Origin of the sequence: Nocardia sp. NPDC058705 (genome assembly GCF_042749305.1) — a bacterium.
GTDB lineage: Bacteria > Actinomycetota > Actinomycetes > Mycobacteriales > Mycobacteriaceae > Nocardia.
This window is the reverse complement of sequence record NZ_JBHYRN010000002.1, coordinates 71,892-187,234: the sequence shown is the minus strand read 5'-3', so window position 1 is coordinate 187,234 and position 115,343 is coordinate 71,892. Positions and strand designations below refer to the sequence as shown.

Below are 115,343 nucleotides of genomic sequence, written 5' to 3'. Positions count from 1 at the left end.
CCTTCGCGCGAAATCGATTGCAGCCGGGAAGTATCGTCGCCGAGAACGAACTGCGGGAGCTGTGTCAGGAGTATGGCAGCAGTAGTGAGACCCTCGGTCTTCTCGGCAGAATCTACAAGGATCGATGGTCCGCCGCGCAGGGCACGCCGCACGCGCGCGGGTACCTCAGGCTCGCGATCGAGACCTACGCTGCCGGGTTCGAGCTCGACTGGCGCGACTACTACCCTGGCATCAACGCGGTTCATCTGCTGTGGATCGATGATCGAAACAGCAAGCGCCTCGCGCAGTTGCTTCCGGTGGTGGAGTACGCGGCACGAGCCCGAATCGCCCGAGGTGGGGCAACGTATTGGGATTACGCCACCATGATCGAACTCTCGATCTACGACGGCAGAATGTCCGATGCGCTGGAATGGCTGGACCAGGCGCTCGGCACAACGCCCAGCGATATGGAAAAGGAATCGACCTACACCACGATCCGGCGATTGCGTAGTCACTGTAAGGGTGACGACGAATACTGGGACGCGCTGATCGAAGGGTTGGCTCATGAGTCGCATGGGCTCGCGGATCAGCCGTGAACACACGAAGTATGGTGTGTCGCTAGTGAATTCGACAGAAAGAGTGCTGTGCCCCCGCCCACTATCACCACCCTGATTTCGCTGGACGCGATCGACGAGTCCTTGCGAAGGACCACGCTGTCGTCCGGTCGTCCGGTCCTCGTGCTGGTCGGCGGTGCCGCCGGGCTGCCCGTCGACGCGGACAGTCCGCTGGCCTGTCTCCTCGTCGAGCACGTCGTGCCGATGGTCGAACAGCTCGGCGCGGTGGTCGTCGACGGCGGCACCGACGCGGGTGTGATGCGCATGATCGGTGATGCGCGGCGCTCGGCGGACGCGACTTTCCAACTGGTCGGTGTGGTGGCCGAAGGCACCGTGCGGTTACCCGGAGCGCCACCACCTCGAAGCCCCGATTGGGCGCACGTCGAGCCAGGGCACACCGACATCGTGCTGGTACCGGGCTCGGAGTGGGGGGACGAGTCACCGTGGTTGGCGGCGGTGGCGACGGCGATCGCGGGCAGCGCGGGCTCAGTGACGCTGCTCGTCAACGGCGGTGCCATCGCCTATGTGGATGTGCTCAACAGTTTGGCCGTGGGTAGGGCGGCTGTCGTGCTGGCGGGATCGGGTCGAACGGCCGACGAGATCGCCGACGCGAGGGCGACCGGGACGAACGACCGTGCCGTGGCGATCGCGGATTCCCCACTCACCACGGTCGTCTCGATCGCGGATCCCGTTGCCGTCGCGGCTGCTCTTCGTGTTCGGCTGGTCGAATCCGCCGAACGCGAATAGCTATTTCTGCGACTCGTCGGCGTCTTCGTACAGCGCGACCCATGACAACGTCTCGGCGGCGATGATCGCCTCGGTGCGATCGGCGAGTGCCCGCTTGCGCCCGCCGTCACAGTAGGGCCCGGACTTGGCCATGTAGAGGAACTTCTCGCGTTTGAGCGCCTCCGCAGTGGCCCGATAGCGAATCCAGTTCGACTGCCACTGAAACAGCTGCAAGGCTCCCTCGGCCGCCACGACGGTAGCCGCGATGGTCGCTGTGACGACAGCGGGGGCGGCCAGCGCCACGACCGGGAGCAGTGCGCCGATCACGATCTGCGCCAACTTGATCCGCTTGTATACGCGCTGAGCAGCCGCGGCCTTGGTGCTGTACCACGTCAACTGTCCGGTCAGACGTTCCCAGGCGACATCATCGTCGCCGTGGTCAGGGCGGACCGGGGTGTCGATCTGGGTGCTCATGGTTTCTCCCATGGGACCGCGAGAGGGATCGCCGCCGTCCCGGAAAGCGACGGTTCGGTCCAGTCCTGTTGCGGCAGAGTGGATCAGCTGTGCCGTCGAGAATAGACGACCCACGGCTGGCGTGCGGCCGAAACAATCCCGATGTTACCGGCCGGAACGACACCCACCGCGGTGGCATAGCTCGTACTATGCCGATGAAATCGGTTGCACAGGAACGTTTTCCGTTCGACTCGACCTGCGGGGGTCACTGTCAGTGATGCCGCGAAGCGGGTAACCTCGATCGCCCGCTACGGCGGCGCCGATATCGTCGAGTGGGCCGGACTCGTCGACCAGGCCTCGAAGTGGAGGCGAGGAGGCGAAGCCGAGCCGCCGGATTCGGATTCCGTTGCCGTGAGGTAGCCGTGAAATGGTCGCCGCACAGTGATCCTGCGGTGCTGGAAGTGCACCGCAGGTAGTGGGAGACTTGCTCGATGACGACGGTTGAGGATTTCGATCTGCAGGCGGCGCAAAACGGTAAAGCGGCTCGGAAGCGGGTTTCCCGATCCGAACTGGGGGAGTGGAAGGCGGAGCCGGGGCGCGAGGACCCGGTGGGGATTCTGGTGAAACAGAATGCCAAGCGGGTGCAGGAGCTGGTGCCGATCCGGATGGCGCGAATGGCGGTATCGCCGTTCACGTTTCTGCGTGGTGCCGCGGCGGTGATGGCTTATGACCTGGGCTGTCAGCGCGATACCGGGCTGATCGTGCAGCTCTGTGGTGACGCGCACCTGGCGAATTTCGGGCTCTTCGGCACTCCGGAACGCAACCTCGTCTTCGACGTCAACGACTTCGACGAGACCCTTCCCGGACCGTTCGAATGGGATGTCAAACGGTTGGTCGCCAGTGTGGCGGTGGCGGGGCTGGTCAACGGATGTTCGGAGAAGCGGGCGGCGTCGGCGGCCGAGGCGACCGCACGCGGCTACCGGGAGGCCATCGAGGAGCTGGCCCAGCAGGACAGTCTCGAGATCTGGTACGAGCGCGTCGACGCCGACCAGGTCCTCACGTTGATCACGAAGAAGAAGCGCCGCGAGCAGGCAGAGAAGACCATCGCCGCGGCCCGCAAGCGCACCAGTCTGCAGGCGCTCGACAAGCTCACCGAACCCGATTCCGACGGCATTCCCCGGATCAAGAGTCAGCCGCCACTGCTGATGCCGATGGAAACCTCGGACGAGAAGATCGTGAAATCCGTGCTCGCCGAGTACCGCCGCAGCCTGCCCGACCAGATGCGGGTGTTGATCAACCGGTATGTGATGGTCGATGCCGCGGTGAAGGTGGTCGGGGTCGGCAGCGTGGGGACCCGGTGCTACATCGTGCTGCTGATGGACAAGGAGTCCGGCACCCCGCTGTTCTTGCAGGTGAAGGAGGCCGATATCTCGGTGCTCGCGCCGTATCAGAAGCCGAGCCGCTACCAGCAGCAGGGCCATCGCGTGGTCGCGGGCCAGCGGCTGATGCAGGCGGCCAGCGACATCTTCCTCGGCTGGGCCACCGGCCCCGCGGGCGTCGACTTCTATTGGCGTCAGTTCCGCGACATGAAGGGTTCGGTCAATATCGAGGACCTGTCCCACCACCAGCTCGCCAACTACGGCGCGCTGTGCGGCGGCGTCCTGGCCCGCGCCCACTGCCGCTCCGGCGACCCGATCGCCATCGACACCTATATCGGCAGCAGTGACAAGTTCGACAATGCCCTGAGTGATTTCGCGATGTCGTATTCGGATCAGAACGCCGCCGACTACCGCCTGCTCATCGCCGCGATCAAGGACGGTCAGGTGGAAGTGGCCGATAACCCGTACTGAGCGGTGTCGCGCGCCGACCGGTACAGCGCGATCCCGATGGCGAACAGCCACAGCATGGTGAGCCCGCCGACGGTCGCGGTGGTGCCCCACCCGTTGGCGGCATAGAAGTCGGCCGGGGTGTTCCCGAAGAACAGCGACGGTACGAACGCGAAGTTCACCGCCGCGAGTGCCCAGCTGCTCACGATGCACCAGCGGGGAAGTAGCCGCCCGGCCGCGACCGCGAACGCCACCAGGAACAGCCCTTCCAACAGTCGCGCGACAGTCCCGTACAGGACGTAGGTCCCGGTGACGGTGATGGTGGGGTCGATCGGCTCCGGCGCGGCGATCACCGCCCCGATCTCGAGTCCGGTCGACACCAGAACAACGGTGAGCCAAGCGGTTCCGGCCGTGGCCGCCAGCGATCCGAACCATTCCCGTTCCGGGTCACGGTGTTTCACCAGGTAGGCGACTCCGCTCATGAACACGATGAACAGCGTGGTCCCGATCAGTCCGAGCAGGCATCGGGTGAGGACATTCGCGTCCGGTGGTGCGCCCGCGTAGACGAAGTACAGCGGAAGTTCGATCAGTGTGCAGCCCGCACCGGCGAAGGCTGCGGCACCAGCGATTCGCTGAATCTTGTTGACGTCCATAGCGATCAGCCCCTCGTTCCCGGCGATGTCGTCCGGGCCGTATTAGTATAATACTTAAACTATAAGCCATATGCTAACCTCTGGGAACCCCCGAACGAATGAGGAGTTCGTGCCAAGGAAGCGACCTGAAAAACCGGTTCACCTCAACCTGTCGGATCTGTCGGCGAGTGACCTCGCGGCGATCCGGCGATTCCAGCGGCGCGAGACCGAACCTGCTCCGGTGCGCGCCGGGCGTCCTCCGGAACTGGACGTCGATCGCATCGTCCGCACGGCCATCGCGCTCGCTGACCGCGACGGGATCGCCGGTGCCTCGTTGACGAAAGTTTCTGCGGCGCTGGGTGTCACGCCCATGTCGCTGTACCGCTACGTCGAGTCCAAGGACGGTCTGACCGACCAGATGGCCGACGCCGCTTTTGGTCTACCGCCTGCCGCCGATATCGAGTGGCGTCCGGCCCTGCACGGCTGGGCGACTGCGCAACTCGGCGTGTTCGCCCGTCATCCGTGGCTCGCGCAGATCCCGATCAGCGGTCCGCCGCGTGGTCTCAACGCGCTCGCCTGGATGGACGCGGGTCTGGCCGCGCTGCGCGACACCGGCCTGGACTGGGGCGCCAAGATCGGGGTGATCACCGTGATCGGCGGCTACGTCCGGCAGGCTTTCGTCACCGGCCGAAGCCTTGCCGAACGCCGTCTGGTCGACCAGCTCGACGAAGCCGCCTCGCTGCAGGGGTATCAGCTGGAGGTCTTCGCACGGCTGGACCGGAATCGTTTTCCCGAGGTGGCGCGCCTGTTCGCCGATCAGGCCTTCGCCGACGTCCCGTCGGACCGGAAGTCCGCCGACGCCGATTTCGCTTTCGGCCTCGACCTGATTCTCGACGGCGTCGACGCCGCGATCCGCCGCTGAAATCCCCACCTATAATGATTACTGATGAGTAACTTCTTTGCCTCGGTGGACCAGGTGACCGACCGGCTCACGGCCGCGGGCTACCTGCCGTCCCTCGACATCGCCACCGCGGTCTTCCTTGCCGACCGCCTCGGAAAACCCGTACTCATCGAGGGGCCCGCAGGCGTCGGCAAGACGGAGCTGGCCAAAGCCGTCGCCGCCGCGGTGAGCGCCGAGCTGATCCGGCTGCAGTGCTACGAGGGCGTCGACGAGGCGCGTGCGCTCTACGAGTGGAACCACGCCAAGCAGCTGCTCCGCATCACCGCCACCTCCGGCGAGGACTGGGGCAGTACCCGCGACCACGTCTTCACCGAGGAGTTCCTGCTCGCCCGCCCGCTGCTGGCCGCGATCCGCAACCCCGACCCCACGGTCCTGCTCATCGACGAACTCGACAAGGCCGACGTGGAACTCGAGGGCTTGCTGCTGGAGGTCCTCGGCGATTTCCAGGTGAGCATCCCCGAACTGGGCACCGTGAAGGCCCTCCGCAAGCCGTTCGTCATCCTCACCTCCAATGCGCATCGCGATCTGTCCGAAGCGCTGAAGCGCCGTTGCCTGTATCTCCATATCGACTATCCGACAGCGGAATTGGAGAAGGCGATCGTCGCCCTCAAGGTGCCCGAACTGGATGCGGCACTGGCCGAACCGGTGGTGGCGACGGTGAGCGCACTGCGGCAGCTCTCCCTGCGCAAGGCGCCGTCGATCGCTGAAACCGTCGACTGGGCAAAGACTTTGGTGGCGTTGAGTACTCGCACGCTGACCGGCTCTGTGGTCCGTTCGACACTCGGAGTCCTGCTGAAGTACCGGTCCGATCACCGGGTGGCCATCGAGCGGCTGGGCCTCGACGAACAAGACGACAGTGTGCCCCGATGATCCTGCGGCACACCGATTGTCACCGGGGCGACTGCGCGGTGAGTCACCGATGACGCGGAGCGCCCCACCGCAGTCCGCTCTCGCCTCGACCGGCGCCCGCCTCGTGGACTTCGTCACCCTGTTGCGCGAGTACAACATTCATGCCGGTCCCAGCGAAACCATCGACGCCGCAGCCGCAATCGTCGCCATGAACACCACCGATCCCCGTCTGCTGCGCTCCGGCCTCGCTGCCTGCCTGCTTCGCCGCAACGGCCAGCGTAAAGTCTTCGACCAGCTCTTCGACCTGTATTTCCTCGGCGTAGCGCTGCCATCCCCGAGCCCGAGCGAGAGCCCCGAGGACCTGCGTGAGCGCCTGATCGCCACCCTTGTACAGGGTGAGGACACCGCCGAACTGGCCCGCGAAGCGCTCAACACCTTCGGCGCCTACGGCGGCGCGGGGGAAACCGCGAGCCGAGTCACCCAGGCTTCCGGCGCGGGCTGGTCGTCCTACCTGACGATGAAATCGCTACGCCCGGACGAGATCTCCGAAAAAGTCGCCGAAACAATGGGCGGCACAGGCCAGTTCGATACGGCGGTGCGCACCATCGAGGCCCGCCGCCGCGTCGACCAGTTCCGCTCGGACGTGCAAACCGAGGCGCGCCTGCGTTCGGCCGAACTGCGCGGCACCGACTACATCGCCCGCCGCGGCGTCGAGAACTCCGCGGACCGAACGGATTTCCTCGGCGCCCGCGAACAGGATCTCGCCGAGATGCGCCGCCTCGTCCACCCCCTGGCCCGCAAACTCGCGACCCGGCTGGCGGTGCGTCGCAAGAAGGCCGTGCGCGGCCAGATCGATCTGCGCCGGACCCTGCGTCGTTCGATGGCCACCGGCGGCGTTCCCGTCGACCCCGTGCTACGCGCCCGCAAACGCGGCCGCCCCGATCTCGTTGTGCTGGCCGATGTTTCGGGCTCGGTCAGCGGCTTCGCCGAGTTCACCCTGCAGTTGGTGCAGGCCCTGCAGGACCAGTTCAGCAAGGTCCGCAGCTTCGGTTTCGTCGACACCTGCGCCGAGATCACCCAGTACTTCACCCCCGGCGAATCCCCGCCGCCCGGCTTCGCGCGCGACATCGTCCGCGACGGTGGCGTCGCCCGGTTCGGATCCAGCAACTACGGCGAGGTCCTGCAGGGTTTCGTCGACCACTACCTCGACGCCGTCGGCCCGCGCACCTGCGTACTGATCCTCGGCGACGCCCGCACCAACCGCACCGACCCGAATCTCGCTGCCCTGCAAGCCATTACCGAGCGTGCGAAGGCGGTGTACTGGCTCAATCCGGAACCCGCGCGCTCGTGGTCGACCGGCGACTCGGCTGCCGAGGACTACACCGACATCGTCACCATGCACGAATGCCGCAATGTCGCCCAGCTCGCTGAAGTGATCGGCCGCCTGCTCCCCGCCTGACTGGCGTAATCGACCACTTGGCCCCTCCAGAGCAGTTTTCTGATTCCGGTGCGACGAATTGGTCGTTTACGCCGGGTGCGGTCATCCGATTCACCGGTACTGGGTGGTCCCTGCCGATCCGCGCGAATTGCTGACGAGTTTCGCGAAGCACTCGTCGACGGGGATCGCCCTGGCATCACACCAGGCGTTGGCCGAGTCCGGGTCGCTGTAGGTGGTTCCGGCCAGGGTGATCCACCAACCCTGCAGGTCGAAGGTGGCCCAGTCGTCACTCCAGACCAGCCGCGCCCCCGGATACTGTGCGCGCATCCGTTGGTGTTGGGCGAGGATCTCGGCGCTGGTCCAGTTCACCATCCGCCCGTCGACATCGGGTGCGACCAAACCCGGCTGTTTGGCCGAAAGCTGAGGCACCCACCGGTTGGCTATCCCCGAGCTGACGAACGGTTGGTCGGCCGCGGCTTGGGCGCGCAAACTATCGAGCGCACCGGCTTGGGGATCGGCCGGGACGGGCGCGGGCTCCGGGCCCGGAGCAGGCGCGGGCCCGCCGGGCACCGTCGCTGGCGCGGAGGCCGCGATGGTGGCGGCGGTGGGGTTCGGGGCGGCTGAAGTCGAGTTGCGGTCGCGTTGCACGAGGATGATGCCTGCCGCGATCACGCCGACCGCCAAGGCCGCGACAACCACCAACACCCCCAGAATCCACGGCCACGGTGACGGCCGTTGCGGCGGTGGCATGGCCTGCTGGTATCCGGGATAACCGGGATAACCCATGTTCGCCTCCGCTCTGAGCAGCGGCCGAACTTGTCCCGTCAGGCGCTCGGTCGCCCGTGCCTGCTGAGTAGTCTATGACCGCTCAGCAGGCAGTTCGGGTTCCGTTGCGCAACCGACATGCGCGGATCAGGTGGTGCTCAGCCGTACGACGGCGTATTCGCGGCCGGCTTTGGCCTGATACTTGTCGTAGCGCGGCTGGGCGGCGGCGATCTGCTCCCAGGCCGCGGTCCGCTCGGCGCCGTCGAGCACGTGGGGGGTCACCGCGACGGTGTCGCTGCCGGGTAGCTGGACAGTCGCCTGATCGGGGTGTGCCATCAGGTTGAGGAACCAGTCCGGATGGCCGTTCTTGCCGCCGGAGGCGACGAGCAGCCAGGACCCGTCGTCGCCGGGGAACCAGCTGATCGGGGTGTCGCGCGGCTGCCCGCTGCGGCGGCCGATGGTGTGCAGGATCAGCACGTCCATCCCCATGAAGGTGCCGTTTCCGCCACGGATCTTGCGGTTCATCCGGTTGTTCATCCGGTGCTGCATCCAACGAGAGAATCCGGTGTGCTGCTGGGTGGTGATCTCGGTGATTCCTTTCGAGTGAGGGAGCTTCAGCCCCAGACGCCTGCGATCTGACGAGTGGTGGCGTTGAGCCGGTTGAACATGTTGGTCACGCCGATCATCAGCACGATCGAGGCGAGCTGCTTCTCGTCGAAGTAGCTGGCCGCGTTGTCCCAGACCTCGTCGGTGACCGCATCGGGACGGTCGGCCATCCGGGTGGCGGCTTCGGCCAGTTCGAGGGCGGCCCGCTCCTCGTCGCTGAAGAAGGGAGTCTCGCGCCAGGCGACGACGGTGGCGAGGCGCTCTTCGCTGACGCCGGCCTTGCGTGCGGTGGTGGTGCCGCCGAACACGCAGGCCGCGCAGCCGTTGATCTGGCTGACCCGCAGGTGCACCAGCTCGAGAAGTTCGCTGTCCACACCGCCGGTCTCCACTGCCTTGAGCACCTGCTGGATCGGGCCCATCGCGTCGGTGAGGATCATGGCCGGGTTCTTCATCCGAGACTGCATGTCGTTCTCCTTGTTCGTTGTTCTCCGCTGCTTGCGGTGTGACTCAATAACAGCCCGTGGCGCGCCGGAACTGAATGGCTGTGGGACACTGTGGGACAGTCGAAAACGGCTGTGACCACGGTCTTGTCGGTCGCAAGAAATCTGTTTCGGGCCGGGACAATGGAGTGCAGAGCAGTGGTTGTGCAACAGCAGACGGCACGGGCGTACCCGCAGGACGAGCTCGCCTCGCGCCTGCGCCTGATCCAGGAACTGTCCGGCCGGGGTGTGCGTGCCCTGGCCCGTGACACCGGTCTGAGCTCGTCGTCGCTCTCGCGCTATCTCAGCGGCCAGACGGTCCCGCCCTGGCCGGCCGTCCTGGAACTGTGTCGCCTGGTCAAACGCGACCCGCGCCCGCTGCGCCCGCTGTGGGAGCGCGCCAACAACCCGCTGCCCGCCCCGCCGAAAACCAGCCGCCAGATCGCCCCGCCGAGCCCACCCGCCGATGCCCCACCTCCCCCGCGCAACGACCTACCCCGCGACGTCCCCGACTTCACCGGCCGCGAACAAGCACTGGCCGACGTGCTCGTCGCCGTCCGTTCCGACCGAGTGGTCGCCATCGACGGCATGGCGGGCGTCGGCAAAACATCCCTCGCCGTGCACGCCGCCCATCAATTCACCGCCGAATACCCTGACGCCCAACTGTATTTGGACCTACACGGCTTCACCGACGGCCGCCGACCACTCGACCCCGATGCCGCCATCCGCGCGCTGCTCGCCGCCCTGCAGGTGCCCTCGGAGAAGGTGCCCCAGGACGGGGGAGTCGAACTGCGAGCGGCCGTGTGGCGTTCGGAGCTGGCCCGGCTGCGCGCTGTCGTCGTGCTCGACAATGCCGCCGACGCCGCGCAGGTCAGCCACCTGTTGCCCGGTGCGGGGGAGTCGGTCGCGATCATCACCAGCCGCAACCGGCTGCTCGAACTCGACGAGGTCGTGCCGGTGACCCTCGACGTACTCACCGCCGAGGAGAGCGCTGAACTGTTGGCGCGCGCCAGCGGCGATGCGCGCACCGGCAGGCTCGCGAAAGAACCCGACCAGACCGCCGAAGTTCTGCGCCTGTGCGGCAATCTACCGCTGGCTTTGCGTCTTGCCGCCGCCCGGCTCCGGCATCGACCGGGCTGGTCGATCGGCATCCTCGTCGAGCGAATGGCCGAGGGCGCAAGCGAATTCGACACCGCGTTCGGCATGTCGGTCCGCCAGCTCAATCGCGACCAGCGCCGCCTGTTCCGGTTGCTCGGCCTGATCCCCGGCTCCACATTCACCGACTACGTCGCCGCCGCCGTCGCCGATGTGCCGCTACGCACCGCCCGCACCATGCTCGAAGACCTCCTCGACGCCCACCTCGTCGATCAACCCGCGGACGGCCGCTACCGCCTCCACGACCTGGTCCGCCAACACGCCCGCCAGGCCACCGCCGAACACGACACCCCAGCCGACCGCGATCGCGCCCTGCACCGGATCCTCGACTACTACGTGCACGCCGCGGCCGCCGCGGACGCCGCCATGCCGTTCCTCTCGCCCACCCGCGCGGTCTCCGCGGGTGCACCCCCCGCCGAACTCCCACACTTCCCCGGCCGCGACGCCGCGTTCTTCTGGTACGTCAGCGAATACACCAACCTGATGTCGGTCTTCTACGCCGCCGTCGAGGCAGGCGCCGACGCCCACGTCTGCGAACTCCCGCGCTTCATGCGCACCTTCTTCGCCCGCCGTTGCGGTACCACACATCTCAACGCCCTCTTCGAGCAATCCCTCACCGCCGCACAGAATCTCGGCGACCCACGCCAACTCGCCGAGGCCCACAGCGACCTCGGTTTCGCCCGCTACAACGCAGGCCGCATGACCGAAGCGGCCGCGGCCTACGCCGCCGCCGCACCCCTGGTCGCCGAAGCGGGCGACCCGTTGCCCCGAGCCGAACTGACGATGCGCTGCGCCCAATTACGTTGGGACGAAGGCAATATCGAAGAACCCCTGGAACTGTTCCGCCAGGCCCGCGACCTCTACACCACCAGCGGTTGCCCCACCAGCGCCGCCGACGCAATCGCCGGCGAAGCCTGGGCCACCCTCCAACTGGGTCACCGCGACCGAGCCGCCCAACTGGCCCGCGAAGCCATCGCAGTCCACCCGTCCCAACAGGCCCAGATCACCCTGGGCGTAGCGATCGCCGCCGACGAGCCCGAAGAAGCCCTCTCCCACCTGAATACCGCGCTGACCCTGGCCCGCGAAGACGGCCACAAACACAACGAAGCCTGGTGCCTGAACTGCCGAGGCGTGGCCCTGCGCGAAATGGGCCGCTACGAAGAAGCCCTGACCAGCCACCGAGAAGCCTTCACCCTCCTCGACGCCCTCTTCGAAGACCACTGGAAGATCCACTTCCTCAACAGCTACGCCGAAACCTGCCGCCTCGCAGGGCTTCCGGACCGGGCTCTGGATCTCTATCGCCAAACTCTCACCCTGGCACCACAACTGGGCCACCGCTTCGAAGAAGCAAAAGCCCACCACGGTCTCGCCGACATCCTCGAAGAGTCAGACCCGACCGCCGCCACCGAACACAGAGCGGCAGCCGAGTCCCTCTTCGCCGAAATCACCCCATCGACTTAGCGCCGTCCAGGGATTCCCGGATGATGTCGGCGTGGCCGGAGTGCTGGGCGGTCTCGGTCATGATGTGCATCAGGGTGCGGCGCGCGGTCCAGCGGCCGCCGGGCTCGAACCACGGTGCCTCGGGCAGGGGCTGACTCGCGTTCAGGTCGGGGAGGGTGCGCACGAGCTCGTCGGTTCGCGCCGCGACCTGGTCGTATTCGGCCAGTACGCCGGCGAGGGTCTCGCCGGGCAGCATCCGGAAGTTGTCGCCCCACTCGGCGAGCTGCTCCTCGGTCATCGATGCGAAATCCGGCGCTTCTGCGGGCCCGTCGGTGATGAACGAAGCCCAATTCGCTTCTACCGCAGCAACATGCTTGATCAGCCCGCCCAGGCACAGCTCGCTCGCGGTCGTGCGCAGACCAGCTTGCTCGTCGGTGAGGTCGCGGACGGTGAAGCGCAGAAAGTGCCGGTGCTTGGCCAGCATCTCGAGGATGTCGGTGCGTTCGGTGTCGATCTGTGTGGAAGTCATAAACCCAAGGTAGAACCCATTGCGGCCAGTTTCTGTCCGCAATTGCGGGATACTTGAAATATGGCCGACACGAGCGCACGCACCCTCCGTCTGCTATCGCTGCTGCAGACCCACCGCTACTGGCCCGGCACGGAACTCGCTGAACGCCTGCGTGTTTCGGCTCGAACCCTGCGCCGCGACATCGACCGCCTGCGCGAACTCGGCTACCCGGTCGACGCCCGCCCCGGCGTCGACGGCGGCTACCAACTGGCCGCGGGCGCCGCCATGCCACCCCTGGTCCTCGACGACGACGAAGCCGTAGCCATCACCGTCTGCCTGCAAGCCGGCTCCCAGGGCGCGGGCGACGGCCTCGCCGACCCGTCCATCCGCGCCCTCGGCAAACTGGTCACCGTCCTACCCGCCCGCCTACGCCGCCGCGTCGACGCCCTGCGCGCCATGACCGAATCCACCGCCTGGACCGCCGTCCCCCTCTCCGACGTCGACCCCGCCATCCTCACCGACCTGGCCATGACCTGCCGCCGCGAAGAACGCCTCACCTTCACCTACACCGCCGCCGACGCTCGAACCAGCACCCGAGAAGTAGAACCCCACCGCCTCGTCTCCCTCGGCCGCCGCTGGTACCTCGTCGCCTACGACCTCACCCGCCACGACTGGCGCACCTTCCGCGTAGACCGCCTCACCGCCTCCGCAGCCACCGGCACCCGCTTCCGTCCCCGCACCCTCCCAGCCCCCGACGCCGCCACCTTCGTTCGCAACGCCATCGGCGCCCGCCGCTCCGGCTACACCGTCACCGCCGAAATAGAAGCCCCCGCCACCGACGTCCACACCCGGGTAGGCCGCTGGTGCACCATCACCGCCCTCCCCGCCAACCGCACCCACATAGAAATGACCGTCGACGACCTCCACTGGCCGATCCTGTTGCTGGGCAGGATGGAAGCGGATTTCCGGGTCCTCGGGCCGCCGGAACTGGTTGCGCAACTGCGGGATTGGGGAGACCGGTTCAGCCGCGCAGGAACGCCGTGACGATCGGGCGCATGCGAATCGAGCAGAAACGTGCTCCCGATCTCGTGCATTCGCTGCCGATTGTCGCGCTCCCCGTCAGCCGAGCACCGTCCGCTCCAACGCGATATACCTATCGCATGAATCTCTCCCAGCTGAGCTCGGCGATCGAGGCAGCTGTCTCCCAACACCTCAACGAGCTCGGCCGAGCGCACGGACTCCTCCCGCTGACCTGGTACGTCGCCCCGTCGGTGACCGACGACGACCACATGGAGGCAGTCCTGTCCGTCGAAGGCCAAGTCGGAAGCCATCTTTCGCAGCATCCAGGCTGGGTGGTCGACCAATGGGCCAACGCCCTCGGGCTGCGCCCGGTGCACTTCCCCACGGCGGGAGTGCACGCGATGGAAGGCCTCATCGAGCCCGCGCCCGACGAGTACAGGTTCGAGATCCGAGTTTGGGGCGTCGTAGACCCGGCCGCTCTACACGCCCAAAGAGATTGGGGCAGATGGCAGGCCTAGCCCGATACCGCCCTTCTGCCTCCGTTGACAGACCTTAGTTGAGAGCTGTTGCTCTGCAGCAGTTTACGGTGATAGCTCCATCGGGGGATGAGTCGTGATCTCAGCGTGAGCTGCTAACCTCCTGACAACCCGCGATCGGCGGGAGCGAGCGTGTGGGGGATGTCCGATGCGGGCTGTGTACTGGCTGCTGTTCGGTGTGGTGATCGCGATCGGCGGCTTCGCGAACAGCTACGACAAGTTGACCGAGACCCGGGCGTCGTGCGGCTACCAGCAGATGAGCCACAGTGACAGCTGTCAGGAGATCGACGGCTCATCGGTGCGGGTGCGTAGCTACGCCGAGCAGCGGTCGGCCAATCAAAGCGAGGGTGTGGTATCGCTGGTCGTCGGCCTTGTCGCGCTGGTGGGGACCGTGATCTATCTGATCATCGTAGTTGGACAGCGAGTCGAGACCCGCCGGAGGGCCTGACCCGACCTGTTCGGCCGCGGGTGAAGTCGCTGCGTCAGCTGTTGCGATACCGCCCCTGCTGCCGACGCTGATAGAACAGCAGATCCACCTCCACCGGCTCGACCAAAGCCGTGATCTCGGCCAACCGAGTGTCGTACCGAAGCTCGGTGATGCACCGATGCAAATAGGCCCGCCGCTCCGGCCCCAACTGCGCCCAGATCGCCCCGAACCGCGACTGCCCCCGCTCCCCGGACACCGCGACCAGATCGAGTAACGCAGGCCAGCAACCGGTTTCGGTCGCCCGGGCTGGTAACTCCGACACCGCGGACTCCGACAACAAAGCCAGTGCGGACCCCACCGCGCCGCGAACGTCGTCGTCCATCCGCGCCATCAACGTGAACAGTCCACGCCAACTCTCCGCATCCGCCCGCCCGTCCATCGGCGCGACCAGATCGACCCCCACATCCGGATCGCTGAACACCGGATTTCCCACCAACGTCCACAACCCCAACGGCGTGAGATACCCAGCCAGCGTGAGGAATTCGGGCACCGCACCCAGTGCGAGCGCATTGCGCACCAACCGCGCGACATCACTCGGCTCCGCCGTCCCGAACAGAATGTCACCAACCCGCCGGATCACATCGGGTGCACACCGCGAAAACACCGACAGCGCAGCATGTTGCAGATCGGGCGACCCCGCCAGCACCGTCTGCGTCATCTGCGGAATCCGCCGATGCGGCCCGTCGAGCAGCTGACGAACAACCGCGCTGAGCACCTCCACGTCATAGGAGAACGCAGCCGAGAAGATCAGCCCCGCATCATCGCGCACCCCGGCTTCCACCGCGGCGATCAATTCCGTTGTGGCACACGCCAAGAACGGTCCAGCCGTCACATAATCGCCCCGCCGCAACAACTCGTTGACGATCGCGACGATCGGCCCCGGCGCCATCTGATCGGCCAACTGCTCGATGGCCCGCGGATCCAGGTAGGGCGCACAATCGGCCGCATACCCCGCCTGCAGCATCGCCAACGTCTCCGCCGCCTTACCCGGATGATCCAGGCCAACCGACCCCGCCGCCCGCCCCGTCATCATCGGCGGAACCAGCTTCTGCACCAACGGAATCGAGATCGTCAACGGAATGAACGGAACCAGCGCACTGATCCGCCGAAACATCTCCGTGTGCTGATCGAACAACACCCCCGCGATCTGCTGCTGCAATGCATGTAACCGATCGGCCCCCAGATACCGCAGGTGATCCAACCGCTGCGGATGAACATGCAACGTCCGAGCCAGCAGAATCAACTGCGCCCGAGTAGTAAGGTCGGTCATCTGCCGCCGAACATGATCTTCTTCGTCACCTTGCGCAACGGCCTCGGCAACGCGGAAACCATCGAATCGATGGACTTGTCCAACGCCGCCGCCTCGAACGTACTCGCGGCCCGCATCAACTCGAACAAATCCCGAGCCTCATCGGCTGGCAGCTGCTCCAACGCAGGCAATGTCTGCGGCAAGCCCCCATCATGGTCCCCTCTGACAGACATGCGGCAGCTCCTGAGTACGCGATCCTCTACCCCGAGGGTCCCCCTTCCCGCCACCCCGCGCGACAACTTCGCCGAATCACTGTGCACGGCAACGAAAACCACCCCCGAAGTACATGTGAACAGCCGTACCGTCTTTCTGGTGTACGACGTAGTTCGGAGCGGGGATGCGGCTGGCCGCGCCTGAGCCGAAGAGGTCTATACATAACTGGTTATTGCTTGTCAAACAAGTCAATGTAGTCTGTAGTGAAGTCGGTTGTAGGCCTCGATTTCGCTGTGGAGAAGGGAGGGTGAAGTGGAACCGGACGTGCGGCGTGACCTGCTGCGATTGCTACAGCGTGCAGGTGTGAGGGTGGCGAGCGGCGAGCCAGATCTTCTCCTCGTCGCCCCGGACGACACCCCTCGGCCGACCGCGCTGAAAATCCAGACCCGCGACAGGCTGATGCCCTCCACACTCCGACGCCTGCAGGAGCGTGACCGCAATATCCCCAGCTCGGTGGCTTTGCTCTACGCGGCGAATGCTGCGGCCGCGCCAGTTGTCGCCGCCGCAGAGGCCGGGGAATTCGACCTCGTGCTCGCGGATCCGCCGATGGTCATCATCAACGGGTCAGTGCTGCTGAACGAGTCGCCACCGCGACATTCCGGCCAGCGCCACCGTGTTGCCTGGCAGCGTCTGGCGGTCGAACGGGTTCTGGCGATCTCGGAACGCCCGATGACTCAGCGCGATATCGCCGCTGCGACAGGGGTGACCCAGCAGGCGGTCTCAGCGGCGATGCGATCGAACAGCAACATCACGCACACTCCGAACGAAGGCTGGTCCGGCACTTCAGAATTGCTGGAGGTGTGGCTGCGCGAGTACCCCGGCCCGCGAGGAACTCAGACGCATTGGTTCGGTCTCGACGCCCCCACCGAGCAATACCGTGTGGCCCGGGACTTGTTGAGCGAGTTAGCGGTTGGTTCGGTACTCACCGGCGACCTGGCGGCAGATCGATACGCACCCTGGATGCTGCCGTCTTCGGTCAGGCTGTACGTTGACGACATCGTCGACTTCACGGCGGCCGGATTCTCGCCCGCCGACTCCGCTGACGCGACGATGACAATCGTGATGCCGGATGATCGCTCGATCCGAACCGTGGCCGCGCACCTCCGCGGCGAGGCCCCCGTCGACGGCCACCTCGTCGCCGACCCGGCGATCATCCTGTGGGATCTACTGCACAACAGCTCCGACCCGACTTCGACGGAGGCAGCTCACGTGGTGCGTACAGCGATCGACAAACATCGGGCTGGGTAGCCGGTGACCCCGATATCCGCTCGGATATCCATCGCTTCGACCAGCAACGCCTCAGATCTAGGGTATTTGGCACTGGCCGACGTAGCAGCGGCGGCACGAGATCTGGGCGAGCCGGATTGGCGTGTCATCGGCGGACATATGGTGCAGACGCTGGTCCACGTCTACCCGACCGAGCTCGCGGTCGTCAGGGGCACTGCGGATGCCGACGCTGGGGTGAGCACGCAGATCGCGGCCAGCCGGCACTTCCACGACCAACTCCTGTGCCGTGCCTATTCGGACACCTCGGGCAATCGGTATGAGCGGAAACCTCCTGACAGCCATGATCGTGCCGGTGAGAACACGATGATCACCGTGGACCTCCTCGTTCCCTCGTCAGGTCCGCAGCGCACGGTCATCATCGGCGGCCGTGGTTTCGACCCCGGGCCAGGTTTGGGCTTGGCGTTGGCCACCGCCCCGTTGCGTGTAGACGTCACCGTTCGCATGCTCGACGGAGGTCAGTGCCTCGAGTTCGCCATCCTGGTTCCCGACGTCGAGGTTGCGGTCGCCCTCAAGGCGTTGGCGTGGCAATCACGACGTGCCGACAAGGACCTCATGGATCTCGCCTCGTTGTTCGAGATCGTCAACGAGCACCGAGCAGGACTTTCCCAATGGGCACTGGACCGGGCACCGCTCATCGGAGTCCGCCTGGACGCAGCTCGCGCACTCGGGCTGCTGCTCGTGATGCTCGACAAGGGGCGGGTCAACCGATCGCTGTTGCTCAACCAGCCGCCCTCCAGACTGGCAACCCTGATTCGCAAGCATGTGCAGATCACCTCTGTGTGAGGATCGGAGGTAGCGCTGACCTCTGTGTCATGCGGTCGATTCGACCAGCCGGCACCCATTCGGCCATGTCGTCCAGTATCCGCACGATGCCTGCGTGGCCTGCCTTTGAGCGCTATTCTTGGTGGGGTTGCAGTCATTGTGGCGGGCAAGGGGGCAGCGATGAGGAGCGAACCGGATCGCGGTACGCACACCTTGCTGCGGACGAATCGCCTTACCTCGGTGGAGTTTTGCGCAGGTGCAGGTGGGCTCGCGCTCGGTTTGGAGCAGGCCGGTTTCGATCCTGAACTCCTGCTCGACAACCGTGACGTGGCGTGCGAAACCCTGCGAGCGAACCGTCCCGATTGGAACGTCCTGCACAAGGATCTACTCCGATTCGAACCCAGACTCGAACTGCCGCGACACCGAGAAATCGACGTCATTGCCGCTGGACTTCCGCGGGTGAAGTCGGCAGCTACGGCATCGCGACCCCGGGGTAGTAGCTGGGAGTTGGAGCTCTTCGAGACGACCGCGCGGCTGACGGTGGAATTGCGACCGCGGGCATTGTTGATCGAGAACGTCCCCGACCTGCTGAAACGCGACGAATACGAGTCGAGCCGGACCCGCGTCGCCAAGAATCTCGAGGATGCCGGGTACGACTGCTGTTGGTTGTTGGTCGACGCCTGTGATTTCGGTGTTCCGCAGCACCGCGAGTACGCCGTGATGGTTGCTCTGCGCGACGGCGGGGTCAACACATTTGTGGAGAGTCTGCGTCCCATCCCGCCGGCGCCCGGTCTGACCGTAGGAGCGGTCCTGCGGGGATCCATGAGTGCGCGTGGGTGGCCCGCAGGCAACGGAGTGGGCTGCCCAAGCTGACGGGATTTCGCCGACGATCGTGGGCGGCTCGTGGGATCGCGGTGGCGGCGACCTGGGTCCGCAGGGTTCGGTTCGCGCGTGGGCGAAGTTCGGCGTCAATGGACGAGCGCTGGCCGATGACGTGCCATCGGCCGACTTCGTCTGGGACCCGAAGCTGGGTACTGACCACATGCTGAAGCTCACCGTTGATCAAGTGGCCGCGCTCCAGGGATTCCCGCCGTACTGGACGTTCGAAGGTCGAAAGACGGCCAGGTATCGCCAGGTCGGCAACGCAACGCCGCCTCCGTTCGCGCATGCGCTCGGCGGCGCATTGAGGTCAGCCCTTTCACCTCGCTAACTCGCGGTTTCCCGGGCCCCCTCGCTCTCGCTAGGATCTCGTGTCATGCCCACTGACCAACGCGAGCCGTCGCTGCCACGCTGCGCGGACATGGTCGACCTTTTCGCCGGACCAGGTGGGCTGGATGTTGCAGCGCGTTGGCTGGGTCTTGATGTCTACGGGTTCGAGTGGGACCGCAATGCCTGCGCGACCAGGGGTGCCGCGGGCTTGAACGATCGCCCTCACGATGTGCGTCACTTCGGACCGCAGGACGTACCGGGCGCGTGGATTCTCGCTGGAGGCCCACCTTGCCAGACCTTCACGGTCGCGGGTTCCGGGGCAGGCCGCAAAGCGCTGGACGAGGTACTGGACTTCGTCGACCGCATGGGTGCCAACGACAACGTGTCCGAAGATCTTGCCGGTCTCGAAGACGAGAGGACTGGTCTCGTTCTCGAACCGCTGCGGTGGGCTCTCGAGGCGTACCATCGCGGCGACCCATACAAAGTTATTGTGCTGGAACAAGTTCCGGCAGTCCTGCCCATTTGGAAACGTATGGGCAGCGTGTTGGAAGGAATCGGCTATCGAGTCACCGCCGAAGTCTTGCGCACCGAACAGTTCGGCGCACCGCAGACGCGTAGGCGCGCCATCCTGATCGCGAGACTGAGAAGCGAGCCAGAACTGCCGACCGCGACTCATCGTCCCTATCGCAAGGGCGTTGACCGAGCGGACGGTGACGCGACGTTGCTGCCTTGGGAGACGATGGGCGCCGCGCTGAATCGCGGCTACGACTTTCAGGTCATCTCCAACTACGGAACTGGCGGTGACCCGAAGGTGCGCGGGCGTCGCAGTTCGTGGCAACCCTCGGCAACCGTCACCGGGAAGGTCTCGCGGAACCAAATCGTCGACAGCACCGGATTTCCTTGTCCCCGCTTCAGTCTCGCCGAGGCTGGTCGGTTGCAGACTTTTCCGATCGACTATCCCTGGTCGGGCAGTGATGTCGCGCAGCAGATCGGCAACGCGATTCCCCCTGTTCTGGCGCTGCACGTGCTGTCTGCCGCACTGGGGAGTCAGGTGAGCCACGAGGAAGCGGTGAAGGTCGTCGACCGTCCGTGGACCGACACCCGTGACTCGGCTCCACTCGATCACCTACAGCGGATGGGCCTGCTGTTCAGCTGAGGGTGTAGCGAACCGCCGTTGCCCACCGATAGCCCACATCGACCGGATAACAACTATCGGACTCACTTCCAACTGGTCGTACCGAGCCGATACTGTTACCCGCAAAGCGGGGGAGCCAAACCTCCTATCGTCGACTAAGGGGTTAGCGCGCAGGTGGGAGTTCGATGACTGATCTGATTGATGGGCAGTACGAGGTGTTTGAGTTCCCCGACGCTCGGAGGACCCGATGAATACCGCCCAGTGGTCCCGTCAGGACCCGAGCCTGGTCAACCTGGTCAACAAGTACCACACCACTTGCATCGAGGTGTATCGGAAAGACCCGGATCGGATCGCCGAGGACGCCGGTAAGGAACGTGGTATCGCAGAAGGCGGATACGGGCGCAAACAGATCCAGGAGTTGGTTCAGAACGCGGCCGATGCGCTCCCTGAGGGGGGAGGCCGGATCGAGGTTATCCTCACCCACGAGACGTTGTACGTAGCCAACGAGGGACACCCGTTCGTCGACACAGGTGTGCGTGCACTCCTTTACACGCATCTCTCGAACAAGTCGGGCGGGGAGATCGGCCGCTTCGGGCTCGGCTTCAAGTCGATCAGTGGGATCTCTGACGGCCCCCAGATCTTCAGCCAGTCGATCTCTTTCGAGTTCAGCCGCGCCGAATCAGCGAAGCGGCTGACGGTCGAGACAGGGCGACACTTCGATCTCGCAGAGGTTCCATCGCTCCGCCTCGCCTGGGTGCTCGAACCGACAATCGAATTCGCGAGCGACTCGATTCTCAAGGAGCTTTCGCTCTGGGCAGCCACCATTGTGAAGGTTCCACTCAAGGACGGTGTGGCCATTCAGCTTTCCGAGGAGATCTCGGAGTTCGACCCTTCGTTCAATCTCTTTGCGCCTCGCGTCAAACAACTCCGCCTCCGCGATGAGTTCGGCGCCGCTGATCGGACGATCTCAACGAGACGGACTGGAAAACGGGTGGTTCTGGCTACCGAGGAAGGTGAGCAGACCTGGTTGGTCGTCTCGAAGCTCCATCATCCGTCGCCAGAGGCCCTCGAGTCTGCCGGTTACGCGGCACGCCGCGATGCTGTCCTCGTTTCCTGGGCGGTCCCCGCGACCGGTGCCACCGGTGTGGGTCGCCTGTTCGCGTACTTTCCGGTCGATTCGAAAGTCACGCTGAGCGGGCGGCTCAACGCCCCGTGGAAACTCTCCGACGACCGAATCAACGTCATTGAATGCCGTTTCAACTACGAGATTCTGACCGAGGTCGTGCCTGAACTTGTCGACGCTGCGCGGATCGAACTCGTCCGGGAAGGCGCGTACGGACGTTACATCGACGTCCTTCCCTCCCGTGATCGGGAGACAAGGAGCTGGGCGGATTCCGTACTGAATGAACCTGTGATGCAACGTCTTCGGGAAACTCGGTCGATCCCTACCCTTGACGGCGAGCTACGTTCTCCCACGTCGATCCAAATGATTCCCGAACCTGCGATGGGTTGGGTCAAACCTTGGATGTCCGTGGCTACCCAACGCGACGTCTGGGTCCACCCCGACTGCCTCACGCGAGAGCGCCGCGCCAAGGTCAGACGTTTGACGGACGAAGACCCGCGCGCCGAGGGCAGAGTCCTGGATTGGCTCCACGCGGCGGTTGCCGACAAGAGCCCGAGAAGCTCCTCTGTCGCGATCGAAATCGCGGCTCAGATGCCTACACACGTGGAGGCGAAGTTTCGTGACAACGTCGCTCGTGACGTACGAGACTCTCGAATTGTCCTCCTCGAGAACGGAGAGCTCCAGCAGCCGCTGCCAGGACGATGCTTCATCCGGTCTGACGCCGCCCAAAAGGGGTCAGCATTTATCGACAAGGACGTTACGGCACGCCCGTCGACCGTCTCCGCGTTGGAATCGCTGGGGATCGCCACGTTCGATGACAGCGGTGAGATGCTCCAGCTCCTCACGGATCTCAGAACGAGGGCCGATGTCGATTTCGATGCTCTGTGGACTGCGATGCGTGGTTCCGGCGGTGACGCGGTCGCGGAGGGCTTCGAACGGATCCTCGAGCGACAGGCCCACCGGCTGGTCAAGGTGCGCAACGGGAAGGGTATCTGGGTCTATCCCGAGAACATGTATATCCCGGAGGACCTCCTGGAAGATCGGAAGAGTGACGCCAAGTTCCTAGTAGATCGGTCATATCACGCTTCCGACACTGAAATCCTGGGCTTGCTTGGCGTTTACACCGCTCCGAAGCGGAGATCAATGGATGATGCCACGCAGAACGAGGAGTGGTTCACGACGTACTGGAAGACTGCGACCGACATCATCGCAAAGGAGATGTGTCTCGGCCCCCGCCAGCGGGAAGATCTTCGTATTACCTCGCACCGTTCCGTTCTGGGTCCGCTCCAATGTCTACCTGCCCTCTCGGAAACAAACCGCACCGCGCTGACATGCGAGGTTCTGAGGACCCTTGAGGATCCGCTGATCCGTGTTGGCCATCCCTCAGTAAACAAGCCGTGCCGCTTCATCGCGCCGGAACTGTGGTGGGTTCGTGAGCATGGACTCCTTCCCACTGTTCTCGGTCCAGTCCCCGTCGATCAGGCGTTCGCACCGGCTATTGAGGAGACGTATCCTGAGGTTAAGGGTCTTCTCCCTGTTCTATCGGGTATCGAGATCGGTGACGACGTCGCCGACCGTCTTCAACTGCTCACCGATCTTGAGAGCCTCACGAGTGAGCGTTTCGAGTGGATCGTCGGCAAGCATGTCGAGCGAAAAGACGGATCGATGGTCGGCCGTGCGTACGCATGGTGGGCATATCTGAAACCCGATTCCGCACCTGAACTTCTGTGGTGCTCCGGCCCATTGGGGTGGGTCCAAGTGCCTGCTGGCGAGATCGCCGTGGCCACCACAGCTGAGAACCTCCGTGAGTTTTCGACATTCGGAATTCCATGTCTTCAGGTAGATACTCCAGAGGATGCAGTGATCCTCCGGGCAAACTGGGGGTGCCTTGACCATGCACTGCCTGTCACCTACTCGTACGAATCGAGTGCGGAGCCTTCCGGGCTCACTGAACTCTTCGACGTCTTTCGCGAGGACGACCTCGACATCGATCCAGATGACCTCGTCGTGCAGAAGTGCCTGTCCCTGAACAAGGTTGCCGCCATCGCAGGCCGTCCGGAGGTTCGCATCGATGTCGCATGGGGGCGAGATGGCGATATGCTCCTGGTCACCGGCACGAACGACCGTGAGATCCTGAAACAGTCACTCTTGAGTCTTGGACTCGATGATTCCGACGAGGCTGTCGAGGCTCGGCTGAGGAACCTCGCGGACCGCAAGAACAACAAGAAGCTGTTGAAGGTCCGCAATGCGCCGAACGATGCGGCACGACTCCTTGAGTTCGCAGGCGAGGAACGACTGCGGGCTCTGATCCCTGCAGATGCGCTCAGCTACCTCGAGCGAAACGGCGAGGTATCACCACATGGTGCCGCACTAGCTCAGTTGTGTATCGGCATGCTTGGAACAAAAGCCCTTGAGCGTGCGTGCCGGGTCGACCCGTCCGGCCTACCCATCAGTCCTCCGTCTCGGTGGTCAGGTTCACACACCACCCGAAACTGGGTGCGGGAACGCGGTTTCAGCGAGGAATGGGCAGGGACGAAGGCTCCACTGCGAAACAAGCCAACCGAGTACATCGACGGACCAGCCATCCTGTCCGAGCTGCACGACTACCAGGAGGCGGTGTCCGAGCGGCTCCGCGCTTTGATTCGCGGGACGGATGGCAGCCCTCGTCGCGGAATCATCTCCCTACCCACTGGTGCCGGCAAGACACGCGTGGCTGTTCAGACGGTAATCGAGGCCATCGCCGCGAACCAGTTCGGTCCCGATGGTGCGGTGCGCGGACCCATCCTGTGGATCGCAGACGGGGAAGAACTCTGCGAGCAGGCTATCGATACTTGGTCCTTCCTCTGGCGGGCTAAAGGCCTACACGACACCCAGCTAATCCTCAGCCGATTCTGGGCCAACTACTCCGCCGAGGAGGAACTCGGAGGCATACAGGTCGTCGTCGCGTCATGGCAGAAGTTGTTGTTAAATGCACTGGGCAACAGTGAATTCGACTGGCTCGCGGACAGTTCCCTCGTCATCATCGACGAAGCGCATGGAGCTGTAACGCGTTCCTACACAAGTATTCTCAACTGGGCAGGACGAGGATTTTACGAACGTACACGACCGCTCGTGGGGCTGACCGCAACGCCATTTCGTGGGCGGGACGACAGCGCTGAAACACAGCGACTACTCAACCGATTCGACAACAACCTCCTCGACGAGGGTGTCTTCGGCGAAGAAGTTCCCCAGCGCCGACTTCAGCGAGACCGAGTGCTCGCACGCGCACAGCTCGAAATTCTGCACGGTGTCAACATCGACTTAAGTCCCTCTGAGCTAGAAGACTTCAGGGAGAAATACTGGCTGCCCAAAGGTGCAGAACGCAGACTCGGTCAGAACGAGGAGCGTACACAGAAGATTGTGAATTCCGTCATCGATCTGCCAGAGGATTGGCCGATTGTCGTCTTCGCCGCGTCTGTTGAGAATGCACAGACCCTTGCCACCCTCCTGACGTTGCGGGGCCGACCGGCAGCGTCGATCGATAATGACACCAGTCCCGACGATCGACGGGTCACGATCGAGCGGTTCAAGAAGGGTGATCTCAAGGTGCTGACAAACTACAACGTCCTGTCTCAGGGCTTCGATGCTCCCAAGACACGTGCCGTCTACATCACTCGCCCCACTTCGAGTAAGGCACGGTACCTCCAGATGGTCGGTCGCGGAATGCGCGGCCCGAAGAACGGCGGCAGCGAGGAAGTTCTCGTCGTCAACGTCCTCGACAACATCGTCGAGTTCGGCGACAGTATCGCCTACGAGTCGTTCGAACGCGATGTGATCAACGCCGAAGAGGACTGATACAGAGTGGAGTTCGATGAGTTCCAGCAACGGGTGATCTCCGGTGACGTCGATGCCCGCCGCATCGTCGTTGCCGGACCCGGTGCAGGCAAGACCGCGACAAGCGTGGGACTGATCCAGAGGCTCGACTCCGAGATCGATACCGACTCGGACGACCAGATCATCTTTGTATCGTTCTCTCGAGCGGCTGTTCGGGCGGCTTTCGATGCATTTGCATCGGCAGATGACGACTACCGGAGCGAAGTTGCAGCTATGACACTCGATTCGCTTGCCTGGCAGATCACCGACACCGAACTCAGCGAATCGGGCTCGGCAGCACCGGATTTCGATGGAAGAATCAAGGCCGCAACTCGGCAACTTCGGGATCAATACGATGGCGAACTCGATCATGTTGTACACCTCATCGTCGACGAGGCACAGGACCTCTCCGCGGTCCGACGCGAACTGTTGCTGACGATTATCGATGCCCTTCCAGCCACCTCGGGCGTCACCATCTTCGGCGATCCCCTTCAATCGATCTACGACTTCCTCGACGACGAAGAAACAACCGACAGCGAACGGTCGGCGTGGGATGCGCTCATAGAGGCACTCGCCGAGCGGTCGATCACCGAGATCTTCCTCCTCGAGAACAACTATCGAGCGCAACGGAAGTCGGCACGTGACGTAGTGTGCGCTGAACGTCTCCTTCGTGAGGCGGACTCGACGACGAGAACCGCGCTACTCGACGAACTGGTTTCCGACCTCACCCAGATGGGCCTGGACGAGTTGGCCCCAGGGGCGAGGGTGTGGAAGGGGTCGACCGCTGTTCTAGCTCGTACCAACGCCGATGTCGTCTGGCTCTTCGACGCGCTCGGGCGCGCCGGAATTCCCTGTACCTGGCTGAGTCCTGGACGAAAACGCAGCGTCGCACCCTGGGTAGCCGAATTGTGGGAGTTCACGTCAGGCAAGCCGTTTACGCGAGACATCTTCAATGAGTTTGTCTCACAGAATCGCCCGTTGTCTGAAGGCACCTTCCGTGACATCGTGCACGCGACCGACGCTGGTTCGTTCATCGATTGGCGGTCATTCGCGCGCGCACTTTCCCGTGGAATAGACCCGGTAGAGCCCTGGTTCAACGTCGAGGGCGGAGACACGGTCAGGGTGTCCACGATTCACCAATCGAAGGGCCTTGAATTCGACAACGTTGCAGTCGCGGGTTCGTCGGCCATGCTCAGGCCTATGAAAGGCACGCCGGAGAACGAGCTGCTGCTCGTCGCGCTGTCCCGGGGACGACAGAAAGTGGTCGTTTTGAATCAGCAAGCTCCGTTCACTCGCAGGCTGCCCGGCGGTGGATTCCTCTATCAGCCGCACCCGCGGACGCAGAAGGCCACGGCAGTTGCGATCGAGCCCCACCATCTACAGTCGGAACGACCTGTCGGGGGTGAGGAAGGCCAGAAAGCGTTGCGCAGCAGGGGACATTCCGAACCACTCAATTTCGAACGGCTGTCGACCGGCGGTGCGGAGTGGCCCGCATACCGCTGTCTCCTCGACGGCCATGCTGTCGGCTCGACGACCGAAGACTTCGGACGTAGCCTCGCACAAGCTATCGGCAAGTCCGGCCATACGACCGGCTGGCCTGACCTCGGCTCGGTACCCCTCGAGGGCGCCGAAACCTGCTGGAACGCGACCGAGGGCACATCGTTCTGGATCAAGCCACGGCCGTTGGGGTTCGCTACGGTCGTGTGGAGGAAGGAAGACTGATGGCCGAAGACCTCGCTCCCTGGTATGAGGCCCGCGACAGCCTCGTCGACTCGCTCGAAGAGGAGTTGATGGGTCCGCGGGAGCCGGAACCGCTGCACGAACCGCCACTCAATCGGATCATCGTCGGCGTGCTGTATCCGCGAGTCGAGAATTTGTCGGACATCTACAAACCCGGCCTGTCGGAGGACGCGGACGGAGAAGCAGGGAGCATCGCCGACGACACTGCAACCGAAGTTGCCGTTTCGCTCTCTCACGCGCACAAGCCCTCGTCGGTCGGACTCACATTCACCGTTGATTCCGCGGATACACCTCGGATCACGATCCGTGCGTCCGCACGAAAGTACAAGGAATTCGAGAACGTCTGGTATCCGCATGAGGTAGCGACAGATACGGATGTCGTGATCGACAGCACGACGGCGGGTCGGATCGATGAGCCAGTCGCAGAAGGCGAGTTGCTGCGGATCGTCGGTGTGGTTCGTGCCCCAACCGCTACGGGGCAGGTGCGGATATCACTTTCCCTCGTCAACGGTCACACCCGCACCGACACCTCAGGGGCGATTGATGGATTGTCGTGGTTTCGGCCGACAATCAATGTTTCCGCGCCACAAGGTGGATTCGTCGACCGCAGCATCGATCCCTCGCGCTTGAGTGACGATGCCGATGATCGCTCATCACGATTTCTCTACCGTAACGAACCGGTCTTGGCCATTGGCCATGGCTGTGCGGCAAGTTGGGACGAGGACGCGACCACCCCCGACACGATCTGGACGACGTTCATTCCGAGCCAGGAAGTGCATCTCGCACGTCCGGCAGGCGGCGACGAGCAGGACGATTTCGGCCGGTACGACCTCCGGATGGATCAGCTCGCCGATTCCTCCGACCGCAAGCAACTCCATGCGATGGCAGATGCCTATGAGCGATGGATATCGACCCGACGCATCGATGCCGAGAACATGGACACGCCCGTACATCGATCCGTGGCGCTCGAACACATGGACAGAGCCGCGGAGTGCGCCGGCCGGATACGGGCCGGCATCAAGGCTCTTGACGATCCTGCAGGCGACCGAGCGTTTCGACTGATGAATCGTGCGATGCTGGACCAGCGTCATGCACAGGACCGCGCACGAGGTGAGGTACCCAAGACTCAACGATGGCGTCCATTCCAGATGGCGTACATCCTCATGAATATTCCCGCGCTCTCCGACCCGGGCCACCCCGACCGCGAAGTCGCCGATCTACTCTGGTTTCCCACGGGTGGTGGCAAGACCGAGGCGTACCTCGGCTGTATCGGCTTTACCATCTTGCTCCGACGGCTTCGGAGAGAAGACAACGGCGGCGTATCCGCGATTATGCGGTACACACTGCGACTCCTGACCCGGCAACAGTTCGAGCGCGCAGGCGGCCTCATCTGTGCTCTGGAGCTCGTGCGCCGCACCGAACTTCCCAACGCGGCGCCGATTTCGCTTGGTCTCTGGGTGGGTAACGCGGCGACTCCAGCCAATACGAAAGAAGCGCGGGGGATCCTCCGCAAGATCGCCGACGGCGAGCACGTCCAGGGCTCTACGCCCATGCAGCTCGTGAGATGCCCCTGGTGCGGAGTCCAGTTGACTCACAAGCATTACGACGCATCCGGCGAGTCGATGACCATCGCGTGTCGTGAATCCGGCTGCGATTTCCGAGACGGGCTTCCGTTGTACGTTCTCGATTCCGACGTCTACGCCAATCGTCCGTCATTGATCATCAGCACCGTCGACAAGTTCGCACTCATGACGTGGAAGAGCGAGGTGGGGCTGCTCCTCAGTACCAACGGCCCTGCAGACTCCCGTCCGGACCTCATCGTTCAGGACGAACTGCACCTGATCTCTGGACCGCTCGGCACGATCGTGGGTATCAACGAAGCGGCGGTCGATATGGCATGCACCGGAAAAGGCCGGCCCAAAGTCCTTGCATCCACCGCGACTGTCCGTCGTGCCGCACAGCAGGTCCGTGCTGTATTCGACCGGGGCACAGCACAATTCCCGCCGCCCGGGCTCACGCCGTCGGACAACTATTTCGCTGTGAATGCATCCACGCAGGAGAAGGGTACGCGGCGCTACGTCGGAGTGATGGCCCCCGGAACGAGCCAGTCCACTCTGCTTGTCCGTATCTACTCAGTTCTGCTCCAGGCGGTCGGCGATCTGGACTCGCCCGATGAAGTACGTGACAGCTACTGGACTTTACTCGGCTATTTCAACGCCCTACGAGTACTTGGATCGGCATATCTACAGGTCCTCGACGACGTCCCTGACCGAATGGAAGTCCTCGCTGCTCGACGACAACGATCCGTCCGGGAGATCTCTCAAGAGCCTGTTGAGCTCACATCGCGCGTCGACCAGATGGAGATCCCCAATTCGATGGCGCGGCTCGAGACCAACTACCCGGACTCCCGCAGCCCGGACGTAGCCCTTGCCACCAACATGATCTCGGTCGGCCTCGACATCGACCGACTCGGTCTCATGGTGGTCGCGGGTCAGCCCCAAAGCACCTCCGAGTACATCCAGTCCACCAGCCGCGTTGGTCGTCGCAACCCCGGCCTAGTGATCACGGCATTGAATAGCCAGAGATCCCGGGACAGTTCGCACTACGCTTCCTTCATCCCGTTCCACCGTGCTCTGTACCGTGAAATCGAATCGACGACAGCGACGCCGTTCGCTCCTCGCGCTCGCGATCGTGCTGGCCACGGCGTGCTTGTCGCATCGACTCGCCTGATGATTCCGGAACTGAGTACCGATGAATCGGCCGAGAATGTCGCCGACTACTCGAGCCAAATCGAGGAAGTCATCGACTGTTTGGTCGCTCGGGCAGTCCGGATTGCCCCGGCCGAGGCAGGCCCATTCGGCGAACAACTGCGTGAGTTGCTCGCACGGTGGAAGAACGAAGCCGGTCTCGATGCAGTCAAGCGCTACGGGTCAATGCGGCCACCTAACGCGACGACACGAGTGGGCGACAAACCACTGATCGATCCGGCGGAGGATGTCGGTGCGGGAAGTTTTCCAGTTCGCGGCGCTCCATGGCCCACCATGACCAGCATGCGCGATGTCGACGCAGAGACCGCCCTCTACGTCAAATACCTGAAGCGGAAGGACTGACGGTGCCGCCAGTTACGAAGAAACTCAAGCGCGGCAACCCGCCACCGGTCAAGACAACCGTGCGGAGATCACAGCTGATCACCACTTTCGGAGTCGGCTCAGTCATTCCCGTGGAGTCCGAGAGCTTCATGATCGCAGGGCTCGACCTGTGGAACACAAAGGAGTCCGATCGAATTCACGAACCGCGGCTCAGTCGCTCATTGGGCGCCACCAGCCTTTTTGCGCCACCCGGGGCCGCCGGGATGGTGCCGATGGTCCGATTCCCTGAATGGGTGCACTGTCCGAAATGTTCACGCCTCGACCGTTTCTGGCGTGTCGCTGATAAGGACGGCAAGGGCGAGTACATCAACAAGTGCCGTCATTGCATCACAGCGCGACTCGTCCCCTCTCGATTCGTGGCGTGCTGTATCAACGGTCACATCGAGGACTTCCCCTACGATTCCTGGGTCCATCGCGGAGCAGTACGCGAATCCGCAGAGAAACACTCACTCTCGTTGAGAACGGACTCCCGTAACTCGACCCTCGCCGGGGTGACCGTCACCTGCACGTGTGGGGTCTCGCGAACTCTCGAAGGAGCGCTGGGTCGCGGATCGCTCACCAAGCGCTGCAGCGGATCATCCCCCTGGCTGGGGCGCGACGATGATGCATGCTCGGAATCGCTCGTGGGCCTCCAACGCGGCGCGTCCAACGTGTGGTTCGCGGATGTCCGATCTGCGCTCACTCTCGATCACGCTGTCAGCCCAGCCGAGGAACTGCTCGAGCGGAGCCGCTCCACCCTCGAAAAGTTGGCTGGCACCGACCTCGACGCGGTGCTCGAGATACTCGCTCGAACGAATGGTGTTGACCTCGATGAACTGAAAGAGATCGTTCGTCGACAGTCGGAGGAGGAACCCAATGGGCGCGAAGCATTTCTACAGCTTCGGCGCGACGAGTACAGTGCATTGGGCCGCGAGCACGCTGAGGAAGACGGCTTCGAAACCTTCGTATGTGAGCCTCACATCGTCGAATCCGCTACGGACGCCGGGCATATTCTCGGCATCGTTTCGAAGGTGTCGAAGTTGCGTGAGGTCCGAGCCCTGCAAGGCTTCTCACGAGTGGCCGTTTCTACCGGGGAATCGAAGGCGCCACGCGCGAAGCTCTCAACCGAACGGGTTGGATGGCTCCCCGCCATCGAAGTGCTCGGGGAAGGGATCTTCCTCCGTCTTGACGAAAAGGCGATCGCGCAATGGGAGCAGTCCGCATTTGCCCGCTCTCGCGTTTCGCTGCTGAACCAATCGCTTCAAGTCGCCGCGCCTGAGTGGGTAGAAAATGTACAACCGGTATCGCCCCGCGAACTGCTGATCCATTCGCTTTCGCACGCGGTACTGAATGAGCTCGCGATCGACACCGGCTATCCTGCGTCCTCAATTCGTGAGCGCCTGTACACCGAGCCTGGCCAAGCCGGAATCTTGCTCTACACTGCGACCGCAGACTCAGCCGGCAGTCTAGGTGGCCTGTGCGCGCGGGGAACAGTAGAAAACATGCTGGCAGTTATCGAAGCCGCGACTGAACGTTCCCAATGGTGTGCAGCGGATCCCGTCTGCCTGGAATCTTTGGCCACCGGTGCCGGAGCGAGGAACCTTGCAGCATGCCATTCGTGCCTCCTGGTTCCCGAGGTGTCTTGCGAGCTGATGAATGGCTACCTCGACAGGGCGACGCTCGTAGGCACAGCCACTGATCCGAGCGGTGGATTCCTCACGAATCGGTTCGTGTGAGTCGCCCACGCGCTCAATTCGCCGCGAAGGGTACGGAGCGACGACTTGGCGCCCATCAACGCGAGCGGCGTTGCGCTTAGAACGTGGTGATGCCCGCCGTGAGTTGGTTGTTGTTCCGGACGCTGCCCGAACCGAAACCCTTGCGCGATTACGAGATCATCAGCCGGAGTGGGCCGGGAATAGCGGACAGTGTGCTGCGGCGGCGTTCGCCCTCGATATCGCGCAGCAGCCACGAGTAATAGGAACGGATGCCGCGAATTCCGATGCGGCGGCGCATCTCTCGGTCGAGCTGCGACCATTCTTGATCGTTGATCAAGGGCAGGGTTTCCTGCTCTTCGTGCTGCAGGTGGTTGTGCAAGAGTTCGGACAGTGCCACGAGCGTTGGTCGCGCGGCCTCCGGGCCTGCGGTGTCGAAGGCTCGGTTCGCCTGGGCGAGAAGCGGATCGATCCGGTCGTGTTCGGCGGCCATCGCCTCGACCAGCTCTGCGTCCACGCCGCGGCGGCGCAGGCTCGGCCAGAGCACAACGTCTTCCGCGGTGTGGTGGACGGCGAGTTGGGTGCGAAACTGCTTCCAGCGCTCCAGTTCCGGGGCGGCGGCGAGTGCTCGGAGATCGCGCCGGAAGGCATCGTGTGCTGCGTACATCATGGCCATATCGCGTTCGGACATCTGCCTGACCTCTCGTCGTGCGGAGTGATCCGCGTTCTGGATCAAGTACATCCGCACGAGACGAGGCGGGACATCGTTCATTCGCCCAGGTGCATACGCGAGCGTCTCCGGGTTCGAGGCGACTGTTCTCAGTTTCCGAAGTAGGCGTGGGTGCGACGATGAGACAGAGTTCTCCGCCGAACTGATCGAACAGGGAATCTCGCACACCGACGCCGCCCAGCTCTGGAGGGACAAAATGGATACGGATCTGTCGTTCTTCCGTTCGGAATCTGCCCAGCGATTGCGTGCACAGGGCCTCGAGCAGGGCGTCGCTCAGGGAATCGCGCGTTCGGTGCTGACCGTGCTTACCGGTCGTGGAATCGAGCTCTCTGCCGCTCAGCGCGAACTGCTGGCCGAAACCGCCGACCTCGATCAGCTCAACGCCTGGCTGATACAGGCAGTGACTGCCACCCGAGCGGGAGAGCTTTTCGACTGAGCGAGTCCAGCTGGAGGAGGGTGCGCAAATGCTGGCTGAGGCTGCTTCCGAGAACACGCTGAAGTGGGAGATGGTGTTGTTGCTCGGTTCAGCGGAAGCTGTTGCGGCGGCACGGTTGTGGAACAAGGCGGTGTGGGAGGCGAGCCTTGTCGCGCTGGGGCGGGAGATGAGCCACGAGGACTACATTCGCGCGTTCGAAGCGGCGGGTCTCAGGCGGAATGACTTCTATGAGTGCGCTCGCAGGGACCTCGGGGTTCACAGCGGGGAACTCCCGGCTGGGGACGGGGCGTGGTTGCCGCAGAATGTGCTGTTGGGAGCTGATGACGCGCAAACAGGGTCTTGATCGTCAATGCCTATGAGGTCACGATCGCCGAGGGTGGACGGTGGATTGTGATCGTTTGGGGGGTCGGGGAATGCGGGGTTGTCTCATACCCTTGGTGACGGATCTTTATAGATATTGCCTTGTCAGCCTGGGTCGGGACTAGGACTGAGAGCAGTGAAGCGTCTTCGGAGAATCCTGGTCATGGTTTCGGCCGCGTTGGTTATTCCTGCGGCGGGGGCGTCGGCCTTCCCGTTGCCTATTCTGCCGTTCGGGTCGGCGGGTGCGGGGTCGGCTGGGGCCGGGTCATCGGGGTCGGCAGATCAGGTGCCGCCTGGGTCGGCGGAGCCCGGTACACAAGTGGCGCCGACACAGGATGTGGGGACGGTGCGGGCGCAGGTGTTCGAGTTGGTCAATGCCGAACGGGGGTTGCAGGGGTGTGGGGCCTTGTGGGAGGATCCGCGGTTGGCGGCTGCGGCGCAGGGGCATGCCGATGACATGGCGGCTCGGGGGTATTTCGGGTACAGCTCGCCTGAGGGGCTGACCACGGCTGATCGGGTGGCGGCTGTGGGGTATGTGCCTTCGCAGGTTGTCGCGGAGAACCTTGCCGGTGGGCAGCAGACTGCGCAGGACGTGGTGGCCGGGTGGATGGGTGATGCGGTGCACCGGGCCAACATGGTGAACTGTCAGTTGGTCGACACCGGGATCGGGGTGGGGTTCGGTGCGCAGGGGCCGCAGTGGGTGCAGGTCTTCGGGGCGCCTTAGCTCTCGGTCTGGCGGACCTTGATGGCGTCTCGGGAGATGAAGACGTCGTATTCGCCGGGGGTGGCGATGGTGGCGTTGCCGTAGGTGGAGCGGATGAAGGGGGAGGTGTACCAGCGGTTTTCGTTCATGTCTTCGAAGAAGTCGCGGTCGCCGCCGTTGAGGAAGGTGTGGTCTTGGGTGGGGGACTTGCCGTCGAGGCGTTGGCCGAACAGGCGGGTGAGTTTGTAGCCGGAGTGGAAGCCGAGGGCGTTGACCCAGGGTTCCAGTTCGACGATGTTGGACTGGAGGGCCCACAGGTCGCCCTCGATGCGGTGGGTTGTCGGTTCGCCCGGGTTGCCGTCTTCGTCGAACTGGGTGAGGACGAGGTCGAGTTGGTGTTCTTGGCCGGCAACGGGTTTGGCGACTACGTGCGCGGCTTTGATTTCGCCGGTGAGGCCTAGGTAGGTCTGTAGGAGGGTGGCGATCCAGAGTAGGAGGACGGCTACCAGGAGGATGGCGGCGCCGGGGATCGCGCGGCCGAGAACGGCTTTTGGGCCACGGCGGCGCGTGGCTGACAGTGCGGCCATGACCAGGAGGGCGACGGCCAGGGCGATCAGGGCCAGGAGACCGACCTGGGCGAACCCGAAGGACACCGGGAAACTCATGATGTGGGTATACCCCGAAAACATCTGCGGCAGGCGTGGTCTCGAACTTCTAGGGTGGGAAATTCGATCAGGAGGGGTGACGATGGCGAAGTATCGGGTGCCCGTTGGGGTTCATCTGGTGTTGCTCGACGCACGGGGTCGGGTGTTGTTGGGGCGCAGGGCGAATACGGGGTTCGGGGATGGGCTGTTCCATGTGCCCGCGGGGCACTTGGAGGCGGGGGAGTCGGCGGTGGCGGGGCTGATCAGGGAGGCCAGGGAGGAGGTCGGGATCGAAATCGATGCTCGGGATGTGGAATTCGCGCACGTGTTGCACAGTGACGAGCGGGTGCAGATGTTCTTCACCGTGCGCCGATGGGGCGGCACGGTCACCAACTGTGAGCTCGAAAAGTGTTCGGAACTGGGATGGTTCGAGCCCGATGCGTTGCCCGAGGAGATCGTCGACTACTGCCGGGCCGGCATCGGCATGGTGATGGAGGGCCAGGCGTTTTCGGAATACGGGTGGGAACCGGCTAGGGGCTGACGGTTTCGGGTGGTGCCGAGCGGTGGCGCAGCAGGGCGAAGACGGCGACTGCGCAGCCGAGGGCGACGGTGATCGCGACGGTGCCGGGCCCGACGCCGCGATCCACCTCCGAGGTGCGGTACCAGGAGGGCGAGTAGGCGAGTTGGCCGAAATCGCTGTCGCTCAGGGCGACTCCGATCGACGGCACGAACAGGATCGCCAGGCCGACGGTTCCGCACGCGGGCTCACCGGCACCGACGTGCCGAGGCAATACCCTGCGACACCGCCGAGAGCGAGGCAGCCGAGGGCGGCGGTGAGGGTAGCGGGTGGTGCGAAGACCTCGGCGGCGAGGACGAAGCAGGCCAGGGCGAGCACGCTCGCGGCGGCCGCCAGCGGGTGCGGGCGGCGCATGCCGATCAGTAGACCGGCGGCAGTGGCAGCAAGGGTCGCGAGGTCGACCCACCCGGAGCGCGGCAGCGTGATGACGAGGCTGCCCGCGACCGAGAAACTGCTCATCAGCACCACCAGAATGCCGTCGCGGCCGGACAGGATCATCGCGGCGGCCACGGCTGTCGCGATGGCCACGATCGAGGCGATGATCAGATAGGTCGCGCTGGTCTTGTGGGACGCCACGGCGAGCGCGGTGATGATGGTCGACGTGAAGGCGACGACAGCGGCGAACACCGGAGCCAGGGGTATGGCGGTTTCGGTGTTCGAACGGGACGGTGCCGAAGTGGTGAGTGCGAAGTACGCGAGCGCGAGCACGCTGGCCGCGATGAACCACAGGGGCAGTGTGCCGCCGAGTGCGCCGCTGAAACCGCCGGACTTCGGGTCGGTAGGGGACTGAGTGAGGTCGCCGAGGATGGTGCCGCCGAGCGCCCCGAACAGGTAGACGGTGCGCAACAGCGGTTCGGTCCACACCGCGACCGCCAGCGCGCCGACGACCACACCCGCCAACAGCGCGTCGATGAAGTTCAGGGTGGGTAGCGACAAGCCGTCGAGGTGGCCGTCGGTGCTGTCGGGGATCAGGGCCAGATGGTTCACCAGGATGCCGACCAGGGCGAGCAGTGCGGTCCAGCGGGCCGTTCGCACGCTGCCGATGGCCACGGTGACGGCGGCGGTGATCACCGCGACGAACGCGGCCCCGGTCATCGCCCGCGGCACGTTGAACACCAGCAGGTCGACGTGCAGCGACGCCGCCAACGACGCGAAACTGATCGGCAGCATGATCGCGAGCACCGCGACCATCGTGGCCACGAAGACCGTGACGGCTTCCGCTGTACAGCGAACGGTCGAAGGCTGCACCGAATCCCCGTTCTCACGGCTGACCAGGTCCGGGCGGACCGTGTCGGGCGAGCATATCCATGCCGTCACCGGCCGATCGGCTCCTCGAAACCGAACGCCCCACGTGTCGCGGAGACCGGTTCGAAGAATGAGGGTCGGCAGGTACCGGAGTTGATGGGCCCCTGATCAGAAGACCGCCACCGCGTAGACGGCGAAACCCGTCGCCGCGAGCGAGACGACCGCGCTCACGATCAGCAGCTGATTGTTGAGGCGGTGCAGCCGGTCGTGCCGGGCTCGATGCGCGAAGAAGGAGTTCGTGGGGTTGCCGTCGCCGACGAAGCAGGAGCGGGAGTCGTGCAAGGCGCGATTGGCCCGGGTCTCGGCGACGGTGGCGGCGAACAGGCTGAGTGCGCCCAGGACGGCACAGGCAATGGTGACGGCGATGACGATCATCTGAAAACTCCCCCGTGAATCGGCATAGCCGCAGCTCATGCCGGTGTTTCTCCTACCTCCTCATTCTCGCAGCGGGGTCTGACAGGTTTCAGTTCTGGCCGCTGGGCCAGAAGCGGCTCGCGTTCTGGTTGTGGATCGGCCGGGTGAGGTTGGGATCCTCGGCTTCGGTGATGCCGACCTGCATCAGCAGGATCATGGTCACCATGCTGATGGCGACGATCAGCGGCGTGAGCAGTTGGGCGGCGGTGGCGCCGGTGGCATGGGCCACGTGGGCGCTGGTGTGCGCGCTCATCGAGAACATGCCGGTGTAGTGCATGCCGGTGACGGCCACGCCCATCAGCAGGGCGGCGCCGATGGTGGCGACGAAGCCGTGGATGTGCAGGGCGAACCACAGCGCCGCGATCGAGGCGACCACCGCGATGGCCAGCGAGGCCGCGACCACGACGGGGTCGTAGATGATCTCGGCGTCGGTCTTCATCGCGTACATGCCCGCGTAGTGCATGGCGCCGACGCCGAGACCGGTGATCGTGCCGCCCACCGGCAGCGCGGCGCTGTCCCAGCTACGGCGAACCACGATGGACAATCCGAGCCACACCACACCCATGGCGACCGCGGCGCTGAACAAGGTGACGGGAACGTTGTAGCGGATGGTCACGCCGTGCACCGAAAATCCGAGCATCGCGATGAAATGCATGACCCAGATACCCGTGCCACCGAGTGCGATCGCGGCCGCGGTGAGCCAGCCGCCGTGCATGCCGGAAGCGCGCGAGCGAACCATGCAACGCAGCGCCAGCATCGACCCGATGACCGACATGACATAGGCCAGCAGGGGTGTCACCCAGCCGTAAGTGAAATGGTTGATATCCAGCACCGTCAGCTCCTAGCGTGATTTTCCGTGAGGCGTGCGATCCCTCACGAACTCGGAAAGTACGCTGGTAGAGAATTTGCCGTACTGGGTTTCTGGAAAATGTAAAGGGCTGCTGACGATGATGCGTCACTAATGCATAGTGTTCTCGATGGTGAAGCGTGCCAGTCGGTTTGGTGTGTAGTCCCAGCAAATCTGGCATCCATGGAGCAACTACCTCGGCATACGCCCAGCATCCACCTCATTTGCGGGCTGGGTCACCTTCTGTGACAGCACCAGCTGGCAGCATCTCCAGGGGTTGCCTTGCTCACAGTTCGCACACTTTGCACAGTGCGATGTGGAGGAATTCGCAGATTCATGGCACAGTGGACATCGAGACCAGGGCCGGACTATTAGGACCTAGCTCATCTACAGAAGGTTTTTGAAATGGCACAGGGTGTTGTTAAGTGGTTCAACGGCGAAAAGGGCTTCGGCTTCATCGCACAAGACGGAGGCGGCCCGGACGTCTTCGTGCATTACTCCGCGATCGGCGGCTCCGGCTTCAAGTCCCTCGAAGAGGGTCAGCGCGTGGAGTTCGAGGTCGGTCAGGGTCAGAAGGGCCCCCAGGCTCAGGACGTTCGCGCCATCTGATTCTGCGCTGAACTGCGTACGAATGTGAAGCTCCGCACCTGTTGGTGCGGAGTTTCTGCTTTGTCGGGGTAGTTGCCTCGGGTACGGGGTTACCGTAGTGCTTCGGCCCGGAAGAACTCGTCGGTGATCGCCCTGGCCGCAGTCAGGTCACGCGGGCCGCGCGAGTCGAACTCCGTTGTCGCCCTCTCGAATTCGTCGACGATGAACGCCGCGATCAGGGCGGGCGGCGCGGCCGTGCCCATCTCTCTGGTCCTCGACTTCAGTTCGGTCAGTTCGGCGATCGCCGCGACCAGGTCGACGGGCAGGTCGCACTGGTCGAGCAGGGTCGGCAGATGCATCGGTGCCACCGCCGCACCGGGATGCTCGCGCAACCAGCGCAACGCCATCGCCGGGCGCAGCGAATAGAACACCTTCTTCAAGCCACCCTTCTGTGCCTGCAGCGCCCACTGCCGCATGCCGAGGTGCAGGTAGTGCCTGGCGATGCGGTCGCGATCGGCCACCTCGGTCGCCACCTCGCGCAGTCTGGTGCGAAACGCCTCGTCGCCGCGGTAGACGATCGGTGACATCAACCACTCCACGAGCACGGCGTTGCCCGCGACCAGCAGGCGCAACGCCTTCGCCAGATCCCAGCCGTTCACGTCGAGCAGACCGATCAGCGGGGTTTCGATCACGTCGCGGGTGCGCCACGGCGAGAGGTAGGTCTCGAGGCCGGCCACGTAGACGAAACGGCAGTCGTAATCGGAGTCCGGCGAGGGGAAACCCCAAGCGCGACTGCCACTTTCGACGGCCAGACGCACCGCGACGTTGTGCTCGGCCGCTACCTGGTCGAGCACGGTGTCGACGGCGGCCACCACGGCGGGGTCCATCGAGTCGGGGACAGTGCGCAAGGACATGAGGTGATGGTAAGGGTGACCGTGCCCACCGTTCACCCGGTTTTCGGGCAGGGGGGTAAGGACAGCCTGCGGTGGCCGACTATTCTGGGCGGCGGTAACTGCCGACCCCTCTCTTCCCCAGGAGTACCCCACTGTGAGCCAAGCAGGCCGTCCAGTAGTTCTGATCGCCGACAAGCTCGCCCAGTCGACCGTCGACGCACTCGGTGACGGTGTCGAGGTTCGCTGGGTCGACGGCCCGGACCGCGTCGCCCTGCTCGCCGCGGTGCCCGACGCCGACGCGATTCTCGTGCGCTCCGCCACCACCGTCGACGCCGAGGTGCTCGAGGCAGGCAAGAAGCTGCAGATCGTGGCTCGTGCCGGTGTCGGCCTCGACAACGTCGACGTGCCCGCCGCCACCGAGCGTGGCGTGATGGTCGTCAACGCGCCGACCTCCAACATCCACACCGCCGCCGAGCACGCCGTCACGCTGCTGCTCTCGGCCGCGCGTCAGATCCCGGCCGCCGACGCCACCCTGCGTGAGAAGACCTGGCAGCGCAGCAAGTTCAACGGTGTCGAGATCCTCGGCAAGACCGTCGGCGTGATCGGCCTCGGCCGCATCGGACAGCTGTTCGCGCAGCGTCTGGCCGCCTTCGAGACCAAGATCGTCGCCTACGACCCCTACACCTCGCCCGCGCGCGCCGCCCAGCTGGGCATCGAGCTGCTGACCCTGGACGAGGTGCTCGAGCGCGCCGACTTCATCTCCATCCACCTGCCCAAGACCCCCGAGACCAAGGGCATGCTCAACGCGACGACCCTGGCCAAGACCAAGCCGGGCGTCATCATCGTCAACGCCGCGCGCGGTGGGCTGATCGACGAGCAGGCCCTCGCCGACGCGATCAAGTCCGGCCACGTGCGTGCCGCTGGCCTCGACGTGTTCGAGACCGAGCCGTGCACCGACTCGCCGCTGTTCGACCTCCCGCAGGTCGTCGTGACCCCGCACCTCGGTGCCTCCACCTCGGAGGCGCAGGACCGCGCTGGCACCGATGTCGCCAAGTCGGTGCTGCTGGCGCTGGCAGGTGAGTTCGTGCCCGGCGCGGTGAACGTCACCGGTGGTGCCGTGAACGACGAGGTCGCGCCGTGGCTCGATGTCGTGCGTAAGCAGGGTGCGCTGCTGGGTGCCATCGCCAACGAGCTGCCCGTCAGCGTCGAGGTGCAGGTTCGTGGCGAGCTGTCTTCGCAGGACGTGGCTGTGCTCGAGCTGTCGGCGCTGCGCGGGGTGTTCTCGGCGCTGGTCGAGGATCAGGTCACCTTCGTCAACGCCCCGGCGCTGGCCAAGGAGCGTGGCATCACCGCCACCGTCACCGCCGCCTCGGAGAGCCCGACTCACCGCAGCGTCGTCGACCTGCGCGCCGTGTTCGGTGACGGTTCGACGCTGAACGTGGCGGGCACGCTGACCGAGCCGAACCTGGTCGAGAAGATCGTCAACATCAACGGGCGCAACTACGACATGCGTGCCGAGGGCCTGAACCTGGCGGTGCTGAACTACAGCGACAAGCCGGGCGCGCTCGGCAAGATCGGCACGCTGCTGGGCGAGGCCGAGATCGACATCCTGGCCGCGCAGCTGAGCCAGGACGTGGATGCCGAAGGTGCCACCGTGGTCCTGCGTGTCAACGCCGACGTACCGGCCGCGGTGCAGACCGCGATCGCTGAGGCAGTTGGCGCGTCCAAGGTCGTCCTGGTCGACCTGGTCTGAGTTTTGACGTCCCGGCCTGAGCCGGGACATCGGCAGCTGCGCGCCGTCACCCCACGGTGGCGGCGCGCAGCTGCTATCCCGGCGGCGCGGGCCGTGACCGGGCAGCGCTCGTCTGCCGAACGCCCCGGCGCGATCCGCCACCGACTTCGAACGGAGCAGTTCATGAAACTCGCAGTTATCGCCGGTGACGGCATCGGTCCCGAGGTCATCGCCGAGGCGCTCAAGGTGCTCGACGTGGTGGTGCCCGGTGTGGAGAAGACCGAGTACGACCTGGGTGCCGCGCGTTACCACCGCACCGGGGAGATCCTGCCCGAGTCGGTGCTGCCCGAACTCAAGCAGCACGACGCGATTCTGCTCGGCGCGATCGGCGATCCGTCGGTGCCCAGCGGTGTGCTCGAGCGTGGGCTGCTGCTCAAGACCCGTTTCGCTCTCGATCACCACGTGAACCTGCGGCCGTCGAAGCTACACCCTGGCGTCACCAGCCCGCTGTCCGGAAATCCGGATATCGACTTCGTGGTCGTGCGTGAGGGCACCGAGGGCCCCTACACCGGCACCGGTGGCGCGATCCGCGTCGGCACCCCGCACGAGGTGGCCACCGAGGTCTCCAACAACACCCGCTTCGGCATCGAGCGCGTGGTGCGCTATGCCTTCGCGACCGCGCAGGCCCGCCGCAAGCACCTCACCCTGGTGCACAAGAACAATGTGCTCACCTTCGCGGGCTCGCTGTGGCAGCGCACCGTCGACGAGGTCGCGGTCGAATTCCCTGATGTGACAACGGCTTACCAGCACATCGACGCCGCCACCATCCACATGGTGACCGACCCGGGCCGCTTCGATGTGATCGTCACCGACAACCTGTTCGGCGACATCATCACCGACCTCGCCGCCGCCGTCAGCGGTGGCATCGGCTTGGCCGCCTCGGGCAATATCGACGCCTCGGGTGTGAACCCGTCGATGTTCGAGCCGGTCCACGGCAGCGCCCCCGATATCGCGGGCCAGTCCAAGGCCGACCCCACCGCCGCCATCCTGTCGGTCTCGTTGCTGCTCAACCACCTCGGCAACACCGAAGGGGCTGCTCGGATCGAATCCGCGGTGGCCAAGGATCTGGCCGGCCGCTCCGGCACCGCCACCACCGTGGAGGTCGGCGACCGGATCGCCGCCATCGTCTGATCCGCTCAGCCTGCGCCGATCGCTGAGTCTCAGGCTTCGAGGATCAGCAGGGTGCTGTCGGATTCGTTGGTGGCATAGAGGGTGTGGGTCTCGGGGTCGATCGCGACGGCCGAGATGCCACTGCCCGCTTCGATCGTGTTGATGACGGTGCAGTTTCGGGTGTCGATGACGGAGATGGTGCCGTCGTCGATGTTCGTGGCGTAGGCGGTGTGGATCGTCGGGTCGACGGTGATGCCGATGGGCTTGGCGCCCACGGGAATCCTGATCATCTGGTGGGTGGTCAGGTCGATCATCGACACCAGGTCGCTCTTCTCGTGGGTGACGTAGGCAGACTGGGTGGTCGGGTCGACTGCGATCCGGCCGGGCGCGGGGGCGGTGTCGACCTTCGCGATCACCTGCCGGGAATCGGTGTCGACGACGACGACCTGTCCCGCGTTGATCGCGGCGACGTAGAGGCGGTGGGCCGCGGGGTCGACGGCCATTCCCCACGGGTACGCGGGCATCGCGATGGTGGCGACCACGCGCTTGGTGCGGCCGTCGATCACGGTGACCTGGTTGTCGTCGGGGTTCACCGCGTACACGATGTGCGCGACGTCGTCGACCACCACCCTGGCCGTTGTCTTGCCGACCGGAATAGTCACTACCGCATGGGTTTTCGTGTCGATGGCGGACACGCTGTGGCTGCCGATGTCTGCGGTGTAGAGGGTGTGCGCGTCGGCGTCGAGTGCCAGGCCGACCGGGGTTTTGCCGACCTGGATGACGGCGGTGACGGTGTGGCTCTCGGTATCGATCGCGGTGACCGAATTCAGGTCGGAATTGGTGACATACACGGTCTTCGTCGCGGCATCGAGGACGACGGCTGTCGGGGTCTTGCCGACGGAAACCGTTGCGCTGATGCGGGTTACGGGAGTGGTGGGCGCTGTGGAGGTGGGCGCGATCGCGGAATTCGGTGTGTCGGAAGCGGAACCGTGATCTCGCGGGATGAACAGCACTGCCGCGGCGAGCATCAGCAGTACGGCGACGACACCGAGGCCCGCGAGGAGTGGTCGACGCGCGGACCCGCGATGCGGATCGGCAACGGGCGCAGGGGTTTCGGGTCGGTAGGGCTGCGGGGTGAAGTGTTGTTGCGCCCTGGGGTCGGTCATCGGTGTTGTGCCGCTGGGGATCTGCGTCCTGCCGGTGTCATGCATCGGCCGGGTGCGATCGGGGTCGGTGTCGGGCCAGGTGGATCGGGCGGGGTTCGTACCAGCGGGGATCGGCGTGGCGGGGTTGGTGCCTGGGTGGACAGGGATAGCGGGGTCGGACGTGGATGGGATGGGGGTCGCCGGGTGGGCGGTCGGCTGGACCCGGGCTCCTGGGTTCGTTGTCGGGCGGACGGGGGTGGCCGAGGTCTGGGTGGACGGGGCGCCGGTGGGGTTCGGCTGTGGGTGAGGGGTGGCCCGGGTCCGGATTCCCGTCGCCGGGTTGGTCGAGGGCCGGGTAGTGGCGGAGGTCGTTGTCGGACGCGGGTCGGGGGGCAGGTTGCTCGCGTCGATGGCGGGGCGGTATCCGGTGGCGCCCATCCGGCGGCCGTAGTCCGCGACTGCGGCTTGGGCGGCGTAGGCCAGTTCGCCGCAGGTCTGGTAGCGGCGGTCGCGGTCCTTGGCGAGGGCGGTGGCGATCACGTGGTCGAGGCCGGCGGGCAGCTCGCGTGCCCCCAGTTCGTAGGCGACTTGCCTGGCGCTGGGGATGGGTGCGCTCAGGTGGCCGTGGAGCAACTGCATCGGCGTGGTGCCCCGGTACGGCAGTACGCCGGTCAACAACTGAAACAGCGTGCAGCCCAAGGAATAGACGTCCGCGCGCTCGTCTGCTTCGACCGTGTTGTCGAACTGCTCCGGTGCCGCGTAGGGCAGGCTCGCCAGGACCGTGCCGGTGGAGGTGAGACCCCTGGTGTCGGCCAACGACTTCGCGATGCCGAAATCGGCGAGCAGGACGCGCTCGTCGTGGCCGGGCAGGGCGGTGGCGAGCAAGATGTTGGCCGGTTTGACGTCGCGGTGCAGCACCCCGTGGGAGTGCGCGTAATCGAGCCCCTTGCCCGCCTCCGCGACGATCCGCACCGCCCGCTCGGCGGGCACCGTGCCTGCCCTGGCCAACTCGGCCGCGTCACCGCCTGCCACGTACTGCATCGAGATCCACAGTTGGCCGTTCTCGCGGCCTTGGTCGTACACACCGACGATGTTCGGGTGCTCGAGCTGGGACACATTGTCGGCTTCGCGCATGAATCGCGCCTGAATGCTCTCGTCGAAGATGTCGCGATTGAGCAGCTTCAACGCGGTCAACCGGGGCAGCCGAGGATGGCGCGCCAAGTACACGACGCCCATTCCGCCCCGACCGAGGACGCGTTGGATCACGTATCCGGCGAACAGCTGTTCCGGCGCGAGCTCTTGCATGCTGAGAATTCTGACCTCCCGGTGCCGCGACCGTGAGGTTCCGGTCGATCTGTGTTGTGACGGTGTATCGCGGGAGATCGCGTCAGCGTTCACAATTGCCCCACTATTTTCGTGGTTCTCCTGGAACCAGGGGCACCGCTGCCAGCGCGGCGACAGCGGCGAGGGCGTACACGACGGGGAAGCCGGTTGCGGTGATGACGGCGCCGAAAAGCGGTGGGACGGCGGCTATTGCGAGGTTCTGGCCGGTGTTCTGGATACCGAGACCGCGGCCGCTCCAGAACGGGCCCGCGATTTCGGCGACGGCGGTGAAGGCTAAACCGTTGTCGGACACCGAGATCACCGACGCCGCGACCATCAGCGGGATGGCTGCCCACCACCAGTCGGTCCATGCGGTGACGGCCAGGGCGGCCATGGTGACAGCGGCGGCGATGGCTACCTGGCGCAGGGGAGTGAGGCGGGAGCCGACGTGATCGGACCATGCCCCGGCGCCGATTCTTCCTGCTGCGCCGAGGAATTGGGTCACCGTCATCAAGGCGCCCGCAGCGGCCAGTGACCAGTCCAGGTCGCTGTGCAGCCACAGCAGGCCGAAGGTCCACAGAGTGCCCTGGGGGATGACGAGCAGGATCGAGACACCGTGGATTCGCCACAGGGTGGAATCGCCGCGGTAGGGGTTCGTGCGATCGGCGGCTTTGGTGGGTGGACGCGGCGGGTCGACGACGCCGATCAGGCAGCCGATCGCCGCGACGCCCGCCATGATCGCGGGGACGAGCAGGGCGGCGGCGATGCCGTGATGCTGGGCCACCCACGGGATGGTCATTGCGCCGATGCCGACCCCGAGCGGTTGCGCGGCCTGGCGGATGCCCATCGCCACGCCGCGCCGGTCCGGCGGAAACCAGCCGACGATCAACCGGCCACTGGCACCGTTGGAGCTGGCAGCGCCGATACCGCCGATGAACAGCAGCGCGGCGAACGCCACCGGGTTGTCGACCACAGCCGCGGCCACGCCCGCCACGAACATCAGCAGCGCGCCGGCCACCAACACGATGCGCTCGCCGATCCGGTCGACCACATACCCCCAAGCGATCAGGGTGCAGACCAGACCAACGGTCGGTAATGCCACCAGGGCGCCCGCGGACGCGAGGGAATCTCCGCGCGCGGTGAGCGCGGGCAGCAGGAACGGGGTGCCGTGGATGAAGATCGAACTCGAAGTCTGCGCGAAAACGCCGAGGCCGAGCATCAACCAGCGTCTGCCGTCACGGATCTGCGTCACGTCCGCCGCGTCTTTCACGTTTGTCACCTCGCCGAATTGCACGATTGCATCTCATTCTATGAGATCGTTGTCTCAGTGGCTGAACATCTGAGTTCACGCTACACCGATGACCCGTGAATGTTGCCCACCGGAAAGGTGTCTGACAGGTCACATCGCGCCCCTGCGCGAATCCCACACGGCGGCAGTGGCTTCGAATCACATCGGTGTGAGCTTTCCCGCACTGCGTCAGGGTTGCTATCGAGTGAGCCCGGTCGCGCCACGGGTGCGTTCGGGCAGGTAGCCACGTCTCGATAGACTCCGGAGCATGCGCTTAGGTCGAGTTGCCAGTCCCGATGGAGTCGCTTTCGTCAGCATCGAAGGCGACGGCGGCGATGCCGTCGCCAAGGAGATCGCCGAACATCCGTTCGGCACGCCGACGTTCACCGGACGGAGCTGGCCGCTGGCCGACATCCGTCTGCTGGCGCCGATCCTGGCGAGCAAAGTGATCTGCATCGGCAAGAACTACGCCGCCCACGCGGCCGAAATGGGTGGCGAGGCGCCGGTGGATCCGGTGATCTTCATCAAGCCCAACACCTCGATCATCGGGCCGAACGCCTCGATCATCCTGCCGCCCAGCTCTTCTCAGGTCGACTACGAGGGCGAGCTGGCCGTGGTGATCGGCCGTCCGTGTAAGGACGTGGTCGCGGCCAAGGCCTCCGAGGTGATCCTCGGCTACACCGTCGCCAACGACGTGACCGCCCGTGACCAGCAGCGCCACGACGGTCAGTGGACCCGGGCCAAGGGCTACGACACCTTCTGCCCGCTCGGCCCGTGGATCGAAACCGCGCTGGACCCAAGCGATCTGGAGATCACCACCGAGGTCGACGGCGAGGTCCGCCAGCGCAGCCGCACTTCGCTGTTCCTGCACGACATTCCGAAGATCATCGAGTGGATCAGCTCGGTGATGACGCTGCTGCCCGGTGACGTGATCCTCACGGGCACACCGGAAGGCGTCGGTCCGCTGCAGGCCGGGCAGAGCGTATCGGTCACCGTCGAGGGCATCGGCACCCTCACCAATCCTGTTGCCACCAAGCGCTGAAACCAGCGAAAGAAGAGAGTCATGACTGAAGTACGGGTCCGTTTCTGCCCGTCGCCGACCGGCACGCCGCACGTCGGCCTGGTGCGCACGGCGCTGTTCAACTGGGCGTTCGCGCGCCACCACGGCGGAAAATTCGTGTTCCGCATCGAAGACACCGACGCCGCACGCGATTCCGAGGATTCCTACCGCGCGCTGCTCGATGCGCTGCGCTGGCTGGGGCTGCAGTGGGACGAGGGCCCCGAGGTCGGCGGACCGTATGAGCCCTACCGCCAGTCGCTGCGCCGCGATCAGCATCTCGACGTGGTGCGCCGGTTGCTGGAAGCCGGCGAGGCCTATGAGGCGTTCTCGACGCCGGAGGAAGTCGAGGCTCGTCATCGTGCCGTCGGCCGCGATCCGAAACTCGGCTACGACAATTTCGATCGCGACCTCAGCGCCGAGCAGATCGCGGCGTACAAAGCCGAGGGTCGCCCGGCTGTCATTCGTTTGCGGATGCCGGATGTTGATCTCGCGTGGAACGATCTGGTGCGCGGAGAAACCACGTTCAAAGCAGGAACCATCCCCGATTTCGCGCTCACCCGCGGCAATGGCGACCCGCTCTACACATTGGTGAATCCGGTCGACGACGCGATGATGCGGATCACCCATGTGTTGCGCGGTGAGGATCTGCTCTCCTCGACGCCGCGTCAGTTGGCGCTGTATGCCGCGCTGCAGCGTATCGGGGTTGCCGAGTTCACGCCCGAGTTCGGCCATCTGCCGTTCGTCATGGGACAGGGCAACAAAAAGCTGTCCAAGCGTGACCCGGAATCGAATCTGTTCCTTCATCGCGACCGCGGATTCATCCCCGAGGGTTTGCTGAATTACCTCGCCCTACTCGGCTGGAGTATCGGCGAGGACCGCGATGTTTTCTCCATGGCGGAAATGGTCGCGGCGTTCGACATTTCGACGGTGAATTCGAATCCGGCCCGCTTCGATCAGAAGAAGGCCGACGCGATCAACGCCGAGCAGATTCGCCTTCTCGAGCCCGCCGATTTCGGCGAGCGTTTGCGCGAGTTCCTCACCGCGCAGGGTCACATCGGGGCCGAAATCGACGAGAAGACCTTCCTGGTCGCCGCCGAACTCGTGCAGACCCGGATCGTGGTGCTCGGTGACGCGTGGGACCTGTTGAAATTCCTGTTCGTCGCCCCCGGGGAGTTCGCGATCGACCAGGCCGCGGGCACCAAGAACCTCGGTGCCGACGCCGACCCCGTGCTGGACGCCGCAATCGCCGCTGTGGAGCCGCTGGGCGAGTGGACCACCCCCGCACTGGAGGAGGCGCTGAAAAAGGCGCTGATCGACGATCTGGGGCTCAAGCCGCGCAAGGCCTTCGCGCCGGTGCGGGTGGCGGTGACGGGCTCGCACATCAGTCCGCCGCTGTACGAGTCGATGGAATTGCTCGGCCGCGAGGCTTCGCTGGATCGGCTGCGGGCCGCCCGTGGTTGGGTGCCTGCCGCGCAGTAGCTGTGGAGGGCGGGTGCGGCCATCGCGTCGCATCCGCTCCGAGGCTCGAAAACGGCCGAAAAGCGGCTTCTGACCAGGCGATTTGTAGTTTACCCCCTAGTGTTTGGTAATCTTCTCATCGCTGCGGAACACGGCCTCGCAACACCGACAACCACTCGGTGGAGATTGCAAGGCTGGGCGTTTCGGTCTTTGGGGTATGGTGTAATTGGCAACACAGCTGTTTCTGGTACAGCCATTCTAGGTTCGAGTCCTGGTACCCCAGCAAGGTTTCACATTGTGAGATCGTCCTGGCCCCGTCGTCTAGCGGCCTAGGACGCCGCCCTCTCAAGGCGGTAGCGCGGGTTCGAATCCCGTCGGGGCTACAAAGCCGAGTAAGGCCCCCGGTCGAATCCGACCGGGGGCCTTCTTGCGTTTACAGCCGCTTGTGCAATGCCTCGGCAGCCGCGACCAGATCAGCCGCCCAGCGCGCGCCCGGCCTGCGACCCATCCGATCGATCGGGCCCGACACCGACACTGCGGCCACGATCACACCGCCCGCGTCGCGCACCGGCGCCGAGACGCTCGCCACCCCTTGCGCCCGTTCTGCGGCACTCTGCGCCCAGCCGCGCTTGCGCACCTCGGCCAGCGCGCGATCGCCGAACACCGCGTCGGCGAGGACCGTGCGCTGCAGCTCGGGATCGGCCCACGCCAGCAACACCTTCGCCGCCGAACCCGCGGTGAGCGGCAGTCGCGAACCGATCGGCACCGTGTCACGCAGGCCGACCGGCGGCTCCAGTGCGGCGATGCAGACGCGGGCATGCCCGTCGCGGCAGTACAGCTGGACGCTCTCGCCGGTGATCTCACGCAGGCGGGGCAGAATGGCAGCCGCGGCCTCCACCAGTGGATCGGCCGCCCCCGCCGACAACTCGGTGAGCGCGGGCCCCGGACGCCACAATCCGTTGCCGTCACGGGCCAGCAGCCGATGCGTTTCCAGCCCGACCGCCAGCCGATGCGCGGTGGCGCGTGGCAGGCCGGTGCGGGTGCACAGGTCGTTGAGACCGCAGGGCTCGTCGGCGACGGCGTAGAGCACCGCCACGGCTTTGTCGAGAACACCGATACCGCTATGCTGTCTCATAGAACGATACTAACGTCTCAAATGCTGAGATACCAAGTATGCCCGTCGAAAGGTGATCAAGCAATGGCCGAGCGCGCTCGCACACTGGCCGAGAAGGTGTGGGAACAGCACGTCGTCGTCACTGGCGAAGGCGAGGGTTCTTCCCGCGAACCCGATCTGATCTACATCGATCTGCACCTCGTGCACGAGGTGACCAGCCCGCAGGCCTTCGACGGGCTACGCGCGGCAGGCCGTCCGGTGCGCCGCACCGATCTCACCATCGCCACCGAGGACCACAACGTCCCCACGGCCGATATCGACAAGCCGATCGCCGACCTCGTCTCGCGCACCCAGGTGGAGACGCTGCGTCGCAACTGCGCCGAATTCGGCGTGCGGCTGCACTCGATGGGCGATGTGGAACAGGGCATCGTGCACGTGGTCGGTCCGCAGCTCGGTCTGACCCAGCCCGGCATGACCGTCGTCTGCGGCGACAGCCACACCTCCACCCACGGCGCGTTCGGCGCACTCGCGATGGGCATCGGCACCAGCGAGGTCGAGCACGTGCTCGCCACTCAGACGTTGTCGCTGCGTCCGTTCAAGACGATGGCCATCACCGTCGACGGCGAATTGGCGCCCGGCGTCACGAGCAAGGACCTGATCCTCGCTGTGATCGCCGAGATCGGCACCGGCGGCGGCCAGGGCTATGTCCTCGAGTACCGCGGCGAGGCGATTCGCAAGCTGTCGATGGAAGCGCGGATGACCATCTGCAACATGTCCATCGAAGCGGGCGCACGCGCGGGCATGATCGGTCCCGACGAGACCACCTACGAATTCCTGAAGGGCCGCCCGCACGCGCCCCAGGGAGCCGACTGGGATGCCGCAGTGGCCTCCTGGGACGCGCTGGTCACCGACGAAGGCGCCGAATTCGACGCCGAGGTCCACATCGACGCGAGCACACTCACCCCGTTCGTCACCTGGGGCACCAACCCCGGTCAGGGTCTGCCGCTGGGCGCGAACGTGCCCGACCCGGCCCAGATCGCCGACGAGAACGAGCGCGAATCCGCCGAGAAGGCCTTGCGCTACATGGACCTGACGCCGGGGATGCCGTTGCGTGAGGTGAGCGTCGACACCGTCTTCGTCGGCTCCTGCACCAACGGCCGGATCGAGGATCTGCGTGCCGTCGCCGATGTCCTGAAGGGCCGCCGGGTCGCCGAGGGCGTGCGAATGCTGGTTGTGCCCGGCTCGATGCGGGTGCGCGCGCAGGCGGAAAAAGAAGGACTCGGCGAGATTTTCACCGCCGCGGGCGCGGAATGGCGTCAGGCGGGCTGCTCGATGTGCCTTGGTATGAATCCCGATCAGCTCGAGCCGGGCCAGCGCTGCGCGTCGACCTCGAACCGCAATTTCGAGGGGCGACAGGGCAAGGGCGGTCGCACGCACCTGGTCTCGCCGCTGGTCGCGGCCGCGACGGCGGTCCGCGGAACGCTGTCCTCGCCGGCTGATCTGGCCTGAGTCACACCGATCATCTACAGATCGAAAGGGAATCGTTATGGAAGCCTTCACCGTTCACAAAGGCATCGGTGTGCCGCTGCGCCGGTCCAATGTCGACACCGATCAGATCATCCCCGCCGTTTACCTGAAGCGCGTGACCCGAACGGGTTTCGAGGACGGCTTGTTCGCCGGCTGGCGCGCCGACCCGGAGTTCATTCTCAACACCGAGCCGTACAAGCACGGCAGTGTGCTGGTGGCAGGCCCGGATTTCGGCACCGGTTCTTCGCGTGAGCACGCCGTGTGGGCGCTGTCGGACTACGGCTTTCGGGTGGTCATCTCGTCTCGTTTCGCCGACATCTTCCGTGGAAATGCGGGTAAGGGCGGGCTGTTGGCCGCGCAGATGTCACAGAACGATGTCGAAATGCTCTGGAAGCTGATCGAGGAACAGCCCGGCATCGAATTGGTTGTCGACCTGTCCGCGCGCACCGTCACAGCGGGAACCGTCGTGTTGCCGTTCGATATTGACGACTACACCCGCTGGCGTCTGCTGGAGGGTTTGGACGATGTCGGCCTCACGCTGCGCCGCGCCGACGAGATCGGCGAGTTCGAAAAGGGAAGGCCGTCATGGAAACCCGTGACGCTCCCGGAGCCTATTTCACCGGCGTAATCAGCTGGGGCGCTTAGGCGCGCATCCCGGGCGGTGGTAGCTGGACGTGTGCTAAACCACATGAATTTTGGCGTGGCACATAGACTCTTGCTCAAACTGGGTTTACCGTGGTACCTAGTCGGTCCGACGACGGGCCATTAGTCTGCGGAGGATTCAATGAACAAGGCGGAACTGATCGACGTTCTGACCGAAAAGTTGGGTACGGACAGGCGGACGGCTACCGCGGCTGTCGAGAATGTTGTCGACACCATCGTCCGTGCCGTGCACAAGGGTCAAAGCGTCACCATCACCGGATTCGGTGTGTTCGAACAGCGCAAGCGTGCTCCCCGGGTTGCCCGTAACCCGCGTACCGGTGAAACCGTGAAGGTGAAGGCCACTTCGGTGCCTGCCTTCCGACCGGGCGCACAGTTCAAGGCGGTCATCGCGGGCAAGCAGAAGCTGACCGCCTCCGGGCCTGCCGTCAAGCGCGGCGCGAATGCCCCGGTGGCGGCGAAGAAGGCGGCAGCGAAGAAGACCGCGGCGAAGAAGACCGCGGCCAAGAAGGCGACGCCGTCGAAGGGTCCTGCCAAGACCACGGCCCGCAAGGCCGCCACCAAGGCTCCTGCCGCCAAGAAGACCACGGCGGCGAAGACGGCGGCCAAGAAGACCACGGCGGCAAAGAAAGTGACGGCGGCCAAGAAGGCGCCTGCCAAGAAGGTCACGGCCGCCAAGACCACGGCGGCCAAGAAGACCACTGCTGCGAAGAAGGCTCCTGCAAAGAAGACTGCTGCCAAGAAGACTGCCGCCCGTCGTGCTCGTTGATCCTGCCGCAGCGGGATCAGGTCGGGGAATGTGCACTTAACCGCATCACCCACCACTGGACCGAGAACGGCCCCGGGAATCCCGGGGCCGTTTCGGCTGTTTCGCGGTAGGTCGCGCGACTTCAGGTGGTGACGATTGCCGTCGACAGTGCGCGGTCCATATGGTCCGCGGCGACCAATCGGTCCCCGACGAACGACAATGCCCACACGCTGCCCTTGCGATTGCGCGCCGAGGGCAGCGTGAGGCCGCCCCGCTCGGCGAGCCACTGCGTCAGATCCGGAATCACCCCGCCCTGACTACACACCACCGGCACACCCCGATCTGTTACCAACGACAGAAATCGTTGCCGCGCCGCGCTTTTCGCTGAATCGTAACCTTTCTCGGAAAACATTGGCTCGCAATTGATTTCGGCGTCGAGCTGTTCTGCCAAGGGGGTCACGGTTTGGATGCAGCGCAGTGGATCGGCGGAATAGATCTCGGATGCGCCGAACGCCAACAGATTCGGCGTCAAACCCTTCGCCTGCTGTTCCCCGGCGGCCTCGAGTGGTCGTAGGTCGTCGGGTCCGTCGAAGTGGTTGCGCTTGCCCGCCTTGGCGTGGCGCACCAGCAGCACGGTGTCGGTGCGGGCAGGCAGCCGGGCGAAGATCCGCACGATCTGGCGATCCATCGGATACGACAGCTGGTCCATCACCTGCGCCAGCGGGTACCAGCGCAACTGGTCGACCTCGTCGTTGACTGCGAAGTCGCCCTCGGCCGCTTCGGCGGCCCAGTAGTCCACTCGCTTGAGCTGACGGTGCCCTGGGATCGGATAGGTGACATGGCCGAGATAGCGCCCCAGCGTGCACGGTAGGCCGGTTTCCTCGCCTACCTCGCGCACCGCCGCGACCACCGGGGTCTCGCCGGGATCGAGCTTGCCCTTCGGCAGTGACCAGTCACCGTATTTCGGCCGGTGGATGACACCGATCTCCGGCCCGTCGGTCCCCGCGCGCCACAAAACCGCGCCTGCCGCATGGATATTGGGCCGCACTCGCGGATCGCGCAACGACGCGTCCTGTGCGCTCACGGCTGATCGGGGCGACGCTGACGCATGAGGAAGGCCTGGTGATCACGCACCTGGTCGGCCTCGACATCGGTCGGACTGGCCTGCCAGGTCCCGTCCGGGAGCAGGATCCAGCAGCGGGTCGCCGGATCGAGCGCGGAGTCGAACACCTGCGCGAGCTGAGCCACGAGTTTGGGATCCTTCACCTGCACCATCACTTCGACGCGGCGGTCGAGGTTACGGTGCATCATGTCGGCGCTGCCGATCCAAGTCTGTTCTTGCGCACCGAATTCGATGAGGCGGGAGTGTTCGAGGAATCGGCCCAGGATCGAGCGCACCTCGATGTTCTCGCTCAGGCCGGGCACCCCTGCCCGCAGTCCGCAGATGCCGCGCACCACGATCTGCACCGGCACGCCCGCCTGGGAGGCGCGGTAGAGGGCGTCGATGATCTGTTCGTCGACGATCGCGTTGGCCTTGATCCGGATGCGGGCAGCCAAACCCTGTCCGGCCAGCTCGATTTCGCGATCGATCCGCTCGATGATGCCCGCGCGCACGCCAAGTGGGGCGACCATCAGGTTGCGGTAGTCGTCCTTGCGGGAGTAGCCGGTGAGCGAGTTGAACAGGTCGGTGAGGTCGGCACCGATTTCCGGTGCGGCGGTGAACAACCCGACGTCCTCGTACAGGCGTGCGGTCTTGGGGTTGTAGTTGCCGGTGCCGATGTGGCAGTAGCGGCGGATCGTGGAACCCTCGCGGCGCACCACCAGGCAGGTCTTGCAGTGGGTCTTGAGGCCCACCAGGCCGTAGACCACGTGCACGCCCGCCTGTTCCAGCTCGCGTGCCCACTTGATGTTGGCCTGCTCGTCGAAGCGGGCCTTGATCTCGACCAGCGCGACGACCTGCTTGCCCGCCTCGGCGGCATCGATCAGCGAGTTGATGATGGGGGAGTCACCGGAGGTGCGGTAGAGCGTCTGCTTGATCGCGAGCACCTGCGGATCGGCGGCGGCCTGTTCGATGAAGCGCTGCACGCTGGTGGAGAAGGAGTCGTAGGGGTGGTGCACCAGCACGTCGCCCTCGCGCAGCGCGGCGAAGACATTGCGTGGGGTCTCGCGCTCGCCGAACGCCGCCGGGGTGGCCGGAACGTAGGGCGCGTCCTTGAGTTCGGGGCGGTCGACGCCGTACACCTGCCACAGGCAGGACAGGTCGAGCAGACCGGGCACCTGGATCACATCGGCGGGGTCGACCTCTAACTCACGTAGTAGCAACTCCAGCATGTGCTCGGTCATGTCGTCGGAGACCTCGAGGCGCACCGGCTTGCCGAAACGGCGGCGGGCGAGTTCGCGCTCCATGGCCTGCAACAGGTCTTCGTCGCGGTCTTCGTCGACCTCGAAGTCGGCGTTGCGGGTGATCCGGAACGAATGCGTCTCCACCACGGTCAGACCGGGGAACAACAGGTCCAGGTGGGCGGCGATGAGGTCTTCCATCGGCAGGAACGCCGCGATCGCCGAGGGGGCGCCGGTGCGGCGGACGCGCACGAAGCGGTCGACGTTGTCGGGCACCTTCACGCGGGCGAAGTGCTCGCCGCCGGTGCCGGTGTCGCGCACGGTCACGGCCAGGTTGAGGCTCAGGCCGGAGATGTAGGGGAACGGGTGCGCGGGATCGACGGCCAGCGGTGTGAGGACCGGGAACACCTGGTCGGTGAAGTAGTTCGAAAGGCGTTCGCGCTCATCGTCGTCGAGATTGCTCCAGCCGATGATGTCGATGCCCTCGGCGGCCAGCGCCGGGTTCACGTCGTCGATGAAGACGCCTGCGTGGCGATCGGCGAGCTCCTGGGCGCGGGCGGTGATCATCTCCAGCTGCTCCGACGGTGAGCGACCGTCGGCCGAGCGCACCGAGAGACCGGTTTCGGCACGGCGTTTCAAACCGGCCACGCGCACCATGTAGAACTCGTCGAGATTGGACGCGAAGATCGCGAGGAACTTGGCCCGCTCCAGCAACGGCAGCGAGGCGTCCTCGGCCAAGGCCAGGACGCGGGCATTGAAGTCGAGCCAGCTCAGCTCGCGATTGAGGTAGCGATCTCGGGGCAACCGCTGCGTGCTCGCATCACCGCCCGAGGCGATGGCGGCCGCAGGTGGCGGGGAAATCGGGGGCAGTTGCTTGATGGTTTCCGTGTCGCTCACGGAATCAATCATCCCTCGAGGAAGGGGCCTTGCGCATCACGACATTGCACGTTTCATCCCAATCGGTCTGTCGGCGGCGATCGGTTAGCACACGGTGCGAACGGGATCACTTCTGTGCGATGAGAATCCGAACGCGCGCAGCGTCGAGGTGGTGAATTCACCGACGCCCAGCGCGCGAACGGCGTCGAGATCCTCGGGGGTGTCGACGTCGCAGCGCAGGCCAGGCCAGTGACCGGCCAGTTCCACGGCGCCCGCGTCGCGGTGGGCGCGCGCGGAATCGGCGCCGAAGCGGGGCTCGAGCAACTGCGCGGCATCGCGAACCAGCAATGCGGCGGTGCCGGTGCCCGTGTGATCGATCACCATCGAGCGGGCGCCGACCGGTGCGACGGTCAGCACGTCGGCCAGTTCGGACGCGCGAAGGGCGGGCAGATCGGCTTGCAGGGCGAGCAGGTGGGTGGGGCCGTGGCGATCGCGCACGTCCGCGGCGCCTGCGGTGAGCGCGGTATTGAGCGGATCGGCACCGGCCGCGGGTTCGTCGAGCACGTGCGCGCCGAGCTCGCGGGCGCGGGCGGCGATCAGCGGATCCGGGGTGACCACCGTGAGCGAGGACAGCGCGGGAACAGCGGTGGCGGCCACCACGGTGTCGGTGAACATGGCCAGCACGAGCCGGGCGCGCTGCTCGGTGCTGAGCAGACTCGCGAGCCTGCTCTTGGCCCGGTCGATGTGTTTGACCGCCATCACGGCGTGCACGGTGTGCATGGCTTCGATCCTTGCATGGCATATTGGGCTGATGACGAGGGCGGCGGTAATGGGTGCGGGGTCGTGGGGTACGGCGTTCGCGAAGGTGTTGGCCGATGCGGGGACCGACGTCACGATCTGGGCCAGACGCGCCGAGGTGGCGCAGGCGCTCGATACCGAGCATCGCAATCCGTTCTACCTGCCCGGTGTGCAGTTGCCGCCGGTGCGTGGCACCGATGACCATCGGATCGCCCTCGACGGGGCGGATCTGGTGGTGCTGGCGGTGCCGTCGCAGTCGTTGCGGGCGAACTTGGACCTGTGGAAGGGCGATATCGGCTCCGATGCCACCTTGCTGAGTCTGGCCAAAGGGATCGAGACCGGGACGCTGCTGCGGATGAGTCAGGTGATCGCGGAGGTCACCGGCGCCGAACCGAGCCGGATCGCGGTGCTCTCCGGTCCGAATCTGGCGCACGAGATCGTCGAACGTCAGCCTGCGGCGACGGTGATCGCGTGCACCGACACCGAGCGCGCCGGAGTGGCGCAACGGGCGTGTGCCACCGGATACTTCCGGCCCTACACCAACACCGACGTGATCGGCTGCGAGATCGGTGGTGCGTGCAAGAACGTCATCGCCCTTGCGTGCGGCATCGCGTCGGGCATGGGTCTGGGCGACAACTCCGTCGCCAGTCTGATCACGCGCGGGCTCGCCGAGGTCATGCGGCTCGGCGTCGCGCTCGGGGCGCAGCCGGTGACGCTGGCCGGACTTGCCGGCGTGGGCGATCTGGTGGCTACCTGTACTTCGCCGCTGTCGCGCAACCGGTCCTTCGGGTACGCGCTCGGGGCCGGTGGAACGATGGCCGCGGCGCAGGAAGCGACCAATGGGCAGGTGGCCGAAGGTGTGAAGTCGTGCACATCGGTGCGGGCCCTCGCCGCCGAGCGCGGGGTGGAGATGCCGCTCACCGACGCCGTGCACAGGGTGTGCCATGAGGGGCTATCGGTGAGCGAGGCGGTCGGCAGCCTGCTCGGCAGGCGGATCAAACCCGAATAAGGGCGAATACCCCACGGCGGCGCGAACCTACTACGGTGACGTTCATGACGGAACGGATCAGGGTAGCTGTGGTCTTCGGCGGGCGCAGCAGCGAGCACGCCGTCTCGTGCGTGTCGGCGAGCAGCGTGCTGCGCAACCTCGATCCGGCGCGCTACGAGGTGGTGCCGATCGGCATCACCCCCACCGGTGGCTGGGTACTGGCCGACGGGATCGGCGAACTGGCGCTGAGTCACGGGGTGCAGCCGCAGGTCGATGCGTCGGGGACCGCCCTCACCTTGGCCGCTGACCCGAGTCGGTCCGGTGCGCTGGTCGCCCTCGACTCCAACGCTGTGCTCGGCAATGTCGACGTGGTGTTCCCGATCCTGCACGGCCCCTTCGGCGAGGACGGCACCCTGCAGGGGATGCTCGAACTGGCCGGGATTCCCTATGTCGGTGCGGGCGTGCTCGCCAGTGCGGCGGGCATGGACAAAGAGTTCACCAAGAAATTGCTGGCGGCCGAAGCCTTACCCGTCGGCATTCAGGTCGTGCTGCGGCCGGGCGTCGAAACGCTGTCTGCGGACGACCGGGCGCGGATCGGGCTGCCCGCCTTCGTGAAGCCCGCGCGCGGCGGTTCCTCGATCGGCATCACCAAGATCACCGACTGGGCCGAGCTGCCCGCGGCCATCGACGCCGCCCGTGCGCACGACCCGAAGGTGATCATCGAAGCGGGCATCGTCGGACGCGAAGTCGAGTGCGGCGTACTGGAATTCGCCGACGGCACGGTGCGGGGCAGCGTGGTCTCCGAGATCAGGATGCCCGACGCCGACTCCGCCGCACCCGAGTTCTACGACTTCGCCACCAAATACCTCGACGACGTGTGCGAATTCGATGTGCCCGCCAAGCTCGACGACGACGTCGCCGACGAGATCCGGGAACTGTCGGTGCGGGCGTTCCGTGCGCTGGACTGCCAGGGGCTGGCCCGGGTCGACTTCTTCGTCACCGAGAACGGGCCGGTGATCAACGAGATCAACACGATGCCCGGCTTCACGCCGATCTCGCAGTACCCGCGGATGTGGGAAGCCACCGGGATCGACTACCCGACGCTGGTGTCGACGCTGATCGAGACAGCGGTCGCCCGCGGGACCGGGCTGCGCTAGTTCTGTTCGGCCGCAGGGCTTTCGGCTTCGACGTGCTCGAAAGTCCCACGGCGACAGCTGGTTAGCTCAGAGTTCGCCTGGAGTCGGTTCGCGGGCAGGCAGATTCGCGTTGATGGTGTCGGAGACGGTCTGGACCGCGCTGGTGCCGGAGCCGTCGGGGACGGTCAGCGCGATGTAGGTCTCGCGGTCTACGGCGAACCAGGTGCCGGTCGCGGCGGCCTCGTCGCGGATCTGGAACCACTTCACGCCGTCGATGACGGTGAGCGGGGACGCGCGGTTGAATTCGAGGGGGCGGTCGAGGCCGCAGCGCAGGGTGATCGGGTCGCCGCCATCCGGGAGCTGCCAGGCGCGGGTGGCCGGCGGGGCGGGTTCTGCGAGGGTGGACTTGGTGTAGTCGCCGAGGTCGGCGGGCAGGGCCGGGAGCAGGGCCTGGCAGGCGGGGCCGTCAGCGGCGGGAGCCGGGATGGTGCTGAGGGCGAGCGGGTCGCGTTCGACGGGGGCGCGTAGGGCGATGAAGGCTGCGACCAGTACAGCGACGATCAGGACGACGGGCAGGGCGACCGCGGTGGCGATCAGCGCGGGCGAGTGATGCGACTCGAAATCGGCGCCGTCGTCCGAGTCGTCGGTTTCCGGATCAGCGCCAGCGGTCGCGTGTTCGATATCGCCGGTGGTCGAGGTGGTGTTCGCGGTGTCGGCTGCCGCGGCCGGGGTCTGCTTGTCGATCGACGGTTTCGCCTCGGCAGTGGCGGAGTTCTCGGGGGTGGTCGCCTCGTCGCGATCCTCCGGTGTCGAGTCCGCCATAGCTGAGTGGTCCTTTCCGTTCGCGGGTTCGCGTGCACCGTCGGTGGTGCTCGATCGCCTCCGAAAGGGTACCGTCGGGGCGATTTCGTCGGTCAGCAGCACAGCGGGAAGGGGTCCGGTCATCAGCGAGGAGAGCCGTCCGCAGACGGTGCGTGAGCTGGGTGAATTCGCCTTGATCGACCGGATCAACGCCGGTCGCGAGCAGGCCGCGCACGTACTGCTCGGACCCGGTGACGACGCCGCACTGATCGCCGCGCCCGACGGGCGGTTCGTGGTCAGCACCGACATGCTCGTCGAAGGCAGACACTTCCGGCTCGACTGGTCCTCGCCCGTCGACATCGGCCGCAAGGCCATCGCGCAGAACGCCGCCGACGTGGTGGCGATGGGGGCGCGACCCACGGCGTTCGTGGTCGCCCTCGGCTGCCCGGCCGACACCCCCGTCGCGGTGATCGAGGGGATCGCCGACGGGATGTGGATCGAGGCGAGTCGCGCCGGAGGTTCCATCGCGGGCGGCGACCTGGTGCACAGCGAGCAGCTGGTCGTCTCGGTGACGGCGTTCGGCGATCTCGGCGGACAGTCCGCGATCACCCGCTCAGGAGCGGTGGTCGGCGACATCGTCGCGGTGGCAGGCGAACTCGGCTGGTCCGGCGCCGGGCTGGCCGTATTGACCAGTGACGCAGATACTTCCGACCCCGAGTTCACCTATGCCCTTGCGACACATCGTGTTCCGCAGCCGCCCTATGCGGCGGTGATCGACGCGTTCGGTACCCACACGCCGACCGCGCTCACCGATATCTCCGACGGACTGCTCGCCGACCTCGGACATCTCGCCGCCGCGTCGAACGTCGCGATCGATGTCCACCGCTCGGCGCTGTCGGACCCCGAACTCTCCGCCGTCGCGAAACTGCTCGATGCCGATGCGGCGCAATGGATTCTGGCCGGTGGTGAAGATCACGCCTTCGCCGGAACCTGGCCCGCCGACCTCGCGCTGCCCGCGGGCTGGCGCCCGATCGGCGTAGTAACCGCAGGCAGCGGCGTCACCGTGGACGGTGTCGCACCCACCGGCGGCACCGGCTGGGAATCGTTCCGTGGGGCGGACGCCACACCCACCGACGACGAACGATAGGTTGTGCGGTCATGGGTGCCAAACCACTGTCGGAGATCATCGATCCGGGCTGGGCCCGGGCACTGGAGCCGGTCACCGACCGCATCAGCGAAATGGGCGAGTTCCTACGTGAGGAGAACGCGGCAGGCCGCGGCTACCTGCCCGAAGGGGAGAACGTGCTGCGCGCGTTCCAGCGCCCGTTCGAGAAAGTGCGCGTGCTCATCGTCGGCCAGGATCCGTACCCGACGCCCGGCCACGCGATGGGGCTGAGTTTCTCTGTCACACCGCAGGTTTCGCCGGTTCCGCGCAGCCTGTCCAACATCTTCGCCGAATACAGCAAGGACCTCGGCTTCGATACGCCGACCTGCGGTGACCTGAGCCCCTGGTCGGATCAGGGTGTGCTGCTGCTGAACCGAGTGCTCACCGTCACCCCCGGCGCGCCCGCCTCCCATCGCGGCAAAGGCTGGGAAGCGGTCACCGAGCAGGCGATCCGGGCGCTGGTCGCCCGTGACGAACCACTCGTCGCCGTGCTGTGGGGCAACGACGCCCGCTCGCTCAAGCCCACGCTCGTCGACGCCGAGGTGCCCTACGTCGAATCGGCGCACCCCTCACCACTTTCCGCCTCGCGCGGGTTCTTCGGTTCACGACCGTTCTCCCGGGTCAACGAACTGCTCGACGAACTCGGCGCCGACCCCGTCGACTGGCGGCTGCCCTGACCCGGGGCGTCGCCCGCACCAGAAGAAAATGATGAAGGAGCACAACCCGATGCACATCACCACCATTCGCGCCGCGCTGGCGACCGCCGCCGTAGCCGCCGCCATCACCGCGGGTGCGGGCTCGGCCTCCGCCGCGGGCCTGCAGCTCGAGCCCTACACCGAGCAGGCCGCACCGGTGACCACCACCCAGGTCGGCGAGGAATGGACCTCCACCGGCAGCTCCACCATCTCCTCGGGCGTGAACGCGAAGATCACCTGCCTGCTGCAGAACACCTTCAGCGCCCTGGGTGCTGCGTGCTGAATTATTGGCGGCTGGCGCCGCGGGATTTTCGGCCCTGAGGGCCTCACATCCGAAGAGCGATACTGCGCCTGCGGCGTTCCGTCTCGCCCTTCGGATGCGAGGCGGCCGAAAATCCGTGGTGGTTCAGTCCCGGCGTGGCGTTGGTCGCGTCGGGTGAGTTGGTTCCACTCGCGGGAGTGGGCGACCTCTAAGCGAGGTTGACGTAGTTCGGCTTTCGCTTGGCTACGAAGGCGTCTACACCTTCGTAGCCGGTTGTGCTGTTCGCGGCGGCTGAGATGCTGTCGCGTTCGGCGTCGAGCTGCTGGTCCAAGGTCGCTGTCGGCGATTGGGCCAGCAGCTTTTTCATGGCCGTGTAGGTGGCACGAGGGCCGGTGATGAAGGTGTGCGCGACGCGAAGAGCTTCGGTGCGGATTGCCTCGTCTTCGACGGTGCGGCTCAGGATGCCAAGGCGGACAGCCTCTTCGGCGCCGAGGACGGCATCGGTGAGCAGGATCTCGCGGGCGCGGCTCAGGCCGACGATGCGGGGGAGCAGCCAGGACATACCGCCGTCGGGGGACAGACCGATGCCGGGGTAGGCGGGGCGCAGTTTCGTCGACGGGCCGCCGATGGCGATGTCGGCGGCGCAGACCAGGCTCATGCCCGCGCCCGCCGCCCAGCCCTGCACGGCGGCGACCACGGGGACGGGGGCCGCCGCCAGCGCGCGGACGAAATCGTGGAGTTCGGTCGCCTTGTCGTGCAGATAGGCGCCGCGGTCGTCGGCGCCCGCGAAGTCACGGACATTGCCGCCCGCGCAGAAATTCGCGCCGGCGCCAGTGAGCAGAATCGCGCCGACCGACGGGTCGAGTGCGCGCAGGGCGGCGGTGCCCGCGTTGATCAGGTCGAAATCCATCGAGGTGCCCGCGGCGGCGGTGGCGATGGTCAGCTGCAGCACGCCGTCGATGACCTCGGCGGCGGGGACCGGTTCGGTGGTACTCATGGGCGTCACCCTAATCGGGGCTCCGACGCGCGATGGTCGTGGGCAGCACCGCGGGCGCAGGCTCGCGGCGAATTGAACCTGGTGTAATCGTACAAAACGGCGCTCGAGAATCAGTTTTCTGACTATTCGGCGGCGTTGTGGGTGATTCCGCCGGTGCAGGGCGTCTAACCGGGTTCGCGGCGCCACAGTAGTTCGGGGAGCAGGGTGAACGGGTCGGCGCGTCGGATGCCGGTGTCGGCGAAGCCGTGCCTGCGGTAGAAGGCGTGGGCGCGCGGGTAGTCGGCGAAGACCCAGAGGGTGCACGGCGAGCCGGGGGCAGCTGTTTCGATCAGGGCATCGGCGACACCGGTGCCGTGCCAGGCGCTGCGGACATAGAGCGCCTCGAGTTCGGACTCGGCCGCGGGCGAATCAGTGGCGGAGGCGAAGCCGATCAGACGGTCGCCGGCCAGTGCGACCGGCAGGTGGTGGGTGCCTTCGGCACGACGGCGTTCCCAGGTGATCGCGGAGCGTTCGAGGTCGAAACCGTCGAGGATGTGGGCGGGGACGAGGGTTCCGTAAGCCTCGCGCCAGCTGGCGATGTGGCAGGCGGCGAGTTCGGTGACCCGGTTCGCCGTCAGCGGCGCGATCCGCCAGTCAGGCACGATGGGCCTGTGCTGGAACAACAAAACCCCGGATCACCCACGAGGGGTGCCGGGGCATTGTCGGCAGAATGTACGGGCTGAAAATCAGCCGCGGACGACCTTGCCTGCCTTCAGGCAGGAGGTGCACACGTTCATCCGGCGGGTGTTGCCAGGGGCAACCTGCGCACGCACGGTCTGGATGTTCGGGTTCCAGCGACGGTTGGTGCGCCGGTGCGAGTGCGAGACCGACTTCCCGAAACCGGGGCCCTTGGCGCAGACGTCGCAAACGGCAGCCATGTCGCGAGCTCCTTCATGTCATAAGCGGTCAACGGCGCACGAATGCCCGCTGAACCGGAAACTGATGTCGTCAAAATGCCTTGCCGACTGACGTCGGCCAGCGCAGACCCACGTGGGCCGCACGAGGCAACCCTGCAAGACTAGCGGGCCGGGCCTCGAAGTTCCAAACCGGGTACCCCGGTCGAATCGCCGAACACAGCCCGGATGAGGGCCCGTCCGAGGACAGCATACCCGGGCCCGTACGGCGGTCGTGCGCAGGCCGGGACCTCGCCCGCGGCCCCACGTCATCGCCGGGGTGCGCAGCCTTGGACCTTGCTCGCAGGCCCACAGCATCTCCTGCGGTTGTCGCAGGCCGGGGCGGTTGCGCATTGGGGTGCTGTCGGTCGCTGCCGCTAATCTGGCGGGCGTGCTCGGCGCGCGAGCACGCAGAACAGGGGAGCGAGGTGGCGGTGGCGCACGTGCGGGAGTCCCTCGACGGCCCCGACCTGCTGGTCTGGGCCCGCAATTGCCGCACCGACCTGGAACTGCGCCGCGCCGAGATCGACGCGCTCAACGTCTTCCCCATCGCCGACTCCGACACCGGCACCAACCTCCTCGCCACCATGCGCGCTGCCGTGGCGACTGCCGAGCGTGCGGTGACGGACGCCCGATCCTCGGGAGCTGTCGCGTCGGGAGACCAGGTGGTGACGGATGCCCGAGCCTTCACATCGCCTGGGGATGGCCGAGCCGTCACCATCCCCGCCATAACAAGGCGGGGAGTCCTCGCCGACGCTGACGCTGATCGTGCCGAGTCCGACCGTGCCGAGGCCGACGGTGCCGAGTTCGACCGTGCCGACTTCGACCGTGCCGAGGCCGACGGTGCTGACGCCCACCGCGCCGACGAACCCTGTGTCGATGATCACCGTGCAGCAACCGAGGATGCCGACCTGGCCGTCGCCGACGAGCCGTCGCCGCACCTCATCGCCCAAGCCCTGGCGCGTGGCGCGACGGCTGGTGCGCGCGGGAACTCGGGGATCATTCTGTCGCAGGTGCTGCGCGGGGTTGCCGAAGCTGTGGTGACCGGCCCGTTGACCGGGGAGCGGTTGCGGGAGGCGCTGCGGCGGTCGGCGGTGCTCGTGCGAACCGGGCTGAGCGCGCCGGTCGAAGGCACGATCCTGACGGTTCTCGACCGTGCCGCGGTGGCGGCCGCCGAATCCGCCGACCAGTCCCTCGTGACCGTCGCCCGATCCGCCGCCGACGGTGCCGCGCGTGCCCTGAGCGAGACACCGACCCAGCTGGGTGTGCTGCGCGCGGCTGGCGTGGTCGACGCGGGGGCGCGGGGACTGCTGGTGCTGCTCGATTGCCTCGTGGCGGAAGTCTGCGGTGAACCGCCGGAGCGAGTCAGGTACACCAGGGGCGAACGCGCGGACCACGGCCCACACCGCCACCCCGGCGACGAGAACACCCGAGGCGGCGGGCCTACCACCGACGCACATGCCGCGGGCGGTCGAGCTGACGACGAATCACGTCCATCATGGGCGGTTACACCGGACGGGGCGACCGTCCACCCGCCCGAAGGCCCGGTCGACGACGTATCGCGGCCAGACACCGCCGATGCCGCGGCCATCCGTGCGATGGAGACCCTGGTCGACGCCGGATCGGGGCAAGATGTTCACGCGCAGCCCGGCTCATCCGGTAGCAGGCTCGATCACATCCATCACGACCTGGCGACCAGCGGCCGCCGCTACCCTGACGAGGCCGACCGGGGCGGACGGAATCCTGACGACCGCGATCGAACGGCTGATCCACATTTCGAGGTCATGTACGTGATCTCCGGCACTGATGAGTCGGCCGCCGGTGGGCTGCGGGATCGGCTGGCCGTTCTCGGCGACTCGGTGGTGGTGGTCGGTGACGGTGACGGCACCTGGTCGGCTCATGTGCACTGCCGTGACGCGGGGGCAGCGATCGAGGCGGGGCTCGCGGTCGGGACCGTGACCGGTATCCGAATCGAGAGTTTCGCGGTGACTGCGCCGCTCGGCGGCCACCACGAGCTCCGCGTCGACGGGTTCACCACACAGGACACCGATGGTCGCGAGAACACCGCACCGCACGCGGGCGGTGCCGGTCATCGACGCGAGCCGCACGTCAGCGGCGCCAGTGATCGACCGGCGTGTCGAGATGGTGTGTCGGCAACCGACGGCATGCGCGACGGCCGGGGTCACCGCGCAGTCCTCGCCGCCCCGTCCGAGCGCGATGCCCTCGCCGATCGTGGCGTCCTGGCGGTGGCCGCGGGCACCGCCGCCATGCGCCTGTTCGAAGATGCTGGGGCAACGGTGTTGCGGGGCGATCGGCAGGTCGATACGAGCACCCTGCTGCGGGCGATCCGCGCGATGCCGAATCGGGAAGTGCTGGTCCTGCCCAACGGTGCGTTGCCCGCGCAGGAACTCGTCGCGGTCGGTGTGGCCGCGCGTGACGGTTCGCGTGATGTGCTGTTGCTGCCGAGTGCGTCGATGGTGCAGGGTCTCGCGGCATTGGCGGTGCACGACCGGGGGCGGATCGCGGTCGACGACGCGTTCGCGATGTCGGAGGCGGCGGCGACCACGCGGTGGGGGGCGTTGCGGGCGGCGCGCGTGCGGGCCTTGACGATGGTCGGAATGTGTTCGCCCGGTGACGGATTGGGCCTGGTCGGCCACGATGTGGTGGTGATCGACCCCGATGTGGTGGGCGCGGGGCGCATCCTGCTGGACCGAATGCTCGGTCTCGGTGGGGAATTGGTGACCTTGCTGATGGGCGCCGACAGCGGCCCCGAGTTGGCGCAGGTGCTCGCCGAGCATGTGACGGCCGGTTTCCCCGGCGTCGAGGTGGTCGTGTATTCCGGTGGACAGCAAGCTGATCTGGTGCAGATAGGGGTCGAGTAGATGGCGACGTTGAGTGACCGGCTCGACCACGTGCTCGGTGTGAAGGCGGCCGACCGGCTGACCGAGGCGTTCGATATGACCACCGTCGAGGACCTGCTGCGCCACTATCCGGCGCGCTACGCCACCCAGGGCCAGCCCCTCACCGAGGAGGAGCCTGAGGAGGGCGCGCACATCACCGTGATCGGGCGCGTCACGAAAACCGAACTGCGCCCGATGAAGAACCGCCGCGGCTCGCTGCTGAAGGTGCAGCTCGACACCGGCGCGCAACGTCCGATGGAGGTCACCTTCTTCAACGGCGACAAGGTGCGCTATCTGGTGAAAGAGGGTGTGCGAGCGATGATGTCGGGCACCGTGCACTGGTGGCGTCCCGATCGCTGGAATCTCTCACACCCCGACTACCTGATCCTGCCCGACAAGGCGGAAGCCGGCGTGGAGGAGCTCACCTCGGTGCGTGGCAGCGGTGCCCTGCGTGGTCTGGCGCAGAGCGCGAAAGGTGCTGGGGGAGTGGATGCCTCGTTCTTCGAGCGCGAATTCGTGCCCGTGTATCCGGCGACCGCGAAGGTGCAGAGCTGGGACCTCCTGGCCTGCATCCGCCAGGTGCTCGACCAGCTCGACCCCATCGAGGATCCCCTGCCCGCCGACCTGCGTGAGGAACGCCAACTCCTCCCGGTCTCGGACGCACTGCGCCTGATCCACCTGCCCGAACACAAACTCGACATCGAAAAAGCCAGGGACAGACTGCGTTTCGACGAAGCGCTCGCCCTGCAGCTGGTGCTGGCCGAACGCCGCCACGAGGTCGAGGGTCGCACCGCCCCCGCATGCCCGCCCTCGACCGACGGCATCGCCGCCGCTTTCGACGAGCGCTTGCCGTTCGAGCTCACCGAGGGTCAGCAGCAGGTCCTGGAGGAAATCTCGCAGGATCTTTCGCGTACCCGACCGATGCACCGCCTGCTTCAGGGGGAGGTCGGTTCCGGTAAGACGATCGTGGCACTGAACGCCATGCTCCAAGTGGTGGACTCGGGCCGCCAGTGCGCGCTGCTAGCGCCGACCGAAGTCCTTGCCGCGCAACACTATCGCTCGCTACGCGCCATGCTCGGTGACCTCGGCAATGCGGGCGAACTCGGGGCGGCCGAGAACTCGACGAAGGTCGTGCTGCTCACCGGCTCGATGTCGACGGCCGCGAAGAAGGCCGCCCTGCTGGACGCGATGACCGGCGAGGCGGGCATCGTCATCGGCACGCACGCCCTCATCCAGGACGCCGTCTCGTTCTACGACCTCGGCCTGGTCGTGGTCGATGAACAACACCGCTTCGGTGTCGAACAGCGAGATGCCCTGCGCGCCAAGGCGAAAGACGGCATCAGTCCGCACCTGCTGGTGATGACCGCGACCCCGATCCCGCGCACCATCGCGATGACCACCCTCGGTGACCTCGAAACCTCCACGCTCACCCAGCTTCCCAAGGGCCGCTCACCGATCGTGTCGAAAGTCGTTCCGCGCAAACTGCATCCGGGCTGGGTGGATCGCGCCTGGGAGCGGATCGTCGAAGAAGTCGGCCAGGGCAGACAGGCCTATGTGGTGTGCTCGCGCATCGGCGAGGATCCCGACGCACCACCGGCCAAGGGTAAGAAGGAGAAGGAGCCCCCCACTACCGCGGCCGCCGTCGAGATGTACGAGACGCTGAGTGCGGGTCCGCTGGCCGGGGTCCGCGTCGGCCTGCTGCACGGAAGACTCCCGTCCGACGAAAAAGACCAGGTGATGCGCCAATTCAACGACGGCGCGATCGATGTCCTGGTCTGCACCACCGTCGTCGAGGTCGGTGTCGACGTGCCGAACGCGACGATCATGGTGATCGTCGACGCCGACCGCTTCGGCGTGAGCCAGCTGCACCAGCTCCGTGGCCGGATCGGCCGCGGCAAGCATCCCGGCCTGTGCCTGCTGGTCACCGATGCCGCGCCCGGCGGGACCGCGATGGCGCGCCTGGAGGCGGTCGCCGCGACCACCGACGGCTTCGAACTCTCGGTGCTCGACCTGCGTCAGCGTCGCGAAGGTGACGTCCTCGGCTCGGCCCAGTCCGGCACCGCCAGGTCGCTGCGCCTGCTCTCGCTGCTCGACGACCTCGAAGTGATCACCGCCGCACAGGAACTCGCCAGGCAGGTCGTCGCCGAGGACCCGGGTCTGGTGAAGCACCCGGGTTTGGCGGGCATGATGCACGCCGCCGTCGACGGCGAACGCATCGAGTATCTCGCCAAGTCCTGACAAGCTACGTCGGCACCGCTCGGGAAACAGTCGTCGCGGCGGGGTGCGGCAGCCGCGGGTACGGCAGGTCGGTGCTGGTGTGTTCGGCCACGGACAGTGGTCGCCCGATCTGCGGAAACGCGCGCTGCGGGCACGAGGGCCGCTCGCACACCTTGCAGCCGGGCCCGATCGGCACCGCGACCTGCGGGTCCTCCACCTGCAGGCCCTGCGAATACACCAGCCGGTCGGCGTATTCGATATCGCAGCCGAGCGCGATGACGAAGTTCTTCGACGCGCTCCCGTGTCCGAGCGGTGCGGGCGGGGTGGTGCGCGCGATCCACAGGTAGCGGCGCCCGTCGGGCATCTCCGAGATCTGGGTGAGGATGCGTCCCGGTTGGGCGAAGGCTTCGTGGGTCACCCACAGGGGGCAGCTGCCGCCGACACGGGAAAAGTGAAAAGCGGTGGCCGACTGGCGTTTCGAGATGTTTCCGGCCCGGTCGGTGCGGACGAGGAAGAACGGCACACCGCGCTGCCCCTGCCGTTGCAGGGTCGCCAACCGATGGCAGATGGTCTCGAACCCGACCTCGAAACGCAGCGCGAGCAGGTCGACGTCGTAGCGCAGTTCTTCGGCCGACCGCAGGAACCGCCCGTACGGCAGGATCAGCGCGCCCGCGAAATAGTTGGCCAATCCCACCCGGGCCAACGTGCGGGATTCGCCGGTAAGCGCGCGGGATTCGGCGAGGACGTTGTCGATCTCGCGTCCGTAGAGCAGCAGCCCGAGGGTCGTCGCGATCTGGAAGGCCCGCTGACCCGGTCGCAGCCGCCTTGCGAGGGTGAGGGTTCGGGTGTCGGGGTCGTAGTGGCGTTTCGGGATCGTCGGGTCCGCGCCGTCGCCACGGACGAGCACGGTCACGCCTGCGCGTTCCTCGGCGATCCGGGCGAGCTGACGATCCAGCGAGCCGATACTCAATCCGGATTCCTCGAACAACTGCTCGGCCGCGTGGTCGAGGGTCGCGATGTGGTTGCGGTGGTCGTAGAAGAAGTCGCGCACATCCTCGTACGGCATCGGTGTGCCCGGCGCGCCGGTCGGTGTGTCGACGCGCGAGGACAGCAGGTCGAGCTGATCGGTCGCCGCGCGTAGCCGCCGGTGCATCGCGATGACGATGCGCGCCACCTCGGGTAGTCGCGTCGCCAGTTCCTCGACCTCGGTGATCGGTGCGGTATCGCCGCCGCCCGCGGCTTCCACCAGTACCTCGTGCAGGTCCGAGACCAGCCTCGCATCGGAATCGGCGGCGAAGAACTGCACGTCGAGGTCGAAGGTCGAGTTGAGTTTCAGCAGAACAGGAATGGTGAGTGGACGCTGATCACGCTCCAGCTGATTGAGATAGCTGGGCGAGAGGTCGAGCGACTTCGCTAGCGCTGCCTGGGTCATCCGCCGTTCTTCGCGCAGCCTTCGTAGCCTGGCCCCCGCGTACATCTTCCGCACGACGAAGATCCTAACGCGACCTGTTCGCAATATTTGCTGAATGTGGCGAATGCCCGGGGAAATGTCCAGTGCTGCAAGGGATTTTACGCGATGCTACTCATGCGTAACGTGCGAAGAGTGCGCTGTACGGCGTGCCGATTCCCCGGTGTGTCGTGCACACCGGGGCGTCACCGATCGTTGGGTCCGTTCACGAAAATACGCCTGTTACTGCTGTTTCGGTAGAGATCGCAGTCGGGAGTTCGCCCGATCGCCGAAGCGAGACCGTGGCGGCGCGGGCCGCAGTCAGCTCGACGGCGACGGCGTCGACACCCGAGGTGCGGCTCTCGGTGAGGGGTGAGTCGGCCAGCCGTTGCGAACACCGGGCGTGACCTGCGGTGGCGCCGAGGTGGTCCAAGCGCACCGCGGGCCGCTCCCCGCGGTGAGATGTGACGGCCTGATGAACGCAACTTCGCAGGTGGGCGGGTGTGCGATGTGAAGAATGCGGCGAACCCACCTTGCCTGTCCGGCGCCGGTTCGTGGCCGGGTACCGTAGGCCAATGTTCTCGAAAGTCTTGGTCGCAAATCGTGGTGAGATCGCTATCCGTGCCTTCCGCGCGGCCTACGAACTCGGCATCGGAACGGTCGCGGTGTTCCCGTACGAGGATCGCAACTCTGTGCATCGCCTCAAGGCGGCCGAGTCCTACCAGATCGGCGAAGAGGGCCATCCGGTTCGGGCGTACCTGTCGATCGAGGCGATCATCGAGGCCGCCAAGAGTGCGGGCGCCGACGCGATCTACCCCGGCTACGGCTTCCTGTCGGAGAACCCCGACCTCGCTGCGGCCTGTGCCGCCGAGGGCATCACCTTCATCGGCCCCACCGCCGAGATCCTCGAGATGGCGGGCAACAAGGCCACCGCCATCGCCGCGGCGAAGGCGGCCGGGCTGCCGACGCTGAAGTCCAGCGCGCCCTCGGCCGATCTCGACGAACTGCTCGCCGCCTCGGCCGAACTCGAATACCCGATCTTCGTCAAGGCCGTCGCCGGTGGTGGTGGTCGCGGCATGCGCCGGGTCGCCGCGCCCGAGCAGTTGCGTGAGTCGATCGAAGCGGCCTCACGCGAAGCGGAGTCGGCGTTCGGCGATCCGACGGTCTTCCTCGAACAGGCGGTGGTGAACCCGCGCCACATCGAAGTGCAGATCCTGGCCGATCAACACGGCAATGTGATGCACCTGTTCGAGCGGGACTGTTCGCTGCAGCGCCGCCACCAGAAGGTGATCGAGCTCGCGCCCGCTCCGAACCTCTCGCAGGAACTGCGCGAGCGCATCTGTGCCGACGCGGTGGCCTTCGCCCGCCAGATCGGCTACATCAACGCGGGCACCGTGGAGTTCCTCCTCGACGAGCGTGGCAATCACGTGTTCATCGAGATGAACCCGCGAATCCAGGTGGAGCACACGGTCACCGAGGAGATCACCGACGTCGACCTGGTGCAATCGCAGTTGCGCATCGCGGCGGGTGAATCCCTCGCCGACCTGGGTCTGAGCCAGGAGACAGTGCAGATTCGCGGCGCCGCGCTGCAGTGCCGCATCACCACCGAGGACCCGGCCAACGGGTTCCGCCCCGACACCGGCCGCATCACCGCCTACCGCACCCCCGGCGGCGCGGGCATCCGCCTCGACGGCGGCGCGAACCTGGGCGCGGAGATCGGCGCCTACTTCGACTCGATGCTGGTCAAGCTCACCTGCCGTGGTCGCGACCTGCCCGCGGCCGCCGCCCGCGCCCGCCGCGCGCTGGCCGAATTCCGCATCCGTGGCGTGACGACGAACATCCCGTTCCTGCTGTCGGTGCTCGACGACCCCGACTTCCAGGCGGGCCGGGTGACCACCTCGTTCATCGACGAGCGCCCCGAGCTGCTGACCTCGCGGGCTTCGGCCGACCGTGGCACCAAGATCCTGACCTATCTGGCCGACGTCACCGTCAACAAGCCCAACGGTGACCGTCCGACCACGGTGTACCCCTACGACAAGCTGCCCGCTGTCGATCTGACGCTGCCGCCGCCGGACGGGTCGCGCCAGCGCCTGCTCACCCTCGGACCGGACGGTTTCGCGAAAGCCCTGCGCGAGCAGAAGGCGCTCGGCGTCACCGACACCACGTTCCGTGACGCGCACCAGTCACTGCTGGCGACCCGCGTGCGCACCAACGGCCTGCTCGGTGTCGCGGGCCACGTCGCGCGACTGACTCCCGAACTGCTCTCGATCGAGGCATGGGGCGGCGCGACTTACGATGTGGCACTGCGCTTCCTGCACGAGGACCCGTGGGAACGCCTGGCGGCCTTGCGTGAAGCCGTGCCGAACATCTGCCTGCAGATGCTGCTGCGCGGCCGCAACACCGTCGGCTACACGCCCTACCCCGAACAGGTAACGCGCGCTTTCGTTTCCGAGGCCGCCACCACCGGCATCGATATCTTCCGCATCTTCGACGCGCTCAACAATGTCGACCAGATGCGCCCGGCGATCGACGCGGTCCGCGAAACCGGTACCGCTATAGCCGAAGTCGCGCTCAGCTACACCGGCGACCTCCTCGACCCGAACGAACAGCTCTACACCCTCGACTACTACCTGAAGCTGGCCGAACAGATCGTCGACGCGGGCGCCCACGTGCTCGCGATCAAGGACATGGCCGGTCTGCTGCGTGCCCCCGCCGCCGCGAAACTCGTTACGGCCCTTCGCAGTAACTTCGATCTGCCGGTGCACGTGCACACCCACGACACCCCCGGCGGACAGCTCGCCACCTACCTGGCGGCCTGGCAGGCCGGTGCCGACGCGGTCGACGGTGCGTCCGCGGCGATGGCGGGCACCACGAGCCAGCCCGCGCTGTCGGCGATCGTGGCGGCCACCGCGCACACCGACCGCGACACCGGTCTGAACCTGCAGAACGTGTGCGATCTCGAGCCGTACTGGGAGGCGCTGCGCAAGGTCTACGCGCCGTTCGAATCGGGCCTGCCCGCGCCGACCGGGCGCGTGTACACCCACGAGATCCCCGGTGGTCAGCTGTCGAACCTCCGTCAGCAGGCGATCGCGCTGGGTCTGGGCGACCGGTTCGAGGAAGTCGAGGCCAAGTACGCGGCCGCTGACCGGCTGCTGGGTCGCCTGATCAAGGTGACCCCTTCGTCGAAGGTCGTCGGTGACCTCGCCCTCGCCCTGGTCGGCACCGGCGTCGATATCGAGGACTTCGCCGCCGACCCCGGCCGCTACGACATCCCCGACTCGGTGATCGGCTTCCTGCGCGGCGAACTCGGCACCCCCGCGGGTGGCTGGCCCGAGCCGTTCCGCAGCAAGGCACTGGCAGGGCGCAACGAACCCAAGCCGGAGACCCCGCTCAGCCCGGCCGATCAGAAGTTGCTCGACGGCTCGTCCGCCGAACGCCGCGAAACGCTCAACCGGCTGCTGTTCCCCGGCCCGACCGCCGAGTTCAACGCCCACCGGGAGAAGTACGGCGACACCACCGGACTGTCGGAGAACCAGTTCTTCTACGGCCTGCGCCGCGGCGAGGAACACCGCGTGCAGCTCGAGAAGGGCGTCACCCTGCTCATCGGCCTCGAGGCGATCTCCGAGCCCGACGAGAAGGGCATGCGCACGGTCATGTGCATCATGAACGGGCAGCTGCGCCCGGTCGCGGTGCGCGATCGGTCCGTCGCCTCCGAGGTGCCCGCGGCCGAGAAAGCTGACAAGAACAACGCGGGCCACATCGCGGCGCCGTTCGCCGGTGTGGTCACCCTTGCGGTGTCCGAGGGCGACGAGATCCACGCCGGTGACACCGTCGGCACCATCGAGGCGATGAAGATGGAAGCGGCCATCACCGCGCCGCGCGGTGGCGTGGTGGGCCGGATCGCGACCACCAAGGTGGCCCAGGTCGAGGGCGGCGACCTGCTGGTGGAACTGGTCGCCCGCGAGTCGGAATGACACGGATCGTCGCGGGTGTGGCAGGCGGGCGGCGCTTGAAGGTGCCGCCCGCAGGCACCCGGCCCACCTCGGATCGGGTGCGTGAAGCGCTCTTCAGCGCGATCGACTCCCGGCTGGATCTGGACGGGACGCTGGTCCTGGACCTGTACGCGGGATCGGGTGCGCTAGGCTTGGAAGCGCTCTCGCGCGGGGCTCAGCATGCACTGCTCGTCGAATCCGACCGCAAGGCGGCCGATGTGGTGCGCGCCAATATCGCCGAACTCGGTCTGCCCGGCGCGGAACTGCGCCTCGGCAGCGTCTCCTCCGTGCTGAAGCAGACCGCGCCGAAGGCCTATGACGTGGTGTTCTCGGATCCGCCCTACGACGTGAGCACCGAGGACGTCATCGCCGACCTCACCGCCCTGGCGACCAACGGCTGGCTCGCCCCGGAAGCGCTGGTAGTGGTGGAACGATCGAGTCGCTCACCCGAAATCGCCTGGCCCGCAGGCTATGTGGCGTTGAAGATCCGCAAGTACGGGGAGACCAGGGTCGAATTGGCCGAGTTCGGTGCTAGCGTCTGACCTATGGCTGCAGCACTGTGCCCCGGCTCCTTCGACCCGGTCACCAACGGTCACCTCGACGTGTTCGTCCGCGCCGCCGCGCAGTTCGACGAGGTGATCATCACGGTGAACGTGAACCCCAAGAAGCAGGGCATGTTCACCGTCGAAGAGCGCATGGAACTCCTGCGCGAAGCGGTCTCACACCTACCGAACGTGCGCGTCGCCTCTTGGCAGGGCCTCACGGTCGACTTCGCCAAGCAGGAAGGCGTGAGTGCGATCGTGAAGGGTCTGCGCGACGCGGGCGACTTCGGCTACGAACTGCAGATGGCCCAGATGAACCACAAACTGGCCGGCGTCGACACCTTCTTCATCGCTACCAACCCGTCCCTGAGCTTCCTGTCCAGTTCATTGGTCAAGGAAGTAGCGGCCCTCGGTGGCGACGTGAGCGACATGCTCCCGCCCGCCGTCCACAAGCGCCTCCTCGACCGACTGGCCGAACGCAAGGCTTAGGAAGTCGCGGGCAGGCGGAACAAGCCGCGCAGAGCCAGGAAGCGCATGCCGCCGACTGCCGCTGTGATCGCGAGGACGGTCAGCGCCTGCGTGATGTCACCCAAGCCGGGCGCCCAGAAATCCAGCCCGGCCAGGCACGCGGTCGTGATCGCGAGCCCGATCAGCGCGATCCCGCCGCCCTCCCACTGCGCGGTGAACCAGGTGACCCGGTCGGTGGCGTGGAAGGTGAGCTGGCGGTGGAATTCGTTGGCGATGACCGTGCTGACCACCGACCCGGCCACATTGGCGATCAGCGGGCCGACGCTGTGTACCGCGAAGAACAGCAGCACATAGGCGATATTGCTCGACCCGCCGACGAGGGCGAAGCGGAAGAGCTGGGGAAGGGCGCGGTCGCCGCGCAGGTAGGTGAGCGCGCCCTCGAACTGCGGGCGCAGCGCGGGTGCGACTTCACTCGGCGTCACCACGGGGAACGGACCGGTCCAGGGAGTGAACATGCCCGCGACGTGCGACACCGGACTCCTAGGGGTTTCCAGGAGGGTCATGTTCGACTCCGATCCCAAATGAACAGACGTCGAGAGGTGCAACAGCAAAAGCGGTGCGGTGCTTCCCGGCGGACGGCGTTGTCGTGCTTACCGATGGTAGCCGAAGTGGAGGGCCGCACTCCACTTGATATCTGTGCGATCTTGGACACTGTCGCGACACACCGCGACGACATTCGGCACACGCGCCCCAGAAGGGCACACTGGGCGTCGGCGGTAGTGGTTTCGCCGGGATCGAAGCAGGAGGGTAGTGAGCATGTATCGCGTATTCGAAGCACTCGACGAACTGGTCGCCATCGTCGAAGAGGCGCGCGGCATTCCGCCGACCCGCAGCTGCATAGTGCCGCGCGGCGATGTCCTCGAGCTCCTCGACGACGTCCGCGACGCACTACCCGGTGAACTCGACGACGCCCAGGACGTCCTCGATCACCGCGACAAGATCGTCGGTGACGCCCGCACCGGCGCCGAGACCACGGTCACCGCCGCCAACGAGCAGGCGCGCACCACCATCGACTCCGCGCGCGCCGAGGCCGATCGCATCCTCGCCGACGCCAAGGACCACGCCGACCGGATGGTCGCCGAGGCCACCGCGCACGCCGACCGCCTCGTCACCGCCGCCCAGGCCGAGGCCGACCAGGTGATCGCCGACGGCAACGCCGAATACGACGAGCTCACCGCTCGTGCCCAGATCGACGCCGACCGGGCCATCGAGTCGGGCAAGGCCTCCTACGAGCGCTCGGTCGCCGACGGCAAGGCCGAACAGGCCCGCCTGGTCGCCCAGACCGAGGTGGTGCGGGTGGCGCACGCCGAATCCGCCCGCCTGATCGACGAAGCCCAGGCCGAGTCCGACCGGGTACGCACCGAATGCGACGACTACGTCGACGAGCAGATGGCCGATTTCGGCAACCGGCTCGCCGCGATGGAGGAGACGCTCAACACCACCCGGCGCTCGATCACCCGCGGCCGCCAGCAGATGCGCGGCGCGCCGGGCGCCGAATACCCCGAATACGCCGCCGACCACCGCCGCTGACCGATCCGGGCGTTTTGAATTCCGGCGGGGTCCTGCCGTACTGTGGAGTGGTTGCCCATTGTCCCCTCAACGGTAAGTGAGATCAGTGATGTCCGCCGGTTCCGGTTCGCCCGCGCGTCCACGCAAGACCAATGGTCCTGTGTCGGAGGCCGGTTTTGTGCTGGACGTCCGCAATCTCGGCCGTCGGCCGGGGACCATGCGGGAGTTGCGTCGCACTGTCACCGACCACGAGCGGCTGGGTCTCGACCTGATCGCCATCCCGGCCGACGCCGAGGTGGAACTCGACCTGCAACTGCAGGCCGTCTCGGAGGGTGTGCTGATCACCGGCACGGCGTCCGGGCCGACGGTCGGGGAGTGCTCGCGCTGCCTCGAACCGTTCGACGATCAGGTGGAGATTCGTCTGACGGAGCTGTTCGCCTACCCGGACAGCAACACCGAAAAGACGACCGAGGACGCCGAGGTCTACCGCATGGAAGACGACCTCGTCGATCTCGAACCGGTGATCCTCGACGCCATCGGGCTGGAGCTTCCGCTGCAGCCGCTGTGCTCCCCGGACTGCGCGGGCCTGTGCCCCGAGTGCGGTGTGCGGATGGCGATTGCGGGTCCTGATCATGGGCATGAGATACTGGACCCTCGCTGGGCGAAGTTGGCGAATTTCGCGACTGAAGAGCCCGGTACCGGCGACCCCGCCTGAGGGTTCCACCACCAAGACCAAACCGCTGCCGCGGCATCTGATGCCGGTTGTAGTCAGCGAAAACCAAGAGGAGAAGTAGCCGTGGCTGTTCCCAAGCGTCGGATGTCGCGTTCCAACACCCGGTCGCGGCGCAGCCAGTGGAAGGCCACCGCGCCGACCCTGGTCACCTGCCCGAACCGCGCGTGTGGTGAGAAGACCCTCCCGCACATCGCGTGCCCGTCCTGCGGTACCTACAAGGGCCGCCAGGTCACCTCTGCAGTCTGATCGTTGTAGATCATTCCTAGCAACGTGACAGCCAGTAAAGACAATGTGGGCGCGGCCGATGAAGCCAGCCTGCTCACCGCCCTCGGTGTCGACGTACGACCGGAGCTTCTGCGCCTCGCGCTGACGCACCGGTCGTACGCGTACGAGAACGGCGGTCTGCCGACCAACGAGCGCCTCGAGTTCCTCGGCGACTCGGTACTCGGCCTCAGCATCACCGAGCGCCTGTATACCGAGCACCCGGAGAAGTCCGAGGGTGAGCTCGCGAAACTGCGCGCCAGCGTGGTGAACATGCACGCGCTCGCCGAGGTGGCGCGTGGTCTCGGCGACGGCGGACTCGGCCAGTACCTGCTGCTCGGTAAGGGCGAAGAGCTCACCGGCGGCCGTGACAAGCCGAGCATCCTCGCCGACGGCATGGAGTCGCTACTCGGTGCGGTGCACCTCGAGCACGGCATCGAAACCGCGCGCGAGGTGGTGCTTCGCCTGTTCGCCGACCTTCTCGAGCGTGGTCCCCGCATGGGCGCGGGCCTCGACTGGAAGACCAGCCTGCAGGAGCTCACCGCCGAGCGCGGTCTCGGCGTGCCCGCCTACGAGATCACCTCCACCGGGCCCGACCACAACAAGGAGTTCACCGCCACCACGGTGATCGCCGGTCATCCCTACGGCTCGGGTGTCGGGCGCTCCAAGAAGGAAGCCGAGCAGAAGGCAGCCGGTACGGCCTACAAGGCTCTTACCGACGAATCTTCTTCTGACAAAGCCTGATCCGTGCCCGAACTGCCCGAGGTAGAGGTTGTTCGGCGCGGTCTCGCCGATCATGCGGTCGGCCGGGCCATCGATGCTGTCACCGTCACCCACCCGCGAGCTGTGCGCAGGCACGTCGCGGGTGGTGCTGATCTGGCGGCACGGCTCACCGGTCTGCGGATCGATTCGGCGCAGCGGCGCGGGAAATATCTCTGGCTCACCTTCGACGAGCCCGACACCGCGCTGGTCGTGCATCTGGGCATGAGCGGTCAGATGCTCGTACAACCCGCCGACGCGCCCGTCGAGAAACACGCGCACATCCGGGCGGTTCTCGGTGACGGTGCCGAACTGCGCTTCGTCGACCAGCGCACCTTCGGCGGCTGGGCACTGGCGGACCTCGTCGAGGTGAACGGCACCGTGGTGCCCGACTCCGTGGCCCACATCGCGCGCGACCCGCTCGACCCACTCTTCGACCGCGAAGCCGTGGTCGCGGCCATCCGCGCCAAGAACACCGAGATCAAACGCGTACTCCTGGACCAGACGGTGATCTCGGGCATCGGCAACATCTACGCCGACGAAGCACTGTGGCGGGCCGGCCTGCACGGCACCCGCATCGCCGCCGAACTCACCCGCCCGGTCCTGCGCACCCTGCTCGACGGAGTCACCGCAGTCATGACCGAGGCGCTGGCAGTCGGCGGTACGTCCTTCGACGCCCTGTACGTGAATGTGAACGGCGAATCCGGCTATTTCTCCCGGTCACTGGCCGCCTACGGGCGTGAAGACGAGCCCTGCGATCGGTGCGCGACGCTGCTGGTTCGAGAGCAATTCATGAACAGATCGTCGTTTTCCTGTCCGAAGTGTCAACGGAAGCCGCGCCGCCGCTGAACCGGGCACGATAACGTTTCCCCTGACAGGTCGTGACAGACCGGGTCCGTGCAGGGAGGACGCTATGCGCAAGCTGACCTATTTCGTGGCATCGACGATCGACGGCTTCATCGCCGCCGAGGACGGGACACTGGACTTCTTCCCGGTAGGCGGGGATCACGGGCCCGCGATCATTTCGCAGTACCCGGAAACCCTGCCCACCAAGGTGCGCGAGGCGCGCGGGATCGCGGCGGGCAACATCTACTTCGACACCGTGATCATGGGCCGCAAGACTCACGACTTCGGCGTTCGCACCGGCACCGCCAGCCCGTACGAGCACCTGCGTCAGTACGTGGTGTCCACGACGCTGCCCGAGTCGCCCGCACCGGGGGTGGAACTGATCACCGAGGACCCGACCGCCGCGGTGCAGAAGCTCAAACGCGAAGACGGACTGGGGATCTGGCTGTGCGGTGGTGGTGAACTGGCGCAGGCACTGCTGCCCGAGATCGACCAGGTCTTCCTGAAACTGCACCCGGTGGTGCTCGGCACCGGTCGGCCACTGTTCGGTGGCGGGGCGAAACTCCCTGCGCCCGAACGGTTCCGGGTGATCACCAGCCGGGTCTACGCCGACGGCGTCGCGTTCATCAAATACGGCCGGATCAAGTAGCCGCGATGGCATCGGCGGCGAGTCCGGGTCCGGTGGCGGCGCTTCGCGAGGTCGGGTTCTGGCTCGAACGCAGCCGCGCGGAAACGCACCGGGTGAAGGCCTACCGCCGCGCCGCCGATGTCGTAGCAGGTCTCTCCTCGGACGAATTCGCCACTCGCGCAAGCGAACACAGTTGGCGTGAGCTTGCAGGGATCGGGCCCAAGACGGCAGCCATCATCGAACAGGCCTCTGCCGGTGAGGTTCCCGACTATCTGGCAGAGCTCCGCAAGGAGGCGAAACCGATCGCGCCCGCCGGTGACGAGTTGCGCGGCCTGCTGCGTGGCGATCTACACACCCACTCGGACTGGTCCGACGGTGGAAGTCCGATCGCCGAGATGATGGGCGTGGCGGCGGCACTGGGGCACGAATACTGCGCTCTGACAGACCATTCCCCGCGCCTGAAAGTCGCCAACGGACTGTCCGCTGATCGGCTGCTGCGCCAACTCGACGTGATCGCCGAACTCAACGAGCAGATGGCGCCGTTCCGCATCCTCACCGGCATCGAGGTCGACATCCTCGACGACGGCACCCTCGACCAGCAGGCCGAGCTCCTCGAACGCCTGGATGTCGTTGTCGCCAGCGTGCATTGGCACCTGCGCGACGACAGCGAAACCATGACCAAACGCATGGTCTACGCCGTCGCCAACCCCCACGTCGACATCCTCGGCCACTGCACCGGGCGCCTCGTCGAAGGGTCTCGCGGCACCCGCCCCGAATCCTCCTTCGACGCCGAACTCGTCTTCGAGGCCTGCCGCCGCTACGGCACCGCCGTCGAGATCAACAGCCGCCCCGAACGCCGCGACCCACCCGGACGGTTGATCGAACTCGCCGTCGAGATGGACTGCTTCTTCTCGATCGACACCGACGCGCACGCCCCGGGCCAGTTGGCCTGGCAGGGTTACGGATGCGAGCGGGCACTGGCGCACGGCGTCACCGCTGAAAAGGTGATCGACACGTGGCCGGTCGACGAGCTTTTGGCATGGTGTCAGGAATCCGCAGGGTGAAGTCTTGCCCAACAATTGATTTCGGTCTCCGGTAGGCCGAATTCCGCCTGGTACATATCAACTCGCTGGTCAAATGATCATGCGGTTTGAGTGGGGGACCGATGGATATTCCTTTGGAGCTGATTCTGTCGGCGATCGGCCTCGTGGTCGCCTCGGCGGCGTTCGTGCGTGAGTTCGTCCTGGTCGGGCGGCGGCGGCTGGGGTACCGCTTCCAGATGGACACGCCGGTGACCGGCGAGACCGAAACCACTTCGCTTGTCGGCGCTTTGAACAATCTGAGCACCCCGGAAGTCGGCGGGGAAACTTTGGACCTGTCGAAGCTGTCGGTGGTGCTGATCCGCATCGAGAACAGCGGCACGCTCGCCGTCGACACCGACGACTACACCATGCGCGGCGCCGATCCCCTCGTCGGATTGCACGTCGAGTTTCCCGGCCGTGAGGTCATCGGCCTGGCGGTGACCGAGCTGGACGGACCACCCGCCGACAACCTCGGCCCCGGATCGGGCATCGGTAAACGGACCAAGGGCGAGGGTGAGCGCTTCGCGGGCGTGATCGACCTACCGAAGGTGCAACTCGAGCGGCGCCAGCATTACAAGATTCTCGCGGTGCTGAAGCGCGTGCACGGCGACGGAGAGCCCAAGGAACCGATTCTGGTCGGAGGCGTCAAGCGGGGCAAAGTCGTTCCGACCACCAGCCATGGCGGCCCGTCGAAGAAGCTGATGGCGCTGTCGGGATTCCTCGTGGCGCTGATCGCGGTGCAGGGTGTTATCGCCCTGCAGCCGGACCCGCCGCCGAGCGACTGTGCCGGCGGCGAACTCACGCTGGTCGGTTCCACCGCCATGGCGCCGATGATCAAGCGCGCCGCGGAAACCTACGGGGCGCGGTGTACCGATGCGAAGTTCTCCTTCGACTTCCACGGAACCACCCAGGGCCACGACAAGATGGTCGAGTCCGCGCCCGCCCGGAACATGGTCTCGATCGGTGAAGGTCCCAAGCTCGACAGCTATCGAACGCTGTCCGAACGTGCGATCGCAGCAGCCGTCTATTCGGTCATCCTGCATCGTGACCTGAACCTGGAAAACCTGACAGTGCAACAGGTTCAGGACTTGTACGCGGGGCGGGTGAAGAACTGGCAGCAGGTCGGCGGTCCCGACCTTCCGGTGACGCTGGTCGACCGCCAACCCGGGTCGGGAACTATGAACGCGATCAACTGGCGGCTCGGCATCACGACCCGCGAGTCGGACGCCACCACCTCGTGCCTCGGCAGGCCGCCCGAGCGCAGGCATTGCCGCGCCGACACGACCACCGCCATGCTCGACGCCGTCGCCGAGATCCCAGGTGCCATCGGTTATGTGGAGACCGCGGCGGTGACCGATGGTGTCAAGGCGATCATGTTGGGTGGCGTCGCCGCCACCAAGGAGAACATGCTCGCGCACACCTATCCGTTCTGGTCGGTCGAATACGCACTCACCGACTACCCCGATGGCAGGATTCCGGCGGAGTCGCTGGCCGGGAACTTCATCGAGTACCTCATCCACGGGCGCGGCAAACTGGTCGTCGAGGAGTTCGGCGCCGCCGCGTGTGTAGAACTGGCGACGCCGAGGGAGTGCATCCCGTAGCAGATCGCGGGCGATTCGCTGGATTCCCCGTTTCGCGCACGGCAAACGTGCGGTAAGGCCAGGCTGGCCATCGTCGGTCTTCGCAATATTCACCGCCATGACCCGGTGATCTTGAAATCTATACGGTGTAGAGCGCCGCTGACGGCGTAATCTCCTGCCCCGGTAGGGAATCGATACCGAACATTTCCAGCAACACGCTGGTTTACTCTGCGGTAGCGGGGTACGTTCCTTGACGGCCCCTCTGATCAGACGGGCACCCGAGACGGGTGCGCATCGTGTCTGGCCAGGCCAACCATGCCCCATGGACGGCGGTGAAGCTCTCGTCTCCACCTCCGCCGAGGCGGCCACCTCTTGTTCGCGCAAGTGTTGCGAGGTTGCGTCCCTGGAAGGAAGGTCATGAGTACAGACACGTCGGCAATGTCGCCGACCGGTTTGTCCGCGTCCGATCTCTATTCGATCGACCCCCACGGTGGTCCGCTGCGGATCGCCATGGTCGTTCCACCGTATTTCGATGTTCCACCCAAGGCCTACGGCGGCGTCGAGGCCGTAGTCGCCGATCTGGTCGACTCACTGTGTGAGCGTGGCCATCACGTCACCCTGTTCGGTGCCGGTATCGACGGCACCGCGGCGAATTTCGTCCCACTCTGGGACCGGATCCAGCCCGAACGGCTGGGCGACCCGTTCCCCGAAGTCGTGCACGCGCTGCGGGTGCGCCGCGCCATCGAGCGGCTGGCCGATACCGAAGGCATCGACCTGGTCCACGACCACACGTTCGCGGGTCCGCTGAACGCGCCCGCCTACGCCAATCTCGGGTTGCCGACGGTGGTCACCGTGCACGGTCCGGTGCAGGACGACTGCTACCGCTACTACAAGGAACTGGGCGAGGAATGCTCGCTCGTCGCGATCAGCGACCGGCAGCGCGCGCTCGCGCCCGACCTGCAGTGGGCGGGCCGGGTCCACAACGCCCTGCGTCCCGAGCAGTGGCCGTTCCAGACCGAGAAGCAGGACTACGCACTGTTCCTCGGCCGTTTCAGCGACGACAAGGGTCCGCACCTGGCGCTCGACGCCGCCCATGCCGCGGGCATGCCGCTGATCCTGGCGGGCAAGTGCAGTGAGCCGCCGGAGAAGGCCTATTTCGAGGAGTTCGTGCGGCCACGGATGACCGACCAGGATCAGATGTTCGGTCTCGCCGACGCGGCCGCCAAGCGTAAACTGCTCTCCGGAGCTAAGTGTCTGCTGTTCCCCATTCGATGGGAGGAGCCGTTCGGCATGGTGATGATCGAGGCGATGATCTGCGGAACGCCGGTGGTCGCGTTGCGTGGCGGTGCGGTGAGCGAAGTGGTGGTCGACGGTGTCACGGGGCGGATCTGCGACGATCCGGCCGAACTGCCCGCCGCCATCGCCGAAGTGCAGACCTACGATCCGGCGGCCTGCCGGAAACACGTGGTCGACAACTTCGGCGCCGACACCCTCGGCCGCGGCTACGAACAGGTGTACCGGGAACTGCTCGCGCGCACCACGATCGGGTACGACGCCGCCTACGCGATGTCGATGCCCATCGGGGCGGCAGCCAACGGGCGCGCATGAGCACCGACAGCGCCTCGGCGCCGAGCCCTCTCAACGCGGGGGAACCCGCGGGGCTCGGTGGCGGTGGCGGCAACATCACCCTTGTCGAAGGCGGCACGTTCTGCCTGTCCGACCGGCTCGGCGATATCGAGCCGGGCAAGCCGCAGGGCCTGTTCTTCCGTGACGCCAGGGTGATTTCGCGCTGGGAGCTGATGATCGACGGCAAACGGCCCGAGGCGCTGTCGGTGCTGAGCCCGGAGGCCTTCGCGGCACGGTTCGTGCTGCGCAGGCCCCCGCAGCAGGGTCGGGCCGACAGCACCCTGCTTGTGGTGCGGGATCGGCTCGTCGCCGAGGGGATGCACGAGGTGATCACCCTCGAGAACATGAGCCGCGAGGCGACGGCGGTGGTCCTGGAACTGCACGTCGACGCCGATTTCGTCGATCTGTTCGCGGTGAAGGAAGGCCGCACGCACGGGCGCAGGGCGGAGATGACGACCGCCGACGGTGAGCTGCTGCTGCACGACCGCGCCGATCTGTCCCGTGGGCTCGCGCTCACCTCGACTGTCGAGCCGATGGTGTTGCCCGGCACCATGATCTGGCGGGCGATCGTCCCCGCGGGCGGGCGCTGGCAGACCGAGATCACCGCCCAACCGGCGGGTGCCGCGCAACGCCCGCAAACCTCCGGTTCGGTGGGCGAGCGTTACCGGGCCAGCGAGCCGGTGCGCAAGATCCAGGCCTGGCGGGCGACCGCCACCGATATCTCGGCCGATTCGGGGCTGCTCAACCAGATCCTGCGCCGCAGCGAAAGCGATCTGGGCGCGTTGCAGATCCACACCGATTCGGGCACCAACCGGCCGTTCGTCGCGGCCGGTGCGCCGTGGTTCATGACGCTGTTCGGTCGCGACTCGCTGCTCACGGCATGGATGTCGCTGCCGCTGGAAACCGATCTGGCGCTGGGCACTTTGCAGCAGCTGGCCGAATTGCAGGGCCAGACGATCGACCCGCTCGTCGAAGAAGAGCCGGGCCGGATCATGCACGAGATGCGGCGCGGGCCCTCGGTGGGGCAGGTGCTCGGTGGACAGATCTACTACGGAACCGTCGACGCCACACCGCTTTTCGTGATGCTGCTCGCGGAATGTCTACGGTGGGGCGCCGATCCGGCCTCGATCGCCACTCTGCTGCCCGCGGCCGATGCCGCGATCAGCTGGATCACCGACTTCGGTGACCGCGACGACGACGGTTTCGTCGAGTACGTGCGCGCCACCGATCGCGGACTGATCAACCAGGGCTGGAAGGACAGCTTCGACGGGATCAACGATGCCGCAGGGCATATCGCCGAAGCGCCGATCGCGCTGGCCGAGGTGCAGGGGTATGTGTACGCGGCGTTCCTGGCCCGCGCGGAACTGGCCGATCAGTTCGACGACCCCGAGCTGGCGGTGCGGATGCGGGAGCGGGCCGACGAGCTGCGCACCAAGTTCGCCGAGCAGTTCTGGCTACCCCATTACGGGTGGTACGCGGTGGCCCTCGACGGCCGCAAGCGGCAGGTCGACGCGCTCACCAGCAACGCGGCACACTGCCTGTGGTCGGGCATCGCGACCGACGAGCACGCCGAGATCCTGATCCGGAATCTGTCTCGGGCAGAGATGGATTCGGGCTTCGGGCTGCGGACACTCGCTTCGGACATGGGTGCCTACAACCCGATGAGTTATCACAGCGGGTCGATCTGGCCGCACGACACGGCGATCGCGGTCGCCGGGCTGATGCGGTATCAGCACGTGCCGGGTGCGGTGGAGTTGGCGACCAAGCTGTCGGGTGGATTGCTCGATGCGGCGGCGGCTTTCGACGGCCGGTTGCCCGAGTTGTTCTGCGGTTTCCCGCGGTCGAGATTCGCTGCGCCCGTGCCTTATCCGACGTCGTGTTCGCCGCAGGCGTGGGCGAGTGCGGCGCCGTTGTTGCTGGTTCGGTCGTTCCTGGGGCTCGATCCCGATGTGCCTGCCAAGACGTTGACGTTGCGGCCGCAGGTGCCGCCGGCGTGGGGGTGCGTGCGGATGTCGGAGTTCCGGTTGGGTGAAGGGGTGACGGTGGACCTCGAAGTGTGCGGGTCGGCGGTCACGGTGACCGGCCTGCCCGAAGGCTGGGCTCTGGTCACAGACGAGGAATAGTGCACCAGCCCGGGGGCTGACTCGTTTCTTGTACTGGTCACTCGCGAGGAACACGCGATCGGGGCCGGAACCATGGTGGTTCCGGCCCCGATTGCTGTCTCAGCTCCTGAGCGGGTAGCGGGCGTCCAAGTCGAGGTTGAGTTCGACGACGTTCACCCGTGGCTCACCGAGGAATCCGAGGGTGCGTCCGTCGGTGTGCGCGGCGACCAGTTCGCGCACCTCGGCGGCGGTGATGCCGCGCGCCTTCGCCACCCGTTCGATCTGGATGGTCGCGTACTCGGGGGAGATGTGCGGGTCGAGGCCGCTGCCGCTCGCGGTGACCGCATCGGTGGGAACGGCGGCCTCGGCCGGTGCGTCACCGAGGAGCGGGATGAACCGGCCGACGGAGTAGTCCTCGCCCGCCTTCGCGCACTCCACCGCGACACCGCGGAACGTGGTCACAAAAGGTTGCGTGGGGCAGAGTTCGTTGACGCTGACCACCCGCACCGGCCGCGACACATCACCATTGGCATCGCGCGGACCGATGACCGAGAGCACCGCGCCCACACCGTCTTTCGTGCAGAACTGTCGAGAACCGTCGACCCCCTCACGGTCGCCGACCTCCTTCGAGCGGGTGCACACGGTGGTGAGCAGGCTGGTGCGGGCGGCGGTGTCGATGATGTCTTCCGGTCCGAGATTGCTCGCGCCCGTGGACAGCGGGTCGTACCCGGCGACCGACGGGCGGCTCTGGAAGTACCGTGCCATTGCACGGCCGTCGGCAGAGGTGAACGATTGCCCGATCAAGCTGGAGCCCAACAGCTTTCCGTCCCGCTCTATGAGCGAGCCGTTCGCGTTCTCCCGGAGGCCGGGGAGTTGGGCGACCGCGAAAACGGCGACGGGGTAGACGATTCCGGTGATCACGGTCAGCACGAGCAGGGCGCGCAAGGCGGCCAGGTGCTGGCGGATCCAGGTGGACGTGCGCATATCAGGCCATCCCGGGGAGCAGTTGGACGAGCAGGTCGATGAGTTTGATGCCGACGAACGGTGCGATGATGCCGCCGAGGCCGTAGACGGTCAGGTTGCGGCTCAACAGTTTCGAGGCATTGCTCGCCCGATACTTCACGCCGCGCAGGGCGAGCGGGATGAGCGCCACGATGATGATCGCGTTGAAGATGACCGCCGACAGGATCGCCGACTGCGGGCTGGCAAGGCGCATGATGTTCAGTGCGTCCAGGCCGGGGAACAGGGCCACGAACAGCGCGGGAATGATCGCGAAGTACTTGGCGATGTCGTTGGCGATGGAGAACGTGGTGAGCGCGCCACGGGTGATCAGCAACTGCTTGCCGATCTCCACGATCTCGATCAGCTTGGTCGGATCCGAATCCAGATCGACCATATTGCCCGCCTCCTTGGCGGCTGAGGTGCCGGTGTTCATCGCGACGCCGACGTCGGCCTGGGCCAGCGCGGGGGCGTCGTTGGTGCCGTCGCCGGTCATCGCGACCAGGCGCCCGCCGTCCTGTTCGGACTTGATCAGGGCGAGTTTGTCCTCTGGGGTGGCTTCGGCGAGGAAGTCGTCCACGCCGGCTTCCTCGGCGATGGCCTTGGCGGTCAGCGGATTGTCGCCGGTGATCATCACGGTGCGGATGCCCATGCGTCGCATTTCGTCGAAGCGTTCCCGCATGCCTTGCTTCACAACATCTTTGAGATGGATGACGCCGAGCAGGCGCGGTGTTCCGTCGCGGACCTCACCGACCATGAGCGGGGTGCCTCCGGATGCGGAGATGCCGTCGACGATTGCCGCGGCTTCTGCTGGCACCGAACCACCTTGGGCGCGAACCCATTCGGTGACAGCACCGGCCGCACCCTTGCGCAATTGGTGGCCGTCCGCGAGGTCGACACCCGACATGCGGGTCTGCGCGGTGAACTCCACCCAGGTGGCGCCGGGTAGTTCGCCCGCACTGCGTTCGCGCTTGTTGAACACTTCCTTGGCGAACACGACGATCGAGCGACCCTCCGGTGTCTCGTCGGCGAGACTCGACAGTTGCGCGGCGTCGGCCAGCTCGTCGTCGAGAACCCCTGGCACGGGGAAGAATTCGGCGGCTTGGCGGTTGCCGAGGGTGATGGTTCCGGTCTTGTCGAGCAGCAGCGTGTTCACATCGCCCGCGGCCTCCACCGCACGACCGGACATCGCCAGCACATTGCGTTGCACGAGGCGGTCCATGCCCGCGATGCCGATGGCCGAGAGCAGCGCGCCGATGGTCGTCGGGATGAGGCAGACCAGCAGCGACACCATCACGATCCCGGTGATGCCGTGCACATCCAGTGCCGAAGTGTCCGGCACGCCAGGGTTGTTCGACTTGGCGAAGATCGCCAGTGGTTGCAGGGTCGCCACGGCGAACACGAAGATGATCGTGAGGGCCGCCAGCAGGATGTTGAGGGCGATCTCGTTGGGTGTCTTCTGCCTGCTCGCGCCCTCGACCAGCGCGATCATCTTGTCGATGAAGCTGGCGCCGGGTTCCTGGGTGATCTTCACGACGATCCGGTCCGAGAGCACGGTGGTGCCGCCGGTGACCGCCGAACGGTCGCCACCGGATTCGCGGATCACCGGTGCCGATTCGCCGGTGATGGCCGATTCGTCCACCGACGCGATACCTTCGACGACGTCGCCGTCACCGGGGATGACCTGTCCGGCCGCCACGATCACGAAGTCACCTCGACGCAGTTCCGGCGCGGCGACCCGTTCTTCGACGATGCGGCCGCCTGCGGTCCAGTCGATCAGACGACGAGCGACGGTGTCGGTCTTGGCTTTTCGCAAGGTGTCTGCCTGGGCTTTGCCGCGCCCTTCGGCGACGGCTTCGGCCAGGTTGGCGAAGACGACAGTGAGCCACAGCCAGACGACGATCGACCACGCGAAGAAACTCGGGTCGACGATCGCCAGCACGGTGGCCCACACCGCGCCGATCTCGACGATCAGCATGACGGGGTTCTTCCACAGCGTGCGTGGGTCGAGCTTGCGTACCGCGTCGGGAAGCGAGGTGAGCAGCAGCTTCGGGTCGAGGACGCCCTTGTGGACGCCTTTGGTCCGCAGTGTCGGCGTGGAATCGAGTGTGGAACTGGTCATGTCAGTGGATTCCTTCGGCGAGCGGCCCGAGCGCGAGAGCGGGCAGGAAGGTGAGCGCGACCAGGATCACCGTCACCCCGACGACCATGCCGACGAACTGCGGCCGGTGCGTGGGCAAGGTGCCGATCGACGCGGGAGTGGTGCCCTGCTGGGCCAGTGATCCGGCCAGGGCCAGCACGAAGATGATCGGCAGGAACCGCCCGAACACCATCGCCAGGCCGAGGGCGGTGTTGAACCACTCGGTGTTGCCGGTGAGACCGGCGAAGGCCGAACCGTTGTTGTTGGCCGCGGAAGTGAAGGCGTACAACACTTCCGAGAGACCGTGCGGGCCGGAATTGAGCATGCTCGCCCGTGCACCGGGCAGTGCCATCGCGACCGAGGTGCCGATCAGCACGATCAGCGGGCTCACCAGGAAATAGGCGGCGGCCAGCTTGATTTCGCGCGGGGTGATCTTCTTGCCGAGGTACTCGGGCGTGCGACCCACCATCAGCCCGGCCACGAACACCGTGATCACCGCTAGGATCAGCATGCCGTACAGACCGGAGCCCACACCGCCCGGAGCCACCTCGCCCAGCTGCATGTTGAACATCGTCATCATGCCGCCGAGGCTGGTGTAGGAATCGTGGAACGAGTTCACCGCACCGGTCGAGGTGAGGGTGGTCGCGCCCGCGAAGGTGGCCGAATTCGCCACGCCGAAGCGGGTTTCCACGCCTTCCATCGACGCGCCGATCGCGGTCGGCACTGTGCCGTGGTGCTGGAGCTGGAACAGATTGATGAGCGCGATGCTGGTGAGGGCGATCGTGCCCATCACCGCGACGATCGCGTAACCCTGCTTCACCGAGCCGACCATCCGGCCGAACGTGCGCGGCAGCGAGAACGAGATCACCAGCAGCAGGAAGATCTCCAGGAAGTTCGTCCAGGTCGTGGGATTCTCGAACGGGTGCGCGGAGTTGGCGTTGTAGAAGCCGCCGCCGTTGGTGCCGAGTTCCTTGATGACCTCCTGGCTCGCCACCGGGCCGCCGGTGATCGTCTGCTGGGCGCCGCCGATCGTCTGGGCGACCTGATCGTGCAGGTGGAAGTTCTGGATGACGCCGCCGGCGATCAACACGATCGCGAACACGAACGCCATCGGCAGCAGAATGCGCACTGTGCCGCGCACCAGGTCGACCCAGAAGTTGCCCAGCTCGCCGGTGTGGCGGCGGGCGAAACCGCGCACCAGCGCCACTGCCACCGCCATGCCGACGGCCGCGGAGACGAAGTTCTGCACCGCCAGCCCGGCCATCTGTACCAGGTGACCCTGGGTGGACTCGCCGGAGTAGTTCTGCCAGTTGGTGTTGGTGACGAAGCTGACCGCGGTGTTCCATGCCAGCGCCGGAGTCATCTCGGTACCCGGATTGTCGAGATGCAACGGCAACGCGCTTTGCAGCAACTGGAAGAAGAACAGGAACAACACGCTGACCGCCGCGAACGCCAGCACACTGCGGGCATAGATCGGCCAGGTCTGCTCGACCCCGGGCTTCGCGCCGATCGCTCGGTAGATCAGCCGTTCGACCCGAGAGTGCTTGTCGCCGTTGTACACCCGGAACATGTAGTCACCGAGCGGCACGTGGACAAGGGCGAGCGCGAGAACCAGGGCCGCCACGAAGACGATCCCCGCCGTAGTCGTAGTCACCTAGAACCTCTCCGGAAAGAGCAGCGCCGCGACCATGAAGATCGCGACGGCAACGGCCAGCACCAGCCCGACCAGATTCGCGATCACAGCTTCTCCACCCCGCGCTGGATCAGACCCAACGCCGCGAAGGTTGCCACGGTCAGCACCGTGAACACCACGACAGACATTTCCGACCTCCTCGCACCCCGAGGTGAGGTGCTGAGCCAGTCAAAGCCCCCGGATGGGCGCGGCAAGGCTTCCTTACGAATCCTTGACGGCCCCCCGCCCCGCCTTTGCGGATTGTTGACGGGTCGACCAGCGATGATGGGCTGGTGAAACGCGGGCGACTACGCATCTACCTCGGCGCGGCGCCCGGGGTCGGCAAGACCTACGCCATGCTCGGCGAGGCTCATCGACGGCTCGAACGTGGGCGCGATGTGGTCGCCGCCGTCGTGGAAACGCACGGGCGGGCCAAGACCGCGCAGCTGCTGGACGGGATCGAGCAGATACCGACGAAGCTGGTCGGCTACCGGGGCACGGAACTGCCCGAACTCGATGTCGACGCGGTGCTCGCGCGCAAGCCCGCGGTGGTGTTGGTGGACGAGCTCGCGCACACCAACGCACCGGGCAGCGTGCACGAAAAGCGTTGGCAGGACGTGGAACAGCTCCTGGCTGCGGGCATCGACGTGATCTCGACAGTGAATGTGCAGCACCTCGAGAGCCTCAACGATGTGGTCGCGCAGATCACCGGGATCGAGCAGCGCGAGACGGTCCCCGACGCGGTGGTGCGTGGGGCCGATCAGGTGGAACTGGTCGATCTCACACCGGAGGCGTTGCGGCGCAGGCTTTCCCACGGGAACGTGTACGCGGCGGACAAGGTCGACGCGGCGCTGCGCAACTACTTCCGTCCCGGAAACCTCACTGCGCTTAGGGAACTCGCGCTGCTGTGGTTGGCGGATCAGGTCGATGCGGCGCTCGCGAAGTATCGGGCCGACCACAAGATCACCGAGCTGTGGGAGGCGCGCGAACGGGTGGTCGTCGCGGTGACCGGCGGGGCGGAATCAGAGACGGTCGTGCGCAGGGCGGGGCGGATCGCGTCCAAGTCCAGTGCCGATCTGGTGGTGGTGCACGTGGTGCGCGGTGACGGTCTGGCCGGAGTGTCGACGCAGCGGTTGGCCCGGCTGCGGACACTCGCGGGCGGGCTCGGCGCCTCGCTGCACACGGTGACCGGCGAGGACGTGCCGCGCGCACTCCTGGAATTCGCGCGCGAGGTCAACGCGACACAGTTGGTGCTGGGGACGTCGCGGCGCTCACGCTGGGCGCGGATGATCGACGAGGGCATCGGCGCCACCGTGGTGCAGCGTTCGGGCAAGATCGACGTCCACATGGTGACCCACGAGCAAGCCAACCAGGGGGTGCGCCGCAATCCGCTGCGCGCACGTCAGCCGGTGTTCGCCTGGATCGCGGCGTTGCTGGTGCCCGCGCTGGTGAGCGTGATCTGCTGGGCCACCCTAGACGGGTTCCTCGAACTCGGCGGGCTCAGCGCGATGTTCTTCGTCGGTGTCGTCGCGGTCGCGCTGCTGGGCGGCATCGTGCCCGCTGTGGTGTCGGCGCTGCTGTCGGGGCTACTGCTGAACTGGTTCTTCACCTCACCGCGCTACAGCCTCACCATCGCCGAACCGGACAACTTCGTGACGGTGGTGGTGCTGTTGATCGTCGCGGTGGCGGTCGCCGCGCTGGTCGATGTGGCGGCCAAGCGAACCAGGCAGGCGCGCAAGGCATCTCGCGAGGCCGAACTGCTCACCCTGTTCGCGGGCGCGGTGCTGCACGGCGCGAATCTGCCGAATCTGCTCGAACAGGTGCGGGAAGTCTATGGTCAGCGGGCGGTGAGCATGGTGTGCGGTGAGGTGGTGGTCGCCGAGGTCGGCATGGATCCGCCGCAGCGCTCCGACGATGCTGACACCGTCATCGAGGCCGGTGACACGACGAGTCTGCTCTTGCTCGCCGGACATCCACTCGACCCGGGGGAGCGGCCGGTGCTCAGCGCCGTCGCCAATCAGGCGGCGGGGCTGGTTCGCCAGGAACGGCTCGCCGAAGAAGCCAGTGCCGCAGCGGCGCTGCTCGAAGCCGATCGGTTGCGTCGCGCGCTGCTCTCGGCCGTCAGCCACGACCTGCGCACGCCGCTGGCCGGTGCCAAGGCGGCGGTGTCGAGTCTGCGCAGCGACGATATCGAGTTCTCCGCCGAGGACACCGGTGAACTCCTGGCAGCGATCGAGGAATCCGTCGACCAACTGACCGCGCTGGTGGGCAACCTGCTGGATTCCTCGCGCCTCGCTGTCGGGGTGGTGAGCCCGCAGCTGCGGCAGGTCTACCTGGACGAAGCGGTGCACCGGGCGCTGGTCAGCGTCGGCATGGGCACGCGGGGGCTGCGGCGCGCGGCGATGGACCGGGTGAAAGTGGAGGTGGGCGAGGTTTCCGTGCTCGCCGACAGCGGCCTGCTCGAACGCGTACTGGCGAACCTCCTGGACAACGCCCTGCACCACTCCGGCCGCGAGACGCCCGTGCGCGTCACCGCCGAACAAGACGGCGACCGCGTGTCGATCGCGGTGATCGACACCGGTCGAGGCGTACCCGCAGGCGCCGAGGAGGATCTCTTCGAGCCGTTCCAGCGCCTCGGCGACCGAGACAACACCACCGGCGTCGGCCTCGGCCTCTCGGTCGTGCGCGGTTTCGTCGAGGCGATGGGCGGTACCGTCCACGCCGAACCGACCCCCGGCGGCGGCCTCACCATGTTGGTCGACATCAGCCATTAAATGGCAGGTTTGATGGCAATCTACGACGATTGGGGCAGCTGGAAGTGGTTGCCGTGTGCCCGATTCAACACCACGCATCGGGCTGGTTGCGCTCGTGTGCAGCCGTCGCTATCGATTGGAGGTCGGCAGTCCACGTCGAGATCTCTGTTCACGGCCGCTTCTGCTCAACTCGACGGACTGGGGTTGCGATCGGGTGTCAGCCCTCCGGGGTTTGCATATCGGACGAGTCATCGCGCTCGACGAGGTGCATCGCGCTGGTATGCCCAGCATCGGCTGCTCTCCGGTACCAGCTCTCGGCTTCGGACTTGGCACCGCGTTCGGCGAGGACGATTCCAAGGTGGTGCATTGCCCCGACGACGCGGACTGGCCCCAGGACTTGTTGTTCTTCGACCTCGATGACGGCGGGCCACGCAACCTCGAGAGCGTGGGCCGCCGCTGGCGACGGCTAGCCGTCGCGCTCGGACTGCCCGCAGGCGTCTCACCCCATAGCTTGCGCAAACATCTCGGTATCGAGGCGATCTCAGCCGGGCTCGACGTGACCAAGGTCGCCGATCAGCTCGGCAATACCTCCCGGGTGCTGCGGAAATCGTATGTGCGACGCCACCAGCCACACGCCGACGTGACCGCCATGATCAGCGGCAAACTCGGACCTGCGCTCGATGAGGTCGCATGCCACCGCTCCGACTAGGCCGCCACAGCGGCTGCGAAGGGCTGAGACCGCTCACGTGGTCCACCCCCAATCTTCCTGTTCACCAAGAGTGTCCCCGCACACATCTCATCGTGACAGAACGCCCGCACGCCAGGACAACCCGCGCGGATGGTGAGGTTCGCTCAAGTACCGGATTCGATTGGGGTGGCGGCGAATCCGGCATCACCGACGATGACGACGCAGGGCCGCTCCTCACGGTCGAGGTCGTGGAGTGCCTCAGCGAGGTGAGCAGACATCAGCGTCATCCACCACTCCCACGCCGGTTCCGGTGCCGCACCCCGCTCGGCTTCCTCGGCGATGCGACGATAGTAGGCCCGCAACTCGACGTCAGTGACAGCGAACTCCACAGGTGTAAACAGGAGTTCGCCGTGGCGGCGGATGATCTGCAAGCGCCCGTGAGGGCTTCTGCCTATCTCCGCTCCCCAGTCCGCGCCAGCGGTGGTGACCGATTCGGACAGCTGCTCGATGGTGGGCTCAGCCACGGCATCCACCTCCTGGATACGCTGTGATGATCGTTCCGTCCCCGCCCACGATAACGGTGGGTTGAACGGTCTTCTCGATCCGCCCGTTGACCGATCCGAACGGTTCCATCATGTGATGCCAGACACAGCAGAAGTCGGAGGGGTGCCCGGTCGCGGCTGTCGCAGACGGAGGCACCCGCATGGTTGCGCATACAGGCGTGCCCCGGCGAGGGCCTCACCACAATGCTTCGCATCGTCCGATCACGTCGGCGTGGGCACGGATCCTGTCGAAGTTGGCATTCCGGAACATCTCGGTCTCGCGGCTGTGGACGGGTGAACCGGCTCGCGCACGGGGATAGGTGTGCACCCGACCGGCCCCGTTCTGCCGTTCCTGATGTCGAGTGAACCTGTTGACGTGCAAGATGTCCCGTGATGCACGCCATAGATCCAGTAGAACTCTGTCGGTCGTCGACTCTTCGTTAGGTGCGAGTCCGACGCCAGAGCCTTCTTCGTAGCTCTTCCAGGTTTGCCGTGCCAGGCGATCCATGTTCCTGCACAAATGGTCGATGCGATCTGACTTCATACTTCCCCCGAAGCTCATCGGCGCGCGCGAACGACGTCCCTGCGGATCTGTTCGCCTGGGTGCCGATCCATGCGTCCAGGCCAGACAGGCAATCGGGCCTGATCATGCTCGCCCTGTGCGAGAGCATGATCAGGCTATCGCTGCCCATCTGGCAAGAGAGGCCACGGGGACGCTGCGCGGGGTCGCCGACGAGTAGACCGTCATGGCTTACGACACGTCCAGTCACGCTCCCATTGAGCTATCCCGACTGGACCACCAGCGGATGTGGTCGTCACCGCCAGGTAGTCCAACGCGATGTCGACAGTCCGCCAACCGTGCACGTCAGCCGAATTTATGACAATTAGATGGCAATCGGACACGGATCGGCCGGTACCGTAGGCGCAATGACCAGCGGTGACACTTTAGGCGAGCACACTGGTAACTCACCGGGAACGGGCGAACCCGGCGCTGCGCCCGACCGTCGGCCGCCGACGGCGCGAGACGACACGCCTGAGTCCGGCTTGAAGATGCGGGGAGGCGGGACAGGCGGTCCGCGAGTACTCGTGGTCGATGACGAGCCGCAGATCGTGCGGGCGTTGCGGATCAATCTGTCGGTGCGAGGGTATGAGGTGATCACCGCGGGGAACGGGGCCGCCGCCTTGCGTGCCGCGGCCGAGAAGCATCCCGACGTGGTGATTCTCGACCTCGGGTTGCCCGATATGGATGGCATCGAAGTGCTTGCGGGGCTTCGCGGTTGGAGTACCGCGCCGGTGATCGTGCTCTCGGCGCGCACGGATTCGGCGGACAAGGTCGAGGCCCTCGACGCGGGGGCCGACGATTACGTGACCAAACCGTTCGGGATGGACGAGTTGCTGGCGCGCCTGCGTGCGGCGGTGCGGCGCGGGGCCGCCGAGGTGGGGACCGGTGATCCGGTGGTGGTGACCGCGTCGTTCACCGTGGATCTGGCCGCGAAGCAGGTCACCAAGCAGGGCGTGGCCGTGCATCTCACGCCGACCGAGTGGGGGATGCTCGAGATGCTGGTGCGACATCGCGGAAAACTGGTGGGGCGCAAGGAATTACTGCGGGAGGTGTGGGGTCCGGCGTATGCCACCGAAACCCACTACCTGCGCGTCTACCTCGCCCAGTTGCGGCGCAAACTCGAAGACGATCCGGCCAACCCACGCCACCTGATCACCGAGGCGGGCATGGGCTATCGCTTTCAGGAATGAGCGTGGACCAGGTCACTGTGCCGGAATCCCGGTCGGTCCGTCAGCGTTGCCGGTGAGGAAACGTGTCCGACGTGAATGGCAGGATGACCCCCATGGCTGAGCAGACCGCACCCGTGACCAACGCCCCCACCGAACTGTGGGTCGAGCGCACCGGAACCCGTGCCTACACCGGGCGCAGCAACCGTGGCGCCGAGGTGTTGATCGCCTCCCAGGGCGTCCCCGGCGCCTTCACCCCCGGTGAGCTGCTGAAGATCGCGCTCGCGGGGTGCACCGGGCTCAGCTCGGATTTCCCGCTCTCGCGCCGCCTCGGCGACGACTTCGACGCCACCATCCGCGTCTCCGGCGATGCCGACCGCGAGAACGAGTTGTACCCGCAGCTCGACGAGGTCCTCGAACTCGATCTGTCCGAACTCGACGAGGCCGGACGCGAACGACTACTGGTCACCGTGCAGCGCGCCGTAGACAAGGCCTGCACCGTCGGACGCACGCTCAAGGCGGGCACCAAGGTGACGCTGACCTTCAACATCGACGCGTGAGCGGGCACGCCCGGCGGCGCGACCCGATGAAATCGGCATGAGCGAGGAGCCGGTCCGGCTGAGCGCGTGGGTGCACGGCTACGTCCAAGGCGTGGGATTTCGCTGGTGGACACGGTCGCGCGCCCTGGAACTCGGCCTCGTCGGATACGCGCGCAACCACCGCGACGGCCGCGTGCACGTGGTGGCCGAAGGGCCGCGAACGGCGGGCGAGAAATTGCTGGAACTGCTACGGTCCGGCGAAGCGCTCGATGGCTCCGAAGCTGTCGGGCACGCGAAACATGGTCTGGCCGGGCGTGCACCAGGGCGGGTAGACCTGGTTGTCGAAAGCTGGGAGCCCGTGCGGGGCGACCTGACGGGATTCGAGGAGCGCTAGTGGTGACTTCGGGGGTACGGCAGCGGTGAGCACACAGAACCCCGGCCCGCCCGATCGACCCGACGGCGAGCCGGACAGGTCCCCCTGGACGCCGCCCGACGTCGGTGCGGGCTGGACACCACAGAACTCGGGGTCGTCACCGTACGATCCGAACGCCGGTGCGACACCACCGGAACCGGTTTTCGGCGTGGGCGGCCACCCCATCGGTCAGCCGCAGCCCGGTCAGCCCCGGCCCGGCCAGCCGGAACCCGGCGCGCCGCAGCCCGGCCGAATGGCACGGCAGGAACCCGGCGTCACCCAGCCGCGCCCGCCCACCGTCGGCGAGGCGCGTGCCAGAGACAAGGCCCGCAGGCAGGCAGAAGAGGCCGAGCGTGCCGCGGTCGCGGCGGCCGAGGAGAAGAAGCGCAACCGCAAACGCGTGATGATCGGCGGTGTCGCCATCGTCGGTGTCGCCGCGCTGGTCGGCGGTGGCTACCTCGCCTACCGCGCGATCACCGCACCCGATCAGGTGACCGCCTCGTGCGTGCAGATCGACGAGAACGGGCAGGAAGTCGTTGTCCCCGACGACAAATGCGGCGACGGCAAGACGAACTTCCGCAGTGACAGCTCCAGTGGCGGCCACGGCGGCGGACTGCTGATCCTCGGCTGGCCGCAGTACCGCTACCACTACGGCGGCACCCCGACGATCGGCAAGCCACCCACGGGCGGCACCACGGTGAAACCACGCAACGCCGAGATCAAGACCAAGACCGGCACCACGGTGCAGCGCGGTGGGCTCGGCAGCAAGTCGACCGGCGGGAGCGGATCGTAGATGCGGCGCAACACGAGCACGCCACGCAAGGACTGGCAGCAGATCGTCGAGAAACAAGGTCTCGTCTACGGCGCACCCGGGCGCGACGCCAGCGGTCAGCCGCGGCCGTACTGGGACGAATCGGTGCACTACGAGTTCTCGATGGACGAGATCCTCGCGCTGGAAGCCGATGTGGAACTGCTGCAGTCGATGTGCCTGCACGCGGCCGAGCACGTGGTACTCACCGAGCGGTTCGCCGATTTCGGTCTGCCGGAATGGACTTGGGGCCCGATCGCCGAATCATGGCGTCGCAGTGACCCTTACGTGTACGGCCGCTTCGATCTGCGCTACGACGCCCGCCGCCCGGCCAAGCTCCTCGAATACAACGCCGACACCCCCACCTCACTGCTCGAGGCCGCGATCATCCAGTGGCACTGGCTGCAACAGGTGTATCCCGGTGGCGACCAATGGAATTCGCTGCACGAGAAACTGGTGGAGCGCTGGACCGAACTGCGCGGTGTGCTGCCGGGCACCGAACTGCACTTCACCTGGTCGGGTGCCGACGCCACCGGCGAGGACAACGTCACCACCGCCTACATGCAGGAAACCGCGGCCGAGGCCGGCTTCGACACGGTGGCGCTGCCGATCGAGGAAGTCGGGTTCGACACCGAACTCAACCGGTTCGTGGATCTCGCCGAGGCGCCGATCGAGGCGATGTTCAAGCTGTATCCGTGGGAGTGGATCCTCGACGACGACTTCGGCAAGCGCGTCGTCGCCAGCCTGCCCGCGACCGCGTGGATCGAACCGCTGTGGACCACGCTGCTGAGCAACAAGGCGATCCTGGCCATCCTGTGGGAGATGTACCCCGGCCATCCGAACCTGCTGCCCGCCTACCTCGACAACCCGCACGAGCTCACCGAATACATCCGCAAACCCAAGCTCGGCCGCGAGGGCGCGAACATGACCATCGTCGGCCCCGGCATGGAGACCGCGACCGGCGGCGTCTACGGCGCCGAGGGTTTTGTCTACCAATTGCTCGACCCGCTACCGGAATTCGACGGCATGCGCCCGGTGCTCGGTGCCTGGGTGGTCGGTGACACGGCGGCGGGGCTCGGCATTCGCGAGACCGCGGGCCTGATCACCGATGACGGTGCCGCGTTCGTGCCGCACCGCATCGTCGACTGACACCACTGACCTCACACACATAAGTTTCGAAAGGACCACGATGACCGCCCTCGCCCTGGAATCGGGTTATTGGAGTGCGCTCGGTGAAGGCGTCGGCGCCATCATCCTGTACTGCCTGATCGGCCTCGTCCTCATGCTGATCGGCTTCTTCGCCATCGACCTCACCACGCCCGGCAAGCTGCGTGACCTGGTGATCGCGGGCAAGCCGAACGCGATCATCGTCTCGGCGGCCGGAATGATCAGCATGGCGTTCATCGTCGTGTTCGCGGTGCTGGCCACCGGCGGCAGCGGCAAGCTGTCGCAGGGGCTGATCGCGGCGATCGTGTACGGCCTGGTCGGCATCGTCGCCCAGGTGATCTCGGTGCGGGTGATCGAGAAGGTCACCGGCATCGACATCGGCCGGACGCTGCACGCCGACGCCTACACCCCCGAGGTGCTGCTCGTCGCCGCCGCGCACTTCGCTCTCGGTCTCGTGGTTGCCTTCGCGATTCTCTGACCTGCGAGCGGTTGACATTGCACTGTGGAGGGTGGACGCTGGAATTCAGCACTCCACAGTGGATGTGACCGAGAGGACGTCGGCATGGAAATCACCCCGGGTACGCGCGCGTCCGACGCCGAACGCCAGGCGATCGTCGACCAGTTGGGTACGCACATGGCCGACGGCAGACTCGACCTGAGCGAGTACGACCTGCGCGTGGCCAAGGTCTACGCGACCACCACGCGCGACGAACTCGCCGTCGTCCTGTCCGACCTGCCGCCGTTGACGAAAAAGCAGCAGGCGGCGCCCGCCGAACGCAAGCCGGGTACACGCTTCCCGATCTGGCAGCGCATCGAGGCGGGCAGCTGGCTGGGCGTCAGCGTGATCGTGCTGGTCATCTGGGGTCTGATCTCGCTGACCGCGGGCGAGCTCACGTACTTCTGGCCCATGTGGGTGATCGGCCCGTGGGGTGCCGTGCTGGTCTTCCGGGTGATCACCGGCTGGGAAGCGACACCGGGCACCCAGACTCATCTGCGTCAGCTACAGAAACAGACGAAGCACATCAACCCGCACTGACGCCGGGCGTCGACCACCGACCTGACGGTGCGTCGCGTTAGCATGGTTGCTCGCGCGCAGAAAGGGTCGCACTCTTGCACTTGAAGAGCTTGACGTTGAAAGGGTTCAAGTCCTTCGCGTCTGCGACCACCTTGCGTTTCGAACCCGGCATCACCTGCGTCGTCGGGCCAAACGGGTCCGGGAAGTCCAATGTCGTGGACGCGCTCTCCTGGGTGATGGGTGAGCAGGGTGCCAAGGCGTTGCGGGGCGGGAAGATGCAGGACGTCATCTTCGCCGGGACCATCGGGCGCGCACCGCTCGGGCGGGCCGAGGTGACACTGACCATCGACAACTCCGACGGCGCGCTGCCCATCGACTACGCCGAGGTGTCGATCACCCGGCGCATGTTCCGCGACGGTGCGGGCGAGTACGAGATCAACGGCAGTACCTGTCGGTTGATGGATGTGCAGGAACTGCTGTCGGACTCCGGCATCGGGCGCGAGATGCACGTCATCGTGGGGCAGGGCAGGCTGTCGGCGATCCTGGAATCGCGGCCGGAGGATCGGCGCGCGTTCGTCGAAGAGGCCGCAGGGGTGCTCAAGCACCGCAGGCGCAAGGAAAAGGCCGTCCGCAAGCTCGACGCGATGCAGGCCAACCTCGCCCGCCTCACCGACCTCACCACCGAACTGCGCCGCCAGCTCAAGCCGCTCAGCCGCCAGGCCGAGGTGGCGCGGCGCGCGCAGACCGTGCAGGCCGACCTGCGTGACGCCCGGCTGCGGCTGGCCGCCGACGATCTGGTGACCCGCCGGGGCGAACTGGAATCCCAGCTCAGCAAAGAGGCGTATGCCCGCGAACAGCAGATCAATGTGCAATCCGAACTCGATGCCGCCAATGCCGCACTCGCGCAACAGGAATTCCAGCTGTCGCGGCTGAGTCCCAGCGCCGAGGCGGCCGCGCAGACCTGGTTCCAGCTCTCGGCCCTGGCCGAACGAGTGAACGCCACCATCCGCATCGCCAGCGACCGGGCCAGGCACCTGCACACCGAGGCGCCGGTCGGCACCGGCCGCGACCCCGACCAGCTCGAAGCCGAAGCCGACCGGGTCGAAGCCGAGGAAGCCGAACTGCGGTACGCGGTCGACATGGCCACCGAAACCCTCGAGGCCGCCCGCGAAGCCCTCGCCGAGCGCGAACACGCTGCCAAGGCCGCCGAGCAGGCACATCTCGCTGCCGTGCGCGCGATCGCCGATCGCCGCGAGGGGTTGGCCCGGCTGTCCGGCCAGGTCGACAACCTGCGCACCCGCGCACAGTCCGTCGACGCCGAGATCGCGCGATTGTCCGTGGCCATCGCCGACGCCCGCCACCGTGGCGAGGCCGCGCAGGTCGAATACGACACTGTGCAGGACGAACTCGGCGAACTCGACGCGGGGGAGAAGGGCCTCGACGCCCAGCACGAACACGCCGTCGCCGCCCAGGAACTCGCCGACGAGCGGGTGCGGGAACTGCGCGAACTGGACCGGGAAGCGAGCAAACTGGTCGCCCGGCTCGGCGCCCGCATCGAAGCGCTCGGCATGAATCTGGCGCGCAAAGACGGCGCGGCCTGGCTGCTCGAACACGGGGTGAGCGGTCTCGGGGGGCGGTTGTCCGGGCTGTTGCGCGTGCAGTCGGGATTCGAGGCGGCCGTCGCGGCGCTGCTCGGTCCGGTCGCCGACGCCATCACCGCCGACACCGCGACCACCGCTGATGCCGCCGTGCGCGAACTGCGCAGTGGCGATGGTGGGCGGGTGGCGTTCGTTTTCGCGACCGACGGCACGATCCCGAACGAGCGAGGGTCGCTGCCCGCCGGTGCGAAATGGCTCGCCGATGTGCTCGACGGTGATGCTCAGGTGCGGCCCGCGCTGGCTGCCCTCACCGCCGGTGTCGTGGTTGTCGACGATCTGGCGAGCGCCACCGAACTCGTCACCCTGCGCCCGGAACTGCGGGTGGTGACCCGCGACGGTGACCTGGCCGGTGCGGGCTGGGTCGTCGGCGGTGCGGAACGGATGCCGAGCCAGCTCGAGGTCCAGGCCGATATCGATACCGCTACAGCGGAATTGGCTGCCGCGCAACGGCGGGCCGAAGAGCTGGAAGCGGCCCTGTCCGGTGCGCTGGCCGAACAGACCGACCGCAAGGAAGCCGCCGACCACGCCTTGATGGCACTGCACGAATCCGATCAGGCGCTGTTGGCGATCTACGACCGGCTCGCGCGCGTCGGGCAGACCGCTCGCGCGGCGCAGACCGAAGGCGAACGGCTGGCCACGCAGCGCACGGAAGCCGAAGCGGCACGGGAGAAGTCGCTCAACTCTCTCGCTGAGCTCGAGGACCGGCTGCGGCACGCCGAGATCGAACACGACGGCAGCGATGACAGTTTCGGTGCCGCGAGTACGGAGACCGCGGGCTACGCGCGGGAGGAAGCCGCCGCCGCACTCGCCGAAGCTCGGACCATGGAGGTCGAAGCTCGACTGTCGGTGCGCACCTCCGAGGAGCGCGCGGAATCCGTTCGCGGCAAAGCGGATTCGCTGCGCCGGGCTGCTCGCGGTGAGCGGGAAGCCAGGGCGCGCGCGGAACGTGCGCAGGCCGCTCGGCGTCAGGCTGCCGCAGTGGCGGCGGCGGTCGCCGAGTCGGGCACCAAGATCAAGCACGAACTCGAACAGGTCGTGACCGCCGCCGCGGCCCGGCGGGACGAACTGGTCCGTCGCCGTGGGGAATGCGCCGCCGCGCTGGAACAGGTGAAGGAACGCGCGCGTGCGCTGAACACCCAGCTGGCCCAGCTCACCGATGCCGTGCACCGCGACGAAGTCGCCAAAGCCCAAGCGGCACTGCGCATCGAACAGTTGGAGACCACCATCTCCGAACAGTTCGGCATCGCACTCGCCGACCTCGTCGCCGAATACGGGCCCGACGTGCCGTTGCCGCCCTCGGCCCTCGAGCTGCACGAGTACGAGGAAGCCAAGGAGCGGGGCGAGCAGGTCAGCGCACCGCAGCCGATGCCGTACGACCGGCCCACCCAGGAACGTCGCGCCAAACGCGCCGAGAAGGACCTCACCACCCTCGGCAAGGTGAATCCCCTTGCGCTGGAAGAGTTCGCGGCCCTCGAAGAGCGCTACACCTTCCTCGCCACCCAGCTCGAGGACGTGAAGAACGCGCGCAAGGACCTCCTCGACGTGGTCGCCGAAGTCGACGCCCGCATCCTGCAGGTGTTCACCGAGGCCTACGCCGATGTGGAACGCGAATTCGTCGGCGTCTTCGGCAAACTGTTCCCGGGCGGTGAGGGTCGGCTGGTGCTCACCGATCCGTCGGACATGCTCACCACCGGTATCGAGGTCGAGGCCCGCCCACCCGGCAAGAAGGTCAAGCGCCTGTCCCTGCTCTCCGGCGGCGAAAAGTCCCTCACCGCAGTAGCGTTACTGGTTGCCATCTTCCGCGCCCGCCCCTCTCCGTTCTACGTCATGGACGAGGTCGAAGCCGCCCTGGACGACACCAACCTGCGCCGCCTCATCGGCCTGTTCGAGCAGCTGCGCGAGAAGAGCCAGCTGATCGTCATCACCCACCAGAAGCCCACCATGGAAATCGCCGACGCCCTCTACGGCGTGAGCATGCGCGGCGACGGCATCACTCAGGTCATCTCCCAGCGCCTGAACCGACCCGCGACCACCGACCCCGACCCGGTGTCGGCCTCGGCCTGAGTGCACCGGCGCCCGCGCACAGCTGCCGAGAAGCTGGTTGTCGGTCCGCTCGCGAAGGTCGGCGAGGTTGCTGCCGTGGTCGGCGGGGTGCGGTCTCAGCCGACTCGGGTCGGCGCACCTGCGACGGCGATCCGGTCGGTGATCCGCGCTGTGCCGCCGCGAGCGAGCCAGTCACGCAGAGACATCAGCCCTGGATGTAGGGCGCGCAGGGCGGGGATGTCTGCCTGCCAGCCGCCGGTTTCGCGGATCAGGCGCCAGGTGTTACCGAGTTGCGGGCCGATGGCGTCGGCTTCTGCCTCGGTGACCTCGCGGTAGTGAACAGGGCGGCCGGCGGCAGCGCTGATCGTGGCGGCGGCGTCGACGGGGGTGATGGCTTCGCCTGCCAGTTCGAGGGTGCGGGTGTGCCAGGTGTCGGGGGCGGCGACTGCCAGGGTGGCGAACGCGCCGATGTCGGCGACGGCGATCATTTGTAGTGGCCGGCCTGCGGGGAACAGGTGGCGGTGTTCGCCGTCCGGGCGGATGCCGTCGACGGGTGATCCTTGGAGCAGGTAGTTCTCCATGAAGCGGACGGGGCGTAGGACGGTGTAGCGCAGGCCGGATGCGGCCAGAGCCGCTTCGATCTGCCGCTTGCCGTCCTGTCCCCAGGAATCGGCGGGACCCATCGTGGCGACGCCGCTGAACACGATCTGCTCGACGCCGGTGGCGCGGGCCGCGTCGATCATGTCGATACCGCGCCGGGCCTCGGTGTCTTCGCCCCACCCCTTCGCGCTGTAATCGGCTGGGGGAACGAGGAATACGGCTCGGGTGCCGGTCGTCGCGGCACGCAGGGACGCGGGGTCGTCGAAGTCGCCGACAGCCAATTGCGCACCGGCGGCGGCGAGTGCTCGGGCGGCGGGGGAGTCGGGGTCGCGCACCAGAGCGCGGACCGGGTGCCCTTCGGTGAGCAAGCGGTGGGCGGTCGCGCCACCCTGTTTGCCGGTCGCGCCGGTGATCAGGACGGGGAGTGCTGATGTCATCGCGGAGGAGTTCCGTTCGTGATCGATCGTGTGTCTAGAATCGGGTCGGTCAACCCGTATGCCGGACGTTACGGGCGAGCACACCCGGTTGGCGAGGTCCGGTGCAGGGAAGGCGTAACGAAATGACGGTCGACAACGGCGCGGAACCCGCGATCCGGTCCGACGCGCGACGCAACCGCGCGCTGATCCTGGCCGCCGCCCAGCGGGCGCTCGCCGAACGCGGCACCACCGTTTCACTGGCCGAAGTGGCCCGCCGCGCCGGTGTCGGGGCGGGCACCGTCCACCGGCATTTCCCCACGAAAACCGAACTGCTGGAAGCGGTTATGCAACAGCGCGTCGATGGACTGGCCGCGCTGGCCGCGCAGCACCTCACCGATCCGGACCCGGGCGCGGCCTTCTTCGCGCTGTGCACGCACGTGATCGCCACGACGCCGGGCAACAAGGATCTCTGTGACCTGGTGCAATCCGACGACGGCTGGCCCCGGGCCCTGCTCCGCGGGGCAGGCAACCGATTCCACCGTGCTCTCGGTGCGCTGCTCGCCTCCGCCCAACGTCAGGGCACGGTTCGCCCCGATGTGGTCGTGACGGACGTACTCGACATCTTCACGGGATGCGTTGCCATCCAACGGCATCGACGCGCGGACGACCCGTTGGCCCCGGCCGTCGTCCTGATCCTCGATGCCCTGCGGGCCCGACCGCCACTCGTCACGAAACTCACCGAAGTCGATCGTAACGAAACAGGGGAAGGTGACGAAACTCCGCCACCCTGCCCCGTCTGCGGCGGTCGACTCGGTCGTTCCACCACCGGCAGGCCTGCCCGATACTGTTCGGCGGCCTGCCGCCAGAAGGCCCACCGCCGACGGAACGGGGCGCGAGCCCTTACAACAGGTCGCTGACGTCGTCGGGGACGTCTACGGCGTATTTGCGCAGGATGTCCATGGAGATGACCTCCAGGGCGTTCTCGTGGGTTGCGGCCAGGACCACGGGGGCGGCTACACCGTCCTCGTGGGCATGCAGCCAGCGAACCGCTACTACGCACCAGCGGTCGCCTGGTTGCAGGCCGGGGAAATTGTTCTCTGGGCGGGGGGTACTGAGGTCGTTGCCGATGGAGGCCTGATGCTCCAGGAATTCCGCCGTTACCACGGTGCACACGGTGTGGCTGCCGAGATCCTCCGGACCGGTGCTGCAGCAGCCGTCCCGGTAGAAGCCCGTGAGAGGATCGGCGCCGCACTCATCCAGCGGCCCCCCAAGCACGTTTCGATCGGTCACTCCGCCGATCCTATGGGTCGAGCGCCAGAAGTTCCGCAGGACAACGAATCTGTAGTGTTTCCGCCACGCCGCGACGCGCCCGGCGACGGCTCCACGACCTGCTCCGCAGACGCCGCCGACGTGCGGCAACACCGGGCCCGAATAGACTCGCCGGGTGAGTTCGCAAGCGTGGATCCTGATCGCCGCGATCGCCGCCGTCCTGTTGGTGGCGCTCGTCGCGGGTTTCGTCCTGTACAAGCGGCGCCAGATTTCGCTGGCCCCGCCCGAGCCGGACAAGGAGTTGACGGACCGTTCCGGTGGTTACACCGCCTCCGGTGGGTTCAACTTCAGCCAGGGCGGTTCGACGGCTACCTTGCCGCGACCCGAACCCGTCCCGGAGCGCACCGACACCGAGGGGCAGCCGCACGTAGGTGACGACGCCGCCGTTCCCCGTGACGCACCGCGCCGCAGCATCACCGATGTGCCGCTGCCCGAGGGCGATATCGCCGTCGACGAGACCGTGGTGGTCCCCGACGACGCCACCACCCTCGACACCGTCGCCCCGGCCGAGCCCGCGCCCACCGAGTCCGCGCCAGTTGACACCGCGCCGACTGACACAGCGCCGACGGAGCCCGCGCCCGGTGACACTGCGCCGACCGAGTCCGCACCTGCTGATACTGCGCCGACGAAAGCCGCAGGCATTACACCGACGAAGGCTGAGCCCGCAGACACGGCGTCGACCGTCGCACCCGCGGAAGCTCCCTTCGCACCCGTCACCGCGCCCGCACCGGCTCCGGCCGAGGTCGACGAGACCACCGCCGCGATCGAAGAGATCGACCCCACCACCGGCCGCCTCGTCCGCCTGCGCGGTCGCCTGGCCCGCTCCCAGAACGCCGTCGGCAAGAGCCTGCTCGGCCTGCTCGGCGGCGGCGACCTCGATGAGGACTCGTGGGAGGAGATCGAGGACACCCTCGTGCTGGCCGATATCGGCACCGCGAGCACCGCCAAGATCGTCGAACGCCTGCGCGAGGAAATGGCCTCGCGCAGCGTGCGCACGCCCGAACAGGCCCGCGAAGCCCTGCGTGACGTGCTGATCGAGGCCCTTCGCCCCGATCTCGACCGTTCCATCCACGCCCTCCCCCATGGCGACAAGCCGGCGATCCTGCTGGTCGTCGGCGTGAACGGCACCGGCAAGACCACCACCACCGGCAAGCTGGCCCGCGTGCTCGTCGCCGACGGTCGTCGCGTGCTGCTCGGCGCCGCCGACACCTTCCGCGCCGCCGCCGCAGACCAGCTGCAGACCTGGGGCGAACGGGTGGGTGCGGAGACCGTGCGCGGTAAAGAGGCCGCCGACCCGGCCGCCGTCGCCTTCGACGCGGTCACCGCGGGCATCGACCGTGGCGTCGACGCGGTGCTCATCGACACCGCGGGCCGCCTGCACACCAAGACCGGCCTGATGGACGAGCTGGGCAAGGTCAAGCGGGTTGTGGAGAAGAAGGGCGAGGTCGACGAGGTCCTGTTGGTCCTCGACGCGACCGTCGGCCAGAACGGCCTGATGCAGGCGCGCGTCTTCGCCGACGTCGTCGACATCACCGGCGTGGTCCTGACCAAACTCGACGGCACCGCCAAGGGCGGCATCGTGTTCCAGGTGCAGCACGAACTCGGCGTGCCGGTGAAACTGGTCGGTCTGGGCGAGGGTGCCGACGATCTGGCACCCTTCGAGCCCGGCGCGTTCGTCGATGCCCTCCTCGGGGGTACCGCATAGCAGTTGCGCCGATGCCCGTCCGATCCAGCGATCGGGCGGGCATCCGTCGTTTCCGGGGCTGACATCGCTGTTCACGACAGAATTCGCCGGACGCGAATCGCCGTGCGAACTCGCGGCGAATCGCACCTGCGTACCAACCTCACCGTGAGCTGACAGGCTGTGGCCGACACCACGAAACGTGGATGCAACACAACAGCGGCATCCGTTCACTCAGGTGAAACACCACAGCTCAACGGATGAAACACCGAGTGGCGACCCTTCTGTACAGGTCCTTTTGCCGTCATCGGCGAGGCCCGAGATGAGGAGGAAGACAAGGTGGCATTTCCACTGATCGGTACACCGGATACCGGTGACACCGCTTGGATGCTGGCGTCGGCAGCGCTCGTGCTGTTGATGACGCCGGGTTTGGCGTTCTTCTACGGCGGCATGGTCCGCGGCAAGAACGTGCTGAACATGATCATGATGAGCGTCTCCGCGATGGGTCTGGTCACCATCCTGTGGTGTCTATACGGCTTCTCGATGACCTTCGGCGAGGACAAGGGCAACCTGATCGGTGACCCGCTCCAGTACTTCGGTCTGAAGAGCATCTTCGGTGGCACCGCCGCCGATTCGCCGGGCATCCCGCTGTTCACCGCGACCCCGGAGGACCCGACGGCCCCGATCACCGCGGGTATCCCGCTGACGGTGTTCGTCGCCTTCCAGCTCATGTTCGCGATCATCACGGTCGCCCTCATCTCGGGCGCGGTCGCCGACCGCATGAAGTTCGGCTCGTGGCTCGTATTTGCCGGAATCTGGGCCACCGTCGTCTACTTCCCCGTCGCGCACTGGGTCTTCGCCTTCGACGGCTACACCGCTGAGGCGGGTGGCTGGATCGCCAACAACCTCAAGGCCATCGACTTCGCCGGTGGTACCGCGGTCCACATCAACGCCGGCGCCGCCGGTCTGGTGCTGTGCCTGATCCTCGGCAAGCGCAAGGGCTGGCCGAAGACGCCGTTCCGTCCGCACAACCTGCCGTTCGTGATGCTCGGCGCCGGTCTGCTGTGGTTCGGCTGGTACGGCTTCAACGCCGGTTCGGCGCTGGGTGCCAACGGCATCGCCGGTGCCACCTTCCTCACCACCACGATCGCCACCGCCGCCGCGATGATGGCCTGGCTGCTCGTGGAGAAGATCCGCGACGGTCACCCGACCTCGCTCGGCGCCGCCTCGGGCATCGTGGCCGGTCTGGTCGCGATCACCCCGGCGTGTTCCTCGGTGAACGTGGTCGGCGCCCTGGCCATCGGTGTTGTCGCCGGTGCGCTGTGCGCCCTGGCCGTCGGCCTGAAGTTCCGCTTCGGCTTCGACGATTCGCTCGACGTGGTCGGCGTCCACCTGGTCGGTGGTCTGGTCGGCACCCTGATGGTCGGTCTGGTCGCTACCAGCGAAGCTCCCGCGGGCGTCACCGGCTTGTTCTACGGTGGTGGAGTCGAGCAGTTGAAGCTGCAGGCTGTCGGTGCTTTCGTCGTCTTGGCCTACTCGCTGGTCGCCACGGCCGTCATCGCGTACGCGATCAAGTTCACGATCGGCCTGCGCGCCAGTGAAGAATCCGAGGCCGCAGGCCTGGACGAGGCCGAGCACGCGGAAACCGCATACGATTTCGCTGCTGTGGGTGGCACGGCACGCTCACTCGTCAAGGAGGCATGACGAACATGAAACTGGTTACGGCAATCGTCAAACCGTTCACGCTCGAAGATGTGAAAACCGGGCTGGAACAGGCAGGCGTGCTCGGCATGACCGTCAGCGAAGTCCAGGGATACGGCCGACAGAAGGGCCACACCGAGGTCTACCGCGGTGCCGAGTACTCGGTGGATTTCGTACCGAAGGTCCGGGTCGAGGTCGTCGTGGACGATGCGTCGGTCGAGAAGGTCGTCGAGGTGATCGTCGAGGCCTCGCGGACCGGCAAGATCGGTGACGGCAAGGTGTGGGTGACCCCGGTGGACACCATCATCCGCGTCCGTACCGGCGAACGCGGAAGCGACGCACTGTAATTCGGTAGGGAACGCACGAGAAATCAATCCAGCGGCGGCCCCGCTCCCATCGGCGAGAATCCGGTCGGGGCGGGGCCGCCCGCATGAAATGGTGGTGTGGGCTGTGCAGCGCAACGGTGGTATTCAGAACAACGGAGCGGCCGATCTGGTCAAGGCCAGGGCGCAACTGCTCGACGGGGCGGGCACCCGCAATCCGCGCCTGGATCCGGAATCACTGCGTGAGGCCCTGGTAGACCTGTTCGAACTGTGGCTCACCGGTAAAGGCAACGAACTCGGCATTACCGCCGACAGCGGCCTCTCGGTCGTCGCGGTCGGTGGACTCGGCCGCCGCGAGATGCTCCCGTACTCCGATCTCGACCTCGTGCTGCTGCACGACGACGTAGACCCGAAAGTGGTCTCCGAGGTCGCAGATCAGCTCTGGTACCCGCTCTGGGACGCCCATATCAAGCTCGACCACAGCGTGCGCACCGTGCCGCAGGCCCTGCGGGTGGCCTCCGATGACATGATCGCCGCGCTCGGCCTGCTGGAAGCCCGCCACATCGTCGGCGACCAGGACCTCAGCAACCTGCTCATCGGCGGCGTGCGCCGCGAATGGCGCACCGGCATCCGTGGCCGCTTCGACGACCTGATCGCCCAGACCACCGCCCGCTGGCAGCGCAGCGGCGAGATCGCCCACCGCGCCGAACCCGACCTCAAGAACGGCCGCGGCGGACTGCGCGACATCCAGCTCCTCGACGCGCTCTCGATCGCCCAATTGACCGACGCCATGCCGGGATTGGGCCCCGAGGTCCCCGGCGGCGGCCTGAAACAGGCACACCGCAGACTTCTAGACGTGCGCACCGAACTGCACCGCGTGGCCGGACGCGCCCGCGATCAACTGCGCGCCCAGGACGCCGACGAAATCGGCGCCGCGTTACGCATCGGCGACCGCTTCGATCTCGCCAGGACACTGACCGATTCGGCGCGTACGGTGAGCTATTCGTGCGACGTCGGGTTGCGCACGGCCGCCAACGCGCTCCCGCGACGCGGCCTGGCCAGACTGCGCCGGATGCCGGTGCGCCGACCACTCGATGAGGGGGTGGTCGAGCACTCCGGCGAGGTCGTGCTCGCCAGAGACGCACGCCCGCAACGTGATCCGGGCCTGATTCTGCGCGTGGCTGCCGCCTCGGCGCAGACCGGGCTGCCGATGTCGGCGACCACGCTCAACCGGCTGTCCGAGGACGCGCCCGAACTGCGCGAACCGTGGCCCAAGGACGCGCTCAACGATCTGCTCGTGCTGCTCGGCGCGGGCCGCGGCAGCATCGACGCGGTCGAAGCGCTCGATCGAACCGGCCTGTGGGGCAGGCTGTTTCCCGAATGGGGCGCGGTGCGCGATCTGCCGCCGCGCGACGCGATGCACACCTGGACCGTGGACCGGCACCTGATGGAGACCGTCGCCTACGCGAGCGGGTTGAGCACCAGGGTCGCCCGCCCCGATCTGCTCGCCCTCGGTGCCCTGCTGCACGACATCGGCAAGGGCCGCAACGGCGATCACAGCGTCGTCGGCGCCGAACTGGCCACCCACATCGGCCGCAGGCTCGGGATGTGGCCCTCCGATGTGCGCACCCTCAGCGCGATCGTGCGCTACCACCTGCTCCTGCCCGACACCGCGACCCGACGCGACCTCGACGACCCGGCGACGGTGCAGCGGGTGGTGGACGCGCTCGGCGGCGATATCGGTCTGCTCGAACTGCTGCACGCGCTGGCCGAGGCCGATTCGATGGCGACGGGTCCCGGCGTGTGGGGCGAGTGGAAAGCCTCGCTGATCGGTGAACTGGTGCGTCGCTGCCGCCTCGTCATGGCGGGCGAGCCGCTGCCGCAACCGGAACCGATCGACCCGGAGTTGGTGGACAAGGCCAAGGCGGGCGGCGTGCACGTCACACTCGCGCCCGGCGACGGCAAACACACGTTCGTGGTGACGGTGATCGCCCCCGACGAGCCCGGCCTGCTCTCCGACGCGGCAGGGGTGCTGGCACTGCACTCGCTGCGGGTGCTGTCGGCTTCGCTGGGCGGAGCGGGTGATTCGGCGATCAACACCTTCGTGGTGATGCCGAAATTCGGCGATCCGCCGGACGCGGGCCTGCTGCGTCAGGAACTCATCCGGGCCGTCTCCGGCGCGCTCGACCTGCCCGCAGTGCTGGCCAAGCGCGAAACCGAAGCAGTCGGGACCGGGCCGGGGCGCTACGCACGTGCGGCCCCACGGCTGATCTGGTCACCGACCAGCACACCCGGGCAGGTGATTCTGGAGCTGCGTGCCGACGATCGAATCGGTTTGCTGAGCCGGCTGGCCGGAGCGTTCGCCGCGGCGGACGTGGATGTCCGATGGGCCAAGGTGGTCACGATGGGCTCGGCCGTGGTCGACGCCTTCTGCCTCGATCTGGGCGACGCCGACAGCGCGGCCTTGCGCGATCGCATCGAAAAGGCTGTCCTGACCGTGGTTCCGCAGCCCGCGCCCGCGCCGCCGCCATCGGAAAACGGCGGTGCGGCCTGACATCGTAAGGACACGGTTTACTCACTGATTGCTATCAGGTTGCTACACGGTGTTCTCGCGGCCTGATAAGTCGAGATGTGACCTATAGCATTTCCGTGGTCGGGCTGTCACTCGTACGAGGGGAGCTGATCCGTGGCTATCGAAGTCGTTTCCGCATCAATGATGACCAGCGACGCGACCGCGCACATCGCGCGCTGCGTCGGTGGTGACCTGTGGGTGGTTTCGTGGTTGCCGGGTCGCACCCTCAGCGGTGCGCAGGCATTGGCCGCGATGACCATCGCCTCCACCGCCGCCCACCACGTCGACAGCGCCGATTCCGAATGGCTCAGGATCGAGGCGCTCTCGCGTGAACTGGGCCTCACCGGCCGAGAAGCGGTCTACCTGGTGAACATCGAATCGCACGAGTTACGCCGCACGCACGTGCAGCACACCGAATAACCTCCATTACCCTGGGAGGGAATTATCTGACCCTTTCAGATCAGGAGCGCGATCGGTGTTCGAATCCCTGTCCGACCGGCTTACCGGTGCACTGCAGGATCTGCGCGGTAAGGGGCGTCTGTCACCGGCCGACATCGACGCCACCGCCCGCGAGATCCGCCTCGCACTCCTCGAAGCCGACGTCGCGCTGCCTGTGGTGCGCGGTTTCATCGCCAACGTCAAAGAACGCGCCAAGGGCGCTGAGGTCTCCGGCGCGCTCAATCCCGCGCAGCAGGTCGTCAAGATCGTCAACGAGGAACTCGTCACGATCCTCGGCGGCGAGACCCGTCGTCTCAACCTCGCCAAGAACCCGCCGACGGTCATCATGCTGGCCGGTCTGCAGGGTGCGGGTAAGACCACCCTCGCGGGCAAGCTGGCCAAATGGCTGAAGGGCCAGGGCCATCAGCCGTTGCTCGTCGCCTGTGACCTCCAGCGTCCCGGCGCGGTCACCCAGCTGCAGGTCGTCGGTGAGCGCGCGGGCGTGCCCGTGTTCGCCCCGCACGGCGGCACCTCCATCGGCGGCGGCGAGAACCCGCTCGGCATCACCGCGGCCGACCCGGTCGCCGTGGCCGCGGGCGGTATCGAAGAGGCCAAGGCCAAGCAGTACGACGTGGTCATCGTCGACACCGCCGGTCGCCTCGGTATCGACGCCGAGCTGATGCGCCAGGCCGCGGGCATCCGCGACGCCGTGCAGCCCGACGAGACGCTGTTCGTGCTCGACGCGATGATCGGTCAGGACGCGGTCAGCACCGCCGAAGCCTTCCGTGACGGCGTCGGGTTCACCGGTGTCGTGCTCACCAAGCTCGACGGTGACGCCCGCGGTGGTGCGGCGCTGTCGGTGCGCCAGGTCACCGGCGCGCCGATCATGTTCGCCTCCACCGGTGAGAAGCTCGAGGACTTCGACGTCTTCCATCCCGACCGGATGGCCTCGCGCATCCTCGGCATGGGCGACGTGCTCACCCTCATCGAGCAGGCCGAGCAGGTCTACGACGCCGAGCAGGCCGAGGAGACCGCCCGCAAGATCGGCAGTGGTGAGCTCACCCTCGAGGACTTCCTCGACCAGATGCTGGCCATCCGCAAGATGGGCCCCATCGGCAACCTGCTCGGCATGCTGCCCGGCGCGGGCCAGATGAAGGAAGCCCTCGCGGCCGTCGACGACAAGCAGCTCGATCGGGTGCAGGCCATCATCCGGGGCATGACTCGCGCCGAGCGCGACAACCCGAAGATCATCAACGCCTCCCGCCGTCTGCGCATCGCCAATGGTTCCGGCGTGCAGGTGTCCGAGGTCAACCAGCTCGTCGACCGGTTCTTCGAAGCCAAGAAGATGATGGCGATGATGGGTCGGCAGATGGGCATGCCCGGCGCTCGCCGCGGGAACAACAAAAAGGGCGGTAAGAAGGGCAAGAAGGGTGGGCGTGGGCCCACTCCGCCGAAGGTGCGCGGTGGGTTCCCCGGGATGCCCGCCGGGATGCCGGGACTGCCGCCGGGGATGGATCTGTCGCAGATGCCGCCCGGTCTCGACCAGTTGCCGCCGGGGCTCGAGGGTATTGACCTCTCGCAGCTGAAATTTCCCAAGAACTGAGTCTTCACCAGTGAAAAGCCGTGGGGGGGTGTTGGAATAGAAGAACCACCACAACTAGGTGAGGGGCGGGGGGACAGTGGAAAAATTTAAACTATTTTTTTATTTTGT

102 protein-coding genes and 2 tRNA genes (1 of these 104 only partly in view) are annotated in these 115,343 nt (G+C 66.2%); 70 read left to right on the top strand and 34 right to left on the bottom strand.

The window, feature by feature from the left end:
- Positions 1-575, top strand: partial view of a TRAFs-binding domain-containing protein gene (locus ACFW6D_RS04035; RefSeq protein ID WP_379324528.1) — the 3' portion only. It extends 808 nt beyond the left edge of the window; only the last 575 of its 1,383 coding nucleotides appear in the window; the start codon falls outside the window, past its left edge; it ends in the stop codon at positions 573-575.
- A 48-nt stretch (positions 576-623) separates the two neighbouring features.
- Complete coding sequence (locus tag ACFW6D_RS04030; protein ID WP_379324526.1) at positions 624-1,340, top strand: hypothetical protein; 717 nt, start codon at positions 624-626, stop codon at positions 1,338-1,340.
- Here the strand turns inward: ACFW6D_RS04030 and ACFW6D_RS04025 are convergent, their stop codons facing one another.
- Positions 1,341-1,793 (bottom strand): DUF4231 domain-containing protein, encoded by a 453-nt coding sequence (locus tag ACFW6D_RS04025; RefSeq protein ID WP_379324524.1) that lies wholly within the window; start codon positions 1,791-1,793, stop codon positions 1,341-1,343. It lies immediately after the preceding gene.
- Between the two features lie 470 nt (positions 1,794-2,263).
- Here ACFW6D_RS04025 and ACFW6D_RS04020 point away from each other — a divergent pair, with 470 nt between their 5' ends.
- Entirely contained in the window at positions 2,264-3,622 is a 1,359-nt protein-coding gene (locus tag ACFW6D_RS04020) for a DUF2252 domain-containing protein (RefSeq protein ID WP_379324522.1), read from the top strand.
- Here ACFW6D_RS04020 and ACFW6D_RS04015 read toward each other — a convergent pair.
- A complete protein-coding gene (locus ACFW6D_RS04015) occupies positions 3,592-4,251 on the bottom strand; it encodes a hypothetical protein (RefSeq protein WP_379324520.1) in 660 nt (219 codons plus the stop codon). The genes ACFW6D_RS04020 and ACFW6D_RS04015 overlap by 31 nt on opposite strands.
- A gap of 109 nt (positions 4,252-4,360) precedes the next feature.
- Here ACFW6D_RS04015 and ACFW6D_RS04010 point away from each other — a divergent pair, with 109 nt between their 5' ends.
- The 3 genes from ACFW6D_RS04010 to ACFW6D_RS04000 are packed head-to-tail and all read left to right on the top strand — an operon-like array spanning position 4,361 to position 7,499.
- The gene (locus ACFW6D_RS04010) at positions 4,361-5,152 is read left to right on the top strand and encodes a TetR/AcrR family transcriptional regulator C-terminal domain-containing protein (RefSeq protein ID WP_379324518.1); all 792 of its coding nucleotides are present in this window, start codon (positions 4,361-4,363) and stop codon (positions 5,150-5,152) included.
- A gap of 24 nt (positions 5,153-5,176) precedes the next feature.
- Positions 5,177-6,061, top strand: a complete 885-nt coding sequence (locus tag ACFW6D_RS04005; RefSeq protein ID WP_379324516.1) for an AAA family ATPase — start codon at positions 5,177-5,179, stop codon at positions 6,059-6,061.
- A 49-nt stretch (positions 6,062-6,110) separates the two neighbouring features.
- Positions 6,111-7,499 carry a VWA domain-containing protein gene (locus ACFW6D_RS04000; protein ID WP_379324514.1) on the top strand — a complete coding sequence of 463 codons (1,389 nt, stop codon included), beginning with the start codon at positions 6,111-6,113 and terminating at the stop codon, positions 7,497-7,499.
- A 90-nt stretch (positions 7,500-7,589) separates the two neighbouring features.
- On the opposite strand, the gene ACFW6D_RS03995 is transcribed toward ACFW6D_RS04000, so the two are convergent.
- The 3 genes from ACFW6D_RS03995 to ACFW6D_RS03985 form a co-directional block, all read right to left on the bottom strand.
- Positions 7,590-8,264 (bottom strand): hypothetical protein, encoded by a 675-nt coding sequence (locus tag ACFW6D_RS03995; protein ID WP_379324512.1) that lies wholly within the window; start codon positions 8,262-8,264, stop codon positions 7,590-7,592.
- A gap of 126 nt (positions 8,265-8,390) precedes the next feature.
- Positions 8,391-8,792 (bottom strand): nitroreductase family deazaflavin-dependent oxidoreductase, encoded by a 402-nt coding sequence (locus ACFW6D_RS03990; protein WP_379324510.1) that lies wholly within the window; start codon positions 8,790-8,792, stop codon positions 8,391-8,393.
- A gap of 65 nt (positions 8,793-8,857) precedes the next feature.
- Positions 8,858-9,313, bottom strand: coding sequence for a carboxymuconolactone decarboxylase family protein (locus ACFW6D_RS03985; RefSeq protein ID WP_379324509.1), 456 nt, complete (start codon positions 9,311-9,313; stop codon positions 8,858-8,860).
- Positions 9,314-9,487: 174 nt separating this feature from the next.
- Between ACFW6D_RS03985 and ACFW6D_RS03980 the strand changes: the two genes are divergently transcribed.
- Positions 9,488-11,944 carry a tetratricopeptide repeat protein gene (locus ACFW6D_RS03980; RefSeq protein WP_379324507.1) on the top strand — a complete coding sequence of 819 codons (2,457 nt, stop codon included), beginning with the start codon at positions 9,488-9,490 and terminating at the stop codon, positions 11,942-11,944.
- Here ACFW6D_RS03980 and ACFW6D_RS03975 read toward each other — a convergent pair.
- On the bottom strand, positions 11,928-12,452 hold the full coding sequence (locus ACFW6D_RS03975; RefSeq protein ID WP_379324505.1) for a DinB family protein: 525 nt from the start codon (positions 12,450-12,452) through the stop codon (positions 11,928-11,930). The genes ACFW6D_RS03980 and ACFW6D_RS03975 overlap by 17 nt on opposite strands.
- Positions 12,453-12,512: 60 nt before the next feature.
- On the opposite strand from ACFW6D_RS03975, the gene ACFW6D_RS03970 reads away from it, so the two are divergent.
- The 3 genes from ACFW6D_RS03970 (at position 12,513) to ACFW6D_RS03960 (ending at position 14,435) form a co-directional block, all read left to right on the top strand.
- Entirely contained in the window at positions 12,513-13,475 is a 963-nt protein-coding gene (locus ACFW6D_RS03970; RefSeq protein WP_379324503.1) for a helix-turn-helix transcriptional regulator, read from the top strand.
- Positions 13,476-13,591: 116 nt separating this feature from the next.
- Positions 13,592-13,969, top strand: a complete 378-nt coding sequence (locus ACFW6D_RS03965) for a hypothetical protein (RefSeq protein WP_379324501.1) — start codon at positions 13,592-13,594, stop codon at positions 13,967-13,969.
- Between the two features lie 166 nt (positions 13,970-14,135).
- Positions 14,136-14,435 (top strand): hypothetical protein, encoded by a 300-nt coding sequence (locus ACFW6D_RS03960; RefSeq protein WP_379324499.1) that lies wholly within the window; start codon positions 14,136-14,138, stop codon positions 14,433-14,435.
- Positions 14,436-14,469: 34 nt separating this feature from the next.
- On the opposite strand, the gene ACFW6D_RS03955 is transcribed toward ACFW6D_RS03960, so the two are convergent.
- Entirely contained in the window at positions 14,470-15,744 is a 1,275-nt protein-coding gene (locus ACFW6D_RS03955; protein WP_379324497.1) for a hypothetical protein, read from the bottom strand.
- Positions 15,741-15,956 (bottom strand): hypothetical protein, encoded by a 216-nt coding sequence (locus ACFW6D_RS03950; RefSeq protein ID WP_379324495.1) that lies wholly within the window; start codon positions 15,954-15,956, stop codon positions 15,741-15,743. Before ACFW6D_RS03950 ends, ACFW6D_RS03955 begins: the two co-directional genes overlap by 4 nt.
- 343 nt (positions 15,957-16,299) lie before the next feature.
- Between ACFW6D_RS03950 and ACFW6D_RS03945 the strand changes: the two genes are divergently transcribed.
- The 9 genes from ACFW6D_RS03945 to drmB all read left to right on the top strand — a co-directional run bounded on the left by ACFW6D_RS03945 (position 16,300) and on the right by drmB (position 31,968).
- Positions 16,300-17,244 carry a type IV toxin-antitoxin system AbiEi family antitoxin gene (locus ACFW6D_RS03945; protein WP_379324493.1) on the top strand — a complete coding sequence of 315 codons (945 nt, stop codon included), beginning with the start codon at positions 16,300-16,302 and terminating at the stop codon, positions 17,242-17,244.
- A gap of 138 nt (positions 17,245-17,382) precedes the next feature.
- Positions 17,383-18,066 (top strand): hypothetical protein, encoded by a 684-nt coding sequence (locus ACFW6D_RS03940; RefSeq protein ID WP_379324491.1) that lies wholly within the window; start codon positions 17,383-17,385, stop codon positions 18,064-18,066.
- Positions 18,067-18,225: 159 nt separating this feature from the next.
- Entirely contained in the window at positions 18,226-18,918 is a 693-nt protein-coding gene (locus tag ACFW6D_RS03935; protein WP_379324489.1) for a DNA cytosine methyltransferase, read from the top strand.
- Complete coding sequence (locus ACFW6D_RS03930; RefSeq protein WP_379324487.1) at positions 18,878-19,255, top strand: DNA cytosine methyltransferase; 378 nt, start codon at positions 18,878-18,880, stop codon at positions 19,253-19,255. The genes ACFW6D_RS03935 and ACFW6D_RS03930 overlap by 41 nt, the downstream gene beginning before the upstream one ends.
- A gap of 45 nt (positions 19,256-19,300) precedes the next feature.
- The gene (locus ACFW6D_RS03925) at positions 19,301-20,410 is read left to right on the top strand and encodes a DNA cytosine methyltransferase (RefSeq protein ID WP_379324485.1); all 1,110 of its coding nucleotides are present in this window, start codon (positions 19,301-19,303) and stop codon (positions 20,408-20,410) included.
- Positions 20,411-20,636: 226 nt separating this feature from the next.
- On the top strand, positions 20,637-25,346 hold the full coding sequence (locus ACFW6D_RS03920) for a DEAD/DEAH box helicase (RefSeq protein ID WP_379324483.1): 4,710 nt from the start codon (positions 20,637-20,639) through the stop codon (positions 25,344-25,346).
- A gap of 6 nt (positions 25,347-25,352) precedes the next feature.
- Positions 25,353-27,086 (top strand): UvrD-helicase domain-containing protein, encoded by a 1,734-nt coding sequence (locus ACFW6D_RS03915; protein ID WP_379324481.1) that lies wholly within the window; start codon positions 25,353-25,355, stop codon positions 27,084-27,086.
- On the top strand, positions 27,086-30,214 hold the full coding sequence (locus ACFW6D_RS03910) for a helicase-related protein (RefSeq protein ID WP_379324479.1): 3,129 nt from the start codon (positions 27,086-27,088) through the stop codon (positions 30,212-30,214). Before ACFW6D_RS03915 ends, ACFW6D_RS03910 begins: the two co-directional genes overlap by 1 nt.
- A 2-nt stretch (positions 30,215-30,216) precedes the next feature.
- The gene (gene drmB / locus ACFW6D_RS03905; RefSeq protein ID WP_379324477.1) at positions 30,217-31,968 is read left to right on the top strand and encodes a DrmB family protein; all 1,752 of its coding nucleotides are present in this window, start codon (positions 30,217-30,219) and stop codon (positions 31,966-31,968) included.
- Between the two features lie 148 nt (positions 31,969-32,116).
- Here the strand turns inward: drmB and ACFW6D_RS03900 are convergent, their stop codons facing one another.
- The gene (locus ACFW6D_RS03900) at positions 32,117-32,635 is read right to left on the bottom strand and encodes a hemerythrin domain-containing protein (protein ID WP_379324475.1); all 519 of its coding nucleotides are present in this window, start codon (positions 32,633-32,635) and stop codon (positions 32,117-32,119) included.
- A 235-nt stretch (positions 32,636-32,870) separates the two neighbouring features.
- Between ACFW6D_RS03900 and ACFW6D_RS03895 the strand changes: the two genes are divergently transcribed.
- The 3 genes from ACFW6D_RS03895 to ACFW6D_RS03885 all read left to right on the top strand — a co-directional run bounded on the left by ACFW6D_RS03895 (position 32,871) and on the right by ACFW6D_RS03885 (position 34,194).
- Complete coding sequence (locus ACFW6D_RS03895) at positions 32,871-33,110, top strand: hypothetical protein (protein WP_379324473.1); 240 nt, start codon at positions 32,871-32,873, stop codon at positions 33,108-33,110.
- Positions 33,111-33,138: 28 nt separating this feature from the next.
- Positions 33,139-33,453, top strand: coding sequence for a hypothetical protein (locus ACFW6D_RS03890; protein WP_379324471.1), 315 nt, complete (start codon positions 33,139-33,141; stop codon positions 33,451-33,453).
- 336 nt (positions 33,454-33,789) lie between these two features.
- Positions 33,790-34,194, top strand: coding sequence for a CAP domain-containing protein (locus tag ACFW6D_RS03885; protein ID WP_379324469.1), 405 nt, complete (start codon positions 33,790-33,792; stop codon positions 34,192-34,194).
- On the opposite strand, the gene ACFW6D_RS03880 is transcribed toward ACFW6D_RS03885, so the two are convergent.
- Positions 34,191-34,838, bottom strand: coding sequence for a hypothetical protein (locus ACFW6D_RS03880; RefSeq protein WP_379324467.1), 648 nt, complete (start codon positions 34,836-34,838; stop codon positions 34,191-34,193). The two genes, ACFW6D_RS03885 and ACFW6D_RS03880, sit on opposite strands and share 4 nt — an antisense overlap.
- A gap of 82 nt (positions 34,839-34,920) precedes the next feature.
- On the opposite strand from ACFW6D_RS03880, the gene ACFW6D_RS03875 reads away from it, so the two are divergent.
- Complete coding sequence (locus ACFW6D_RS03875; protein ID WP_379324465.1) at positions 34,921-35,358, top strand: NUDIX domain-containing protein; 438 nt, start codon at positions 34,921-34,923, stop codon at positions 35,356-35,358.
- On the opposite strand, the gene ACFW6D_RS03870 is transcribed toward ACFW6D_RS03875, so the two are convergent.
- The 4 genes from ACFW6D_RS03870 to ACFW6D_RS03855 form a co-directional block, all read right to left on the bottom strand.
- A complete protein-coding gene (locus ACFW6D_RS03870; RefSeq protein ID WP_379324463.1) occupies positions 35,348-35,545 on the bottom strand; it encodes a hypothetical protein in 198 nt (65 codons plus the stop codon). The two genes, ACFW6D_RS03875 and ACFW6D_RS03870, sit on opposite strands and share 11 nt — an antisense overlap.
- Positions 35,521-36,711: a hypothetical protein gene (locus ACFW6D_RS03865; RefSeq protein WP_379324461.1), complete on the bottom strand. Its 1,191-nt coding sequence runs from the start codon at positions 36,709-36,711 to the stop codon at positions 35,521-35,523. Before ACFW6D_RS03865 ends, ACFW6D_RS03870 begins: the two co-directional genes overlap by 25 nt.
- A gap of 96 nt (positions 36,712-36,807) precedes the next feature.
- Entirely contained in the window at positions 36,808-37,074 is a 267-nt protein-coding gene (locus tag ACFW6D_RS03860; RefSeq protein ID WP_379324459.1) for a hypothetical protein, read from the bottom strand.
- 88 nt (positions 37,075-37,162) lie between these two features.
- A complete protein-coding gene (locus ACFW6D_RS03855) occupies positions 37,163-37,945 on the bottom strand; it encodes an MHYT domain-containing protein (RefSeq protein ID WP_379324457.1) in 783 nt (260 codons plus the stop codon).
- Positions 37,946-38,365: 420 nt separating this feature from the next.
- On the opposite strand from ACFW6D_RS03855, the gene ACFW6D_RS03850 reads away from it, so the two are divergent.
- Positions 38,366-38,569, top strand: a complete 204-nt coding sequence (locus ACFW6D_RS03850; protein WP_056812000.1) for a cold-shock protein — start codon at positions 38,366-38,368, stop codon at positions 38,567-38,569.
- 89 nt (positions 38,570-38,658) lie between these two features.
- On the opposite strand, the gene ACFW6D_RS03845 is transcribed toward ACFW6D_RS03850, so the two are convergent.
- Positions 38,659-39,462 carry a DNA polymerase beta superfamily protein gene (locus ACFW6D_RS03845; protein ID WP_379324455.1) on the bottom strand — a complete coding sequence of 268 codons (804 nt, stop codon included), beginning with the start codon at positions 39,460-39,462 and terminating at the stop codon, positions 38,659-38,661.
- Positions 39,463-39,595: 133 nt separating this feature from the next.
- Here ACFW6D_RS03845 and serA point away from each other — a divergent pair, with 133 nt between their 5' ends.
- Together serA and ACFW6D_RS03835 are read left to right on the top strand one after the other, a co-directional pair.
- Positions 39,596-41,194, top strand: coding sequence for a phosphoglycerate dehydrogenase (gene serA / locus ACFW6D_RS03840; RefSeq protein ID WP_379324453.1), 1,599 nt, complete (start codon positions 39,596-39,598; stop codon positions 41,192-41,194).
- Positions 41,195-41,356: 162 nt separating this feature from the next.
- Positions 41,357-42,364 (top strand): 3-isopropylmalate dehydrogenase, encoded by a 1,008-nt coding sequence (locus ACFW6D_RS03835; RefSeq protein WP_379324451.1) that lies wholly within the window; start codon positions 41,357-41,359, stop codon positions 42,362-42,364.
- Positions 42,365-42,393: 29 nt separating this feature from the next.
- Here the strand turns inward: ACFW6D_RS03835 and ACFW6D_RS03830 are convergent, their stop codons facing one another.
- Both ACFW6D_RS03830 and ACFW6D_RS03825 read right to left on the bottom strand, forming a co-directional pair.
- Entirely contained in the window at positions 42,394-44,793 is a 2,400-nt protein-coding gene (locus tag ACFW6D_RS03830) for a protein kinase (RefSeq protein ID WP_379324449.1), read from the bottom strand.
- Positions 44,794-44,896: 103 nt separating this feature from the next.
- The gene (locus ACFW6D_RS03825; protein WP_379325028.1) at positions 44,897-46,030 is read right to left on the bottom strand and encodes an MFS transporter; all 1,134 of its coding nucleotides are present in this window, start codon (positions 46,028-46,030) and stop codon (positions 44,897-44,899) included.
- A 337-nt stretch (positions 46,031-46,367) separates the two neighbouring features.
- Here ACFW6D_RS03825 and ACFW6D_RS03820 point away from each other — a divergent pair, with 337 nt between their 5' ends.
- The 4 genes from ACFW6D_RS03820 (at position 46,368) to ACFW6D_RS03805 (ending at position 49,000) form a co-directional block, all read left to right on the top strand.
- A complete protein-coding gene (locus ACFW6D_RS03820; protein ID WP_379324447.1) occupies positions 46,368-47,141 on the top strand; it encodes a fumarylacetoacetate hydrolase family protein in 774 nt (257 codons plus the stop codon).
- Positions 47,142-47,162: 21 nt separating this feature from the next.
- The gene (gene gltX, locus ACFW6D_RS03815; RefSeq protein WP_379324445.1) at positions 47,163-48,638 is read left to right on the top strand and encodes a glutamate--tRNA ligase; all 1,476 of its coding nucleotides are present in this window, start codon (positions 47,163-47,165) and stop codon (positions 48,636-48,638) included.
- Between the two features lie 190 nt (positions 48,639-48,828).
- Positions 48,829-48,900: transfer RNA gene (locus ACFW6D_RS03810), tRNA-Gln, on the top strand.
- Positions 48,901-48,927: 27 nt separating this feature from the next.
- A tRNA-Glu gene (locus ACFW6D_RS03805) sits at positions 48,928-49,000 on the top strand.
- Between the two features lie 50 nt (positions 49,001-49,050).
- Here the strand turns inward: ACFW6D_RS03805 and ACFW6D_RS03800 are convergent.
- The gene (locus ACFW6D_RS03800; protein WP_379234662.1) at positions 49,051-49,752 is read right to left on the bottom strand and encodes an IclR family transcriptional regulator; all 702 of its coding nucleotides are present in this window, start codon (positions 49,750-49,752) and stop codon (positions 49,051-49,053) included.
- A gap of 63 nt (positions 49,753-49,815) precedes the next feature.
- Between ACFW6D_RS03800 and leuC the strand changes: the two genes are divergently transcribed.
- The 3 genes from leuC (at position 49,816) to ACFW6D_RS03785 (ending at position 52,687) form a co-directional block, all read left to right on the top strand.
- Positions 49,816-51,240, top strand: coding sequence for a 3-isopropylmalate dehydratase large subunit (gene leuC / locus ACFW6D_RS03795; protein WP_379324443.1), 1,425 nt, complete (start codon positions 49,816-49,818; stop codon positions 51,238-51,240).
- Positions 51,241-51,277: 37 nt separating this feature from the next.
- Positions 51,278-51,886, top strand: coding sequence for a 3-isopropylmalate dehydratase small subunit (gene leuD / locus ACFW6D_RS03790; RefSeq protein WP_379234666.1), 609 nt, complete (start codon positions 51,278-51,280; stop codon positions 51,884-51,886).
- 156 nt (positions 51,887-52,042) lie between these two features.
- Positions 52,043-52,687: an HU family DNA-binding protein gene (locus tag ACFW6D_RS03785; RefSeq protein WP_379234668.1), complete on the top strand. Its 645-nt coding sequence runs from the start codon at positions 52,043-52,045 to the stop codon at positions 52,685-52,687.
- Positions 52,688-52,808: 121 nt separating this feature from the next.
- On the opposite strand, the gene ACFW6D_RS03780 is transcribed toward ACFW6D_RS03785, so the two are convergent.
- The 3 genes from ACFW6D_RS03780 to cofC form a co-directional block, all read right to left on the bottom strand.
- A complete protein-coding gene (locus tag ACFW6D_RS03780) occupies positions 52,809-53,750 on the bottom strand; it encodes an NUDIX domain-containing protein (protein WP_379324441.1) in 942 nt (313 codons plus the stop codon).
- Positions 53,747-55,915: an RNA degradosome polyphosphate kinase gene (locus ACFW6D_RS03775; RefSeq protein ID WP_379324439.1), complete on the bottom strand. Its 2,169-nt coding sequence runs from the start codon at positions 55,913-55,915 to the stop codon at positions 53,747-53,749. Before ACFW6D_RS03775 ends, ACFW6D_RS03780 begins: the two co-directional genes overlap by 4 nt.
- Before the next feature lie 72 nt (positions 55,916-55,987).
- Entirely contained in the window at positions 55,988-56,662 is a 675-nt protein-coding gene (cofC, locus tag ACFW6D_RS03770) for a 2-phospho-L-lactate guanylyltransferase (protein WP_379324437.1), read from the bottom strand.
- A 31-nt stretch (positions 56,663-56,693) separates the two neighbouring features.
- Here cofC and ACFW6D_RS03765 point away from each other — a divergent pair, with 31 nt between their 5' ends.
- Both ACFW6D_RS03765 and ACFW6D_RS03760 read left to right on the top strand, forming a co-directional pair.
- A complete protein-coding gene (locus ACFW6D_RS03765; RefSeq protein WP_379324435.1) occupies positions 56,694-57,689 on the top strand; it encodes an NAD(P)H-dependent glycerol-3-phosphate dehydrogenase in 996 nt (331 codons plus the stop codon).
- A gap of 44 nt (positions 57,690-57,733) precedes the next feature.
- A complete protein-coding gene (locus ACFW6D_RS03760) occupies positions 57,734-58,825 on the top strand; it encodes a D-alanine--D-alanine ligase family protein (RefSeq protein WP_379324433.1) in 1,092 nt (363 codons plus the stop codon).
- Positions 58,826-58,891: 66 nt separating this feature from the next.
- Here the strand turns inward: ACFW6D_RS03760 and ACFW6D_RS03755 are convergent, their stop codons facing one another.
- Entirely contained in the window at positions 58,892-59,626 is a 735-nt protein-coding gene (locus tag ACFW6D_RS03755; RefSeq protein ID WP_379324431.1) for a DUF3515 domain-containing protein, read from the bottom strand.
- A 121-nt stretch (positions 59,627-59,747) separates the two neighbouring features.
- On the opposite strand from ACFW6D_RS03755, the gene ACFW6D_RS03750 reads away from it, so the two are divergent.
- From ACFW6D_RS03750 to ACFW6D_RS03740, 3 genes are read left to right on the top strand one after another with little or no spacing between them, the layout of a single operon-like run.
- The gene (locus tag ACFW6D_RS03750) at positions 59,748-60,752 is read left to right on the top strand and encodes a thiamine-phosphate kinase (protein ID WP_379325027.1); all 1,005 of its coding nucleotides are present in this window, start codon (positions 59,748-59,750) and stop codon (positions 60,750-60,752) included.
- Between the two features lie 11 nt (positions 60,753-60,763).
- Positions 60,764-61,447, top strand: a complete 684-nt coding sequence (locus ACFW6D_RS03745; RefSeq protein ID WP_379234678.1) for a uracil-DNA glycosylase — start codon at positions 60,764-60,766, stop codon at positions 61,445-61,447.
- Positions 61,448-61,496: 49 nt separating this feature from the next.
- Complete coding sequence (locus ACFW6D_RS03740; protein ID WP_379324429.1) at positions 61,497-61,748, top strand: hypothetical protein; 252 nt, start codon at positions 61,497-61,499, stop codon at positions 61,746-61,748.
- A gap of 187 nt (positions 61,749-61,935) precedes the next feature.
- Here ACFW6D_RS03740 and ACFW6D_RS03735 read toward each other — a convergent pair whose 3' ends face one another.
- The 3 genes from ACFW6D_RS03735 to rpmB all read right to left on the bottom strand — a co-directional run bounded on the left by ACFW6D_RS03735 (position 61,936) and on the right by rpmB (position 63,641).
- Positions 61,936-62,724, bottom strand: coding sequence for an enoyl-CoA hydratase/isomerase family protein (locus ACFW6D_RS03735; protein ID WP_379324427.1), 789 nt, complete (start codon positions 62,722-62,724; stop codon positions 61,936-61,938).
- 164 nt (positions 62,725-62,888) lie between these two features.
- Positions 62,889-63,365 (bottom strand): GNAT family N-acetyltransferase, encoded by a 477-nt coding sequence (locus ACFW6D_RS03730; RefSeq protein WP_379324425.1) that lies wholly within the window; start codon positions 63,363-63,365, stop codon positions 62,889-62,891.
- A gap of 84 nt (positions 63,366-63,449) precedes the next feature.
- A complete protein-coding gene (rpmB, locus tag ACFW6D_RS03725; RefSeq protein WP_011210730.1) occupies positions 63,450-63,641 on the bottom strand; it encodes a 50S ribosomal protein L28 in 192 nt (63 codons plus the stop codon).
- 443 nt (positions 63,642-64,084) lie between these two features.
- On the opposite strand from rpmB, the gene ACFW6D_RS03720 reads away from it, so the two are divergent.
- Complete coding sequence (locus ACFW6D_RS03720; protein ID WP_379324424.1) at positions 64,085-66,538, top strand: DAK2 domain-containing protein; 2,454 nt, start codon at positions 64,085-64,087, stop codon at positions 66,536-66,538.
- On the top strand, positions 66,539-68,794 hold the full coding sequence (gene recG / locus ACFW6D_RS03715; protein WP_379324422.1) for an ATP-dependent DNA helicase RecG: 2,256 nt from the start codon (positions 66,539-66,541) through the stop codon (positions 68,792-68,794). It abuts the gene before it with no gap.
- Positions 68,795-68,798: 4 nt separating this feature from the next.
- Here recG and ACFW6D_RS03710 read toward each other — a convergent pair whose 3' ends face one another.
- On the bottom strand, positions 68,799-70,259 hold the full coding sequence (locus tag ACFW6D_RS03710) for a short-chain fatty acyl-CoA regulator family protein (protein WP_379324420.1): 1,461 nt from the start codon (positions 70,257-70,259) through the stop codon (positions 68,799-68,801).
- 536 nt (positions 70,260-70,795) lie between these two features.
- On the opposite strand from ACFW6D_RS03710, the gene ACFW6D_RS03705 reads away from it, so the two are divergent.
- From ACFW6D_RS03705 to coaD, 3 genes are read left to right on the top strand one after another with little or no spacing between them, the layout of a single operon-like run.
- Positions 70,796-74,194, top strand: a complete 3,399-nt coding sequence (locus ACFW6D_RS03705; protein ID WP_379324418.1) for a pyruvate carboxylase — start codon at positions 70,796-70,798, stop codon at positions 74,192-74,194.
- On the top strand, positions 74,191-74,754 hold the full coding sequence (rsmD, locus tag ACFW6D_RS03700; protein ID WP_379324416.1) for a 16S rRNA (guanine(966)-N(2))-methyltransferase RsmD: 564 nt from the start codon (positions 74,191-74,193) through the stop codon (positions 74,752-74,754). The genes ACFW6D_RS03705 and rsmD overlap by 4 nt, the downstream gene beginning before the upstream one ends.
- A gap of 3 nt (positions 74,755-74,757) precedes the next feature.
- Positions 74,758-75,243, top strand: coding sequence for a pantetheine-phosphate adenylyltransferase (gene coaD / locus ACFW6D_RS03695; protein WP_379324414.1), 486 nt, complete (start codon positions 74,758-74,760; stop codon positions 75,241-75,243).
- Here coaD and ACFW6D_RS03690 read toward each other — a convergent pair.
- The gene (locus tag ACFW6D_RS03690; RefSeq protein WP_379324412.1) at positions 75,240-75,785 is read right to left on the bottom strand and encodes a GtrA family protein; all 546 of its coding nucleotides are present in this window, start codon (positions 75,783-75,785) and stop codon (positions 75,240-75,242) included. The genes coaD and ACFW6D_RS03690 overlap by 4 nt on opposite strands.
- A 253-nt stretch (positions 75,786-76,038) precedes the next feature.
- Here ACFW6D_RS03690 and ACFW6D_RS03685 point away from each other — a divergent pair, with 253 nt between their 5' ends.
- The 10 genes from ACFW6D_RS03685 to ACFW6D_RS03640 all read left to right on the top strand — a co-directional run bounded on the left by ACFW6D_RS03685 (position 76,039) and on the right by ACFW6D_RS03640 (position 86,429).
- Positions 76,039-76,812: a DivIVA domain-containing protein gene (locus ACFW6D_RS03685; protein ID WP_379324410.1), complete on the top strand. Its 774-nt coding sequence runs from the start codon at positions 76,039-76,041 to the stop codon at positions 76,810-76,812.
- Positions 76,813-76,900: 88 nt separating this feature from the next.
- A complete protein-coding gene (locus tag ACFW6D_RS03680) occupies positions 76,901-77,506 on the top strand; it encodes a YceD family protein (protein ID WP_379234696.1) in 606 nt (201 codons plus the stop codon).
- An 81-nt stretch (positions 77,507-77,587) separates the two neighbouring features.
- Positions 77,588-77,770, top strand: a complete 183-nt coding sequence (gene rpmF, locus ACFW6D_RS03675) for a 50S ribosomal protein L32 (protein ID WP_040708879.1) — start codon at positions 77,588-77,590, stop codon at positions 77,768-77,770.
- Positions 77,771-77,794: 24 nt separating this feature from the next.
- On the top strand, positions 77,795-78,529 hold the full coding sequence (gene rnc / locus ACFW6D_RS03670; protein WP_379234694.1) for a ribonuclease III: 735 nt from the start codon (positions 77,795-77,797) through the stop codon (positions 78,527-78,529).
- A gap of 3 nt (positions 78,530-78,532) precedes the next feature.
- Positions 78,533-79,393 carry a bifunctional DNA-formamidopyrimidine glycosylase/DNA-(apurinic or apyrimidinic site) lyase gene (gene mutM, locus ACFW6D_RS03665; RefSeq protein WP_379324408.1) on the top strand — a complete coding sequence of 287 codons (861 nt, stop codon included), beginning with the start codon at positions 78,533-78,535 and terminating at the stop codon, positions 79,391-79,393.
- A gap of 64 nt (positions 79,394-79,457) precedes the next feature.
- Entirely contained in the window at positions 79,458-80,039 is a 582-nt protein-coding gene (locus ACFW6D_RS03660; protein WP_379324406.1) for a dihydrofolate reductase family protein, read from the top strand.
- A gap of 5 nt (positions 80,040-80,044) precedes the next feature.
- Entirely contained in the window at positions 80,045-81,082 is a 1,038-nt protein-coding gene (locus ACFW6D_RS03655) for a PHP domain-containing protein (protein ID WP_379324404.1), read from the top strand.
- Positions 81,083-81,183: 101 nt separating this feature from the next.
- Positions 81,184-82,701 carry a substrate-binding domain-containing protein gene (locus ACFW6D_RS03650; protein WP_379324402.1) on the top strand — a complete coding sequence of 506 codons (1,518 nt, stop codon included), beginning with the start codon at positions 81,184-81,186 and terminating at the stop codon, positions 82,699-82,701.
- Positions 82,702-83,118: 417 nt separating this feature from the next.
- Positions 83,119-84,288 (top strand): glycosyltransferase family 4 protein, encoded by a 1,170-nt coding sequence (locus ACFW6D_RS03645; protein WP_379325025.1) that lies wholly within the window; start codon positions 83,119-83,121, stop codon positions 84,286-84,288.
- A complete protein-coding gene (locus ACFW6D_RS03640) occupies positions 84,285-86,429 on the top strand; it encodes a glycogen debranching N-terminal domain-containing protein (RefSeq protein ID WP_379324400.1) in 2,145 nt (714 codons plus the stop codon). The genes ACFW6D_RS03645 and ACFW6D_RS03640 overlap by 4 nt, the downstream gene beginning before the upstream one ends.
- 99 nt (positions 86,430-86,528) lie before the next feature.
- Here the strand turns inward: ACFW6D_RS03640 and ACFW6D_RS03635 are convergent, their stop codons facing one another.
- From ACFW6D_RS03635 to ACFW6D_RS03620, 4 genes are read right to left on the bottom strand one after another with little or no spacing between them, the layout of a single operon-like run.
- Positions 86,529-87,392, bottom strand: a complete 864-nt coding sequence (locus ACFW6D_RS03635; protein WP_379324398.1) for a potassium-transporting ATPase subunit C — start codon at positions 87,390-87,392, stop codon at positions 86,529-86,531.
- A gap of 1 nt (position 87,393) precedes the next feature.
- Positions 87,394-89,529 carry a potassium-transporting ATPase subunit KdpB gene (kdpB, locus tag ACFW6D_RS03630; protein ID WP_379324396.1) on the bottom strand — a complete coding sequence of 712 codons (2,136 nt, stop codon included), beginning with the start codon at positions 89,527-89,529 and terminating at the stop codon, positions 87,394-87,396.
- A gap of 1 nt (position 89,530) precedes the next feature.
- The gene (gene kdpA / locus ACFW6D_RS03625; protein ID WP_379324394.1) at positions 89,531-91,201 is read right to left on the bottom strand and encodes a potassium-transporting ATPase subunit KdpA; all 1,671 of its coding nucleotides are present in this window, start codon (positions 91,199-91,201) and stop codon (positions 89,531-89,533) included.
- Positions 91,202-91,288: a potassium-transporting ATPase subunit F gene (locus ACFW6D_RS03620; RefSeq protein ID WP_379325023.1), complete on the bottom strand. Its 87-nt coding sequence runs from the start codon at positions 91,286-91,288 to the stop codon at positions 91,202-91,204. It abuts the gene before it with no gap.
- 224 nt (positions 91,289-91,512) lie between these two features.
- Here ACFW6D_RS03620 and ACFW6D_RS03615 point away from each other — a divergent pair, with 224 nt between their 5' ends.
- Together ACFW6D_RS03615 and ACFW6D_RS03610 are read left to right on the top strand one after the other, a co-directional pair.
- Positions 91,513-93,993, top strand: a complete 2,481-nt coding sequence (locus tag ACFW6D_RS03615) for a DUF4118 domain-containing protein (RefSeq protein WP_379324392.1) — start codon at positions 91,513-91,515, stop codon at positions 93,991-93,993.
- A gap of 211 nt (positions 93,994-94,204) precedes the next feature.
- The gene (locus ACFW6D_RS03610) at positions 94,205-94,681 is read left to right on the top strand and encodes a hypothetical protein (RefSeq protein ID WP_379324390.1); all 477 of its coding nucleotides are present in this window, start codon (positions 94,205-94,207) and stop codon (positions 94,679-94,681) included.
- Between the two features lie 143 nt (positions 94,682-94,824).
- Here the strand turns inward: ACFW6D_RS03610 and ACFW6D_RS03605 are convergent, their stop codons facing one another.
- Positions 94,825-95,184: a hypothetical protein gene (locus tag ACFW6D_RS03605; RefSeq protein ID WP_379324388.1), complete on the bottom strand. Its 360-nt coding sequence runs from the start codon at positions 95,182-95,184 to the stop codon at positions 94,825-94,827.
- A 1,068-nt stretch (positions 95,185-96,252) separates the two neighbouring features.
- Here ACFW6D_RS03605 and ACFW6D_RS03600 point away from each other — a divergent pair.
- The 8 genes from ACFW6D_RS03600 (at position 96,253) to smc (ending at position 104,593) form a co-directional block, all read left to right on the top strand.
- Positions 96,253-96,954 carry a response regulator gene (locus ACFW6D_RS03600; protein ID WP_379325021.1) on the top strand — a complete coding sequence of 234 codons (702 nt, stop codon included), beginning with the start codon at positions 96,253-96,255 and terminating at the stop codon, positions 96,952-96,954.
- Between the two features lie 92 nt (positions 96,955-97,046).
- Positions 97,047-97,490 carry an OsmC family protein gene (locus tag ACFW6D_RS03595; protein WP_379324386.1) on the top strand — a complete coding sequence of 148 codons (444 nt, stop codon included), beginning with the start codon at positions 97,047-97,049 and terminating at the stop codon, positions 97,488-97,490.
- A gap of 37 nt (positions 97,491-97,527) precedes the next feature.
- Positions 97,528-97,863, top strand: coding sequence for an acylphosphatase (locus ACFW6D_RS03590; protein ID WP_379324384.1), 336 nt, complete (start codon positions 97,528-97,530; stop codon positions 97,861-97,863).
- A 25-nt stretch (positions 97,864-97,888) separates the two neighbouring features.
- Positions 97,889-98,674: a hypothetical protein gene (locus ACFW6D_RS03585; RefSeq protein ID WP_379324382.1), complete on the top strand. Its 786-nt coding sequence runs from the start codon at positions 97,889-97,891 to the stop codon at positions 98,672-98,674.
- A complete protein-coding gene (locus ACFW6D_RS03580; RefSeq protein WP_379324380.1) occupies positions 98,675-99,838 on the top strand; it encodes a glutathionylspermidine synthase family protein in 1,164 nt (387 codons plus the stop codon). It abuts the gene before it with no gap.
- 40 nt (positions 99,839-99,878) lie between these two features.
- The gene (locus tag ACFW6D_RS03575) at positions 99,879-100,334 is read left to right on the top strand and encodes a DUF350 domain-containing protein (protein ID WP_379324378.1); all 456 of its coding nucleotides are present in this window, start codon (positions 99,879-99,881) and stop codon (positions 100,332-100,334) included.
- Positions 100,335-100,418: 84 nt separating this feature from the next.
- On the top strand, positions 100,419-100,892 hold the full coding sequence (locus ACFW6D_RS03570; RefSeq protein WP_379324377.1) for a DUF1707 domain-containing protein: 474 nt from the start codon (positions 100,419-100,421) through the stop codon (positions 100,890-100,892).
- 74 nt (positions 100,893-100,966) lie between these two features.
- Complete coding sequence (gene smc / locus ACFW6D_RS03565; protein WP_379324376.1) at positions 100,967-104,593, top strand: chromosome segregation protein SMC; 3,627 nt, start codon at positions 100,967-100,969, stop codon at positions 104,591-104,593.
- A gap of 95 nt (positions 104,594-104,688) precedes the next feature.
- Here the strand turns inward: smc and ACFW6D_RS03560 are convergent, their stop codons facing one another.
- Positions 104,689-105,609 carry an NmrA family NAD(P)-binding protein gene (locus tag ACFW6D_RS03560; RefSeq protein ID WP_379324374.1) on the bottom strand — a complete coding sequence of 307 codons (921 nt, stop codon included), beginning with the start codon at positions 105,607-105,609 and terminating at the stop codon, positions 104,689-104,691.
- Between the two features lie 122 nt (positions 105,610-105,731).
- Here ACFW6D_RS03560 and ACFW6D_RS03555 point away from each other — a divergent pair, with 122 nt between their 5' ends.
- Positions 105,732-106,505, top strand: coding sequence for a TetR/AcrR family transcriptional regulator (locus tag ACFW6D_RS03555; RefSeq protein WP_379324372.1), 774 nt, complete (start codon positions 105,732-105,734; stop codon positions 106,503-106,505).
- On the opposite strand, the gene ACFW6D_RS03550 is transcribed toward ACFW6D_RS03555, so the two are convergent.
- Entirely contained in the window at positions 106,489-106,878 is a 390-nt protein-coding gene (locus ACFW6D_RS03550) for a DUF2237 family protein (protein WP_379234758.1), read from the bottom strand. The genes ACFW6D_RS03555 and ACFW6D_RS03550 overlap by 17 nt on opposite strands.
- A gap of 154 nt (positions 106,879-107,032) precedes the next feature.
- On the opposite strand from ACFW6D_RS03550, the gene ftsY reads away from it, so the two are divergent.
- The 6 genes from ftsY (at position 107,033) to ffh (ending at position 115,235) form a co-directional block, all read left to right on the top strand.
- Entirely contained in the window at positions 107,033-108,622 is a 1,590-nt protein-coding gene (gene ftsY, locus ACFW6D_RS03545; RefSeq protein WP_379324370.1) for a signal recognition particle-docking protein FtsY, read from the top strand.
- Between the two features lie 315 nt (positions 108,623-108,937).
- On the top strand, positions 108,938-110,302 hold the full coding sequence (locus tag ACFW6D_RS03540; protein ID WP_379324368.1) for an ammonium transporter: 1,365 nt from the start codon (positions 108,938-108,940) through the stop codon (positions 110,300-110,302).
- A 5-nt stretch (positions 110,303-110,307) separates the two neighbouring features.
- Entirely contained in the window at positions 110,308-110,646 is a 339-nt protein-coding gene (locus ACFW6D_RS03535; protein WP_110036141.1) for a P-II family nitrogen regulator, read from the top strand.
- An 88-nt stretch (positions 110,647-110,734) separates the two neighbouring features.
- The gene (locus ACFW6D_RS03530) at positions 110,735-113,176 is read left to right on the top strand and encodes a [protein-PII] uridylyltransferase (RefSeq protein WP_379324367.1); all 2,442 of its coding nucleotides are present in this window, start codon (positions 110,735-110,737) and stop codon (positions 113,174-113,176) included.
- A gap of 132 nt (positions 113,177-113,308) precedes the next feature.
- The gene (locus ACFW6D_RS03525; protein WP_379324365.1) at positions 113,309-113,614 is read left to right on the top strand and encodes a hypothetical protein; all 306 of its coding nucleotides are present in this window, start codon (positions 113,309-113,311) and stop codon (positions 113,612-113,614) included.
- Between the two features lie 55 nt (positions 113,615-113,669).
- Positions 113,670-115,235: a signal recognition particle protein gene (gene ffh / locus ACFW6D_RS03520; protein WP_379234768.1), complete on the top strand. Its 1,566-nt coding sequence runs from the start codon at positions 113,670-113,672 to the stop codon at positions 115,233-115,235.
- Positions 115,236-115,343: the final 108 nt, after the last annotated feature.

Excerpts from the sequence above, each read along its gene's own strand:
- ACFW6D_RS04025 (WP_379324524.1), bottom strand. The coding sequence starts at position 1,793 with ATGAGCACCCAGATCGACACCCCGGTCCGCCCTGACCACGGCGACGAT.
- ACFW6D_RS04020 (WP_379324522.1), top strand. The coding sequence starts at position 2,264 with ATGACGACGGTTGAGGATTTCGATCTGCAGGCGGCGCAAAACGGTAAA.
- ACFW6D_RS04015 (WP_379324520.1), bottom strand. The coding sequence starts at position 4,251 with ATGGACGTCAACAAGATTCAGCGAATCGCTGGTGCCGCAGCCTTCGCC.
- ACFW6D_RS04005 (WP_379324516.1), top strand. The coding sequence starts at position 5,177 with ATGAGTAACTTCTTTGCCTCGGTGGACCAGGTGACCGACCGGCTCACG.
- ACFW6D_RS04000 (WP_379324514.1), top strand. The coding sequence starts at position 6,111 with ATGACGCGGAGCGCCCCACCGCAGTCCGCTCTCGCCTCGACCGGCGCC.
- ACFW6D_RS03995 (WP_379324512.1), bottom strand. The coding sequence starts at position 8,264 with ATGGGTTATCCCGGTTATCCCGGATACCAGCAGGCCATGCCACCGCCG.
- ACFW6D_RS03990 (WP_379324510.1), bottom strand. The coding sequence starts at position 8,792 with ATGCAGCACCGGATGAACAACCGGATGAACCGCAAGATCCGTGGCGGA.
- ACFW6D_RS03985 (WP_379324509.1), bottom strand. The coding sequence starts at position 9,313 with ATGCAGTCTCGGATGAAGAACCCGGCCATGATCCTCACCGACGCGATG.
- ACFW6D_RS03975 (WP_379324505.1), bottom strand. The coding sequence starts at position 12,452 with ATGACTTCCACACAGATCGACACCGAACGCACCGACATCCTCGAGATG.
- ACFW6D_RS03970 (WP_379324503.1), top strand. The coding sequence starts at position 12,513 with ATGGCCGACACGAGCGCACGCACCCTCCGTCTGCTATCGCTGCTGCAG.
- ACFW6D_RS03965 (WP_379324501.1), top strand. The coding sequence starts at position 13,592 with ATGAATCTCTCCCAGCTGAGCTCGGCGATCGAGGCAGCTGTCTCCCAA.
- ACFW6D_RS03960 (WP_379324499.1), top strand. The coding sequence starts at position 14,136 with ATGCGGGCTGTGTACTGGCTGCTGTTCGGTGTGGTGATCGCGATCGGC.
- ACFW6D_RS03955 (WP_379324497.1), bottom strand. The coding sequence starts at position 15,744 with ATGACCGACCTTACTACTCGGGCGCAGTTGATTCTGCTGGCTCGGACG.
- ACFW6D_RS03950 (WP_379324495.1), bottom strand. The coding sequence starts at position 15,956 with ATGTCTGTCAGAGGGGACCATGATGGGGGCTTGCCGCAGACATTGCCT.
- ACFW6D_RS03940 (WP_379324491.1), top strand. The coding sequence starts at position 17,383 with ATGGTGCAGACGCTGGTCCACGTCTACCCGACCGAGCTCGCGGTCGTC.
- ACFW6D_RS03935 (WP_379324489.1), top strand. The coding sequence starts at position 18,226 with ATGAGGAGCGAACCGGATCGCGGTACGCACACCTTGCTGCGGACGAAT.
- ACFW6D_RS03925 (WP_379324485.1), top strand. The coding sequence starts at position 19,301 with ATGCCCACTGACCAACGCGAGCCGTCGCTGCCACGCTGCGCGGACATG.
- ACFW6D_RS03920 (WP_379324483.1), top strand. The coding sequence starts at position 20,637 with ATGAATACCGCCCAGTGGTCCCGTCAGGACCCGAGCCTGGTCAACCTG.
- ACFW6D_RS03910 (WP_379324479.1), top strand. The coding sequence starts at position 27,086 with ATGGCCGAAGACCTCGCTCCCTGGTATGAGGCCCGCGACAGCCTCGTC.
- ACFW6D_RS03900 (WP_379324475.1), bottom strand. The coding sequence starts at position 32,635 with ATGTCCGAACGCGATATGGCCATGATGTACGCAGCACACGATGCCTTC.
- ACFW6D_RS03895 (WP_379324473.1), top strand. The coding sequence starts at position 32,871 with ATGGATACGGATCTGTCGTTCTTCCGTTCGGAATCTGCCCAGCGATTG.
- ACFW6D_RS03890 (WP_379324471.1), top strand. The coding sequence starts at position 33,139 with ATGCTGGCTGAGGCTGCTTCCGAGAACACGCTGAAGTGGGAGATGGTG.
- ACFW6D_RS03880 (WP_379324467.1), bottom strand. The coding sequence starts at position 34,838 with ATGAGTTTCCCGGTGTCCTTCGGGTTCGCCCAGGTCGGTCTCCTGGCC.
- ACFW6D_RS03875 (WP_379324465.1), top strand. The coding sequence starts at position 34,921 with ATGGCGAAGTATCGGGTGCCCGTTGGGGTTCATCTGGTGTTGCTCGAC.
- ACFW6D_RS03860 (WP_379324459.1), bottom strand. The coding sequence starts at position 37,074 with ATGATCGTCATCGCCGTCACCATTGCCTGTGCCGTCCTGGGCGCACTC.
- ACFW6D_RS03850 (WP_056812000.1), top strand. The coding sequence starts at position 38,366 with ATGGCACAGGGTGTTGTTAAGTGGTTCAACGGCGAAAAGGGCTTCGGC.
- ACFW6D_RS03845 (WP_379324455.1), bottom strand. The coding sequence starts at position 39,462 with ATGTCCTTGCGCACTGTCCCCGACTCGATGGACCCCGCCGTGGTGGCC.
- ACFW6D_RS03835 (WP_379324451.1), top strand. The coding sequence starts at position 41,357 with ATGAAACTCGCAGTTATCGCCGGTGACGGCATCGGTCCCGAGGTCATC.
- ACFW6D_RS03830 (WP_379324449.1), bottom strand. The coding sequence starts at position 44,793 with ATGCAAGAGCTCGCGCCGGAACAGCTGTTCGCCGGATACGTGATCCAA.
- ACFW6D_RS03825 (WP_379325028.1), bottom strand. The coding sequence starts at position 46,030 with ATGCTCGGCCTCGGCGTTTTCGCGCAGACTTCGAGTTCGATCTTCATC.
- ACFW6D_RS03820 (WP_379324447.1), top strand. The coding sequence starts at position 46,368 with ATGCGCTTAGGTCGAGTTGCCAGTCCCGATGGAGTCGCTTTCGTCAGC.
- gltX (WP_379324445.1), top strand. The coding sequence starts at position 47,163 with ATGACTGAAGTACGGGTCCGTTTCTGCCCGTCGCCGACCGGCACGCCG.
- ACFW6D_RS03800 (WP_379234662.1), bottom strand. The coding sequence starts at position 49,752 with ATGAGACAGCATAGCGGTATCGGTGTTCTCGACAAAGCCGTGGCGGTG.
- leuC (WP_379324443.1), top strand. The coding sequence starts at position 49,816 with ATGGCCGAGCGCGCTCGCACACTGGCCGAGAAGGTGTGGGAACAGCAC.
- leuD (WP_379234666.1), top strand. The coding sequence starts at position 51,278 with ATGGAAGCCTTCACCGTTCACAAAGGCATCGGTGTGCCGCTGCGCCGG.
- ACFW6D_RS03785 (WP_379234668.1), top strand. The coding sequence starts at position 52,043 with ATGAACAAGGCGGAACTGATCGACGTTCTGACCGAAAAGTTGGGTACG.
- ACFW6D_RS03775 (WP_379324439.1), bottom strand. The coding sequence starts at position 55,915 with ATGATTGATTCCGTGAGCGACACGGAAACCATCAAGCAACTGCCCCCG.
- cofC (WP_379324437.1), bottom strand. The coding sequence starts at position 56,662 with ATGCACACCGTGCACGCCGTGATGGCGGTCAAACACATCGACCGGGCC.
- ACFW6D_RS03765 (WP_379324435.1), top strand. The coding sequence starts at position 56,694 with ATGACGAGGGCGGCGGTAATGGGTGCGGGGTCGTGGGGTACGGCGTTC.
- ACFW6D_RS03760 (WP_379324433.1), top strand. The coding sequence starts at position 57,734 with ATGACGGAACGGATCAGGGTAGCTGTGGTCTTCGGCGGGCGCAGCAGC.
- ACFW6D_RS03755 (WP_379324431.1), bottom strand. The coding sequence starts at position 59,626 with ATGGCGGACTCGACACCGGAGGATCGCGACGAGGCGACCACCCCCGAG.
- ACFW6D_RS03745 (WP_379234678.1), top strand. The coding sequence starts at position 60,764 with ATGGGTGCCAAACCACTGTCGGAGATCATCGATCCGGGCTGGGCCCGG.
- ACFW6D_RS03740 (WP_379324429.1), top strand. The coding sequence starts at position 61,497 with ATGCACATCACCACCATTCGCGCCGCGCTGGCGACCGCCGCCGTAGCC.
- ACFW6D_RS03735 (WP_379324427.1), bottom strand. The coding sequence starts at position 62,724 with ATGAGTACCACCGAACCGGTCCCCGCCGCCGAGGTCATCGACGGCGTG.
- rpmB (WP_011210730.1), bottom strand. The coding sequence starts at position 63,641 with ATGGCTGCCGTTTGCGACGTCTGCGCCAAGGGCCCCGGTTTCGGGAAG.
- recG (WP_379324422.1), top strand. The coding sequence starts at position 66,539 with ATGGCGACGTTGAGTGACCGGCTCGACCACGTGCTCGGTGTGAAGGCG.
- ACFW6D_RS03705 (WP_379324418.1), top strand. The coding sequence starts at position 70,796 with ATGTTCTCGAAAGTCTTGGTCGCAAATCGTGGTGAGATCGCTATCCGT.
- rsmD (WP_379324416.1), top strand. The coding sequence starts at position 74,191 with ATGACACGGATCGTCGCGGGTGTGGCAGGCGGGCGGCGCTTGAAGGTG.
- coaD (WP_379324414.1), top strand. The coding sequence starts at position 74,758 with ATGGCTGCAGCACTGTGCCCCGGCTCCTTCGACCCGGTCACCAACGGT.
- ACFW6D_RS03690 (WP_379324412.1), bottom strand. The coding sequence starts at position 75,785 with ATGACCCTCCTGGAAACCCCTAGGAGTCCGGTGTCGCACGTCGCGGGC.
- ACFW6D_RS03685 (WP_379324410.1), top strand. The coding sequence starts at position 76,039 with ATGTATCGCGTATTCGAAGCACTCGACGAACTGGTCGCCATCGTCGAA.
- ACFW6D_RS03680 (WP_379234696.1), top strand. The coding sequence starts at position 76,901 with ATGTCCGCCGGTTCCGGTTCGCCCGCGCGTCCACGCAAGACCAATGGT.
- ACFW6D_RS03660 (WP_379324406.1), top strand. The coding sequence starts at position 79,458 with ATGCGCAAGCTGACCTATTTCGTGGCATCGACGATCGACGGCTTCATC.
- ACFW6D_RS03655 (WP_379324404.1), top strand. The coding sequence starts at position 80,045 with ATGGCATCGGCGGCGAGTCCGGGTCCGGTGGCGGCGCTTCGCGAGGTC.
- ACFW6D_RS03650 (WP_379324402.1), top strand. The coding sequence starts at position 81,184 with ATGGATATTCCTTTGGAGCTGATTCTGTCGGCGATCGGCCTCGTGGTC.
- ACFW6D_RS03645 (WP_379325025.1), top strand. The coding sequence starts at position 83,119 with ATGTCGCCGACCGGTTTGTCCGCGTCCGATCTCTATTCGATCGACCCC.
- ACFW6D_RS03640 (WP_379324400.1), top strand. The coding sequence starts at position 84,285 with ATGAGCACCGACAGCGCCTCGGCGCCGAGCCCTCTCAACGCGGGGGAA.
- ACFW6D_RS03635 (WP_379324398.1), bottom strand. The coding sequence starts at position 87,392 with ATGCGCACGTCCACCTGGATCCGCCAGCACCTGGCCGCCTTGCGCGCC.
- kdpB (WP_379324396.1), bottom strand. The coding sequence starts at position 89,529 with ATGACCAGTTCCACACTCGATTCCACGCCGACACTGCGGACCAAAGGC.
- ACFW6D_RS03600 (WP_379325021.1), top strand. The coding sequence starts at position 96,253 with ATGCGGGGAGGCGGGACAGGCGGTCCGCGAGTACTCGTGGTCGATGAC.
- ACFW6D_RS03595 (WP_379324386.1), top strand. The coding sequence starts at position 97,047 with ATGGCTGAGCAGACCGCACCCGTGACCAACGCCCCCACCGAACTGTGG.
- ACFW6D_RS03590 (WP_379324384.1), top strand. The coding sequence starts at position 97,528 with ATGAGCGAGGAGCCGGTCCGGCTGAGCGCGTGGGTGCACGGCTACGTC.
- ACFW6D_RS03580 (WP_379324380.1), top strand. The coding sequence starts at position 98,675 with ATGCGGCGCAACACGAGCACGCCACGCAAGGACTGGCAGCAGATCGTC.
- ACFW6D_RS03575 (WP_379324378.1), top strand. The coding sequence starts at position 99,879 with ATGACCGCCCTCGCCCTGGAATCGGGTTATTGGAGTGCGCTCGGTGAA.
- ACFW6D_RS03570 (WP_379324377.1), top strand. The coding sequence starts at position 100,419 with ATGGAAATCACCCCGGGTACGCGCGCGTCCGACGCCGAACGCCAGGCG.
- ACFW6D_RS03560 (WP_379324374.1), bottom strand. The coding sequence starts at position 105,609 with ATGACATCAGCACTCCCCGTCCTGATCACCGGCGCGACCGGCAAACAG.
- ACFW6D_RS03555 (WP_379324372.1), top strand. The coding sequence starts at position 105,732 with ATGACGGTCGACAACGGCGCGGAACCCGCGATCCGGTCCGACGCGCGA.
- ACFW6D_RS03535 (WP_110036141.1), top strand. The coding sequence starts at position 110,308 with ATGAAACTGGTTACGGCAATCGTCAAACCGTTCACGCTCGAAGATGTG.
- ACFW6D_RS03530 (WP_379324367.1), top strand. The coding sequence starts at position 110,735 with ATGGTGGTGTGGGCTGTGCAGCGCAACGGTGGTATTCAGAACAACGGA.